104 protein-coding genes, 1 tRNA gene, 1 other RNA gene and 4 pseudogenes (1 of these 110 running past the window's edge) are annotated in these 111,320 nt (G+C 66.3%); 55 read left to right on the top strand and 55 right to left on the bottom strand.

Annotated elements, in window-relative coordinates; genetic code table 11:
* Nucleotides 1-885 carry the 3' portion of an RluA family pseudouridine synthase gene (locus ASPHE3_RS03235; protein ID WP_013599805.1) on the top strand. 99 nt of this gene lie to the left of the window's left edge, so the window shows 885 of its 984 coding nt (coding positions 100-984); its start codon lies off the left edge, out of view; the stop codon is at nt 883-885.
* A 6-nt stretch (nt 886-891) separates the two neighbouring features.
* On the opposite strand, the gene ASPHE3_RS21175 is transcribed toward ASPHE3_RS03235, so the two are convergent.
* Together ASPHE3_RS21175 and ASPHE3_RS03220 are read right to left on the bottom strand one after the other, a co-directional pair.
* Entirely contained in the window at nt 892-3,240 is a 2,349-nt protein-coding gene (locus ASPHE3_RS21175) for a chromosome partitioning ATPase (RefSeq protein WP_013599804.1), read from the bottom strand.
* 75 nt (nt 3,241-3,315) lie between these two features.
* A complete protein-coding gene (locus tag ASPHE3_RS03220; RefSeq protein WP_013599803.1) occupies nt 3,316-3,516 on the bottom strand; it encodes a hypothetical protein in 201 nt (66 codons plus the stop codon).
* 393 nt (nt 3,517-3,909) lie between these two features.
* Between ASPHE3_RS03220 and istA the strand changes: the two are divergent.
* The 5 genes and pseudogenes from istA to ASPHE3_RS03195 all read left to right on the top strand — a co-directional run bounded on the left by istA (nt 3,910) and on the right by ASPHE3_RS03195 (nt 8,465).
* Nucleotides 3,910-5,429: pseudogene (gene istA, locus ASPHE3_RS22810) on the top strand (IS21 family transposase).
* Nucleotides 5,426-6,211, top strand: coding sequence for an IS21-like element helper ATPase IstB (gene istB, locus ASPHE3_RS03210; protein WP_013599799.1), 786 nt, complete (start codon nt 5,426-5,428; stop codon nt 6,209-6,211). Before istA ends, istB begins: the two are co-directional and overlap by 4 nt.
* 424 nt (nt 6,212-6,635) lie before the next feature.
* A complete protein-coding gene (locus tag ASPHE3_RS03205; RefSeq protein WP_013599797.1) occupies nt 6,636-6,839 on the top strand; it encodes a hypothetical protein in 204 nt (67 codons plus the stop codon).
* Between the two features lie 204 nt (nt 6,840-7,043).
* A complete protein-coding gene (locus tag ASPHE3_RS03200; protein ID WP_013599796.1) occupies nt 7,044-7,757 on the top strand; it encodes an AfsR/SARP family transcriptional regulator in 714 nt (237 codons plus the stop codon).
* 84 nt (nt 7,758-7,841) lie between these two features.
* Entirely contained in the window at nt 7,842-8,465 is a 624-nt protein-coding gene (locus ASPHE3_RS03195; RefSeq protein WP_013599795.1) for a DedA family protein, read from the top strand.
* A 6-nt stretch (nt 8,466-8,471) separates the two neighbouring features.
* Here the strand turns inward: ASPHE3_RS03195 and ASPHE3_RS03190 are convergent, their stop codons facing one another.
* The 9 genes and pseudogenes from ASPHE3_RS03190 to ASPHE3_RS03150 form a co-directional block, all read right to left on the bottom strand.
* On the bottom strand, nt 8,472-8,777 hold the full coding sequence (locus ASPHE3_RS03190; protein WP_013599794.1) for a hypothetical protein: 306 nt from the start codon (nt 8,775-8,777) through the stop codon (nt 8,472-8,474).
* A 104-nt stretch (nt 8,778-8,881) separates the two neighbouring features.
* Nucleotides 8,882-9,070 (bottom strand): annotated as a pseudogene (locus ASPHE3_RS03185) (IS3 family transposase); the annotation flags it as partial.
* Nucleotides 9,071-9,096: 26 nt separating this feature from the next.
* Nucleotides 9,097-10,242: an IS110 family RNA-guided transposase gene (locus ASPHE3_RS03180; RefSeq protein WP_013599792.1), complete on the bottom strand. Its 1,146-nt coding sequence runs from the start codon at nt 10,240-10,242 to the stop codon at nt 9,097-9,099.
* Between the two features lie 352 nt (nt 10,243-10,594).
* Nucleotides 10,595-11,704: an IS110 family RNA-guided transposase gene (locus ASPHE3_RS03175; RefSeq protein WP_013599791.1), complete on the bottom strand. Its 1,110-nt coding sequence runs from the start codon at nt 11,702-11,704 to the stop codon at nt 10,595-10,597.
* A gap of 262 nt (nt 11,705-11,966) precedes the next feature.
* Nucleotides 11,967-12,569, bottom strand: coding sequence for an IS3 family transposase (locus ASPHE3_RS03170; protein WP_013599790.1), 603 nt, complete (start codon nt 12,567-12,569; stop codon nt 11,967-11,969).
* Nucleotides 12,566-12,892 (bottom strand): helix-turn-helix domain-containing protein, encoded by a 327-nt coding sequence (locus tag ASPHE3_RS03165; protein ID WP_167536972.1) that lies wholly within the window; start codon nt 12,890-12,892, stop codon nt 12,566-12,568. The genes ASPHE3_RS03170 and ASPHE3_RS03165 overlap by 4 nt, the downstream gene beginning before the upstream one ends.
* Nucleotides 12,893-13,168: 276 nt before the next feature.
* Nucleotides 13,169-15,991, bottom strand: a complete 2,823-nt coding sequence (gene ppc / locus ASPHE3_RS03160; protein WP_013599788.1) for a phosphoenolpyruvate carboxylase — start codon at nt 15,989-15,991, stop codon at nt 13,169-13,171.
* Between the two features lie 112 nt (nt 15,992-16,103).
* Nucleotides 16,104-16,649: a hypothetical protein gene (locus ASPHE3_RS03155; protein WP_041651936.1), complete on the bottom strand. Its 546-nt coding sequence runs from the start codon at nt 16,647-16,649 to the stop codon at nt 16,104-16,106.
* Nucleotides 16,650-16,654: 5 nt separating this feature from the next.
* A complete protein-coding gene (locus ASPHE3_RS03150; RefSeq protein WP_013599786.1) occupies nt 16,655-17,344 on the bottom strand; it encodes an NADPH-dependent F420 reductase in 690 nt (229 codons plus the stop codon).
* A gap of 125 nt (nt 17,345-17,469) precedes the next feature.
* Between ASPHE3_RS03150 and ASPHE3_RS03145 the strand changes: the two genes are divergently transcribed.
* Complete coding sequence (locus ASPHE3_RS03145) at nt 17,470-18,285, top strand: DUF1684 domain-containing protein (RefSeq protein ID WP_013599785.1); 816 nt, start codon at nt 17,470-17,472, stop codon at nt 18,283-18,285.
* A gap of 15 nt (nt 18,286-18,300) precedes the next feature.
* Here ASPHE3_RS03145 and ASPHE3_RS03140 read toward each other — a convergent pair whose 3' ends face one another.
* Together ASPHE3_RS03140 and ASPHE3_RS03135 are read right to left on the bottom strand one after the other, a co-directional pair.
* Nucleotides 18,301-19,509, bottom strand: a complete 1,209-nt coding sequence (locus tag ASPHE3_RS03140) for an acyl-CoA dehydrogenase family protein (protein ID WP_013599784.1) — start codon at nt 19,507-19,509, stop codon at nt 18,301-18,303.
* A gap of 8 nt (nt 19,510-19,517) precedes the next feature.
* Nucleotides 19,518-20,312, bottom strand: a complete 795-nt coding sequence (locus tag ASPHE3_RS03135) for a 3-hydroxyacyl-CoA dehydrogenase (protein WP_013599783.1) — start codon at nt 20,310-20,312, stop codon at nt 19,518-19,520.
* Nucleotides 20,313-20,474: 162 nt separating this feature from the next.
* On the opposite strand from ASPHE3_RS03135, the gene ASPHE3_RS03130 reads away from it, so the two are divergent.
* From ASPHE3_RS03130 to ASPHE3_RS03115, 4 genes are all read left to right on the top strand, one after another.
* Entirely contained in the window at nt 20,475-21,674 is a 1,200-nt protein-coding gene (locus ASPHE3_RS03130) for a glycoside hydrolase family 76 protein (protein WP_013599782.1), read from the top strand.
* A gap of 161 nt (nt 21,675-21,835) precedes the next feature.
* The gene (locus ASPHE3_RS03125) at nt 21,836-22,888 is read left to right on the top strand and encodes an iron ABC transporter substrate-binding protein (RefSeq protein ID WP_013599781.1); all 1,053 of its coding nucleotides are present in this window, start codon (nt 21,836-21,838) and stop codon (nt 22,886-22,888) included.
* Nucleotides 22,889-22,892: 4 nt separating this feature from the next.
* Entirely contained in the window at nt 22,893-24,482 is a 1,590-nt protein-coding gene (locus ASPHE3_RS03120; RefSeq protein ID WP_013599780.1) for an ABC transporter permease, read from the top strand.
* A complete protein-coding gene (locus ASPHE3_RS03115) occupies nt 24,479-25,651 on the top strand; it encodes an ABC transporter ATP-binding protein (RefSeq protein ID WP_049786021.1) in 1,173 nt (390 codons plus the stop codon). The genes ASPHE3_RS03120 and ASPHE3_RS03115 overlap by 4 nt, the downstream gene beginning before the upstream one ends.
* A 30-nt stretch (nt 25,652-25,681) precedes the next feature.
* Here the strand turns inward: ASPHE3_RS03115 and ASPHE3_RS03110 are convergent, their stop codons facing one another.
* Together ASPHE3_RS03110 and ASPHE3_RS03105 are read right to left on the bottom strand one after the other, a co-directional pair.
* Nucleotides 25,682-27,682 (bottom strand): glycoside hydrolase family 32 protein, encoded by a 2,001-nt coding sequence (locus ASPHE3_RS03110; protein ID WP_013599778.1) that lies wholly within the window; start codon nt 27,680-27,682, stop codon nt 25,682-25,684.
* Nucleotides 27,683-27,827: 145 nt separating this feature from the next.
* Complete coding sequence (locus ASPHE3_RS03105; RefSeq protein ID WP_013599777.1) at nt 27,828-28,430, bottom strand: YdeI/OmpD-associated family protein; 603 nt, start codon at nt 28,428-28,430, stop codon at nt 27,828-27,830.
* Nucleotides 28,431-28,526: 96 nt separating this feature from the next.
* Between ASPHE3_RS03105 and ASPHE3_RS03100 the strand changes: the two genes are divergently transcribed.
* From ASPHE3_RS03100 to ASPHE3_RS03075, 6 genes are all read left to right on the top strand, one after another.
* Nucleotides 28,527-29,258, top strand: coding sequence for a VOC family protein (locus tag ASPHE3_RS03100; protein ID WP_013599776.1), 732 nt, complete (start codon nt 28,527-28,529; stop codon nt 29,256-29,258).
* 75 nt (nt 29,259-29,333) lie between these two features.
* Entirely contained in the window at nt 29,334-29,873 is a 540-nt protein-coding gene (locus ASPHE3_RS03095; RefSeq protein WP_013599775.1) for an NUDIX hydrolase family protein, read from the top strand.
* 88 nt (nt 29,874-29,961) lie between these two features.
* Entirely contained in the window at nt 29,962-30,981 is a 1,020-nt protein-coding gene (locus ASPHE3_RS03090) for a DUF6707 family protein (protein WP_013599774.1), read from the top strand.
* An 82-nt stretch (nt 30,982-31,063) separates the two neighbouring features.
* Nucleotides 31,064-31,792, top strand: coding sequence for an SRPBCC family protein (locus ASPHE3_RS03085; protein WP_041651931.1), 729 nt, complete (start codon nt 31,064-31,066; stop codon nt 31,790-31,792).
* Between the two features lie 33 nt (nt 31,793-31,825).
* Nucleotides 31,826-33,130 (top strand): tRNA guanosine(34) transglycosylase Tgt, encoded by a 1,305-nt coding sequence (gene tgt / locus ASPHE3_RS03080; RefSeq protein WP_013599772.1) that lies wholly within the window; start codon nt 31,826-31,828, stop codon nt 33,128-33,130.
* Nucleotides 33,131-33,172: 42 nt separating this feature from the next.
* Nucleotides 33,173-33,922 (top strand): dienelactone hydrolase family protein, encoded by a 750-nt coding sequence (locus ASPHE3_RS03075; protein ID WP_013599771.1) that lies wholly within the window; start codon nt 33,173-33,175, stop codon nt 33,920-33,922.
* A gap of 72 nt (nt 33,923-33,994) precedes the next feature.
* On the opposite strand, the gene ASPHE3_RS03070 is transcribed toward ASPHE3_RS03075, so the two are convergent.
* Nucleotides 33,995-34,738 (bottom strand): queuosine precursor transporter, encoded by a 744-nt coding sequence (locus ASPHE3_RS03070; RefSeq protein WP_013599770.1) that lies wholly within the window; start codon nt 34,736-34,738, stop codon nt 33,995-33,997.
* A gap of 187 nt (nt 34,739-34,925) precedes the next feature.
* Here ASPHE3_RS03070 and ASPHE3_RS03065 point away from each other — a divergent pair, with 187 nt between their 5' ends.
* From ASPHE3_RS03065 to ASPHE3_RS03050, 4 genes are all read left to right on the top strand, one after another.
* Nucleotides 34,926-35,582 carry a TetR/AcrR family transcriptional regulator gene (locus ASPHE3_RS03065; protein ID WP_013599769.1) on the top strand — a complete coding sequence of 219 codons (657 nt, stop codon included), beginning with the start codon at nt 34,926-34,928 and terminating at the stop codon, nt 35,580-35,582.
* A 34-nt stretch (nt 35,583-35,616) separates the two neighbouring features.
* Nucleotides 35,617-36,546 carry a TIGR01777 family oxidoreductase gene (locus ASPHE3_RS03060; RefSeq protein ID WP_041651929.1) on the top strand — a complete coding sequence of 310 codons (930 nt, stop codon included), beginning with the start codon at nt 35,617-35,619 and terminating at the stop codon, nt 36,544-36,546.
* Entirely contained in the window at nt 36,543-37,013 is a 471-nt protein-coding gene (locus tag ASPHE3_RS03055) for a hypothetical protein (protein WP_013599767.1), read from the top strand. The genes ASPHE3_RS03060 and ASPHE3_RS03055 overlap by 4 nt, the downstream gene beginning before the upstream one ends.
* 75 nt (nt 37,014-37,088) lie before the next feature.
* On the top strand, nt 37,089-37,961 hold the full coding sequence (locus tag ASPHE3_RS03050; protein WP_013599766.1) for a hydroxymethylpyrimidine/phosphomethylpyrimidine kinase: 873 nt from the start codon (nt 37,089-37,091) through the stop codon (nt 37,959-37,961).
* A 156-nt stretch (nt 37,962-38,117) separates the two neighbouring features.
* Here the strand turns inward: ASPHE3_RS03050 and ASPHE3_RS03045 are convergent, their stop codons facing one another.
* Together ASPHE3_RS03045 and ASPHE3_RS03040 are read right to left on the bottom strand one after the other, a co-directional pair.
* Nucleotides 38,118-39,395 (bottom strand): serpin family protein, encoded by a 1,278-nt coding sequence (locus ASPHE3_RS03045; RefSeq protein ID WP_013599765.1) that lies wholly within the window; start codon nt 39,393-39,395, stop codon nt 38,118-38,120.
* A 358-nt stretch (nt 39,396-39,753) separates the two neighbouring features.
* Nucleotides 39,754-41,160, bottom strand: a complete 1,407-nt coding sequence (locus ASPHE3_RS03040) for an MFS transporter (protein WP_013599764.1) — start codon at nt 41,158-41,160, stop codon at nt 39,754-39,756.
* 348 nt (nt 41,161-41,508) lie between these two features.
* Between ASPHE3_RS03040 and ASPHE3_RS03035 the strand changes: the two genes are divergently transcribed.
* From ASPHE3_RS03035 to ASPHE3_RS03025, 3 genes are read left to right on the top strand one after another with little or no spacing between them, the layout of a single operon-like run.
* Nucleotides 41,509-42,177: a response regulator transcription factor gene (locus ASPHE3_RS03035; RefSeq protein WP_013599763.1), complete on the top strand. Its 669-nt coding sequence runs from the start codon at nt 41,509-41,511 to the stop codon at nt 42,175-42,177.
* On the top strand, nt 42,174-43,628 hold the full coding sequence (locus ASPHE3_RS03030) for a HAMP domain-containing sensor histidine kinase (RefSeq protein ID WP_013599762.1): 1,455 nt from the start codon (nt 42,174-42,176) through the stop codon (nt 43,626-43,628). Before ASPHE3_RS03035 ends, ASPHE3_RS03030 begins: the two co-directional genes overlap by 4 nt.
* The gene (locus ASPHE3_RS03025) at nt 43,621-44,652 is read left to right on the top strand and encodes a TAXI family TRAP transporter solute-binding subunit (protein WP_041651925.1); all 1,032 of its coding nucleotides are present in this window, start codon (nt 43,621-43,623) and stop codon (nt 44,650-44,652) included. Before ASPHE3_RS03030 ends, ASPHE3_RS03025 begins: the two co-directional genes overlap by 8 nt.
* A gap of 107 nt (nt 44,653-44,759) precedes the next feature.
* Here the strand turns inward: ASPHE3_RS03025 and ASPHE3_RS03020 are convergent, their stop codons facing one another.
* Nucleotides 44,760-46,274: an XRE family transcriptional regulator gene (locus ASPHE3_RS03020; RefSeq protein ID WP_013599760.1), complete on the bottom strand. Its 1,515-nt coding sequence runs from the start codon at nt 46,272-46,274 to the stop codon at nt 44,760-44,762.
* Nucleotides 46,275-46,424: 150 nt separating this feature from the next.
* Here ASPHE3_RS03020 and aceA point away from each other — a divergent pair, with 150 nt between their 5' ends.
* Nucleotides 46,425-47,741 carry an isocitrate lyase gene (aceA, locus tag ASPHE3_RS03015; protein ID WP_013599759.1) on the top strand — a complete coding sequence of 439 codons (1,317 nt, stop codon included), beginning with the start codon at nt 46,425-46,427 and terminating at the stop codon, nt 47,739-47,741.
* A gap of 91 nt (nt 47,742-47,832) precedes the next feature.
* Entirely contained in the window at nt 47,833-49,485 is a 1,653-nt protein-coding gene (gene aceB / locus ASPHE3_RS03010) for a malate synthase A (protein ID WP_013599758.1), read from the top strand.
* Between the two features lie 230 nt (nt 49,486-49,715).
* Here the strand turns inward: aceB and ASPHE3_RS03005 are convergent, their stop codons facing one another.
* The gene (locus ASPHE3_RS03005; protein WP_041651923.1) at nt 49,716-50,909 is read right to left on the bottom strand and encodes an MFS transporter; all 1,194 of its coding nucleotides are present in this window, start codon (nt 50,907-50,909) and stop codon (nt 49,716-49,718) included.
* Between the two features lie 142 nt (nt 50,910-51,051).
* Here ASPHE3_RS03005 and ASPHE3_RS03000 point away from each other — a divergent pair, with 142 nt between their 5' ends.
* Nucleotides 51,052-52,011: a D-2-hydroxyacid dehydrogenase family protein gene (locus ASPHE3_RS03000; RefSeq protein WP_013599756.1), complete on the top strand. Its 960-nt coding sequence runs from the start codon at nt 51,052-51,054 to the stop codon at nt 52,009-52,011.
* Here ASPHE3_RS03000 and ASPHE3_RS02995 read toward each other — a convergent pair.
* Nucleotides 52,001-53,227, bottom strand: a complete 1,227-nt coding sequence (locus tag ASPHE3_RS02995) for an ROK family transcriptional regulator (protein WP_013599755.1) — start codon at nt 53,225-53,227, stop codon at nt 52,001-52,003. The two genes, ASPHE3_RS03000 and ASPHE3_RS02995, sit on opposite strands and share 11 nt — an antisense overlap.
* Before the next feature lie 136 nt (nt 53,228-53,363).
* On the opposite strand from ASPHE3_RS02995, the gene ASPHE3_RS02990 reads away from it, so the two are divergent.
* From ASPHE3_RS02990 to ASPHE3_RS02970, 5 genes are read left to right on the top strand one after another with little or no spacing between them, the layout of a single operon-like run.
* Nucleotides 53,364-54,110, top strand: a complete 747-nt coding sequence (locus ASPHE3_RS02990; protein ID WP_013599754.1) for a sugar phosphate isomerase/epimerase family protein — start codon at nt 53,364-53,366, stop codon at nt 54,108-54,110.
* The gene (locus ASPHE3_RS02985) at nt 54,107-55,249 is read left to right on the top strand and encodes a Gfo/Idh/MocA family protein (protein ID WP_013599753.1); all 1,143 of its coding nucleotides are present in this window, start codon (nt 54,107-54,109) and stop codon (nt 55,247-55,249) included. Before ASPHE3_RS02990 ends, ASPHE3_RS02985 begins: the two co-directional genes overlap by 4 nt.
* Complete coding sequence (locus ASPHE3_RS02980; protein ID WP_013599752.1) at nt 55,246-56,448, top strand: Gfo/Idh/MocA family protein; 1,203 nt, start codon at nt 55,246-55,248, stop codon at nt 56,446-56,448. The genes ASPHE3_RS02985 and ASPHE3_RS02980 overlap by 4 nt, the downstream gene beginning before the upstream one ends.
* A 1-nt stretch (nt 56,449) precedes the next feature.
* Nucleotides 56,450-57,445 (top strand): sugar phosphate isomerase/epimerase family protein, encoded by a 996-nt coding sequence (locus ASPHE3_RS02975; protein WP_013599751.1) that lies wholly within the window; start codon nt 56,450-56,452, stop codon nt 57,443-57,445.
* Nucleotides 57,446-57,473: 28 nt separating this feature from the next.
* Complete coding sequence (locus tag ASPHE3_RS02970) at nt 57,474-58,007, top strand: GNAT family N-acetyltransferase (RefSeq protein ID WP_013599750.1); 534 nt, start codon at nt 57,474-57,476, stop codon at nt 58,005-58,007.
* Between the two features lie 40 nt (nt 58,008-58,047).
* On the opposite strand, the gene ASPHE3_RS02965 is transcribed toward ASPHE3_RS02970, so the two are convergent.
* Both ASPHE3_RS02965 and ASPHE3_RS02960 read right to left on the bottom strand, forming a co-directional pair.
* The gene (locus tag ASPHE3_RS02965; RefSeq protein WP_013599749.1) at nt 58,048-60,198 is read right to left on the bottom strand and encodes an amylo-alpha-1,6-glucosidase; all 2,151 of its coding nucleotides are present in this window, start codon (nt 60,196-60,198) and stop codon (nt 58,048-58,050) included.
* 59 nt (nt 60,199-60,257) lie between these two features.
* Nucleotides 60,258-61,319: a glycosyltransferase family 4 protein gene (locus tag ASPHE3_RS02960; protein ID WP_013599748.1), complete on the bottom strand. Its 1,062-nt coding sequence runs from the start codon at nt 61,317-61,319 to the stop codon at nt 60,258-60,260.
* A 229-nt stretch (nt 61,320-61,548) separates the two neighbouring features.
* On the opposite strand from ASPHE3_RS02960, the gene ASPHE3_RS02955 reads away from it, so the two are divergent.
* On the top strand, nt 61,549-62,247 hold the full coding sequence (locus tag ASPHE3_RS02955; protein ID WP_041651920.1) for a DsbA family oxidoreductase: 699 nt from the start codon (nt 61,549-61,551) through the stop codon (nt 62,245-62,247).
* Nucleotides 62,248-62,295: 48 nt separating this feature from the next.
* Complete coding sequence (locus ASPHE3_RS02950; protein ID WP_013599746.1) at nt 62,296-62,946, top strand: TetR/AcrR family transcriptional regulator; 651 nt, start codon at nt 62,296-62,298, stop codon at nt 62,944-62,946.
* A 20-nt stretch (nt 62,947-62,966) separates the two neighbouring features.
* Here the strand turns inward: ASPHE3_RS02950 and ASPHE3_RS02945 are convergent, their stop codons facing one another.
* Together ASPHE3_RS02945 and ASPHE3_RS02940 are read right to left on the bottom strand one after the other, a co-directional pair.
* Nucleotides 62,967-63,641, bottom strand: coding sequence for a LytR C-terminal domain-containing protein (locus tag ASPHE3_RS02945; protein ID WP_013599745.1), 675 nt, complete (start codon nt 63,639-63,641; stop codon nt 62,967-62,969).
* Nucleotides 63,634-63,933 carry a type II toxin-antitoxin system VapB family antitoxin gene (locus ASPHE3_RS02940; RefSeq protein WP_013599744.1) on the bottom strand — a complete coding sequence of 100 codons (300 nt, stop codon included), beginning with the start codon at nt 63,931-63,933 and terminating at the stop codon, nt 63,634-63,636. Before ASPHE3_RS02940 ends, ASPHE3_RS02945 begins: the two co-directional genes overlap by 8 nt.
* Before the next feature lie 147 nt (nt 63,934-64,080).
* Between ASPHE3_RS02940 and ASPHE3_RS02935 the strand changes: the two genes are divergently transcribed.
* Together ASPHE3_RS02935 and ASPHE3_RS02930 are read left to right on the top strand one after the other, a co-directional pair.
* A complete protein-coding gene (locus ASPHE3_RS02935) occupies nt 64,081-65,010 on the top strand; it encodes a Cof-type HAD-IIB family hydrolase (protein WP_013599743.1) in 930 nt (309 codons plus the stop codon).
* A gap of 35 nt (nt 65,011-65,045) precedes the next feature.
* A complete protein-coding gene (locus tag ASPHE3_RS02930) occupies nt 65,046-66,719 on the top strand; it encodes a stealth family protein (RefSeq protein WP_081459883.1) in 1,674 nt (557 codons plus the stop codon).
* Between the two features lie 81 nt (nt 66,720-66,800).
* Here ASPHE3_RS02930 and ASPHE3_RS02925 read toward each other — a convergent pair whose 3' ends face one another.
* The 3 genes from ASPHE3_RS02925 to ASPHE3_RS21365 all read right to left on the bottom strand — a co-directional run bounded on the left by ASPHE3_RS02925 (nt 66,801) and on the right by ASPHE3_RS21365 (nt 69,472).
* Nucleotides 66,801-67,730, bottom strand: coding sequence for a phosphodiesterase (locus ASPHE3_RS02925; protein ID WP_013599741.1), 930 nt, complete (start codon nt 67,728-67,730; stop codon nt 66,801-66,803).
* A gap of 163 nt (nt 67,731-67,893) precedes the next feature.
* The gene (locus ASPHE3_RS02920; RefSeq protein ID WP_167536971.1) at nt 67,894-68,406 is read right to left on the bottom strand and encodes a glutathione peroxidase; all 513 of its coding nucleotides are present in this window, start codon (nt 68,404-68,406) and stop codon (nt 67,894-67,896) included.
* Nucleotides 68,327-69,472, bottom strand: a complete 1,146-nt coding sequence (locus tag ASPHE3_RS21365) for a M23 family metallopeptidase (protein WP_254363031.1) — start codon at nt 69,470-69,472, stop codon at nt 68,327-68,329. Before ASPHE3_RS21365 ends, ASPHE3_RS02920 begins: the two co-directional genes overlap by 80 nt.
* A gap of 124 nt (nt 69,473-69,596) precedes the next feature.
* Here ASPHE3_RS21365 and ASPHE3_RS22545 point away from each other — a divergent pair, with 124 nt between their 5' ends.
* The 3 genes and pseudogenes from ASPHE3_RS22545 to ASPHE3_RS02905 all read left to right on the top strand — a co-directional run bounded on the left by ASPHE3_RS22545 (nt 69,597) and on the right by ASPHE3_RS02905 (nt 72,282).
* A complete protein-coding gene (locus ASPHE3_RS22545; RefSeq protein WP_254363111.1) occupies nt 69,597-69,866 on the top strand; it encodes a hypothetical protein in 270 nt (89 codons plus the stop codon).
* A gap of 236 nt (nt 69,867-70,102) precedes the next feature.
* Nucleotides 70,103-71,029 (top strand): oxygenase MpaB family protein, encoded by a 927-nt coding sequence (locus ASPHE3_RS02910; RefSeq protein ID WP_013599739.1) that lies wholly within the window; start codon nt 70,103-70,105, stop codon nt 71,027-71,029.
* A gap of 153 nt (nt 71,030-71,182) precedes the next feature.
* Nucleotides 71,183-72,282, top strand: a pseudogene (locus ASPHE3_RS02905) (integrase core domain-containing protein).
* Between the two features lie 22 nt (nt 72,283-72,304).
* Here the strand turns inward: ASPHE3_RS02905 and ASPHE3_RS02900 are convergent.
* Nucleotides 72,305-72,392: transfer RNA gene (locus tag ASPHE3_RS02900), tRNA-Ser, on the bottom strand.
* A 326-nt stretch (nt 72,393-72,718) separates the two neighbouring features.
* Between ASPHE3_RS02900 and ASPHE3_RS02895 the strand changes: the two genes are divergently transcribed.
* The 4 genes from ASPHE3_RS02895 (at nt 72,719) to recR (ending at nt 77,513) form a co-directional block, all read left to right on the top strand.
* Nucleotides 72,719-73,042: a YqfO family protein gene (locus ASPHE3_RS02895; RefSeq protein ID WP_013599736.1), complete on the top strand. Its 324-nt coding sequence runs from the start codon at nt 72,719-72,721 to the stop codon at nt 73,040-73,042.
* Between the two features lie 45 nt (nt 73,043-73,087).
* An RNA gene (ffs, locus tag ASPHE3_RS21300) (signal recognition particle sRNA small type) lies at nt 73,088-73,184 on the top strand.
* Nucleotides 73,185-73,205: 21 nt separating this feature from the next.
* Nucleotides 73,206-76,832: a DNA polymerase III subunit gamma and tau gene (locus tag ASPHE3_RS02890; RefSeq protein WP_013599735.1), complete on the top strand. Its 3,627-nt coding sequence runs from the start codon at nt 73,206-73,208 to the stop codon at nt 76,830-76,832.
* 81 nt (nt 76,833-76,913) lie between these two features.
* On the top strand, nt 76,914-77,513 hold the full coding sequence (recR, locus tag ASPHE3_RS02885) for a recombination mediator RecR (RefSeq protein WP_013599734.1): 600 nt from the start codon (nt 76,914-76,916) through the stop codon (nt 77,511-77,513).
* Here the strand turns inward: recR and ASPHE3_RS02880 are convergent.
* From ASPHE3_RS02880 to ASPHE3_RS02870, 3 genes are all read right to left on the bottom strand, one after another.
* Nucleotides 77,467-78,588 (bottom strand): hypothetical protein, encoded by a 1,122-nt coding sequence (locus ASPHE3_RS02880; RefSeq protein ID WP_013599733.1) that lies wholly within the window; start codon nt 78,586-78,588, stop codon nt 77,467-77,469. The genes recR and ASPHE3_RS02880 overlap by 47 nt on opposite strands.
* Nucleotides 78,589-78,693: 105 nt before the next feature.
* On the bottom strand, nt 78,694-79,824 hold the full coding sequence (locus ASPHE3_RS02875) for an ABC transporter permease (RefSeq protein WP_013599732.1): 1,131 nt from the start codon (nt 79,822-79,824) through the stop codon (nt 78,694-78,696).
* A complete protein-coding gene (locus ASPHE3_RS02870) occupies nt 79,821-80,780 on the bottom strand; it encodes an ABC transporter ATP-binding protein (RefSeq protein WP_013599731.1) in 960 nt (319 codons plus the stop codon). Before ASPHE3_RS02870 ends, ASPHE3_RS02875 begins: the two co-directional genes overlap by 4 nt.
* A gap of 243 nt (nt 80,781-81,023) precedes the next feature.
* Here ASPHE3_RS02870 and ASPHE3_RS02865 point away from each other — a divergent pair, with 243 nt between their 5' ends.
* Nucleotides 81,024-82,382: an aspartate kinase gene (locus ASPHE3_RS02865; RefSeq protein WP_013599730.1), complete on the top strand. Its 1,359-nt coding sequence runs from the start codon at nt 81,024-81,026 to the stop codon at nt 82,380-82,382.
* Between the two features lie 93 nt (nt 82,383-82,475).
* On the opposite strand, the gene ASPHE3_RS02860 is transcribed toward ASPHE3_RS02865, so the two are convergent.
* Nucleotides 82,476-82,691, bottom strand: a complete 216-nt coding sequence (locus ASPHE3_RS02860; RefSeq protein WP_013599729.1) for a hypothetical protein — start codon at nt 82,689-82,691, stop codon at nt 82,476-82,478.
* 117 nt (nt 82,692-82,808) lie between these two features.
* On the bottom strand, nt 82,809-83,051 hold the full coding sequence (locus ASPHE3_RS02855; protein WP_013599728.1) for a hypothetical protein: 243 nt from the start codon (nt 83,049-83,051) through the stop codon (nt 82,809-82,811).
* Nucleotides 83,052-83,128: 77 nt separating this feature from the next.
* Here ASPHE3_RS02855 and ASPHE3_RS02850 point away from each other — a divergent pair, with 77 nt between their 5' ends.
* Genes ASPHE3_RS02850 through ASPHE3_RS02835 form a run of 4 tightly spaced genes read left to right on the top strand, consistent with a single transcriptional unit; the run spans nt 83,129 to nt 85,510 of the window.
* A complete protein-coding gene (locus ASPHE3_RS02850; protein ID WP_013599727.1) occupies nt 83,129-83,611 on the top strand; it encodes a MarR family winged helix-turn-helix transcriptional regulator in 483 nt (160 codons plus the stop codon).
* Nucleotides 83,612-83,641: 30 nt separating this feature from the next.
* Nucleotides 83,642-84,256 (top strand): SSI family serine proteinase inhibitor, encoded by a 615-nt coding sequence (locus tag ASPHE3_RS02845; protein WP_013599726.1) that lies wholly within the window; start codon nt 83,642-83,644, stop codon nt 84,254-84,256.
* Nucleotides 84,192-85,166 carry a hypothetical protein gene (locus tag ASPHE3_RS02840; RefSeq protein WP_041651914.1) on the top strand — a complete coding sequence of 325 codons (975 nt, stop codon included), beginning with the start codon at nt 84,192-84,194 and terminating at the stop codon, nt 85,164-85,166. The genes ASPHE3_RS02845 and ASPHE3_RS02840 overlap by 65 nt, the downstream gene beginning before the upstream one ends.
* Entirely contained in the window at nt 85,163-85,510 is a 348-nt protein-coding gene (locus ASPHE3_RS02835; protein ID WP_013599724.1) for a hypothetical protein, read from the top strand. Before ASPHE3_RS02840 ends, ASPHE3_RS02835 begins: the two co-directional genes overlap by 4 nt.
* 97 nt (nt 85,511-85,607) lie before the next feature.
* Here ASPHE3_RS02835 and ASPHE3_RS02830 read toward each other — a convergent pair whose 3' ends face one another.
* On the bottom strand, nt 85,608-88,712 hold the full coding sequence (locus ASPHE3_RS02830) for a S8 family serine peptidase (protein WP_013599723.1): 3,105 nt from the start codon (nt 88,710-88,712) through the stop codon (nt 85,608-85,610).
* Nucleotides 88,713-88,991: 279 nt separating this feature from the next.
* Nucleotides 88,992-89,177, bottom strand: a complete 186-nt coding sequence (locus ASPHE3_RS02825; protein ID WP_013599722.1) for a hypothetical protein — start codon at nt 89,175-89,177, stop codon at nt 88,992-88,994.
* Nucleotides 89,178-89,447: 270 nt separating this feature from the next.
* Between ASPHE3_RS02825 and purS the strand changes: the two genes are divergently transcribed.
* The 3 genes from purS to purL are packed head-to-tail and all read left to right on the top strand — an operon-like array spanning nt 89,448 to nt 92,780.
* Nucleotides 89,448-89,699 carry a phosphoribosylformylglycinamidine synthase subunit PurS gene (purS, locus tag ASPHE3_RS02820; protein WP_013599721.1) on the top strand — a complete coding sequence of 84 codons (252 nt, stop codon included), beginning with the start codon at nt 89,448-89,450 and terminating at the stop codon, nt 89,697-89,699.
* Between the two features lies 1 nt (nt 89,700).
* Nucleotides 89,701-90,474 (top strand): phosphoribosylformylglycinamidine synthase subunit PurQ, encoded by a 774-nt coding sequence (purQ, locus tag ASPHE3_RS02815; protein WP_013599720.1) that lies wholly within the window; start codon nt 89,701-89,703, stop codon nt 90,472-90,474.
* Nucleotides 90,471-92,780, top strand: a complete 2,310-nt coding sequence (gene purL / locus ASPHE3_RS02810; RefSeq protein WP_013599719.1) for a phosphoribosylformylglycinamidine synthase subunit PurL — start codon at nt 90,471-90,473, stop codon at nt 92,778-92,780. Before purQ ends, purL begins: the two co-directional genes overlap by 4 nt.
* 81 nt (nt 92,781-92,861) lie before the next feature.
* On the opposite strand, the gene ASPHE3_RS02805 is transcribed toward purL, so the two are convergent.
* The 5 genes from ASPHE3_RS02805 to ASPHE3_RS02785 all read right to left on the bottom strand — a co-directional run bounded on the left by ASPHE3_RS02805 (nt 92,862) and on the right by ASPHE3_RS02785 (nt 95,405).
* Nucleotides 92,862-93,671 carry a hypothetical protein gene (locus ASPHE3_RS02805; protein WP_013599718.1) on the bottom strand — a complete coding sequence of 270 codons (810 nt, stop codon included), beginning with the start codon at nt 93,669-93,671 and terminating at the stop codon, nt 92,862-92,864.
* Between the two features lie 136 nt (nt 93,672-93,807).
* Nucleotides 93,808-94,101, bottom strand: coding sequence for a DUF503 domain-containing protein (locus tag ASPHE3_RS02800; protein ID WP_013599717.1), 294 nt, complete (start codon nt 94,099-94,101; stop codon nt 93,808-93,810).
* 26 nt (nt 94,102-94,127) lie between these two features.
* Complete coding sequence (locus ASPHE3_RS02795) at nt 94,128-94,445, bottom strand: putative quinol monooxygenase (RefSeq protein WP_013599716.1); 318 nt, start codon at nt 94,443-94,445, stop codon at nt 94,128-94,130.
* Nucleotides 94,442-94,996: a DUF1990 family protein gene (locus ASPHE3_RS02790; protein ID WP_013599715.1), complete on the bottom strand. Its 555-nt coding sequence runs from the start codon at nt 94,994-94,996 to the stop codon at nt 94,442-94,444. Before ASPHE3_RS02790 ends, ASPHE3_RS02795 begins: the two co-directional genes overlap by 4 nt.
* The gene (locus tag ASPHE3_RS02785) at nt 94,989-95,405 is read right to left on the bottom strand and encodes an MmcQ/YjbR family DNA-binding protein (protein WP_041651912.1); all 417 of its coding nucleotides are present in this window, start codon (nt 95,403-95,405) and stop codon (nt 94,989-94,991) included. Before ASPHE3_RS02785 ends, ASPHE3_RS02790 begins: the two co-directional genes overlap by 8 nt.
* Nucleotides 95,406-95,450: 45 nt before the next feature.
* On the opposite strand from ASPHE3_RS02785, the pseudogene ASPHE3_RS02780 reads away from it, so the two are divergent.
* Nucleotides 95,451-96,478: pseudogene (locus tag ASPHE3_RS02780) on the top strand (isopenicillin N synthase family dioxygenase).
* 16 nt (nt 96,479-96,494) lie between these two features.
* Here ASPHE3_RS02780 and ASPHE3_RS02775 read toward each other — a convergent pair.
* The 6 genes from ASPHE3_RS02775 to ASPHE3_RS02750 form a co-directional block, all read right to left on the bottom strand.
* Nucleotides 96,495-96,920, bottom strand: coding sequence for a CoA-binding protein (locus ASPHE3_RS02775; RefSeq protein WP_013599712.1), 426 nt, complete (start codon nt 96,918-96,920; stop codon nt 96,495-96,497).
* Between the two features lie 60 nt (nt 96,921-96,980).
* Nucleotides 96,981-97,892, bottom strand: coding sequence for a hypothetical protein (locus ASPHE3_RS21170; RefSeq protein ID WP_013599711.1), 912 nt, complete (start codon nt 97,890-97,892; stop codon nt 96,981-96,983).
* Nucleotides 97,889-98,440, bottom strand: coding sequence for an RNA polymerase sigma factor (locus ASPHE3_RS02765; protein WP_013599710.1), 552 nt, complete (start codon nt 98,438-98,440; stop codon nt 97,889-97,891). Before ASPHE3_RS02765 ends, ASPHE3_RS21170 begins: the two co-directional genes overlap by 4 nt.
* 208 nt (nt 98,441-98,648) lie before the next feature.
* The gene (locus tag ASPHE3_RS22540) at nt 98,649-99,080 is read right to left on the bottom strand and encodes a YegP family protein (RefSeq protein ID WP_013599709.1); all 432 of its coding nucleotides are present in this window, start codon (nt 99,078-99,080) and stop codon (nt 98,649-98,651) included.
* A gap of 180 nt (nt 99,081-99,260) precedes the next feature.
* Complete coding sequence (locus ASPHE3_RS02755; protein ID WP_013599708.1) at nt 99,261-100,550, bottom strand: adenylosuccinate synthase; 1,290 nt, start codon at nt 100,548-100,550, stop codon at nt 99,261-99,263.
* A gap of 259 nt (nt 100,551-100,809) precedes the next feature.
* Nucleotides 100,810-101,871: a M14 family zinc carboxypeptidase gene (locus ASPHE3_RS02750; protein WP_013599707.1), complete on the bottom strand. Its 1,062-nt coding sequence runs from the start codon at nt 101,869-101,871 to the stop codon at nt 100,810-100,812.
* A gap of 359 nt (nt 101,872-102,230) precedes the next feature.
* Between ASPHE3_RS02750 and ASPHE3_RS02745 the strand changes: the two genes are divergently transcribed.
* Nucleotides 102,231-102,863 (top strand): uracil-DNA glycosylase family protein, encoded by a 633-nt coding sequence (locus ASPHE3_RS02745; RefSeq protein ID WP_013599706.1) that lies wholly within the window; start codon nt 102,231-102,233, stop codon nt 102,861-102,863.
* An 81-nt stretch (nt 102,864-102,944) separates the two neighbouring features.
* Here ASPHE3_RS02745 and ASPHE3_RS02740 read toward each other — a convergent pair whose 3' ends face one another.
* The 3 genes from ASPHE3_RS02740 to ASPHE3_RS02730 form a co-directional block, all read right to left on the bottom strand.
* Nucleotides 102,945-103,367: a DUF3151 domain-containing protein gene (locus ASPHE3_RS02740; RefSeq protein WP_013599705.1), complete on the bottom strand. Its 423-nt coding sequence runs from the start codon at nt 103,365-103,367 to the stop codon at nt 102,945-102,947.
* A gap of 2 nt (nt 103,368-103,369) precedes the next feature.
* Nucleotides 103,370-104,389 carry a class II fructose-bisphosphate aldolase gene (gene fbaA / locus ASPHE3_RS02735; protein ID WP_013599704.1) on the bottom strand — a complete coding sequence of 340 codons (1,020 nt, stop codon included), beginning with the start codon at nt 104,387-104,389 and terminating at the stop codon, nt 103,370-103,372.
* 119 nt (nt 104,390-104,508) lie between these two features.
* Nucleotides 104,509-105,141 (bottom strand): TrmH family RNA methyltransferase, encoded by a 633-nt coding sequence (locus ASPHE3_RS02730; protein WP_013599703.1) that lies wholly within the window; start codon nt 105,139-105,141, stop codon nt 104,509-104,511.
* Nucleotides 105,142-105,250: 109 nt separating this feature from the next.
* On the opposite strand from ASPHE3_RS02730, the gene ASPHE3_RS02725 reads away from it, so the two are divergent.
* Nucleotides 105,251-106,078: an HAD-IIA family hydrolase gene (locus tag ASPHE3_RS02725; RefSeq protein WP_013599702.1), complete on the top strand. Its 828-nt coding sequence runs from the start codon at nt 105,251-105,253 to the stop codon at nt 106,076-106,078.
* A 4-nt stretch (nt 106,079-106,082) separates the two neighbouring features.
* On the opposite strand, the gene ASPHE3_RS02720 is transcribed toward ASPHE3_RS02725, so the two are convergent.
* The 4 genes from ASPHE3_RS02720 to pyrE all read right to left on the bottom strand — a co-directional run bounded on the left by ASPHE3_RS02720 (nt 106,083) and on the right by pyrE (nt 109,449).
* Nucleotides 106,083-107,123, bottom strand: a complete 1,041-nt coding sequence (locus tag ASPHE3_RS02720; protein WP_041651905.1) for an alpha/beta fold hydrolase — start codon at nt 107,121-107,123, stop codon at nt 106,083-106,085.
* A 92-nt stretch (nt 107,124-107,215) separates the two neighbouring features.
* Nucleotides 107,216-107,812, bottom strand: a complete 597-nt coding sequence (locus ASPHE3_RS02715) for a hypothetical protein (protein ID WP_254362965.1) — start codon at nt 107,810-107,812, stop codon at nt 107,216-107,218.
* Between the two features lie 128 nt (nt 107,813-107,940).
* On the bottom strand, nt 107,941-108,687 hold the full coding sequence (locus tag ASPHE3_RS02710; RefSeq protein ID WP_041651903.1) for a GAF and ANTAR domain-containing protein: 747 nt from the start codon (nt 108,685-108,687) through the stop codon (nt 107,941-107,943).
* Between the two features lie 177 nt (nt 108,688-108,864).
* Nucleotides 108,865-109,449 (bottom strand): orotate phosphoribosyltransferase, encoded by a 585-nt coding sequence (gene pyrE / locus ASPHE3_RS02705; protein WP_013599698.1) that lies wholly within the window; start codon nt 109,447-109,449, stop codon nt 108,865-108,867.
* Between the two features lie 74 nt (nt 109,450-109,523).
* On the opposite strand from pyrE, the gene nadE reads away from it, so the two are divergent.
* Nucleotides 109,524-110,378 carry an ammonia-dependent NAD(+) synthetase gene (nadE, locus tag ASPHE3_RS02700; protein WP_013599697.1) on the top strand — a complete coding sequence of 285 codons (855 nt, stop codon included), beginning with the start codon at nt 109,524-109,526 and terminating at the stop codon, nt 110,376-110,378.
* Nucleotides 110,379-110,487: 109 nt separating this feature from the next.
* On the opposite strand, the gene ASPHE3_RS02695 is transcribed toward nadE, so the two are convergent.
* Nucleotides 110,488-111,282, bottom strand: coding sequence for an IclR family transcriptional regulator (locus ASPHE3_RS02695; RefSeq protein WP_041651901.1), 795 nt, complete (start codon nt 111,280-111,282; stop codon nt 110,488-110,490).
* Nucleotides 111,283-111,320 lie beyond the last annotated feature (38 nt).

Raw genomic sequence — 111,320 nt, 5'->3', positions numbered from 1 at the left:
CGCTGGGGCCACATCGATCCGCAGGGCATCGAGGACAGGTTCGACGCCGGCGAGATCGTTGGCGAGGGCGGCATCCCCCTGGACCGCAGCACTCCCCTGCAGGACCACACCTTCATCTGGTACTACCGGAGCCTTCCGCCGGAAACGCGCATTCCGGTGGAGATCAGCATCCTGCACCAGGACCACCACCTGCTGGTGGTGGATAAGCCCCACTTCCTTCCCACCACCCCGGGCGGCACCTACATCCAGGAGTCAGCCCTGGTGCGGCTGCGCAACCAGCTCGAACTGCCGGACCTGATCCCCATGCACCGGCTGGACCGGATGACGGCCGGGGTCCTGCTCTTCTCCACCAACCCGCAGACCCGGGGCAAGTACCAGGTGCTGTTCGAAAAGCGCCAGGTCCAGAAGGAATACGAGTGCGTCTCGGCCGCCGAGCCCGCGCCCGGGCACGCCGCCGTCGACTTTCCCGTGGTGGTCCGCAACCGGATGACCAAGTCCCGCAGCTATCTCCTCGCTGAGGTGGTTGACGGTGAACCGAACGCGGAAACGCGGATAGAACGGCTGGAAACGTTCGACGCCGGCACCTCCTTGGGTGCCGCCGGCGCCGCTGCAGCGCCAGGCGATCCGGCCAGGCTGGCCCGCTACCGGCTGGAGCCGCACACCGGCAAGACCCACCAGCTGCGGGTGCACATGGCTTCCCTCGGACTGGGCATCATCAACGACGCCTTCTACCCGGAGCTGCTGGACAAGGCTCCGGACGACTACGGGAAGCCCCTTCAACTCCTGGCGCGCGGTATCCGTTTCGTCGACCCCATCACCGGCAAGCCGGTGGAGTACCGCAGCGGGTTGGAACTGGGAGAGGCAGTACGCGCCAGCACCCCGTAAGGCTGCTCACAGTCCGCGCATCACGGCGGCCGAGGCATGCAGCCACGCTTCGCGGGTAGTGGGGAGCAGGGCCTTGTAGTTCAAGGGTCCGCCCGAAACCAGGGACCTGTCGTATGGAACCTCCAGGACCTCCCGGGTCACGCTGGCGAAGTGCTGCCGCGTCCGGGCCAGCAGCTGCAGGTCGGTCTGCCGGGACGGGGCCGCGAGCAGGGTTACTGCGTTCCCCACCTTCGCCTGGAAGCCGCGCTCGCGCAGCCCGTCCACCAGCCAGACGGCACTGGCCACCGTATCTTCGCGGACAGTCGAAACAATCACCAGCTCGTCCGCCGCATCCACCGCGGCTTCCCAGTTTGAGGAACGCATGTTGTTCCCGGTATCCACCACGATGATCCGGTAGAACCGGCGCAACGCGGTGTGCAGCTGTTCGAACTCCCGGGCTCCAATGGTTGCGGCCCCGGCAGCGTCCTCGTCCGAGGCGAGGACGTCGAACTGCGCGGAGCCCTGGTAGCGGACAAAACGGTCCAGGTCCCCGATCCGCCCCAGGACAGGGTCCGCGAAGCGGTCCACCTCGCGCATGAGATCAACCGCCGTGCTGGTGTGGCCGGCCAGCGGCGCCCGCCATCCGAGGGTGCCCCGCGTCTCGTTGTTGTCCCAGGCAAGCGTGTAACCGCCGCGCAGGATTCCCAACGTGGCGGCCAGTAGGAGCGTTGCAGTGGTTTTATGGGCGCCACCCTTGGGGTTGACCACCACCACGGTGCGGGGACCGTCCAGCCTTCGCTGGACAGCGTCGACCGCGTCCAGGTGCCGGCGCTCGCGCCGTCCCGGGGCCGGGCAAATTGAGTTGCGGCTCAGCCTGCGGACGGCGCCCTGCCAGCCGTCCTCTGCCAGCGCCGACGGCGGCGCAGGCCTGTCGGCGAGGAAATCCTGGAGGGTGGGGACGCCGTCGTCGGGGGAAACCGCGGGCGGGACTGCGATGGCCATGGCGGACTCTGCTTTCTGTGACGGTTCGGGATTCTGCCCAGCCTGCCGGGACTGTTCGGCGCGGCTGCCCCGTCCACCCACTGCACGCCTGCCAAGGCGCAGGAGCAGGGCGGGGAGACCGGACAGCAGGCGGTACAGCACCATGCCCAGGCCGAGCACCGGCAGGGACAGCATCAGGATGGAAAAAATGGAAAGGACGACGGCGAGCGCGTCACCGGCCGCAAGGGAATGGCTGGCGAGCTGCGCATGATGCCCCACAGCGGCGCCTGTCTGCCCGATGATCAGGGGCAGGTTCGCGAGCATCCAGCCCAGGGCCAGGACCAGGAGGGGCACCACGGTGACCACCCAGGCGGTAACGATCCGCCGCGCGAAGGGGCGCAGCCCGGCCACCATTGGATCCATGGGCCGGCCGGGGACAAGGCTCAGCAGGACGGGACGGATCCGGTTGAAGAGATCAGGCACGCCGGCGATGTCGGCCAGCACGAAATAGCCGTCGAAGCGCAGCGTCGGCACCAGCTGCTGGATCATCTCGAGGTGCATCAGGGCCGCCGCGAGCAGGAAGAACCCTTGCCCGGTCAGCAGGTAGGCGCCGCCCAGGCCGATCAGGCAGAGGCAGTTGAAGTACAGGCCGCCCAGGTCAGTGCGGATCCTGCCGGCCCGGCCCAAGCGGTAGGAGTCGGTGACATTGGTAAAGAAGGCGGGGAAGACGAGGTAAAGGCCGACGCCGATCACGCCGGGCCTGGCGCCCCCGTACCGGCAGGCAGCGGCGTGGCCCAGTTCGTGGATCACGGCCCCCGCGGTGAGCAGGGCAAAGATGCCAAGAATCAGTGCGGGGGTGAGCAGCACCTGCTCGAGGGACGCCAGGAAGTCGCCCCTGGCAATCACCAGGGAATCCACTACGGCCAGAGCGGCCAGGACGATGGCCACAACCGGGGCCCAGAAAAGGGGCGCGAGGATTCGCGCAAGCGCGTTCACCGCCCGTTCCGGCAGGAGCGTCCCTTTCAGGCGCAGGGCCAGCAACGGGTTCGCCGTGGGTAATGGCTGTTGTTGGCCCGGCTTTTCGTGGGCGGTCTTTTCGACCACAAGGCCCATCGGCGCCAGCCGGGTATCAACAAGGTGCTGGAGGCCGCCGGCACCCAGTTCCCGCCCGTACGCGTCACTGACCTGCCGCGCCACCTCGGCGGCGGACTTCTCCGGGGAGAGCGACGTCATCACCAGATGGAGCAGCTCCGAAAGCTGGACCACCTGCCCGTCCCCGCGCTGGAGCAGGTAGCTGGAGTTCTTGAGCCCTGAACCCTCCACCGGGCCCAGGAAAACAAGGCCCGGCGAAATCGACCAGTGGCGCGGAAGGGCCCCGTCGGGTGCAGTTGTCACGTTCCCACCAAGGGTTGAACGGGTTGGGACGGTGGGCACGCCCGGGGCATGCCCACCGTGTGTGAACAGGCGCAGCTACTCCTGGAGGACCAGGATGTCCTGCAGAGCTGCCGAGTTCGCAATAGAGCCGATGGAGCCGGCGTTGATGGCCATCGACAGGTTCACGGCAATTACGGGAGAGACGTTGATGTTCATGCAAAGCGTTTCCCTCATCGGAAGCAGCTCCGCAACTTCAGCGTCGAGCTCCGCCGGTAACAGCGTGGTTGATGCCGTCATGGCACCTCACCTCTCCCCCGGGCATTCCCAGGTCCAGACATTTTTGTGATGGACGAAGTTAATGCTGGAGGACAGCGATGTTCTGGGAGGCCATGCTGTGCGCCGTGGAGAACAGCGATGCTGCGTTCAGTGCGGCGGACGTGTTGGCCGCGTATACACCTGCCCAGTTGGCATCCAGTGTTAGCGGCCATGAAAAACTGCCCGTAGATGGTCATGGAATTGCCCGCTGATGGCCACCGGGACTGCCCACGTATGGCCATGAGTTCTGCCCAGTTGTGGCCGTTTGGTTTGCCCGCATTGTTCGCTGATCCCGCCGTGTCGTGAGACGGCGGGGGCCTCTTCCCGTTTGGATTTCGGTGTCGAATCGAATCCGCTGACAGGAAGAGGCCCTGAATGAAGGATGCCGTAGAAACCGTGAAAATTCTTGCTGCTTATGATCTGACCAAGTCGCTGCGCGCTGCAGCCGAGCTGTCGGGTTGTTCCCACCACACTGTCGACCGGCTCGTGCAGGCCCGTGATGCCGGGCGTGCACCGGGGGCCGTGTCCGACCGGCCCAGGGTCATCGATGCGTGGTTGCCGAAGATCGAGGAATGGGTCGAAAAGTCCAAGGGCCGGATCCGCGCCGATGTTGTCCATGCCAAGCTCGTCGTGATGGGCTACCGGGGTTCGGACCGCTCGACCCGCCGGGCCGTCTCCCAGGTCAAAGAGGCTTACCGGCGCGGGAACAAGCGGGTCCACCGTCCCTGGATCACGGAGCCGGGCGCCTGGCTTCAGTACGATTTCGGTGACGGGCCGGTCATCGATGGAGTCAAAACCGTGCTGTTCGTCGCGTGGCTGGCCTGGTCCAGGTTCCGCATCGTGATCCCGCTGCGTGACCGGACGGCGCCGAGCGTTTTCACCGCCCTGGACCGGTCGTTCCGGCTGCTTGGCGGCGCGCCGACGTATGTGCTGACCGATAACGAGAAGACCGTCACCACCATGCATGTGGCCGGGGTGCCGGTGAGGAACCAGCAGACGCTGGCGTTCGCTAGGCACTACTCCGTCGAGGTGCTCACCTGCCAGCCGGCGGACCCGGCTTCCAAGGCGGGGTCGAATTGTCCGTGAAGATCGCCAAGGCAGACCTGGTGCCCAAAGACACCAACCTGCGAAACACCTATGCCTCGTTCGCTGAGCTCGAGGCGGCCTGCGCGGAGTTCATGGACCAGGTCAACACGCGCGAGCACCGGACCACCCGCCGCCGCCCTGTCGATATGCTCGCCGAGGAAGCCTCCTCCCTGCACCGCGTCCCGGAGACCGCGCATACCCTCGCTTATGGGGTCGGGCGGCGGGTGCCGGACAACACGCCCATGGTCTCGTTTGAAAACGCCCAGTACTCCGTGCCTGCCCATCTGCTCGGGGCCGAGGTGTTCGCCCGGTTCCACGGGACCGGGCCGGACGCGCAGGTCGTGATCGTGCATGTCGGTGCCGGCGGGCCGGTCGAGGTCGCCCGTCACGCACTTGCCCGGCCGGGTTCCCCGGCGATCCTGGACGCCCACTTCCCGGACCATCAGCAGAAGGTGCCCGGCGACTACAAACCCGTGCCCCGTTCTAAGGCGGAAGCCGAATTCCTGGGCATCGGCGCCGGCGCGCGGACCTGGCTGCTCGAGGCCGCCGCGGCCGGAGCGCAACGGATCAACGTGAAGATGGCCGAGGCGGTCGCGCTGGCCAAGATCGCCGGGACCGACGAGGTCGATAAGGCCCTCGGCGTCGCCGCGATCCACCACCGCTTCGCGCATGGAGACCTCGCGTCCTTGCTGAACGCGGGCGGAACCCGCACCGGGCTGCGCACCGCCGCGGAGGATAAGTCCCTGACCCAGGGCACCGCCGGCTGGGCCGGCCTCGGCACCACCGGCGTCGGGGAGGGCACCCGATGAGCATCATGACCGCGAACACCACCGCCCCGGCCCTGCCCGCCGACCTTGAGGCACTCATGCGGCAACTGAAAATGCCCCACGCCCGCGCCATCGCCCCGGACGTGCTGGCCACCGCCCGCGCCCAGCGCTGGGAACCGGCCGAAGTCATCAAAGCCCTCCTCGCCGAGGAAACCAAGGGCAGGGCCCGCTCGATGCTCGCCACCCGGCGCGAAGCCGCAGGATTCCCCACGGGCAAAACGTTCGCCCTCTGGGACGAAGCCGCGTCATCCATCCCGGCGCCGACCCAGCAGGCCCTGCGCACCCTGGAATGGATCCACCGGAAAGAAAACCTCGTCGTCTGCGGACCCTCCGGAACAGGGAAGACCTTCTTCCTCGAGGCCCTCGGCCAGCAGGCCGTCGAAGATGGGATGCGGGTCGCGTGGTTCACCCTCGAGGACCTCGGCGCCCTCATTCGCTCGCACCGGGCCGACGACACCGTCACCCGGGCCGTGGCCAGGATCCTGCGCGCAGATTTGGTCGTCGTCGACGACATCGGTCTCCTCGCCGTGGCCACCGACGCCGCCGAAGGCCTCTATCGGGTCGTCGACGCAGCCTACGAAAAACGCGCCGTCGCGGTCTCCTCGAATCTCCACCCCGCTGGCTTCGACGAGCTCATGCCCAAAACCCTCGCCACCGCGACCGTCGACCGGCTCCTGCACCACGCCCACGTCTGCCAAACAACTGGCGATTCCATCCGCCTCACCCAGGCCCTGGCCGGAAAGGGCGTCATGCCACTGAACTAAACCCCAAACCGGTGGCCAGCACCCTCACCCCGAATGCGGGCAAACCAGCTGGCCACCACTGGGCAGTTCTACTGGCCACCAGCGGGCAGAAATACTGGCCACCTGTGGGCAATTCCTAATGGCCGTTGACAATCCAGGAACAGGGTCTCCCGCGAGGGCAACAGTTCGACGCCCTGGGCTTCCAGTTCCTGCATTGTGAGTTCCTTCATCATGTGAATCACCCCCTTTCCACGTGTCACCAACAGTCAACGCGGGGCCCCGTGGCGGTCCCGTTACTGGAGCATCATTTTTGCGTTGTTGCAAAAGTGCCTTTTGCCCCTTGTGACTTGGGCGATGAATGTGTTGTGCCTAGGATGGTGCTGCCCGGGGTGGTATTCCCGATTTACACCGGAAATTGCAGACAAACGAAAGCAGGCGCCTTTTCATGGCCGAAATTGAAGGCACGATGGTAATTCGCGCCTGGGTTGAACCCGCGCAGGACCACCCCCTTCGGGCACGTCTGATTTCCACCCAGGCAGGCCAGGCCCAGGAACTGATGGAAACCGCCGCTGATGCTGACGGCATACTCATGGCGGTGCGCCGCTGGCTGGACCAGCTGGAATCCGCGGCCGGCACCGCAGGCGACTGACCTCTTCTGCTGTTTCGGGGCTATTGCGCCCGACCCGGAAACCCGGGAAGTGCAGGTGGCTTTGCAGGACCAGAATGCGGACGCCCTTTCCGGTATATAAAATCCGCAAGCCGGGGTTACTAAACTCCCTTGACATGGTATGCCTGAGTGCCACCATGGTCTTGGGGGGATCGGGTAGTTATCCGGCCGCATGAGGGGATAGGCATGACGGTGGCTCTCAATCAGGAGTGGCACTTAAGTCTGCTGGGGGCCTGGCGGTTGCACCGCGGTGAAACCGCGGTAGCGGTGGCCAGCCGGGAACAACGACTCATTGCATGCCTGGGGCTGCTGGGGTGCCGGCACCGGAGTTTCCTCGCGGGCCTGCTCTGGCCGAAAAGCAGCGAATCCCAGGCGGCCGGCAATCTCCGCACCGCCGTGTGGTGCATTTCCCGCGCCTTCCCGCACTTGCTCAGTACAGGGGCTGACACCCTGGCGCTTGATGACTCTGTCCGCGTGGACGTCAGCGCGCTGCAGCAGCACGTTGCCACGATCCAGACCCAACCGCACCTGCAGGTTCCGGACAGCTACCTGGACCACCTGAGCCGCGCGGACCTGCTCCCGGGCTGGTACGACGATTGGGTGATCTTCGAACAGGAAAGGTTGCGGCAGTTACGCCTGAGCACCCTGGAACTCATGGCGCGCCAACACCTGGCAGCAGGCGAACCGGGCAGGGCTGTCACCGCGGCCTTGTCCGCCACCAGCATCGAACCGCTTGGCGAGTCAGCCCACCTGCTGCTGGTCCAGGCCCACCTGGCAGCGGGAAACAGGGCCGCCGCAGTCAGGGCTTACAGGATGTTCGCATCCCGGCTGCAGGACGAACTCGGTGTTCCGCCGTCGGACCAGCTCAGCGGACTAGTTGCCGGATTCGTCCATCGGTGAGGCTCCCCAGGAGCCTGCTGCCTGGGGGCGGATTTGTGATAATCCTCGGGGTCCGGGCGCCCAATTCTGCGGTACCTTGTGGCCATGGACTTCGGCAGCGCAGACAGCTGGGGGACGGCCATCTATTTCTGGATCATCCCCGTAGTCCTCGGCGATGCCATCTTTCCCCTTGTTCCGTCCGAAATGGTGGTGATCACCGCCGGAGCCCTGTCCGCGGACGGCCGTACCAACGTGCTCGTGGTGGGGTTCCTCTCCGCCCTCGCCTCGTGGATCGGCGACCTGGTGGTTTTCCAGCTCTTCCGGCGGCGGCTCAGCCACGTGCTGGACCGGTGGAGGTGGGGCCGCCGCGTGCACCGCGGCATCCACGACGCGATCGCCAAGGCCGGCCGTTCGTCCACCTACGGCACCATCATCGGCGCCAGGTTCATTCCCGGCGGACGCCTGGCAACTTCAGCGGCGGCCGGTATCGCCAATGTTTCGGTCCCCGGTTTCAGCCTGTGCGCCGGCATCGGCGCCGTGCTGTGGGCATGCTGGCTGGTGGGCCTGGGCTACTTCACCGGTTCAACCACCGGGCTTCCGTTCTGGGCCAGTTCGCTCATCGGCGTGGCGCTGGGCCTGGTGATCGGAGCCACCGTGGGCATTATCGCCACCCGCAGGCGCGGGAACCCCTCGCCGGTAGTAGAGGAACCGGGACCGCCGGTGTCCTAGGGGAGGCTAAACGGGCAGCCATTTGCCGCGGCTGCGGCGCAGCACCGTGAGCGTTCCGGTCAGCGCAACACCTTCGACGGCGTCGCGCATCATCGCTGCCGATTCGCGCGCCTGCTGGTTCTCACCGCGGTCTTCCGTGGCTTCGACGAGGAAACGCAGGTTCAGCTGGGGCACGCCGCCGGAAATCTGCAGTTGGTGGGCCTCCACGTGGTGCCTGCTTGCGAGTACCTCCAGGGCAGTATCCATGACTGCTTCGGGCGGGTGGCCCGGCCGAAGCCCGGTGATCTTGAGGCGGGTCTGGAACGAAGGCATGCCGTCTACCCTACCCAGACGCTCGCTCACTTGATGTCGGAAAATAGCCAACGCTCTCTCCCGAGTGAACTGGTCCCCGTTAGTTGGACTGGTTAAATGGGATTCTAGGCTGCGAGGGTCTGGGCCCGGTATTGGACCGGGCTCAGACCCTTGAGCTTTGTGGAGATTCTTTCGTTGTTGTACCAGTGGATGTACTCGTTCAGTGCCGTTGCCAGTGCGTCGGTGCTGATGAACCGGACGCGGTGGAAGAGTTCTTCCTTGAGGTGGCCAAAGAAGTTCTCCATCACTGCGTTGATGCTCCTATAGATCGTCAAGTCGATCAGGCCGCGATTTCGAGCTCTCCATTAACGGGCTTGGCGATGGCGTCCGGGGCCGGCAGCAGGCGGAAGAGCTCGCGAGCGAGGTACCGCTTCAGGCACCGGATGATCTCCCGCTTCGACATGCCCTCGGCGGTGCGACGGGCCACGTAGTCGATCGTCGGCTGATGCCAGCGCATGCGCACGATGACCACGCGATACAGCGCGGCGTTGGCCTGCCGGTTCCCGCCGCGGTACAGACGGTGCCGGCTGTTGGTCTTGCCGGATCCAGCCGGGATCGGGCACGCGCCACACATCTTGGCAAACGCTGCCTCGGACTTGATCCGGTTGGCGTTGTCGCCGGCGGTGATCAGCATCTGTGCCGCAGTGTCGTAGCCGACGCCGACGGCCTCGACGAGCTGGGGCGCAGCGGCCGCAGTGAGTGCCTTCAGTGATGCGGCGTGAGCCTTGGCCTCCTCGTGCAGCGCCAGCCAACGCTTCGCCATCGAGGACAGCACGTGTCGCATCGCCACATCCGGGTCGCCCGGCACAACAACGGCAGGTGCGCCACGGCGCACGGGCGGCAGTGGAGTCGGACCCTCCAGCGCCGCGCACGCGAGGATCAGCTTGTGGTCGGTGAGCGTCTCCAGCTCCGCCCGCAACGCCTCGCTCCCGGTCGCGAGGGTCGCCTTGAGCGTGATCATCGCGGTTGTCCGCGCTTGAACGGCACCGTCGTAGGCGATCTTGACCAGCCTGATCGTTTCGACCGCGCCGTCGGCGGTCTTGGGTGTCGACAGCCCGTGCCCAGCCAGTAGCTGGCGTGCAGCGTGCTCGGCATCGATGGTGTCGTTCTTCCCTGCGAGTCGACGTTCCGCGGCCCGTGCTGGGCGGGCGATCTCGTGGACGTCGTGACCGTGGTTGCGCAGGTAGCGCGCCAAGCCGACCCCGTAGGAGCCGGTGCCCTCGACGCCGAACCCGATCAGCCGACCGGCCGACCCGACGAAGGCCAGACAGAAGGCGAGGAGCTCCTCAAACCCGGCGATGGTGGTGGGCACGACGATGTCGCCGAGCCGGCCGCCAAAGCCGTCGATCGCGACCGCTACGTGGTTGTCCTTGTGGGTGTCGACGCCGACGATGACATCGTCACGCCGAAGCTGCATGCTGGGCATCGGGCTGTGGATCCTCTCTCGCACTTTCCGGGCGGGCTGTCCATGGCTCAGCTGGCCGGAGTGGGCGGACAGGACTGCGATGAGGCCCTGGTCGAGTCAGGCTCCTATCAGGTCACTGCCCACCCGGCCAGCAGCCTGGTGAACGCCACCACCCGGGGCCGACACGTCAACGCGAGGGCACCCGCAGGGCCGGTCATAAGCAAGGGTCAGACCCCAGGTGGTGGCGCAGTCACGATGCTCGCAGTCGTGGCAGTTGCCCTTGCGGGACATCGACTGGACAGCGCCGGCGGCCTTGAGAAGCGTCCGCCAAGTGAGGTGCTGGTATTGGATGCCTTGGATGCTCTCCTAAGTGTCAAGCGGCGTTTCGGTGTTGCCTGGTGTTCGGGACGATGTGCTGGTGGCCGGGGTTGAGGATGAAGTAGACCTCTCGGGCGAGGTATCGCTTCAGGCAGCGGATGATCTCCATCTTGGAGTGCCCCTCGGCGGTCTTTTTCGCGACGTACGTCTGCGTTCTCGGGTCGAGCCTGATCCGGCTGATGACGGCGAGGTGCAGGGCGCGGTTGGCTTGGCGGTCGCCGCCGCGGTTGAGTCGGTGCCGTTGTGTCATTCCGGAGGACGCGGGTAGGGGTGAAGCGCCGCAGAGCATCGCGAATGCGGCTTCGGATTTCATCCGCTCGGGGTTGTCACCGGCCGTTACGAGGAACTGTCCAGCGACTTCGATGCCGATTCCGACGCGTTCGAGGAGTTGGGGTGCGAGGGCTTGGACGATGGGGTTGATGAGCTCGTCCAGGTCGGTTATCTCGTCGGTGAGTTCCAGGTAGCGGCGGGCCAGGGACTTCATCGAGACCCGGTAGGCGGTGATGGGGTCGGTCGCGTTTGATACGTCCGGCCGCCATGCAGCGAGGGTGCGGATGAGCTGCATCCGGGTCAGGTGGCGGACTTGGTCGCGAAGCACCTCCGGCGCGGAGACGATCGACATCCGAAGGAGTTGCAGGGCGCTGCGGCGCTCCCGGACCGCGTGCGCGCGGGTGATGCGCAGCACGCGCAGAGCTTCGACGGCGCCGTCCTTGCTTTTTGGGATGCTGGTGCGTCGGCCATGCAGTGCGGCGCGGGCTGCATTGATTGCGTCCAGATCGTCGTCCTTGCCTTTACGGCGGCGGTCAGACCGGTCGGGCCGGTCGACCTCAAGGATCATGACACCGGCTTTGGCAAGGTGTCGGGTCAGGCCGGCACCATAGGATCCGGTGCCCTCGACACCGATCCGGGCCAAGTCACCGAAATCGCCGATCCAGGCGAGCATTGCCCGGTAGCCGGTGCGTGTTGTCGGGAAGCTCTTAGTGCCCAGCACTGTCTCGCCGGCATCGATGACGGCGGCGACGTGGAGTTCTTTGTGCGTGTCGACGCCGGCGAAGACGGGCGTCGGTGCCTGGTCCGGCTCGCTGGTTTCGGGCGTTCTGGTCATGTCGTTTTCCTCCGGTCCATCCGATGTGCAAGGGGCACGGCCCCGGGCATCGACCACCGGCGGACAAGACAGTGATGAGCACACTTGGCGCAGGCTCTCCTTAGGTCACTCCGGCGGCGAGGCCTAGCGCCTCACTGGGTACGCCTGGGGACTGACAGATCCGGGGAAAGACACAGCTGTCGATCGGAGTGAGGGTCAAGAACCCTGGGCGCACCCGGCACCAGCATCCTGTCGCATCCATCACCCTGCGAGTCAAGGATCCTCAGGGAATACCGGTTCCGACAGTCTCACTGTCCGAATGCACCAGTGGCTGCTGGCCGGGCTCGAGGCAGGCCAGAGCCTCCTTCAGCGAAGCGTTCGTCAGAGCCAGGTTCGGGGACGTGCTGATGGCATGGGAAATGATCTGCCGGTCGAAGAGGTCCATCACCGGGGAAAGGTAGAGCTTGCGGTCCCCGACGCTGAATTCGGTCACGTCGGTCACCCACTTCTGGTTCGGGGCATCGGCCTGGAACTGCCGGTTCAGCAGGTTCGGGGCAATCCTGCCCTGTTCGCCTTGGTAAGAGTTGTAGCGCTTCCGGCGCCGGATCCTGCAGAGCAGCTGCAGTGAGCGCATCAGTTTCAGCACGGTCTTCTTCGCAACCGTCCACCCTTGCTTGAGTAGCTCCGCATGGATCCGCCGGTGCCCGTACCGGCCATGGTTCGTCTCAAAGATCTCCGTGACGGCCGCTTTGAGTTTCTCTTTCGGGTCCGGGACCTGAAGACGGGCCTGGTGATAGAAGAACGTCGAGCGGGCCAGGCCCGCGATCTCCAGCAGGACCGGGAGAGGGTAGTCAGCCTTGAGGGAAACGACGGACTGGACCTTCACCGTCGTTCCTGATCCCTCAAGGCCCGCAGTTTTCCCAGATACGCCACCTCCGCGCGGAGCCGCTCGTTCTCCCGCCGCAACCGTTCCAGTTCGGATAACTCGACCCGTTCAGGTGGAGCCGCGGACTTCGCAGGCCTGCCCTTGGCCTTGGGACGCAATCCCTCCGCACCATCACGGCGATACGCCCGGACCCACTTTTGCAGCAACTGACGCGAGGACAAACCGGCCTCCACAGCCAGGTCCGGGCCGGTCTCACCCGCGAGGAACCGCTCCACCAACGCCAGCTTGAACTCAAACGAGTACGACTTCGCCGGTTTGCTCACCAGCACTCCTTGCCCCTGAATCCTCCACCGCCCATACAGTGCCCTGACCGGCACCCACGGCGCATCAAGCAAACGAGCCGCAGCCCGATACCCAACACCCTTCTCAAACCACGCTACCGCCGCCTCACGCTGGACCTCAGACAAAGAACTACGTGCACCCATAAAAACTGCTCCCCGGAAGTCGAAACTGAATTACTCAGTCCAACTTCCGGGGAGCAGTTCACGAGGGAGAGAGCGTTGATGGGAAACCGACGTTAAGTGAGAGAGCGTCCGGGGTTAGCCGGTGTTGCGCAGGCCGGCAGCTACGCCGTTGACAGTGATGAGCATGGCCCGCTGGAGGCGTTCGTCGATCTCCGCCCCGCTGATGCCCTCCGCCTTCTCCGCCGCTTCGGTCCGGACGCGGCGGAGGAGTTCCACCTGCAGGTAGCTGATCGGGTCCAGGTACTGGTCCCGGATTTCCAAGGACCGCTTGAGCGTGGGCTGGGCGTCCAGGAGCAGGTTCTCGCCGGTCAGGTTCTGCACCTCGGCCACGGTCAGCTCGTATTCCTCGCGAATGGTCCGGAAGATCCGGTGCAGCTCCTCGGGAACCAGGGTGGACACGTAGTAACCGGCGATGTCCATGTCCGTCTTGGCCAGGGTCATCTCCACGTTGGAAAGCACCGAGCGGAAGAAGTGCCAGTTGTCCCACATCTCCACCAGCTGCGCCGAGTTGCCGGCCTCGCGGGCAGCTTTGAGGCCGGAGCCGACGCCGAACCAGCCGGGCACGATCTGGCGGGACTGGGTCCAGCCGAATACCCACGGGATGGCGCGCAGGCCGCCCAGGCCGGCCCCGGAATCCGGGCGCTTGGACGGGCGGGAGCCGATGTTGAGTGAGCCCAGCTGTTCCACCGGGGTGGACGCGAGGAAGTAGGCGGGCAGGTCGGGATCGTCAATGAGGTGCCGGTACCGGTTGAAGGCGGCATCGGAGATGGTCTCCATCACGTGCCCGTACCGTTCGCGCTGGTCGGCGGAGGTCCGCGGGTCCCGGTGCAGGGCCGAGCCCTGCAGCACGGCGGCCAGGGACAGCTCGAGGTTTTCGCGGGCGAGCTCGGGCAGCGAGTACTTGTCCGAGATGACCTCGCCCTGCTCCGTGAACTTGATTTCGCCTTCCAGGACGCCGTTGGGCTGGGCCAGGATGGCGTCGTAGGTGGGGCCGCCGCCCCGGCCCACGGAACCGCCGCGGCCGTGGAACAGGCGGACGCGGACGCCGTGCTTGGCGGCGATGTCCCGCAGCTTCCGCTGGGTCTTGTGGATTTCCCACTGGCTGGTCATCACGCCGGATTCCTTGTTGGAGTCCGAGTAGCCCAGCATGACCTCCTGGACGTCGCCGCGGAGTCGCACGAGTTCCCGGTAGGAGGGATCGGACAGGAGCTGGTCCACGATCTCCGCCGAGGCGCGCAGCTCCTCCACCGTCTCCAGCAGCGGCGCGAACCCGATCTTGGCGTAGGGCTTCTCACCGAAAAGGTTGACCAGGCCGGCTTCCCGGGCCAGGACCGCGGCCGCCAGGACATCGTCCGCACCGCGGGTCATGGAGATGATGTACGTTTCGATGACGTCCGGGCCGTAGGTGCGCAAGGCGCGGCGGATCTCACGGAAGACGTCGTACGTGCCGTCAGCGGCGCCGTCGAGCTTGATCGGGTGGCCGGACAGCGGCCGGCGCGAGGCGAGTTCGGAACCGAGCACTTCGAAGCGCTGCTCGCGGCTGAGCTCGGCGTAGCGCACGCCCGGCCCGCCCAGGCGGTCCATCAGCTGGCCCACGGCGTCATGGTGGTGGTCCGCGTGTTCACGGATGTCCAGGGTGGCGAGGTGCAGGCCGAAGGAGGCGATGGCCCGGCGAACCCTGGCCAGGGCGCCGTCGGCAGCCAGCGACGCCGAGTGGTTCCGGAGCGAGAGTTCCACCAGCTCCAGGTCCGCAAGGAGTTCGGCGGTCCCGTTGTAATCGCGGCCGTGCTCGTGGTTGGAGTCGGCAGCTACCCGCTTGCCCGTGTTGATGAGTTTGGCCTTGATGCACGTGAGCTTCAGCCGGTAGGGCTCCTGGGCGTTGAGCTCCAGGACGCGCTTGTCCAGGCCCGGCAGCTTCTTCAGGTCCGCGTCGATGGAATCCAGCAGTTCCTGGTCCGCTCCGGCGAGCGCAGTGGAGTTGGAGAGGATGGAGATCAGTTCGTCGATCATGCCGATGCTGATCCGGACCGCGTGCTGGTTCTGGATCTGCAGGATTTCCCGGGTTACGGCCGCGGTGACGTTGGGGTTGCCGTCCCGGTCACCGCCGATCCAGGAGCCGAAGCGGATGGGCGCTTCCTGGGACGCGAGGCTGACGCCGTGCTCGCCGAGCAGGTCCGAGAGTTCGGTGAGCATTTCCGGCATTGCGTCGGTGAGGATGCTGCCCAGGTAGTAGATGGCGTTGCGGGCCTCGTCCACCGGGGTGGGGCGGACCTGGCGCAGTTCGTCGGTCTGCCACATCTGGTCGATGATTTCGGCCAACTGCCGGTCCTGCCGGCGCCGCCCCGTGGTGCCCTCGGCGGTGGGCTGGGCCAGGACGTCGGAAATCTTGCGGATCTTGTCCAGCACGGAGCGCCGGGACGCTTCGGTGGGGTGGGCGGTGAAGATGGGGCGGACGTCCAGCCCGTTCACCACCTCCTGGAGGACGGCCGGTCCTGCCTGCCCGGCGATGTCGGCCACGGTCTTGGCCAGCCAGCCGTCCTTTTCCGCCCGGGTGCGCAGCCCGCGCACCCGATGGACCTGTTCGGCGGCGTTGGCCAGGTGGAAGTAGAAGGCGAAGGCACGGACCAGGTCGGTGGCCTGCTCAATCGGCAGGGAACCCAGGAGTTCGCGGACCTGGGCAACGACGTCGTGCGCGCTCCAGGGGCCGGTGGCGTCGGCGCCGCCGCGGGCGGCTTCCTTGGATTCCTTGGTGAGGAGGCGGACCTGCTCCACCAGGTCAAGGAGTTCCGGACCGTGCTGGCGGACCAGGGATTCGCCCAGCAGGGTGGACACGCGGCGGACGTCTGCCCTTAGTTCGGAGGCAAGATCGGTTTCGGGATTCGTTGCAGTGTGAGCCATGGAAACTATCTTTCGAGGGTTCGGACTTGGCTCGTACACTGCGCTGGATACTGTGAGCCACGTAACTAGCTATCGATGCTACCCCCAGTGCCGGGACATGGCGGAATTCATCTCAAAAAATGTCATCGGCCGGGTAACCAACATGGCGCTTGACCCGGTTGAGCTCGTCCCGGAGTTGTTCAGTCTCCGTTTTATAGGCGGCGAATTCGGCGTTGCGGCGGCGGGTTGCCCGGGCATTCCCCACCAGGACCACCAGCGCTGCGGGCACGGAGAGGGCAAGGGCCCACCCTGCGGCGGCGAAGAAGTCCAGCGCCACCGGCAGTGCGGACCGGAAGTCCACGAATTCGTTGACCCCGTCAGTCACACTGCCCAGCAAGCCCTCCAGCGGTTCGAGGAAATCCCCCACCACCGGGGCGTCCGAGAGCGGCGGCGGGCTCAGCTTTGCCTGCGCGTCCCCGCCCCAGCGGCCGTCGCCCAGGTGGTTCAGGACATAAATCCCCGCGCCCACACTGGCGGCCATGAAAACCACGACTGACGCCAGCAACGCCAGGTCCGGCCGCCGCGGCCGCCACACGAGCAGGCCCGCCCCCACCACGCCCGCGGCTATCCAGGTGAGCGCCCTAAGCCACTCACTGCTTACTCCCGCAAGAATGTCCATCCCACCTATTCAACAGTGCGGACCACCTTGACGTTGAAATCAGGGGTCCCCAGCGCGGCGTAGAGGCGGAGCCACAGCGGCAGCAGCATTTCAGCGCCGCGGGCCGTGGTGATGTCCCCAAGGTCGACGACGTCGCGGTGCCCCAGCGCCTGGAGGAGTGCCGTGACCGTGGCCTTGGCCGTTTCGTCATCGCCTGAGACAAACACCGAGTGGTCACCGCCCGCCAATTTGCCCGGGTTGACCATGAGACCGGCGTTCATCGTATTGAGGGTCTTAACCACCCGAGCGGCCGGGAAAGCCCGCTGGATTCTTTCGCCGAGGCTGTCAGTGTTCACGGGGTTCAGTACCGGCGGCATGCCCTGGGAGAAATCGAGCGGGTTGGAATCGTCCACCAGCACTTTCCCGGTAAGCCGGGCAGCCCCCGCGGCGCCGAGGGCTTCCAGCGCTCCCACCCCGCTGGTCGCATTCACCACCAGTTCCCCGCCTCCGGCAGCCCCGGCGAAAGTCTTTAGCCCGATGTGCCTGTTCGCCGCGTACCAGTCACTGAACGGCGGCCCGCCCGTCCGGTCCGGGGCAGTGCGCCCGGCAGTACGGCCCGGGTCGAGTGTCCCCAGTTCCACTTCATGTCCCAGGGCGCTGAAGGCTCCTGCGAGCGTGCGCCCCACCGTGCCCGTGCCAAGGACCGCGATTCTCATGACAACTCCCCTGATGACGTGGTGGCCTCTGTGGTGGGTCCGAGGATACTCCTCGTCGCCGCACTCCGGAATGAACGCGGTCGCAGCGAGGTTGTAGCCGGGGCAACCATCGTCTGAAAGGAACCATGAGCACCCTCCCCGCCAGGTTGGAGCGCTGGCAGCGCTTCCGCGACAACCGCAACAAGGCCCTCGCCACCCGCCACGGCTGGCTGACCCTCACCTCGTTCCAGTGGCTGGAGGACTCCCCCGCCCCCGTTGACCTGGCACCAGGCCTGTGGTCCACGGATGGTACGACGGCGGCACTCACCGCAGTGCCCGCGGACGGACTGTCCCTGGTGGAGACAGGAGAAGCAGTCAGCGGGACCATCAGCGCCGCCCTCGCCGATGAGGAGTCCCTGATGTGGGTGCAGTTCGGCGGCGCCAGCGGTGACCAGGTGGTGGTGGAACTCGCCATGCGGGCCGGCCGCTACGCCATCCGCACCCGGGACTCGGGCTCGCCCGTCCTCACGAAATTCGGCGGCGTTCCCACCTTCCCCTACAACCCCGAGTGGGAAGTCACCGGCAGGTTCGAGCCCTATCCCGAACCTGTGGATGTGCCCATCGCCACCGCAAATCCCCTGGTGGACGGCGTGCACCGCTCCGTGGGCGAGGTGGTGTTCCGCCTTCCCGGCAGCAGCCACGAGTTCCGGCTTCAGGCCGAGGAGGAAAAACTCGGCGCACTCACCGTCACCTTCCATGATGAAACCAACGGCGAAAGCACCGATGACTGGCGGAAGCTCTCCCTGCCCCGGCCGCGCCCGGATAACTCCGTGGTCCTGGATTTCAACCGCGCCATCAACTACCCCAGCGCCTTCACCCCGTACGGCACCTGCCCCATGCCGGTGAAGAACAACTCGCTGGACGTGCGGGTGGAGGCGGGCGAGAAGCTGCCCGCCGAGTGAGCGGGCCCTCGCGGGTCAGGTAATGGCTGAGATGCCCGTGACGGCGCGGCCAACGATCAGCGTGTTGATTTCGAAGGACCCCTCGTACGTGTAGATGGCCTCGGCGTCCGAAAAGATTTTGGCCATCCGGTAGTCAGTCAGGATCCCGTTGCCGCCCAGGATTGACCGGCCCAGCGCCACCGTTTCACGCATGCGCGCGCTGATGTATGACTTCGCCAGCGCCACCTGCGGCATGTCCGCAGCGCCTTCGTCCTGCAGCCGCGCAAGGCCGGCCATCATCGCCATGCTTGCCACGGCGTTTCCCAGCATGGTCACCAGCTGCTGCTGGATCAGCTGGAAGTGCGCCAGCGGGCGGCCGAACTGATGGCGTTCGACGGCGTACTGCCGGGCAACGTCGAACGCGGCCAGCTGCTGGCCCACGGCCTGCCACGCCACCATGATCCGCGAGCCGCGCAGCAGCTCCTTGGTGTCCTCGAAACTGTTGATGGAAGCAAACCGGTCTGCTTCCGCCACGCGGACGTCCGTTAGCAGGATGTCCGCGTTCTGCACCGTCCGCAGGGCTGTCTTGTTCTCGATCCGGGTCCGGCTGACGCCCGGCAGCGTGGCATCCACGATGAATCCGCGCACCGAGCCGTCCGTCTCGTCCCGGGCCCACACGAGCATGTAGTCACAGAACGTCCCGTTGCCGATCCACCGCTTTGCGCCGTTCAGCACCCAGGCGGTGCCGCCGTCGTCCGCCTCTCCTGTTGCGGACGAAATGCGCCTTGCCCCTGTTTCCATGCCGCCGGCAACGTCCGAGCCGTGATTGGGCTCCGTGAGGGCGAAGGCGCCGGTGATCTCCAGGTTCGCGGCGGCATCCAGCAGCCGCCGCTTCTGGTCCTCACTGCCAAAGGCGTAGAGGGATTCGACGAAGAGATCGTGGTGCACCAGGAAGAACGTGGCGATGGACGTGTCCACGCGTGTCATCTCGGCGATGACCAGACCCGCAAACAGGTGGCTGTAGCCCCGCTGGGCCGGCGTGCTCAGCTCCAGGGCGGCGAGCTTGGGCAGGATATGCGCGGGAAACTCTGCCTTGTTCCACCAGTCCCCGGCGAATGGCGCGATCTCCGCCGCCAGGAACTCCCGCAGTTCAGCCAGCTTGTCCCGCTCCTTTTGGTCCAGCAGGGATTCAAAGGCGAAAAAGTCCGCGGACGGCAGGTCCGGCAGGCTGTCCCCCGCCATCATGGGCGCAGTCACTTCGGGCCCATGCGGATGGCGCCGTCCAGGCGGATGGTTTCCCCGTTCAGCATGGCGTTGTCCACGATATGTGCCACCAGGCTGGCGTATTCCTCGGGCCTGCCGAGCCGGGAGGGGTGCGGCACCTGCGCGCCCAGGGAATCCTGCGCCTCCTGTGGCAGGCCGGCCATCATGGGCGTTTCGAAGATCCCGGGCGCGATGGTGACCACCCGGACCAGCGAGCGTGCGAGCTCCCGGGCGATGGGCAGGGTCATCGCCGCGACAGCGCCCTTGGACGCGGCATACGCCGGCTGCCCGATCTGTCCTTCGAAGGCAGCAACGGAGGCGGTGTTGATGATCACGCCGCGTTCGGGGCCGCCCAGCAGTGTCACGGCCGGCTCCGTGGCCGCCATCGCCTGGGCGGCGAGCCGCAGGACATTGAACGTGCCGACGAGGTTGACCTGGATGACCCGGGTGAACGCCTCAAGCGGCAGCACGCCCTCCCGGCCCAGGACTTTTCCGGGAGTGGCAATGCCGGCGCAGTTCACCACGATGCGGAGCGGTCCCAGCCCGGCAGCTGTCTCGACGGCGGCCCGCACCTCCTCCTCGCTGGTCACGTCCGCGGGGCAGAACACGGCCGACCTGCCCGCAGTGCCGGCGGCGTTCAGTTCGTCCGCCAGCGTTCCCCCCTCTGACGAGGGGAGGTCCACCAGCACCACGGACGCGCCGCCGTCGAACAGGCGGCGGGCGGTTGCCGCACCCAAGCCTGAGGCGCCCCCGGTAACCAATGCAACAGTGCCTGCCACGTCCATACATCCTCCTTGATGCCGGGTCCGGCGCGCATGCGGCTACCGGGTATTAGTTAGTGAATGTTAACTGAAATCCGCCGGACCCGCACCAGCAGGCAGGCCGGCGGGCGGGCGGGTGTGCGCGGCCGGACGGGCGTGAGGCCGGCGGGCGATAGGGTGGAAGCCATGACCAGCCCGGCCCCCGACCCTGCCGCCTGGCAGGACCGCGCCAACCACGCTGCCCGGTCCGTGACCGCCCTCTTCGGCAGGAGGCTGTTGCTCCTCCCGGGCACCCACCTTGCCGCCGTCCAATGGCCCCGGCTCCGCTGGCGCAACGGTCCAAAGGGCGCACTCCTGGCTCCCTGGCATTACTGGTGGCAGGCCCATTATGTGGATTGCCTGGTGGACACCGGCCGCCGGGAACTGGGCAGCGGCGCAACCCCGGCTGCGAGGTTCAATGGCGCAAACCGCCCCAGCGCCGGACGGCTGGCCTCCCGGCTGGTCACCGGGATCCGCCTGCGCAACGCCTTCACGTTCGTCAACAACTACTACGACGACATGGCCTGGCTCGCCCTGGCCACCCACCGCCTGGACAAGCTGGCGGAAGAGACCCGCAGGCCGGGACGCCGCCGCAATGCGGCCGTCCGGAAATCCCTGACCCTTGAGTTTGATGCCGCCTCCACGGAGGACTTGGGCGGTGGCGTTTTCTGGAGCAAGAAGCGCGATTTCAAGAACACCCCGGCCACGGCCCCCGTGGCGCTCTACTACGCCCGGACGGGGCACGGGAAGAAAGCCCAGGCCCTGCTGGACTGGCTGGATGCCACCCTGTTCGACCCGGCCCAGGGCTTGTACCTGGACGGCGCCCGGCTCAATCCGGCAGGCGAGGTGGTGGTGGAGCGGGCCGTCTACACCTACAACCAGGGCCCCGTCCTGGGCGCCCTCCTGGAACTGGGCGGGAAAGCAAACCTGGCCCGGGCTGCGGCGGTGGTGGAAGCGGTGGACCGGCTGCTGACAGTCCCCGGGGGCGCCGCTCAGGACACCCGCGTGCTGCGTTGCGAGGGGACGGGCGACGGCGGCCTGTTCACCGGAATCCTCTGCCGCTACCTGGCCCTCGCCGCTTCCGATGCCAGGCTCCCGGGGCAAACCCGGGCGATGGCGGGCCGCCTGGTGAGGGACACCGCGGAGGCTTTTTGGTCCGGAAAGCGCAGCGTGGAAGCCGGCGAAGGTGCAAAAAAGGACCAGGGCGCAAGCATCTTCTCCCTGCACACGTCACAAAGGGCAACGAAAACGCTCCCGCCAGGCACCGCCGTCGAACTCTCCACCCAGCTGCAGGCCTGGATGGCCCTGGAGGCAGCAGCAACCCTTCAAGCCCGCAGCGGGAATTAGGTCACGCAATAGTTCGGTAATTGATGTGACCCTCATCACTTAAAGCGCTTTCCGGTTTTGAACTTAGGTTTGCCTACCCTACAGTTCCAGACGTGGGCATCCTTCCCCAGAGCCCGCGAGGACCCCGGTCCGCCCCACGTTTCCCAGAAAGCAGTCCCTCCATGAAGATCCGCAACAGCGCCCTGGCCGGCATTGCGCTTGCCGCCACCGCAGCACTTGGACTGACCGCCTGCGGCGGCAGCACCACCCCTGCAGCCACAGGTTCGTCCGCCGCCTCCGCTGAGGGGGACGGGATTACGGTTTACAACGCCCAGCACGAGAGCCTGACCAAGGAATGGATCGACGCCTTCACGGCAGAGACCGGCATCAAGGTCACCATGCGCCAGGGCTCGGACACCGAACTGTCCAACCAGATCATCCAGGAAGGCGACGCCTCGCCGGCCGACGTTTTCCTGACGGAGAACTCCCCCGCGATGACGCAGGTTGAGAATGCCGGACTGTTCGCGGACGTGGACGCCGCCACCCTTGAGCAGGTGCCGGCCGAGTTCCGCCCCTCCACCGGAAAGTGGACCGGCATCGCTGCCCGCTCCACCGTCCTGGTCTATGACAAGAACAAGCTGACCGAAGACCAGCTGCCCAAGTCCATGCTGGACCTGGCCAAGCCGGAGTGGAAGGGCAAGTGGGCCGCTTCCCCGTCCGGCGCAGACTTCCAGGCCATCGTTTCGGCGCTGCTGGAACTCAAGGGCGAGGCCGCCACTGAGGAATGGCTCAAGGGCATGAAGGACAACTACAAGGCCTACAAGGGCAACAGCACCGCCATGAAGGCCGTCAACGCCGGCGAAGTGGATGCCGCCCTCATCTACCACTACTACTACTACGGCGACCAGGCCAAGACCGGCGAGAACTCCAAGAACGTCTCCCCGTACTACTTCAAGAACCAGGATCCGGGCGCGTTCGTGTCCGTCTCCGGCGGCGGCGTCCTGAAGACCTCCAAGAATGCCGAGGCTGCCCAGGCATTCCTGAAGTTCGTCACCGGCAAGAAGGGCCAGGAAGTCCTCAAGGACGGCACCTCGTTCGAGTACGCCATCGCATCAGACGTCCCGGCCAACGAGAAGCTGGTTCCGATCGCCGAGCTGCAGGCTCCCACCGTGGACCCCGCCAAGCTCAACTCCGAGAAGGTCACCGAGCTGATGACCGCGGCAGGACTCCTGTAATTTCGTGACCTCCGAACTATCGGCTCCCCCTCGGGGGAGCACGACGACGGCGGGCCGGGGCAGCAGCCCCCGCCCGCCTTTCGGCGTTTCCGCAGTGTCCGCGCTGGCGGTGCTGATCGCCCTGTTTTCACTCGTACCGCTGGGTTACGTGGTGTACATGACCGTGGCAACCGGCTGGGACACCGCCGTCGAACTCATTTTCCGGCCACGCGTGGCCGAACTGCTGCTGAACACCCTCCTGTTGATGGCGTTCACCGTGCCGCTGTGCCTGGTCCTGGGCGTGGCGGGGGCCTGGCTGGTGGAGCGCACAACACTGCGCGGGGCCAAAATCTGGGCAGTGCTGCTGGCTGCGCCGCTGGCCATCCCGGCGTTCGTCAACAGCTACGCGTGGGTCTCGGCGATCCCTTCCCTCGGCGGGCTGGGCTCGGGTGTCCTGATCGCCACGCTGTCCTACTTCCCGCTGGTCTACATTCCCGCGGCCGCCGCGCTCAGCCGCCTGGACCCCGCCATCGAGCAGTCCGCAGGCGCACTGGGCCTGGGCGCCTGGCGGACGTTCTTCCGAGTGGTCCTGCCGCAGCTCCGGATTGCCATGACCGGCGGCGCACTCCTGGTTGCCCTGCACCTGCTGGCGGAGTACGGGGCCTTCGCCATGATCCGGTTCGATACCTTCACCACGGCGATCATGGTGCAGTACCAGTCCACGTTCAACGGCGCCGCAGGGAACATGCTGGCCAGCGTGCTGGTGTTCTTCTGCCTCCTCCTGCTGCTGGCCGAAGTCCGGAGCCGCGGCACCGCCCGCTACGCGCGCATCGGCCCCGGCGCCCAGGCCAAGGCCCTGCGCCTGCCGCTGCATGCCTACCAGTTCCCTGCCCAGCTGTTCCTGCTGGCCCTCACGGCCCTGGCGTTCGGCGTGCCCCTGTTCTTTGTGCTGCGCTGGGTGCTTTCCGGCGGAGCGGCCGTCTGGTCAGCCGACGAGTTCGTGCCGGCGCTTCTGACCACCCTCGGCTACGGGCTGGCGGGGGCGGCGGCCACCACGGTGGTTGCCTTCCCCATGGCCTACCTGGCCGTCCGCCATCCCGGCTGGTTCAGCAAGTCGCTGGAGCTCTCCAACTACATCACCAGCTCCCTGCCGGGCATCGTGGTGGGACTGGCGTTCGTCACGGTGAGCATCCGGGTGGTTCCAGGGGTTTACCAGACAGCGGGGGTGCTGGTGGCCGCCTACGTCCTGCTGTTCCTGCCCCGCGCCCTGGTCAGCCTGCGTGCCGGCCTGGCGCAGGCGCCCAAGGAACTTGACGAGGCCGCCCAGGCGCTGGGCAAACCGCCGCTTGTGTCCTTCATCCGCGTGACCCTGAGGCTCACCGCGCCGGCGGCCGCGGGAGGTGCCGCGCTGGTGTTCCTTGCCATCGCCAACGAGCTGACGGCCACCCTGCTGCTGTCCCCCAACGGGACGCGGACCCTTGCCACCGAGTTTTGGAGCAAGAGCAGTGAAATCGACTATGCCGGTGCCGCACCGTATGCCCTGCTGATGATCCTGCTCTCCGCGCCCATGACGTACCTCCTCTTCCAGCAGTCCAAGAAAGTAGCCGGACAGTGACAGAACAAGCCCCTTCGCGGGTGCCGGAGCCGCGGGTCGCCCCCTCGGTTGCCACCACCACCAACAGCCATCTCGAGATCACGGACGTGACCAAGAACTTTGGCAGCCAGGCGGTCCTGAAGGGCGTCAACCTCTCCGTCGCCAAAGGCGGAACAACGGCCATCGTGGGCCCCTCCGGATCGGGAAAGACCACCCTGCTGCGGCTGATCGCCGGGTTCGAGCACCCGGACACGGGCAGTATCTCCCTGAACGGTGCCAAGGTGGCGGGCGACGGCGTGTGGGTCCCTGCGCACAAACGCCACATCGGGTATGTGGCCCAGGACGGAGCACTGTTCCCGCACCTGAGCGTTGGGCAGAATGTCGCCTTCGGGCTGGACGCGGACCGGCTTCCGGGCGGCCGCGCCGCTGTGGCTGCCAGGGTCAGCGAACTTCTGGAGATGGTGTCCCTGGACCCGGCCATGGCCAAGCGCCGCCCGCACCAGCTTTCCGGCGGTCAGCAGCAGCGGGTGGCCCTGGCCCGGGCACTGGCCCGGGAGCCCGAACTGATGCTCCTGGACGAGCCTTTTTCAGCGCTCGACGCCGGGCTGCGCGTGGCTACCCGCCGCGCCGTGGCGAAGGTCCTGAACGAGGCCGGGGTCACCACCATCCTGGTCACCCACGACCAGGCCGAGGCCTTGTCCTTCGCGGACCAGGTTGCGGTGATGCGCGGCGGCAAGCTTGCCCAGATCGGCAACCCGTTCGTGGTGTACACCCGGCCCGCGGACCGGGCCACGGCCGAGTTCCTCGGCGACGCCGTCATTCTCGATGCCTGGTTGGAAGGATCGCTGGCCACGTGCTCCCTGGGCGCCATTCCCGTGCGCAGGCCGCCGGCGCAGGGCCGGGTGCAGCTGATGCTGCGGCCGGAGCAGATCCGGATTGCCGAGGGCAGCAACATCCGCGGAGTGGTGGTGGACACGGACTACTTCGGTCCAGAGACCACCGTGCGGCTGAAGCTCTCGGTGCCGCCGCAACTGGCCGCCATCCCCGACCACCGCTACCCCGGCGGGGGCGAGATCATCACTATCCGGCACTGGAACGCCTCCATCGCCCGGCCCGGCATGGAGCTGTGCCTGCGGGTGGTGGGCGAAGGCGTGGCCTTCCCACTCGAACCCGACTCAATCGAGTCCTGATCAATCCAGCCCCCATCAATCGAGGCCTGATCAGCGGATGCCCGCAAGCGGTGTAACGGCACCGCCCCTCACGGTCACCGCGCCGCCCGCCGCCGTCAGCGCCGCTCCCCTGTCGCCCGGCGGCGGGAACAGGAGCGACGTGAGTGTTTCGTTGCCGCCGGCGGGAAAGACCTCCACCGATGACCTGTCCACGTAGGCAGTCAGGCGCACAGTATCCCCGCTGGTCCTGGCCTCCGCGGCACGGACCTTACGGTATTCACCCACCCGCTGTTCCGCCTGGCCTTTGTCGCTGCCGGCTTCCAGGCCGGCCCGCGAGACGCCCGCGGCAACATCGTCGCCGTCCCTGGCCACGAAGGCCTTCCCGGTGGCGAAGTCGTAACCCAGCGTGGCGTAGGCCTTCCCGCCGCTTTCAAGGAGGACGCGGGCTTCACCGGTCCCGGATGCCGGCTTCTCCAGTTCAAGGTCCAGCTTGAAAGCGCCGCTGGCGGGGACAGGCAGGGCGGAGCTGGCACCCTCCGTGACTGTGCCTGGCGCAACCTGTTCCGGGCTGCCTTCCAGGGACTTTAGTGCCGGGGTGGGCTGGGAAACCAAAGCCGGCCGGCCGCCGTCGGACACCAGCCGGATGTCACGCACCACGGAGGCCGCCCCGAACCACCCGTCAGTGGGCAACTGCCGGGCGTAGGCCCAGTTGTTCATCCAGCCGATGGCATGCCGGGAAGCCTTCCGCTGGCCGTCCGTCAGGCGGGGGTCGTCCCAGGTGACGGCGGCGTAGAAGTCTGAGCCGCCGTCGAGCCACTGGTGCTCCTGGGACGAAGGCGTGAAGCCCTTGCCATCCCAGCCGCCGGTCCAGTAGGCCAGGCCGGTGGTGCGGCCTTCGGCGGTTCCGTTGGCACTGGCTGCCAGCACCCAGGTCCGTTTGGCGGGGTCGCCGTCCACGTCAAGCTGGAAAAAGTCGGGGCACTCAAGGATCCCCAGCCCGTCACGTTCGAACGCGGACACGTACGTCCACTCCTTGAGGTCGGGGGACGTGTAGAAACCGATCTTGTGGCCTTCGGCGAGCAGCATCAGCCATTGGTTGTTGGCCTCGTCCCGCACGATCCGGGGATCGCGCCAGTGCTCCGCTCCGGGGTTCTCCATCACCGGATTCTGTTCATGGTTCCGGAAGCTGTAGCCGTTGTCCGTGGAGTAGAACAGGGACTGCCGCTGGACGCCGTCATGCTGCTGGGTAAGGACCGCGATCACCGCACCCTTGCCGAAACCGGCGGTTCCTTCCGTGTCCACCACAGCGGTCCCGGTCTCGATATCGCCGAGCCCGTTCCGGAACTTCCCGATTGCCACGCCCTCGTTCTTCCAGTGGACCAGGTCCGTGCTGGTGGCGTGGAACCACTCGGTGCCGTTCCCTTCCGGATAGTCGGCGTTGTACAGGTAGTAGTAGTGCCACTTCCCGTCCAGGAAGAACGGGCGCTGCGGATCGTTCATCCACCGCTGGTCGGGCGTGAGATGGTAGGCCGGGCGGTACTCCCCCGCAGGCGGCTCCAGGCTTCCGACAGGAGGCTGCGGCCACGTCCGCTGCACGCCAAGGTCCGCGAGCAGGGCATCGCGCGCTTCGGTGCTGATGCAGTCCGGGAGGCGCACGGCTGCGGTATCTTCAACAGTCCCGCCGGCCGCGCTGCTCCGCAGGAAGACCTGGCCTTCCACCCGGACGCCGGCCAGCCATCCCGTGCCGCACTCGATGCTGCGGACGTCCTCGGCACCTTCCGCCGCCACTTCCTTGCCGCGCTCGGCCAGCGTCCTGTCATTGCCCTTGAGCCACAGTGACGCGTACTGGCCGTTGCCTTCCCTGGCTGCTGCCTGGGCGGACGCCACACCGTCAAGGACCCTGCCGGCAACGGCGGCAGCATCCTGCCGGACCGTGCCGGCGAGCAGCAGGGAAACCACCAGGACCAGGGAAGCGGCCACCGCGGCAAGCAACCAAGGGACGGGCCGGCGTTTGAGGACAGGAAGTGCAGTTCCGAGGAGATTCCGGGGCATCGTTTTTTCAATCCGTCGCTGAACGCACAAGTGCCGCTCCCCCAGCAGGGGAACGGCACCAGCGCAATTGAACCGTCAATCCTACCGGCCTGCAGACGGCCGGCCAATCGGACGCAACAGTCCGCGTAATGCCAGTCCCGAACGCCTACGGGGCATCCCCCGGGCGCTTCTTCTGCGGAAAGGGCGCCTCACCCCGGGCCAGCATCTCCACGAATCCGGCGATCCGCCGCTCCCGGGTGGCGGGCTGCACTGCCGAATTGACCCGGTAGATGAGGGCGTACCGGTTGGTCTTGGTGAGGACGTCGAACATCGCCTGCGCCTCCGGGACAGCAGCGATGGCTGCTGCCAGGTCTGCCGGAAGTTCAGCCACGGCCTGCCCGCCGTACGCATTGTCCCACCGGCCGTCAGCCTTCGCTTCATTGACGGCGGCCCATCCGGCCTCGGTCATCCTGCCTTCGGCGTCCAGCCGTGCCACGTTGCTGACGTTCCTCGCCGACCACGGGCTCCTGCGCCTGCGCGGCGTCATCCGCTGGAGCGAGGTGTGCTCGTCGCGGCGCCGCATCTGGCCGTCGATCCAGCCGAAGCACAGTGCCTCGTCCAGCGCCGCCTTGTAGTCCAGTTCCGTGACGTTGCCGCCCTTCTTGTGCAGGACCAGCCACACCCCCGGGCTGGTGTTGTGGTGTTCCGCCAGCCACGTACGCCACGCGGCGGCGTCCGGCAGCAGCAGTTCCTCGAGTTCAGTGGCCATGGCCCCTATTCTGCTCCTGCCGCTCCGCCCCACAAGGGACCTGCCCGTGGCATCATGGCCATACCTTCCGTGGATACGAGAACTAAGGACAGTCCCATGCTCCGTGTGCGCCCCGTTCATTTCACCTCCCGCCCCGACACCTGGGACCGGCTCCTTACCGCCCTGGGCATGGTCCGCACCGAGGACGACGGCGACTGGCAGGTTTTCGACGCCGGCTCGGGCCGCCTGGCCCTCCACGCCGTCCCCGGGGGAGCCGCGGAGGACGGCACCACCGCGATGGCAGTGGAGGTGGGCGACCTGGCCGAATTCGCCCGGCGCACCAACCTGGCCGCAGACGAGGACGGGACTGCGCCTGCGGAACTGGTTGACGTCGACCATGGCCAGGCCTGCAGGATCACGGCCCCGGACGGCTTCACCTTCCTGGCGGACAAGGCGGCCCACTTCGCCCAGTGTGCCGACGCCGATCCCGCGCTGGCCGTCGTCGGCGTCTGGTTCACGCCGGATGCCGGCTCGGCCGCCCGCACCCTGCAGCACCTGGGCGCCCGGCCGCGCCCGGTCCCGGACCAGGACGACACCGCGGACTTCACAGCCAAGAACGGCGGGGTACTGATGGTCCGCCCGGCCTTGGGATCGCCGCGCTCCGGCCTGGGCTTTGAGTACGACGGCGCCCTGGAACCGCTGCAGGAAAGGCTTGCCGCCGCTGGTTTCCAGGTCAGCGTCACGGAGGAAGCCTTCGCCCGCACGCTTCACGTGGCCAACCCGGATGCTGGGGCAGGGGCCGCCGAGCACGTGCCGGGCACCCTTTGGATCTCCGGGCGCCACGGCTGACCGGCCCGGCCGACGCATTCCGCCGGGAGCGGAGCATCACCCGCCCCGCAGGGTCCCATGGGGTAGAACTTAACCATGAACGTGCGCACACCTGACCCGAATCCCGGCTGGCTCTCCGAAGAAGACCTCTTTGAGGCACGCGGGCGGCTGCCCATGGTGTACGTGGAAGCAGTTCCGGTCAGGCTGGACCCATTGGGGTTCGTGAACGAGGTAGGAACCCTGCTGCAGGCGGACGAGGACGGGACCATGGTCCGCTCGCTCGTGTCGGGCCGCGTCATCTACCGCGAAACCATCCGTGCCGCCCTGCTGCGGCACATGGAAAAGGACCTGGGACCGCTGGCGTTCCCCCAGCTGCCCATCAGTCCCGTCCCCTTCACGGTGGCGGAATACTTCCCCGCACCGTCCCAGACAGGCTTCACCGACGACAGGCAACACGCCGTCTCGCTTGCCTACGTCATCCCGGTCACCGGCGAGTGCGAGCCGCGCCAGGATGCCCTGGAGCTGACATGGATGACCCCCGAGGAAGTCCTCAGCCCGGGCGTCCAGATGGAGTTTTCGGGCGGCCGCGGCGGCCTCATCCGCCAGGCGCTGTCCTACGCCGGCGTGGGCTTCTGACGCCGCCGCTGCAACCTGGGGGTCCCCGATTTCCGGTGCCCGCCTTTGTAGACTGTAGGGCGGACCGCAAGAGAACTTAAGGACTCCCATGACCGAAACACCAGCCGCCCGGCCCCATCGTGAACAGCAGGCTGGATCCCTGGGTACCGGCACCCACATCGTCCTGCCCGACGGCGCGCGGACGGCCGAGATACACCAGGTCGAGCTTGAGCGGGACGATTATGGAGCGCCCGCACTGGTGCTTGCCAGCCTCTCCGGGGGCGGCACCCTGCGCATCGCCGTGGGCACTGCGGTGAAGGTTGTGGACGGAACGCCCGACGCCGCCACGCAGCTTCCGCCGGCAGCAGGCCTCCCTGCCCCGGCAGCGGGAGATGCGGGGCAGGCACAGGCCCAGCAGCCCGGCGAAGAGCCCGCGCCCGGTGCTGCCGCGCCCGCCGTCGTCGTACCTCCCCTCCCTCCGGTCCCGCCGGCGGTGAGCGGACCCAGCGAGGAGGACCTTGCGCTGATTCCCGGGCCCGAGGGAACGCCTGAATCGGTGGTGGAGGCTGCCGCGGAAGCCCACCCGGATGCCATGGGAGTCCTGCTGCTGGCCGACCGGCTGGCCAAGGGGGTCAACTTCAAGTCGGGCAGCTGCCTGAAGGACCTGAGCGATCTGGCCCACGAACTGTTCATCACGCTCAAGGACGCGGACGGTGCCCTGGCCGTGGCAGACCTGCTCAACGTCCTGCCCTTCGACGGGAACCCGGGCCGGTGGGCCTCGGTGGAGGCGTCCCTGGCCCTGTCCAGCTACATTTGCCGGCAGGACGGCCAGGCGGAGCGGGCAGAGGTGTACGAAAAGCTGATCCGGACGCCGGAAAACCAGGAAACAGATCCTTTCAAGGCCAGGATGGCGGCCAAGGTCCGCCAGCGCTCGCTCAACGAGCCCAACCTGTATGACAAGGAAATCTTCCGCTCCATCGACAACTCCAACCACGACGCGGAGCGGGAATGGCGCCTGCTCCGGCTGGAATCCCTGCTCTTCCTGCGCGCGCACGGCGGTTCGGAAACCATCGGCATGGGCGAACTGGAGCGCCGCATCAGCAACGAGCTCGAGGCCGTCCGCGCCTAGGGCTGCCCCTGCCCGGGCCCCGCGTCCACCAGGGGCAAATTACCCCTACCCGCCGCCGGGCGGGAGTTGTACATTCGGGGCTATGACGAACAATCTGAGCGTAGTGATCAACGCCGATGCGCCGCAGGTCTGGACCATGCTGCGTGAACCGTCCAAGGTAGCCCAATGGCATGGCTGGCAGGCTGAGGACCTGGACGCAGAGATCAAGGAGATCTACTTCTCCGATGACGTTGTGGAGTCGCCGGACCATACAAGCCTCACCGTCCACGGCGGGGACACGTTCGAGCTTAAACCGGTGCCCAACGGAACCCAGGTCAGCGTGACGCGCGGCGCCCTGGACCACAATTCCGAGTGGGCCGCCTGGGACGAGGACATCACCCAGGGCTGGCTCACGTTCCTCCAGCAGCTCCGCTTCGCCCTGGAACGCCACCCGCACGGCAAGCGCCACACGCTGTTCCTGCACCTGACGGAAGGGCAGGGCTCCGCGATCGAGAAGCTGGGCCTGGCCAGCCTCCCGGAGCCGGGCGAGCCCTATCAGCTGACCCTGGGCACCGGCGAGGAGATCAGCGGGAAAGTCTGGTACCGGACCAGCCACCAGGTGGGCGTCACTGTCCACAGCTACGCGGAGCACGGCGAGGGACTCCTGGTGGTGGCCGACCATCCTGCCATCAAGGACGTACGCGCAGAAGGCGAGGGGTCCATGGTCATCGCTTCCACCTACGACCTCGGCGCCGGCCGGCTGGACGCCATCCGCTCGTCGTGGGACGCCTGGCGGGCTGAGAACTACCCCACATCGGAACCGATCAGCTGACGGACAGCCAGGGATAGCTGGCACACTGGTAGCGTGCCAGCCAACCCTGCCCCTGCCCTGCCCGCTGATCCTTCCGCCCGAGCTGACCAGTCACAGTTTTCCTTCACGGTGGGCACCCGGCTGGCCGAATCCTGCCCGCCGTCGTCCACGCAAACAGCGGAAAACGGCGGCCGGTTCCTGGGGCGCACCGGCACCATGTCAACTCCGCACGGGGACATCCGGACACCGGCGTTCATTGCCGTAGGGACCAAGGCCACCGTCAAGTCGGTGCTGCCGGAGTCCATGGCCGAACTGGGGGCGCAGGCGCTGCTGGCCAACGCCTACCACCTGTACCTGCAGCCCGGGGCGGACATCCTGGATGAGGCCGGCGGCCTGGGCGCCTTCATGAACTGGCCCGGGCCCACCTTCACCGATTCGGGCGGATTCCAGGTGATGAGCCTGGGCTCGGGGTTCAAGAAGGTCATCGACATGAAATCGGTGGATGCCTCGGGGCCGGATGACGCGGTGGCCCCCGGCAAGGAGCGCCTGGCCCACATTGACGACGACGGGGTGTGGTTCAAGAGCCACCTCAACGGCGACCGGCACAGGTTCTCCCCGGAGATCTCCATGCAGGTCCAGCACCAGATCGGGGCGGACATCATGTTCGCGTTCGACGAGCTGACCACGCTGCAGAACTCGCGCCGGTACCAGGAGGAGTCCCTGGAGCGCACGCGGCTGTGGGCCCTTCGCTGCCTCGAGGAGCATTTCCGGCTGACCTCGTCCCGGGTTGGCAAGCCGTACCAGGCCCTGTTCGGCGTGATCCAGGGCGCCCAGTACGAGGACCTGCGCCGGAAGGCATGCCGGGACCTGGGTGCCATGCCTTTTGACGGTTACGGGATCGGCGGCGCCCTGGAGAAGGAGAACCTTGGCACGATCGTCCGCTGGTGCAACGAGGAACTGCCCGAGGACAAGCCGCGCCACCTGCTGGGGATCTCGGAGCCGGACGACATCTTCACTGCCATCGAGAACGGAGCCGACACCTTCGACTGCGTCTCCCCCACCCGGGTGGCACGGAACTCGGCGTTCTACACGCCCCAGGGCCGCTTCAACCTCTCCGGCGCCAAGTACAAGCGCGACTTCGGCCCGCTCCAGGACGGATGTGACTGCTACGCCTGCGCCAACTACTCCCGCGCCTACATCCACCACCTCTTCAAGGCCAAGGAAATGCTCTCCGCCACGCTGATTTCCATCCACAACGAGCGGTTCGTGGTGAAGATGGTGGACGACGCCCGCCTCGCCATCGAGGACGGCACGTTCTTTGACTTCAAGGCCGAGACCCTGGGCCAGTACTACTCATAGCGGCAGAGCCGCCGTCGAAACCGGTTCCGGTATCCTGACCGGATGCTCATCAGAATTCCCGCCGCGGAAGGCACCGCCGAAGCCCTTGTGGCCCGCCCCTCCTCCGGCGACGGCCCTTTCCCCGGCGTCATTATGTACATGGACGCCTTCGGCCTGCGGCCCCGCATCCAGGAAATGGCCCAGCACGTGGCGGACTGGGGCTATGTGGTCCTGGCCCCGAACGTCTTCTACCGGGAGGGGACGGTTGCGGAACTTGCCCCGAAAGCGGACATGACCACCCCCGAGGGCAGGCAGGCGGCCGGGAGGCCGGCGTTCGCCCGGATCGGCCGGCTGACGGCGGAGCGGGCGCTGCGGGACATTGACGCGTGGGTGGCGGCCGTCGGTGCGCTGGACGGCGTCCAGCCGGGCCCCATTGGCACGGTGGGCTACTGCATGGGAGCCCGCCTCGCGATCAGGACTGCTACGGCCCACCCGGAAGTCGTGGCAGCATGCGGCGGATTCCACGGCGGCGGGCTGGCCACGGATGAGCCGGACAGCCCGCACCTGGGACTGGCCCGGGCCCGGGCGCAGTTCGTGTTCGGCCACGCCGACCGCGACCCCAGTATGGCTCCCGACGCCGTAGCCCGGCTGGGTGCTGCGCTGGAGGCTGCGGGACTCACGGCTTCCAACCAGGTGTACCCGGGGGCACCGCACGGCTACTCGATGGCGGACACCTCGGCGTTCAATCCCGAAGCCACGGAACGGCACTTCCGTGAGCTCCGCGCCCTGCTGGACGGTGCCCTCAAGGGCTGACGCGGCCACCCGGCGGGCACGCAGCGTTCCGGCGGTTTCGCCGCAGTTGGCGGGTACGACGCCGGGCGGCGGCTATGCGGCGTCCGTCACCGCAGCGTTCGGGGCCCCGTAGCTTGGTTCCCGTTTCTTCACCCAACGGATCACCAGGGTGGTAACCGGCACCAGGATGAACTCCACGAGGGTCTTGTACACGAAGCCCACCACCACGTAGTTCAGGAACGTGCCGAAGTCTCCGATTCCGATGACCGGGGCGGCAATGCTGCAGAAAATCAGCGTATCCACGAATTCCCCTGCCACCGAGGAACCCATGATCCGGGCCCACAGGGACTTTTCCCCGGAGCGGGCCTTCATGCGCACCAGGATCCACGAGTTGATGGTCTGTCCGGCCAGGAAGGCCAGCAGCGAAGCCAGCACGATCTGCGGCACCGGGCCCAGGGCACCCTCCAGGGCTGCCTGCTTGGACGTCCCGAACTCATCATCAAAGCCCGGGAGGGCGATGATCACCCAGTAGCACAGCGACGCGAAAACGGACAGCCCGAAAGTGGTGAAGATGGCCTTGCGCGCCACCTTGAAGCCGTACACCTCGCTGATGACGTCGCCCAGGATGTAGGCGAGCGGAAAGAGGAAGAAGCCGCCGTCCGTGATGATCGGTCCAATGGCAACACCCTTGGACGCACCGATGTTGGACAGGATCAGCACCACGGCCATGATGGCCAGCATGATTCCGAAATAGGGGGAACCGATCGAGGCGAAGCGTGCGCCTCCCGGCGTCGCAGGGGTGTGGGGCAGGGCGCTGTGGCCTGGAGCTGATGCCATGGGGGAAGTCCGTCCGTAGTGGTTCGCTCGGCCTCCGGGGAGCGGGAGGACCGGCTGTATTAGCACTGTCAGCCCATTCTCCCACTGCAGCGGAAAACCGCCGGCAGGCGCTGCCAGGGCCGGACGAACTGGCAAGGTCCAGTTGTGCCATACTTCTCCTGAACATGTTCAAATCCGGGGGGATTCAATGGCGGTCAAGAGTGAGCAGACCCGCCGGCTGGTAGCCGACGTTGCGCTGCGGATGTTCCGTGAGGTTGGCTTCGCCAAGACCACCATGAGGGCCATAGCCGCCGAGGCCGGCATCTCTGTGGGCAATGCCTACTACTACTTCGCCTCCAAGGATGACTTGGTGCAGGAGCTGTACCTGCAGATCCAGCAGGAGCACGCTGCCAAAGCCGCCGAGGCCATGGCGCACAGCTCTGACCTCGGAGGGCGACTGAAGGCGGTCCTGCACACAGGACTGGACGTGATGGGGCCCTATCACCGGTTCGGTGGCGATTTCCTGGCCACCGCAATCCGGCCCAGTTCCCCGGCCAACCCGTTCACTGCGGATTCCGCAGCCGCACGGGAGGCGTCGCAGGCAATCTTCCGGTCTGCACTCGATGGGGCACGCCCGCAGGCGCCCGCGAAGCTCCGTCCCGCCCTGCCTGAGTTGCTCTGGCTCGCATACATGGGCCTGACGCTTTTCTGGGTTTACGACGGCTCGGAAGAACAGCGGCGGAGCCGGAAACTCGTGGACGGGGCCGTCCCGCTGCTGGCCAGGGTCCTCTCGATGGCGCGGCTGCCAGGAGCCGGCAAACTCGTGGACGAGGCCCTCAGCCTGCGCAGGACCATCAATGACTAGTGCCGGCACAGCGGGCAACAACCGTGAAGGAACCATGGACAGGACGAGGACAGTGGTGCTGGCAGGGGCGTCCGGCTTCATCGGCACATACTTCCGTGCCCGCTTCCAAGCTGACGGCTGGACGGTGCGCAGCATTGGCCGGGGCAGCCGCAGGCGCAGCGCCGCAGCGGGCGAAGCGTGGGCGAACTGGGACGACGGCGCCGCCCTTACCCGGGTACTGGCCGGTGCCGAACTCCTCATCAACCTTGCCGGACGCTCCGTGTCCTGCCGCTACAACGCGCGCAACAAAGCCGCCATCCTCCACTCCAGGGTGGACACCACCGCGGCACTCGGCCGCGCTGTCGCACAATGCCGGCAGCCGCCGTCGACCTGGCTCAATGCCAGCACGGGCACGATCTACCGGGACGCCGTCGACCGTCCCCAGACTGAAAGCGACGGTGAACTGGGGAGTGGCTTCTCGGTGGAGGTGGCCCGGGCGTGGGAAGCGGCCCTGGATGCCGCCGCCACCCCCGGAACCCGGAAGATCCCGTTGCGGATCTCCATCGTGCTGGGCCGGGGCGGCGGAGCGCTGCGCCCCTTGAGTGTCCTGGCGCGGCTTGGGCTGGGCGGACGCATGGGCAGCGGCCGGCAAAGGTTCAGCTGGATCCATGTGGAGGATCTGTACCGGTGCGCCCGGTTCCTGCACACCAGGACGGACATCACCGGTCCCGTGAATGTTGCCTCCCCGGATGTAGTGTCCAACCGTGAACTGATGAGGCTGGTCCGGCGTGCACACCGCTCCCCTGCTGGCCTCCCCACGCCCGCCTGGCTGCTGCGCGCCGGCGCCGTGCTGATCCGGACCGAGCCGGAGCTGGTGCTGAAGAGCCGCTGGGTCCAGCCGCAGAAACTGCTGGACGCCGGATTCGTCTACAGCCAGCCGGAACTTGGCCGGGCCCTCCAGCAGATTGCCAGGGGCAGGGCGTGAGCCGGCCCCGCAGGGTGGTGCTGGGGACCGGTGCGCTGGCCCTGGCAACACTGGTCAGCCTGGTGTGCGCAGCGGCCGTGCTGGCATTCATGGTGCGGCACTGGTTCGGTTTCTGGCCCGCCCTGCTGATGACCGTGGGCTACGGCGCGCTGCCGGCGATAGTCCTGGCCTTCTGCCTGGGAGCACCCCTTGCCATCCTGCTCCAGCCGGTCCGCAACCAGTGGCTGCACGTGGCAGCCTTCGCGGGGCTGGGTGCTGCCCTGGGACTTGTCTTCGCGCTGATCGCAGCGGGCCCGGCACCGCGGCCGGATTACCTGCTGACCTTTGCTGCCGGCGCCGCTCTCACCGGCGGCTGCTCGCTGGCCCTTGGACGCCTGGCCGTGTGGCGGCTCGTACGCCTCAACCTGGCCGGCGAAGAGCAGGCCGGCGGGGACGGCGCCCCTGCCCTTGGTCCCGAGCACCGTTGACTTGAACACCGTTGGCCTGTCCCGGCTGTTCAGCACCACAAGGAAGCGTCCGACGGCGGATGGCAGGATAGTGCCATGACTTCCGTTTCCGTTGACGCACCCCAGCCCTTTGCCGCTCCGGCGGTAGTCCTCACCATTGCAGGTTCCGAAGCCACCGGCGGCGCAGGCGCCCAGGCGGACCTGAAGACTTTCCAGGAGCTGGGTGTGTTTGGCATCGCCAACCTCACCTGCATCGTCTCGTTCAACCCGAACGACAGCTGGAACCACCGCTTTGTCCCGGTGGATCAGCAGGTCATCGCGGACCAGCTGGAGGCAACGACGGCGGCCTATGGTCCCGCGCGGGACGGGGAGCCGCTGGACGGCAGGCCGGTGCTGGACACCGTCAAGATCGGTATGCTCGGCAGCCCGGCCACCATTGCCACCGTTGCCGGCGCCCTGGCGGACAACAGGTTCGGCAACGTGGTCCTGGATCCGGTCCTGATCTGCAAGGGCCAGGAGCCGGGGCACGCGCTGGACACCGATCAAGCCCTCAAGGCGCAGATCCTGCCGCTGGCCACCTTCGTCACGCCCAACCACTTCGAGGCCGAATCGCTGTCCGGCCTGGACATCACGGACGTTGAGTCCCTCAAGGCCGCCGCCGTCCGCATCCATGAGCTCAGCGGCGCCGCCGTGCTCGCCAAGGGCGGGGTGCGGCTGGAAGGCCCGGACGCCGTGGACGTCTTCTACGACGGCGAAACCATGGAAGTCCTGAGCGCCCCAAAGGTGGGCGAGGTGGCGGTGTCCGGCGCCGGCTGCTCGCTGGCCGCTGCCGTGACTGCCGAGCTCGCCAAGGGGGCGTCCCCGCTTGAGGCTGCGCGCACTGCCAAAGCTTTCGTAACCGCAGGCACCCGGAACCGCGTGGCGTCCGGTGCGCCGTTCGATGCCCTGTGGCAGGGCGGGATCCGCTAGCCCGCCACCCACCCCACCCCACCCCGGACGCTCTCTCACTTGATGTGCGTTTTTCCGGAACCCTCTTGCACCCGGTGCAAGAGGGTTCCGGCTTTTCCTGCATTAGCTGATGGAGCGTCTGAGGGCGGGGACGACGGCGGACGGTCCCGGACGTTCTCACCGGGGGTCGGCGACAGTTCCCATGAACAGCGGCAGCCCGGTTTCACCGTGCACGATCTGGTAGTGGAACGGCCGGTCGAACTCGATGGTCCGCTCGGGCTCCGGTGGAGCGCTGGTGGCCATTCCGTTGATCTGGGTCACCGCGGCGGCAATGGTCCCCTTCTCGGCCACCGTGATGTTGGCAGCCTGGGCGGCCTGGGTGATCATCATCTGCGGCTGGATGTTGTTGAAGTCCTCCGTGGTGCCGAGCATGTTCTCCAGTCCCAGCGCCTCGAAGACCTTGCGGAGGTTAAAGCTGGACCTGTGGTCCCAGCGCGGCAGCTGGATCCGGACTGACGCAGGCTGGGCCGCATCAAACGTGTCCGCGATTTCCGTCAGTTTCTCCGCTGCGAAGGCCGCAGGGGCGGGAGTGTCGGTGGAAGCAGCTGTGTCAGCTGCAGGGGAGGTCTCCGCGGGCAGGACCAGGCGCATGACGAAACCATCGGCATAGGGAAGATCCACGCCCTGCCAGCCCGCGCCTTCCGCATATTTCATCCTGAGTTCGTTGTGCATGGCCGGCACGTTGATTTCCTCGCCCGCCGCTGTGGTGAAGGGCAGGTCAGAGGTGGCGTTCGGATCGAAAGGTGTGCTCCAGGCAGAGGCGAAGTACAACGTGTTGAGCAGGCTGAAGGTGTTGTCGGGGTCGTACTCTGCCGGGGCTTCCTTGATCCTGCCGCCGGTATTCCTGTTCACCCAGGCATCGATGGCGGGCTTGGTTGTCCCCTCATCGCTGAAATCCACGGGATAAACGCCGGTTCCATAATGCCGTGCCAGGGTGTCCAGGAAGGCCTGCCCGGTAGGCACGTCATTGTCCACGAACAGCCCGTTGGCCGAGTGCATGACCGGCTTCCGCGGCGGGTTGTCCTCATCCACGGTGCCAGGGTCGCCGTCGAACTTTTCGAGGGAGCGGAGGACCGAGTTCATGGCCTCATCGCGCTTTTCAGCGGGAAATTGCAGGATGCTGTCCATCTCCGCCGCGGTCCCGCCGGTGGCACCTGCACGCAGCATGGCGAGGGCAATCAGGAAGCTCCCGGGCGAGGACACCACGTTCCCGTTGGCACCGTCGCCGCCGTCGGCCAGCAACGCTTCGCCGAGGACATACGTGGAAGCCCGGAAGGAGCGCAGTTCAGCGGCGTAGTCCGCACGGTCCACCGAGACCCGCTCGACGCCGTCGGCCGTGAGGAGCTCCGGCTCCGCCGGCGGCGGGGCTGGCGCTGCACACCCCGCCAGTCCCATCACGGCGCCCAACGCAATCAGACGCTGAAAACGAAACACCTCAGTTGCCTCCCCCGGCACGCTAAAACGGGAACCCGCCTCCTCCCAGTGAAACAGCGACGGCGGCGGGGGACCATGCCGGCGGGGTTACGCTTTGCACTCGATTTGGTCTCGCGCTCACGGGGGGGCCGCGCCGGACCGGACGCTCTCTCACTTAACGCTGGAAATCCCGGGACGCTCTCTCACTTTCCTGATGAGAGTGAGAGAGCGTCCCGGGATTTTCCGCAACAAGTGACAGAGCGTTCCGGCGCGGTGGCGGACGACGGCGGGTGGTCACCCGTCGTCGTCATCTCACCTGCCGAAGGTGCGCCCCCGGGTGCTAGACGCCCAGCAGGTCCTTGTCCTTGTCCTTGTCCTTGTCGCCGTCCTTGCGCTCCTGCACCCACGCATGGCCCTGCTCCTGGTCCAGGTGGGTTGCCTTCTTGTTCTTCAGCGCAAAGATGTACACCAGCAGCGAGAGGGCAATGGCCACGGTGACGTAAGTGAAGAACAGGTCAACCCGCTCGGCCTTCTGGAAGGCTGCGCCGATGAGCGGAACGGTCCCGCCGAACAGCGAGTTCGCAATCGCGTAACCCAGGCCGACTCCAAGGGCGCGGATGGAGGCCGGGAACAGTTCGGCCTTCACCAGGGCGTTGATGGAGGTGTAGCCGCCCACGATCACCAGGCCACTCATCATCAGCAGGAAGGCCGTGAAGGGGTCCTTGGTGTTGGACAGGGTGGAGAGCAGCGGCCAGGTGAACAGGACGCCGGTGATGCCGAACCACAGCAGCAGCGGCTTGCGGCCCACCTTGTCCGAAATCATGCCGTACACCGGCTGCAGGAGCATGAAGATGAACAGCGCCCAGAAGTTGATCACCGAGGTGTCGGTCTTGGCGATGCCGGAGGTATCGTTCATGAACTTCAGGATGAAGTTGGTGTAGGTGTAGAACGCCACGGTGCCGCCGAGGGTGACGCCGATGCAGACCAGCAGCGGCTTCCAGTACAGGGTGAACAGCAGCTTCATGGTGCCGGGCTGGGCAACTCCAATCCCGGCCGGGGTCTTTGCCGCCTGGACCTGCTCCTCCGAAACGGTCTCTTCCATTGAGCGCCGGAGCCAGAGGACCACAAGCGCCGCGACGCCGCCCAGGGCAAACGGAATCCGCCAGCCCCATTCCGTCAGGTCTTCCTTGGGCATGGCGTTCTGCAGGATCACCAGGACCAGCAGGGCCAGCATCTGGCCGCCGATCAGGGTGACGTACTGGAAGCTGGAGAAGAAGCCGCGTCGCCTGGACGTTGCGGCCTCTGACATGTAGGTGGCGCTGGTGCCGTACTCGCCGCCCACCGAGAAGCCCTGGACCAGGCGGATCAGGATCAGCAGGATCAGTGCCCAGACGCCCACCTGCTCGGTTGTGGGCAGGATGGCGATGGCGAACGACCCCGCGGACATCAGGGTCACGCTGAGGGTCAGCGCGGCCTTGCGGCCCTTGCGGTCCGCGTACCTGCCGAAGAACCAGGCGCCGATGGGCCGCATGAGGAACGACGTCGAGAAGACGGCCATCGCTTCCAGGCCCGCCTGGAGGTCGTCCTTGGAGTTGAAGAAGTGGGACTGAAAGTACGCGGCGAAGACCGTGTAGACGTACAGGTCGTACCACTCCACCAGGTTGCCGGCAGAGCCCTTGAGGATGTTGCTGACCGCCCGCCGGGTCTGGGCCGACTCACTCACAGCCGCCGTTTGCTGGGTGCTCATCGCTGAACCTTCCTTGGCTGCGCGGCCCCGGCTGTGCGCCCCGGCCTGACTTTCATGCTGTCCATGGCAGCATTGCTCATGGTTCCTCCTCGACGTTGAACGTCCCCTGGAAGCCTGGGGACCCCACTAAAGCTATTGGTGAGCCAGCGCACAGCCCAAGCGGAAACGGATTTCCTAACACTTCCTTAGGTTTTCCCCGGAGGTGGCGTGCCTCGCTAGTCCTGGCCGGCGGTGGCGTGCCGCGCTCCCGACCCCGCGGAAAACAGGCGGAAGGGGTAACCTCCAAAGGCAGGCAGGGGAAATCGCGTCCCTGGCTGCGGAAGCCGCCCAACGGAACAGGAACTGGCAATGGATGTGCTGATCGTCGAGGACGACGACGCCATGGCATCCGCCCTCGGGGCGGCCGTGGTTTCCGCCGGACATACATCCGCCAGGGTTTCCCGGGGCGCCGATGCACTCCTGGAACACCGGCGCTTCGGCGTGATCCTGCTGGACCTGGGACTGCCCGACATGGACGGGCTGGAGGTACTCCGGAAGCTTCGGCAGGTCACGGACGTTCCCATCCTCATCCTCACAGCGCGCGACGACGAACGCAGCGTGGTCCTTGGCCTCCGTTCCGGGGCGGACGACTACCTCGTCAAGCCGGTAAAGCTGGTGGAGCTCCTGGCCCGTATCGAAGCCGTCACCAGGCGGGCCGGCCGCGCGCCCGGCAACGCGCAGCGGCGGATCGTGCTGGGGGAACTCGAGGTGGACCTAGAACGCCGCCTGGCAGTCCTCGGCGCGCACGTGCTCCCCCTGACCGCCACGGAATTCGACCTGCTGGCCCTGCTGGCCAGCCATGCGGGGTCAGTTGTGACCCGGGAACAGATCCTTGACGCCCTGTGGGGCGATGCGTTCCTGGCCTCTTCGCGGTCACTGGACGTGCACCTGACCGGGCTCAGGTCCAAGCTGCAGCTGCCGGGGTTCATCATCAACGTCCGCGGGGTCGGCTACCGGGTCGAGGCGGGCCCTGCGTGAAGCTCCGCGTCCTCGGGATCCTGAGCGTCCTTTCCATCCTCCTGGTGCTCATCGCCTCCAATGCCCTCCTGGCGTCCGCCAGCCGGGAACTCACCCAGGAACTCCAGATCAACAGGGCAACTGCCCTCAACAGGCTGGCGCAGGTGGCGTTCGACGCCGGCACGGAGGGAGGTGACCCCACCCAACTGCAGGCCGAAATGGACAGGTACTCCGAGCTCTATGCGGAAGGAGTCCTGATCCGGCTCCAGCAGGGCACCCTGCGCTCCGGTGGCCTGAGCGAGGACCGGGCAGATGTGCGGAATGCCCTGGCCAGGGCCAGCCTGAACCTGAATGACACCACCCTGGCGCCGCTGCAACCGTTCGGCACAGGCTCCGAGGTGATCTCCCGCTCGTTTGGAAGCGCCAGCCAGGTGCTCGGCGCGGCCGTCCTGGAAGTTAACCAGGACGCTGCCCGGCAGAAACTCCGCGAACGGTGGCTCGGCGTCGGAGTGGCCGCGGCCGCCCTCACGGCGATGCTCCTCATCGGCGCGGCCCGGGTGACCCGCTGGGTGCTGCGCCCGGTCCACCGCCTCAACGCCGCCGTCGCCGAACTTGAAACCACCGGCAGGAGCAGCCGGCTGCCGGAAGAAGGGCCGCCGGAGCTGCGGGAACTGAGCCGTTCGTTCACGGCGATGGCACAAAGCGTCAGCGACAGCATCGAAGCGCAGCGCCAGCTCATTGCGGACACCTCCCACGAACTGCGTAACCCAGTCGGCGCCCTGCGGCTGCGCGTCGATTTGCTGCGGCTGGAACTGGAAACCGACCGGGAAAAGGCCGCCGCATCCTCCGTCGAGACCGAACTCGAAAGGGTGGAGGAGATCCTCGACGGCGTCCTCAGGCTCGCCGCCGCAGAGCACCGGGCCTTCGAGGGCTCCGCCGGCACACCCGGTGGCGCGCCTTCCCGGCGGCACCGGCCGCCCATTGATCCGGTCCCAGTCCTGCAGGAAGAGGCCGAACGGGCAGGACCTGCCGCGCGCCGTGCCGGCGCCTTCATCGACTTCGGCAAGCCACCCGGGCAGCCGGCGCTGATTGCCTGCGACGCGGGGGACCTGGCGCAGATGGCCGGGGAACTGCTGAACAACGCGATCAAATATGCCGGCCGGGCACGGATATCAGTTGCCGTCCGTGTACGCGGCGCCGCCGTGGTGATCGAAGTGTCCGACGACGGGCCAGGGCTTTCGTCCGAGGAGAGGACAGCAGCCACACAGCGCTTTTGGCGCTCACCGAAGCACCGGGACGTGAGCGGCAACGGCCTTGGCATGACCATCGTCGAGAAGCTGGCGGCAGCCAACGGCGGACGCCTGCTGCTCCGAGAGGCACAGCCGCGCGGCCTGGCGGCGTTCCTCGAATTTCCCCGGGTCCCTGAAAGCCAAGGCCCTGCAGCCAGGGGACAGGAGGCGCCGCATGCCTGACTGTCGCCTTAGCCCGCCGTCGAGACGCGAAGCCCTCAGGGCCGGCGTGGCCGCAGGGCTTGCTGGACTGCTGCTGCCGGCGCTTGCCGCCTGCACCCAGGAGGACAGCCCGGACGCTGTCACTGTTGCGGGCGGCGAACCGGGCGGCTTCTACCTGGAGTTCGCCACCCTGCTTGCCGCGTCCCTGCAGCGCCACGGCGTGGCCCGGCATGCCACTGCGCTGACCACCGGCGGCAGCCTGGACAACCTCGGGCTCCTCGTTGGCGGGCAAGCCACGTTCGCCGTCGCCCTGGCTGACGCCGCCGCGCAGAGGGAAGCAGGGAAGGGCCCGTCCGACGCCGGCATTACGGCCCTCGGGCGGGTGTACGAGAACTACGTCCATTGCGTGGTCCGGAGGTCCAGCGGCATCCGGGGCATTGCGGAGCTGGCCGGCAGGACGGTGGCTGTGGGCGAGCCAGGTTCGGGGACGTCCCTCACCACTCCCCGTCTCCTTGAGGCTGCCGGGCTTGGTTCCGTCGCCGCCGGCGGCGGGGACGCGAGGGCGGATGCCGGGGCGGATGCCGGACAAGCCGTCACCGTCCTGAACCTGGGACTCAATGACGGCCTCGCGGCGCTGCGCGAGGGGTCAGTGGACGCCCTTTTCTGGTCCGGGGGCGTTCCCACGGCCGCCATCGCGGCGGCCCATGACGACGTGGGCCTCAGTTTCCTGGACCTTTCCCCGTTGCTGCCGGCGCTGCGGTCGAAGTTCGGCGTTTTCTATGACCGGGTCCTGATTCCGGCGGGAGCCTACGATGGGGTCCCTGCCGTCTGGACGGTGGGGGTGACCAACCTGCTGCTGTGCCGGGGCGACCTGGACGCCCGCACTGTGAAACGGAGCGTGGAACTGCTGGTGGGCCACGCGGAGGAGCTCATCCCCCGCTCGAGCCTGGGAGTCCAGTTCCTGAGCCCGGATTCCCTGATCAACACGGCCGGCATTCCGTTGCACCCGGCGGCGGCGGACGCTTACCGCGAGTTGCACGGGTGACCCAACGCTCTCTCACTTAATGCGGTAAACCGAAGGACGCTCTTTCACTTGGGAAGGTGATAGAGCGTCACCGAAAAACCCGCATCAAGTGAGAGAGCGTCCTGTCATCAGCTGCCCGAGTGCGCCTGCAGGAAGCTGTACACCTCGGTCTCGTCCACACCCGGGAAGGCCCCGGGCGGCATGGCAGCCAACAGGTGCGAATGGGCTCGTGCAGAAGGCCACGCGTTGCCGGCCCAGTGCGACGCCAGTTCGGCCGGCGGCCGCTTGCAGCAGTTCGGATCCGGGCAGGTGGACTTGGCCCTTGCCGTCGTTTCCCGCCCGCGGAACCACTTCACATGCTGGTATGGGACCCCGATGCTCAGCGAGAACTCGCCGCTGGCGGAGCGCTCGGTGCGGGCGGTGCACCAGTAGGTCCCCGAGGGCGTGTCGGTGTACTGGCTGTAGGCACTGAACTTGTCCGGAACGTCGAACACTGCCCGGGACGTCCACGCCTTGCATGACGGCTGGCCCTCGATGGCGCCGGTATGGTCCTGGGGGAAGGCCACGCCGTCGTTCTCGTAGGCCTTGTAGATGATCCCGCTCTGGTGCGTCTTCTGGAAGTGCGTGGTGATGCCCAGGTGCTGGGTGGCGAGGTTGGTGAAACGGTGGGCGGCCGTCTCGTAGGAGACGGCAAAAGCATCGCGGATGTCCTCCACCGCGATCTCCTTGGCGGCCTTGGCCTTGTGCAGGAACTCCATGGTGGCCTGTTCGGGGAGAAGGAGCGCGGCCGCGAAATAGTTCGTCGCCACCCGCTGGGCCAGGAAGTCGCCGTAATTCTTCGGCGTTTCATGACCCAGGACGTAGTGCCCCAGCGCCTGCAGCAGCACTGACCGGGGGTCGTGGTCCTGGCGCTGGTTCTGCGTCAGGTAAATTCTGCGGTTCTTCAAATCCGTCACTGACCGGGTGGAATGCGGCAGGTCGCCCACATGGTGGAGGGTGAACCCGAGGTTTTCGGCGATGTCCGCGATGACGTGCTGGCTGAGAGGACCGCTGGTGTAGCCCACGGCCTTGAGGACTTTCTGCGCCTCCGCCTCGTATTCCGGGAAGTAATTCCCCCGCTCACGCATCATTGCCCGAAGTTCGCCATTCGCCCGGCGGGCTTCCTCGGGGGTGGCCACCTGCTCATTCATCTTGCGTTCCAGCTCATGCAGCAGACCCACCTGGGCCTCCAGCACATCCAGCGGAAGCCGCGAACTGATGCGGATTTTGGGCAGGTTCAGCGTCTCGTACAGCGGGCTGCGCTGGTAGCGTTCCAGCTCGATTTCCAAAGCGGCGCGGCGGCTGGGCGGTTCGGCACCCAGAAGCTGGTCGATGCTGACGTTGAGCGCGGATGCCAGGTGCTGGAGCAGCCCCAGCTTGGGTTCCCGCTTTCCGTTTTCGATCAGGCTCAGCTGGCTGGGTGCAGTACCGACGGCGGCACTGAGGTCGTCGAGGGTCAGTCCAGCCTGCTTGCGCAGATGCCTGACCCTCCGGCCCAGGCTGATCACGTCCAGGCCAGCGGCTGCGGCGGACGGTGCTTGCGGCGAGACTTCTCTGTTCCAGCTTCCAGGCGACATTTTTGAAGGATACGTGAAGAAACGCATTTCTTTCCAGACTTTTTCTCTAGAAAGGTGCTTGAAAGTGCTGAAAAGTAGGTGTCACGGAAAGAAACACCGCACCGGATAAAGCCGGCGGGAACTGCAAAGGCGCAGTTCCCGCCTACCAAATCCGGAGCTCAATCAAGGAGATCAACGATGACTGCAGCATTTGAGCCCACCCAGCAGACGCCCGAAGAGCAGGCCGCCGCCCTGGAGCTCGAGTGGGCCGCCAACCCCCGCTGGGAAGGTGTGACCCGGGACTACTCAGCCTCCGACGTCGTCCGTCTCCGCGGCCGCGTCTCCGAAGAACACACCCTGGCCCGCCGCGGCGCCGAGAAGCTGTGGAAGCAGCTCACCGAGGAGCACAAAACCGGCGGCTACACCAACGCCCTGGGCGCCCTGACCGGTAACCAGGCCGTGCAGCAGGTCAAGGCCGGGCTGCGGGCCATCTACCTTTCCGGCTGGCAGGTTGCCGCGGACGCCAACAACTCCGGCCACACCTACCCGGACCAGTCGCTTTACCCCGCCAACTCGGTCCCCACCGTGGTCCGCCGGATCAACAACGCCCTGCTCCGCGCGGACCAGATCGAGTTCTCCGAAGGCATCCAGACCGTTGAGGACTGGATGGTCCCGATCGTGGCGGACGCCGAAGCCGGCTTCGGCGGCCCGCTGAACGCCTACGAGCTGATGAAGTCCATGATCCAGGCCGGCGCCGCGGGTGTTCACTGGGAGGACCAGCTCGCCTCCGAAAAGAAGTGCGGCCACCTGGGCGGCAAGGTCTTGATCCCCACCCAGCAGCACGTCCGGACCCTGAACGCGGCCCGTCTGGCGGCCGACGTCGCCGGTACCCCGTCGGTGGTCATCGCCCGTACGGACGCTGAGGCAGCCACCCTGATCACCTCAGACGTCGACGAGCGCGACCAGGAATTCATCACCGGCGAGCGCACGGCCGAGGGCTTCTACAAGGTCCGCAACGGCATCGAACCCTGCATCGCCCGTGCCAAGGCCTACGCCCCTTATTCGGACCTGATCTGGATGGAAACCGGCACCCCGGACCTCGAGCTGGCCCGCAAGTTCGCCGAAGCCGTCAAGGCCGAGTTCCCGGACCAGATGCTCTCCTACAACTGCTCGCCGTCGTTCAACTGGCGCAAGCACCTGGACGACGCCACCATCGCCAAGTTCCAGCGTGAACTCGGCGCCATGGGCTTCACGTTCCAGTTCATCACCCTGGCCGGCTTCCACGCCCTGAACTACTCGATGTTCGACCTCGCCCACGGCTACGCCCGGGAAGGCATGAGCGCCTACGTCGAGCTGCAGGAAAAGGAATTCGCCTCCGAGTCCCGCGGCTACACCGCAACCAAGCACCAGCGCGAAGTCGGCACCGGCTACTTCGACACCATCTCCACCGCGCTCAACCCGAACGCATCCACCCTCGCACTGGTCGGATCGACCGAAGAGGGCCAGTTCCACTAATTTCCCCAAGTAAGTAGCGCCAAGTGTCGTTTTGGAGGGTCAAAACGACACTTAGCGCTACCCAGTTGGGCCTTGCACCAGGAGAACTCCAATGAACAGCTTCACTGACAGCTTTACGATCAATGGCATTACCCTCACGGCCCAGCCGATTTGCCGGCAGCAAGAGGTGCTGACTCCGGATGCCCTGGCATTTATTGCCAAACTGCACCGGGCGACGGCGGCCCGGCGGCAGGAGCTGCTGCAGGCCCGCCGCAGCCGCCGGGGTGCCATCGCCGCCGGACAAGATCCGCGCTTCCTCCGCGAGACCGAGCACATCCGCAACGACCCGTCCTGGCGCGTCGCTCCCCCGGCCCCGGGCCTGGAGGACCGCCGGGTGGAGATCACCGGGCCGGTGGACAAGAAGATGACCATCAACGCCCTGAACTCAGGGGCAAAGGTCTGGCTGGCGGACATGGAGGACTCCTCCACCCCCACCTGGCGGAACGTGATCAAGGGCCAGCTGAACCTCACCGACGCCCTGGAGCGCCGGATCGACTTCACCAGCCCCGAAGGCAAGGAGTACAAGCTCCGCCCGGCCGGCGAACTGCCCACCATCGTGGTCCGTCCCCGCGGCTGGCACCTTCCCGAGAAGCACATGCTCATCGACGGCGAACCCATCGCCGGCGGCATCGTGGACTTCGGCCTGTACTTCTTCCACAACGCCCGCCGCCTGCTCGCCCAGGGCAAGGGTCCGTACTTCTACCTGCCCAAGATCGAAAACCACCTCGAAGCCCGACTCTGGAACGACATCTTCATCCTCGCCCAGGACCTGCTCGGCATCCCGCAGGGCGCCATCCGCGCCACCGTGCTGATTGAGACCATCACCGCAGCCTTCGAAATGGAGGAGATCCTCTACGAACTGCGCGACCACGCCGCCGGACTGAACGCCGGACGCTGGGACTACATCTTCTCCCTGATCAAGAACTTCCGCACCCGCGGCCCCCGGTTCGTCCTCCCGGACCGCGGCCAGGTGACCATGACCCAGCCCTTCATGCGCGCCTACACGGAGCAGCTGGTCCGGGCGTGCCACAAGCGCGGCGCCATGGCCATCGGCGGCATGGCAGCGGCGGTTCCCAACCGCAAGGACGAGGCAGCCAACGCCAACGCCTTCGAGAAGGTCCGTGCCGACAAGACGCGCGAGGCCAACGACGGCTTCGACGGTTCCTGGGTGGCCCACCCGGACCTGGTTCCCGTCTGCCGCGAGGTGTTCGACTCCATCCTGGGCGAGAAGCCGAACCAGCTGGACCGCACCCGCGAGGACGTCACCCCGGACGACCGCGAGCTCATCAACGTGGCCGCCACAACCGGAACCATCACCGAACAGGGCATCCGGAACAACATCGAAGTGGGTATCCGCTACATCGAATCCTGGCTGCGCGGCAACGGCGCGGTGGCCATCCACAACCTCATGGAGGACGCCGCCACCGCGGAAATTTCCCGCTCGCAGCTCTGGCAGTGGATGTTCGCCAGCGCCATCACGGACCGGGGCGAAATCGTCACCCACCACTGGATTGAAGAACTCCTGGACGAGGAATTCGCGCGGCTGGAACGCTTCGACGGCGACCGCTTCGAGGACGCCCGCGACATCTTCGAGGAAGTCACCCTGGCCCAGGACTTCCCGTCCTTCCTCACCCTTCCCGCCTATGCGCGGTACCTGACGGAGGCCCGTGAGAAGGCCACCGTGGAGGAACTCGCCGCCGCATAACCAGAATTCCGTTCGCCGGGCCGGCACGCCCTTTCGCAACAGGCCCCTCCGAAATCCGGAGGGCCGGCCCGGCGGCGGAGCACCACCCGCCGACGCTCTCTCACTTAACGCAGGAAAATCCGGATCGCTCTCTCACTATCCCTGTGGCAGTGAGAGAGCGATCGTGTTTTTGCGACGTTAAGTGAGAGAGCGTTGGAAGGCGGCGGGAAGGTACGACGGCGGCGCCTGGCTTAGCGGCCTTTCGGCACCCTTCGCACGGCGAGGGTGGTGGCGAGGAAGAAGGTCAACACTGAGGCGAGGACGACCAGGAGCGCCGGAGTCCAGGACCCCGACGTATCGTGCACCAGGCCCAGCAGCGGCGGGGCCGCCGCGCCAATGGCGTAGCCAACGCCCTGCACCACAGCGGACATCCGCCCTGCAGAGGCCTGGTCCCGGGCGACTTTGATGATGGCAATAAAAATCAACGTGATTCCGCCGCCCTGCGCCACTCCGCCTACGGAGGACCACATCCACCACCACTGCGGTGCCAGGAGCAGGCCCACAGGGACGGTCAGCCACATCACGCCCAGGGTGACGGCAACCGTCGTCGTGCTCGCCAGCCGGGCCGCCAGCGGAACCCCCAGCCCGCCGGCGATGGCAAGGATCTGGAACAGGGAAGACCCCGCGCCCGCCCCGGAAGGGCTCAGTCCGAGTTCGTCGGAGAGGAACGTGGGCAGCCAGGCCGTCACCCCGTAGTAGGAGAATGCCTGCCCGGCAAAGCCGGCCGTCAGGCCCGCGGTGGTCCACCTCGCGCCGGCGACCGGTGGCAGGCGGGTGCCCGTTCCGTCGTCGGGCGCTATGAGGAACGCCCGCCGCGCTCCCACAGCCAGGGTCCAGAAAACTATGGCCGCCACAGCAAGCACCGCCACCGACCCCAGGGCAAACTGCCAGCCCGCCACGGCAGCAAGCGGCGCTGTCACCACTGAGGTGAGGAACGAACCGATGTTCAGGGCGGCAGTGTAGATGCCCATGGCCGTTCCCTGGCGGGCGGGCGCAAAGTCGCGCCGGATGATCAGCGGAACGGCAATGTTGCCGATGGTGATGGCCAGGCCGATGACCACAGTGCCGCCCATGACCAGGGCAGGGCCGCCGGCGGATCGGAGGAGCACCCCGGCCAGCACGCCGAGGATGGTCAGCGTTACGGCAAACTCAGCACCGAACTTCCGTGCGGCCAGGGAGGCCAAGGGCGCAGCCAGGGAAAAGCACAGCACCGGGATGCTGGTCAGCAGCCCCAGCATGGCGGGTGAGAACTGAAGATCGGCCTGCATGGGGCCCACAACCGGCGCCACCGCCACAAACGGGCCCCGGAGGTTCAACGCCAGCAGGCCAATACAGGCCAGCAGCACCCAACTTTTGGGAATCCGGGAGGACAACCGGCCGCTCATGCGGCGGAGAACAGTGGGAGCAGGAGTTTCATCACTCCCATTGCTATCATGCCGCTTCCATACCCGGGTCTTCCGCGCAACCGGAAGACGCCCTGCCTTACGATGAGGTCACGCCAGGAATCCCGGGACGAAGGACACCGCCATGCAGCACCGCCTCGCCATCCTTGATGACTACCAGGACGTGGCCCATGGCTTCGCCGATTGGGCAGCACTGGAGGCGGAGGGCGTTACCGTGGCCACCTTCCGTGAACCCTTCCCCACGGCTGAGGCCCTGGTGTCAGCACTGGCGGATGTGACCATGGTCATTGCCATGCGGGAACGGACCGCCTTTCCGCGGGAGGTGCTGGCGAAGCTTCCTGCCCTCCAGCTCCTGGTCACCACCGGGATGGCGAATGCTTCCATTGATGTTGCCGCCGCCGCCGAGCAGGGCATTACGGTGTGCGGCACTCCGGGTTCGCCCACTGCCGCCCCCGAGTTGACCTGGGCGCTGCTGCTGGCCATCGCCCGCAACGTGCCGGCCGAAGAGAACTCCCTCCGCGCAGGCACCTGGCAGACCACCGTGGGCTTCGAGCTGGCCGGAAAGACCCTGGGCATCGTGGGACTCGGAAAGATCGGGCGGAGGATTGCCGGTTACGGCCAGGCGTTCGGGATGGAGGTATTGGCCTGGAGCCAGAACCTGACAGCTGAGGCCGCGGAGGAAGCCGGTGCCCGGCGGGTATCCAAGGAAGAGTTGTTCCGGCTCTCGGACGTGGCCACCCTGCACCTCAGGCTGTCCGAGCGCTCCGAAAACACCGTTGGCGAGCAGGAGCTGCGGCTGCTGGGGCCCGAGGGCATCCTGGTTAACACCGCGAGGGGCCCGCTGGTGGACCAGGATGCCCTGCTGAAGGCGCTCACCGAGGGCTGGATCCGCGGGGCGGCACTGGATGTGTTCGACCAGGAACCACTGCAGGCCGGGCATCCGCTCCTTGCCGCCCCCAACACGGTGCTTTCGCCGCACCTCGGCTACGTCACGCGGGAGAGCTACCGGCAGTTCTATGGCGGGGCGTTCGAAGACGTCACGGCATGGCTGGCAGGCACACCCGTCAGGGTCATTACGCCGTAGCGGAAATTCCGGCGGCCGGCTGCAGGGTTGCCTCGATGGCGGCCGGTGACAGGACGTGCCGGGTGACCAGCTGGCTGGCCCCGAAGAGGGCCGCCCTGTCCCCCGCCCTGGACAATCCGATCCGGAGCTGGGACGTGGCCAGGGGCAGCGAGCGCCGGTAGACCACCTCCCGGACACCTGCCACGAGGTGTTCCCCCGAGTCCCCGATGCTGCCGCCGACGACGATGACCGAGGGGTTCAGGAGGTTCACCACAGTGGCCAGCACATCCCCCAGGTCACGGCCGGCCTGGCGGAGGGCCTGGATGGCGTGCGGGTTGCCGTGTGCCACAAGATCAAGCACGTCCGCCCCCTGCGCAGCGTCCAGTCCCTTCTGCCGGAGGGCGGCCGCGATCGCCGGCCCTGAGGCGAGTGCTTCCAGGCACCCGTAGTTCCCGCAGCGGCACAGCACGTCGTCCCCGCGGGGGACCCGCACGTGGCCCAGGTCCCCGGCAGTGCCGTTGGCGCCCCGCTGCAGTTCACCGCTGCTGATGATGCCCGCACCGATGCCGGTGGCAACCTTCACGAACAGCAGGTTGTCCTCATCCGGCCAGTACGCCGAACGCTCCCCGAGCGCCATGATGTTGACGTCATTGTCCACCAGCACGGGGACAGGCAGTGAACGCTGGACGAACCGGACCACGTCGAAGCCGTCCCAGCCCGGCATGATGGGCGGCTTGACCGGCCGTCCCGAGTCATGCTCCACCGGCCCTGGAAGTCCGATCCCCACTCCGGCGAGATCCGCAGGGTCCCGCGACGCCGCCGCCAGCAGGTCTGCTGCTTGCCCTGTCACGAGTCCCAGGACCTTCTCCGGCCCGTCCGCCACCTGCTGGGCCAGGCGGTGTTCAGCGAGGATGGCGCCGCCCAGGTCCGTGACGGCCACGGCCACGTGGGTTGCCCCAACGTCCACGGCCAGCACCACCCGGGCGGCCGGTTTAAAGGCAAAGCGCGACGGCGGCCTCCCGCCGCTGGAGCTGGCCTCACCTGCGGGACCAACAAGTCCCGACGCGATCAGGGCGTCGATCCTGGCGGCAACGGTAGACCGTGCAAGGCCGGTGGTCCCGGCAAGCTCGGCCCGGGTACGGGCCTTGCCGTCCCGGAGGAGTTGGAAGATGTCTCCGGCCCGGCCCTGTACTCCCGGCGGTTCGGGAGCGGTCCGCTGACCGGCTGTCTTAGTCATAGAGACATAGATAGCAGATGCACTTATTTATGTCACGGCGGCAACTTTTGCTTGACGCCCGGCAAAAGTGCCCCTAGCTTTGCAGGTAGACCCAGATCACAGCAGTCAGCACACGCCCCAGCGACCGGGAGACATCTTGTCCTACTCAATCCAGCTTTATACCCTGCGGAACGCCGTCCAGGAAGACCTGAAGGGGACCATCCGCAGGGTTGCGGAAATCGGCTTCACGCAGGTGGAGCCCTACAACTTCGTGGCCATGGCCAAGGAACTCGGTGCAGCCCTGAAGGAAAACGGGCTCACGGCACCCTCGGGCCACGCGCCCCTGTTGAGCCAGGACCAGGACGGGATCTTCGCCGCCGCCAAGGAACTGGGTATCACCACCGTGATCGACCCCTTCATCCCGGCAGAGCGCTGGCAGTCGGCCGAAGACATCCAGGAAACGGCCGCCCAGCTGAACGCTGCCGCCAAAAAGGGGGCCGGGTACGGTATCCGGGTGGGCTATCACAACCACCAGTGGGAGCTTGAGTCCACCATCGAGGGCAGGACCGCGCTGGAGTACTTCGCCGACCTGCTCGACCCGGAACTCGTGCTGGAAGTGGACACCTACTGGGTTGCCGTAGGCGGCCAGGACCCGGTGGACATCCTCACCAGGCTCGGCGACCGGGTGAAGCTCATCCACATCAAGGACGGACCGCTGACCACGGACACCAAGGCACAGCAGCCGGCAGGCCAGGGCAAGCTTCCGGTCCTTGACGTCATCGCCGCCGCCAAGTCGCTGGAGGTGGGCGTGGTGGAATTCGACGACTACGCCGGAGACATCTTTGAAGGCATCAACGAGAGCCTGTCGTTCCTGACGGCCGCAGGCGAAGGAATCAAGGCATGAGCACCCCCGCATCCACACGGTCGCTCCGCAAGGGCCGGGTCGGCGTCGGCGTCGTCGGCGCGGGCAACATCAGCAAGCAGTACCTGGACAACCTCACCACCTTCCCGGACCTCAAGGTCCACGTCATCGCCGATCTCTTCGAGGAGGCCGCCGAGGCGCGGGCGAAGGAGTACGGCATCCCAGAATGGGGCGGGGTGGAGAAGGCACTGAACCATCCCGACGTCGAAATCATCGTCAACCTGACCATCCCCGCAGCCCATGTTGAGGTGGCCACCGCTGCCGTCAACGCCGGCAAGCACGTGTGGACGGAGAAGCCGTTTTCGCTGGACCGCGAATCCGGGCTGGGCCTGCTCAAGACCGCCGATACCGCGGGCATACGCCTGGGCTGCGCTCCCGACACCTTCCTGGGCGCCGGACTCCAGACCGCGCTGCGGCTGATCCAGCGCGGCGACATCGGCACGCCACTGACCGGGATGACCACGTTCCAGACGCCCGGGCCGGAGTCCTGGCACCCCAACCCGGCCTTCCTGTTCCAGTACGGTGCGGGCCCGCTCTTCGACATGGGGCCCTATTACCTGACCACGCTGGTCCAGGCCTTCGGCTCCATCCGGAAGGTGGCCGCTGTCGGGTCCAAGGCGAAGGATGTCCGCGTGATCGGTTCCGGACCCAAGGCCGGCGAGGAATTCACCGTGGAGGTGCCCACCCACGTCTCCGCCATGGCGCAGTTCGAGTCCGGCGCGTCCTCCCACAGCGTCTTCTCCTTCGAATCCCCCCGCACCCGGATGGGGTTCGTGGAGATCACCGGCACCGAGGCCACCCTCTCCCTGCCGGATCCCAACAACTTCGACGGCGACGTCAGGCTCTGGCGCGCAGGAGACGAGGACTGGACCACCATCCCCGCCACCGGCCCGGCGAACGGGCGCGGCATGGGCGTCCTGGACATGGCAAGGTCGCTGCGCGCCGGGACCCTCCACCGCGCCACCGGCAACCTGGCCTACCACGTACTGGACGCCATGGTCTCCATCTCGGAATCCATGGATTCGGGCACCTTCGTGGACGTTGAAAGCTCCGCACCGGCCTCCGCGCCGCTCCCCGAAGACTGGGCGCCCGAGACGCTGACACTGGAGGAGGGGGCATGAGCATGGAGCCTGCAAACCGGCCGCCGCTGGGCGTGGCCATGATCGGCTACGCCTTCATGGGCAAGGCCCACTCGAACGCCTGGCGGAACGTGGCCAGTTTCTTCGACGTCCCTGCCTTTGAGCAGAAGGTCCTGGTGGGCCGTGATGCCGCGGCGGTCTCCGAAGCTGCAGCCAGGTACGGCTGGTCCGAAACGGCCACCGACTGGCGGACGGTCCTGGACCGGGACGACATCCATGTGGTGGACATCTGCGCGCCAGGGTGGATGCACGCCGAGATCGCCACGGCAGCCCTTGAAGCCGGCAAGCATGTGCTGCTGGAAAAGCCGCTTGCCAACACCCTGGCAGAGGCCGAAGCCATGACCACTGCAGCCCAGGAAGCCAGGACCAGGGGCGTCCAGTCCATGGTGGGATTCAACTACCGCCGCGTCCCGGCCCTGGCCCTGGCCAAGGAACTGATCAGCGAGGGCAGGCTGGGATCTGTCCGGCAGGTCCGCGCGGCCTACCTGCAGGACTGGCTCGCGGATGACCAGGCGCCCATGACCTGGCGGCTGAAAAAGGAAACGGCCGGCTCCGGCGCGCTGGGCGACATCGCCAGCCACGCCATCGACCAGGTCCTGTTCCTGCTCGGGGAGCAGGTCACGGAAGTCTCCGGCCGTCTGCAGACGTTCGTTGACCGGCGGCCGGGTGCCGACGGGCTGGAAGAGGTCACGGTCGACGACGCCGCATGGGCAACGCTGGCCCTCGCCTCCGGGGCAATCGCCTCAGTGGAGGCATCCAGGGTTGCCACCGGCCGCAAGAACTCCCTGCAGATCGAGGTCTACGGCGACAAGGGCGCCCTGCGCTTCGACCTGGAAAACCTCAACGAGCTGGCATTCCTGGACTCCAGCGCCCCGGCCCGGGAACAGGGGTTCCGCCGGATCGTCGTCACGGAACCGGAACACCCCTACCTGGATGCCTGGTGGCCGCAGGGCCACACCATCGGTTGGGAACACACCTTCACCCACGAAATCCGCGACTTCCTGCTGGCTATCGACGCCGGCGCCGAGCCCTCGCCGTCGTTCGAGGACGGCCTGGAAGTCCAGCGCGTCCTGGCCGCCGTGGAGGAATCCGCCGCCGCCCACAGTTCAACTATCCAGCTGCAGCCAGCCGCACAGTCCTCAGCCACCGTCGCTGCCCCTGCCCAGACCGAAGGAGCCTGACATGCCCCGCCCCTATACCCTGTTCACCGGCCAGTGGGCGGACCTGCCCTTCGAAGAGGTAGCAAAACTGGCCTCCCGCTGGGGTTACGACGGACTCGAGATCGCGGTGTCCGGCGACCATCTGGACGCCTGGCGCTGGGACGAGCCGGGGTACGTCGACTCCAAACTGGAAATCCTGGAGAAGTACAACCTGAAGGTGTGGGCCATCTCCAACCACCTCAAGGGCCAGGCCGTCTGCGATGACCCCATCGACTTCCGCCACCAGGCCATCGTCGGCGCGAAGGTCTGGGGTGACGGCGATCCCGAAGGCGTCCGCCAAAGGGCCGCCCAGGAAATGAAGCACACGGCACGGCTCGCCAAGGCACTGGGCGTGGACACCGTCGTCGGGTTCACTGGCTCCTCCATCTGGCAGTACGTGGCCATGTTCCCGCCCGTCCCGGAAAAGGTGATCGACGCCGGCTACCAGGACTTCGCCGACCGGTGGAACCCCATCCTGGACGTCTTTGATGAGTGCGGCGTCCGCTTCGCCCACGAAGTCCACCCGTCCGAGATCGCCTACGACTACTGGACCACCGTCCGCACCCTGGAGGCGATCGGGCACCGCGAGGCGTTCGGGCTGAACTGGGACCCGTCCCACATGATGTGGCAGGGCATTGACCCCGTCTCCTTTATCTGGGATTTCAAGGACCGGATCTACCACGTGGACTGCAAGGACACCAAGGTCCGCCAGACCGGCCGGAACACCGTCCTCGGCTCGCACCTGGCCTGGGGCGATCCGCGCCGGGGCTGGGACTTCGTCTCGGCGGGCCGTGGCGACGTCCCTTGGGAGGCATCCTTCCGCGCCCTGTCCGCCATCGGCTACGACGGCCCCATCAGCATCGAGTGGGAGGACGCCGGCATGGACCGTCTCCACGGCGCGCCCGAAGCCCTCGCCGCGCTCAAGAAGTTCGACTTTCCGCCGTCGAACACCTCCTTCGACGCCGCGTTCAAGCAGTAACCCCAAGGCCGGCACGTACAATCCCTGCATGACCTCCTCCATCAGAAAGGCAACAACGGACGACGCCGGGGCGCTGGCTGCCCTGGCGGCCGTCACCTTTCCGCTGGCGTGCCCGCCGTCCGCGTCGCCTGGCGACATTGCGGCGCACCTGGAGAACACCCTCAGCGAACGGCACTTCCGCAGCTACCTGGACGACCCCGGCGCCACCATCCTGGTGATCGATGCCGGGGATGGGCTGCTCGGGTACAGCCTGCTGGTCAACCGCCCTGCAACAGACCCGGATGTGGTCTCGGTGCTGACGCTGGCGCCATCGGTGGAGCTGAGCAAGTGCTACGTCCACCCGGAGCACCACGGCTTGGGCGCGGCTGCCGAACTCATGCGCGCCAGCCTGCAGGCCGCCGCCGCCTCAGGGGGTGCCGGCGTCTGGCTGGGGGTCAACAGCCAGAACGCCCGGGCCATCCGCTTCTACGAGAAGTCAGGCTTCCGGAAGGTGGGCACCAAGTCCTTCCAGCTCGGCAGCACCGTGGAGCACGACTTTGTCTTGGAGCAGCCCCTTCCCTGACGGCCCCTCCCGCCTCTGGGATGTCCCGCTGCTTGGAGGCCTACGCTCCCTGCCACACGCCCGTGGGCGGATACGCCAGCGGCGGCCGGGGGTCGCCCACAAGCTTGAGGCCGGGCGGGAGCCCGTCGATGGTGCCGTGGGTCCCATGGGCCCTGATGGTGATGCGGGACGTGTCCAGCAGCACGTTCTCGGCCTGGAAATCCCCCACGTCCTCCGGCAGGATCGGCGCCAGGTGCACCACGCCGCGGGTAAAAACGGGATCGAAGCGGAGCAGGGCGCGGACCAACTGAACAGGGGCGGCCGCAGCCCAAGCCTGCGGTGAGCAGGCGGTTGGATACGGCACCGGTCCCGAAAACTCGCCTCGATCAAAGCCGCAAAACAGCTCGGGCAGCCTGCCGTCAAAATGCTCCGCGGCGTCGAAAATTCCGGTGGCAACCCGGCGTGCCTCCTCAACGAACCCGTACCGCATCAGCCCGGTAGCCACCAGCGCAGAGTCATGGGGCCACACGGAACCGTTGTGGTAGCTCACCGGGTTGTAGGCGCCCATGTCCGAGGCCAACGTCCGGATACCCCAGCCGGTGAACATTTGTGGTGACATCAGGTGTTCCACCACGGAGGCCGCTTTATCCTCGTCCACAATGCCGTTCCACAGGCAGTGCCCCATATTTGAGGTGCAGGCGTCCACGGGGCGCTTGTCCTTGTCAAGGGCGACGGCGAAGTAGCCCTTGTCCGGCAGCCAGAACTTCTCGTTGAAGGCAACCTTCAGCTCCGCGGCGCGCTGCTCCCAATGCTGTTCCAGCTCCCGCTCACCGGTCCAGCGGGCGAGGAGGGACCGGCCCACGTAAGCGGAATAGACGTAGGACTGGACCTCGCAAAGGGCAATCGGTGCCTCGGCCATGGTCCCGTCGGCGAAGTTGATGCCGTCCCACGAGTCCTTCCAGCCCTGGTTGACCAGGCCGTGGTCATTGGGCCGGAGGTACTCAGCAAAGCCGTCGCCGTCACGGTCGCCGTAATTCCCGATCCACTCCAGGGCACGGTCAACATGGGGCAGCAACGGTTCAACGATGTCCTTTGACAGCCCCCACCTGCTGAGCTCACCTACCAGGGCAGCGAACAGCGGGGTGGCGTCGGCGGTGCCGTAGTAGGCGGTGCCGCCCAACGCCAGGCCGGCAGTGACCCCCAAGCGCACCTCATGCGGGATCCGGCCGGGTTCTTCCTCGGTGTCCGTGTCCACTTTCGTCCCCTGGAGGCTGGCCAGCGTCTGCAGGGTCCCGGCTGCCAGCTTCGGGTCCACCATGAGGCTCATATAGGACGACAGGATGGAGTCGCGGCCGAACAGTGCCATGAACCAGGGGGCGCCCGCTGCCACCGCCGCCCGCTCAGGATGGTGCGGATCGAATATCCGCAAGGACCCCAGGTCACTCTGGCTGCGGTTAAGGAGCGTCTGGAGGTTGCTGTCCGTTACCGTGATCAGCGGAACGTTCTGTTCCCAGTGCCGGTGCCGGCGGGCACCCTCGCGGTGGTGCGGCAGGCCGTCCTCGCTGAATGCTTCGGCCGGTGCTTCGCCGTTGATCAGCGGAACCACAATGACGCTGGTGGCCCACTTCCCCCGGGGCGGTATGGTTGCCCGGAAGCGGAGCCCATCCGTGCTGACCTCGGCGCCGCGGGCGCGGACGGCAGTTCCGCGCTGCTGCCCGTTGTGGGAATTCTCGATGACAAGCTGGCCGTCACGGACAGTGCGGACAGTGCTCGGGTTCGGCGAGGTGCGGCCCACCTTAACATCGAAAAGATCGGCCTGGTCCGCGTCCACCAGGAGTTCGATGTCGCAATCCACGGACTCTGCCGAATAGTTTTCCAGCGTGATGTCATCCTGCAGGCCCGGACCGATATGGCGGTTCTGCCGGACCACCAGGGGGCTGTCGAACCGGCCGCCCGGCCATTTGGCCCTGCCTACGAACGTGGCTTCGAAAGGCCTGGGCCGCTGGGCTGCCAGCGGCTCACGCAGGGCGCCGTTGATCCTGAGCACCCAGTGGGAAATAATCCGCGTGTCCTGGAAGAACGCACCGTTGGTGCCGCCGTCGGAACTGATATCGCCGGTCCCGGAAGAAATACAGAACGAGGATCCCTCCACCACCGTCATCGAACCGGATTCGGATGCGGCAGCCTCGGTATCGGCATTCCACGCGGTCATGGACGGACTCCTTCTCTCAGCTACGGGATCCTGCCGGGGATCGGCAGGCCGCCCGCCCCTTAAAGATTCTGGTGCAACCGGACCGCATCCGGAACCCCTGCGGGCACACTCCCTTCAAGAAGCTCCGTGAACAGCTGGAGGTGGTCCGCCACCATCCGTTCCTCGCTGAATTTCTCCTCCGCAGCCTTCCGGCACGCTGCCCGGTCCAGGGCTGCCGCCTCCTGGACGAAGCCGGCCAGCTGGTCGGTGGGTCCAAGGAATCCGGTGCGTCCATGCTCAATGATTTCCGGCGCCGAACCGATGCTCGTGCCAACAACGGGAGTTCCGGCGGCCAGCGCCTCGATCATGACCAACCCGAACGGTTCGTGCCACTGGATCGGGTTGAGGAAGGCGATAGCTTCACCCATCAACTTGTATTTGGCGGCATCATCCACTTCTCCGACGAAGTCCTCGTTCGGACCCAGGATGGGTTCGATGACGTCGCGGAAATAGCGGACCTCTTCCTCCTCGCGCATCTTCACCGCGATCCTCAACGGTATTCCCGCTTCCCGGGCGATCGTCACCGCCTCCAGCAGCCCCTTGTCCGGGCAGGCCCTGCCCACGAAGCAGAGGTAGCCTCCGCTGCCTGAACCCACCGGCACCGACGCGACGTTCATCCCGTGGTGGATCACGCGGCTGATGGGGACGTGCGGCGCCTGTGAGCTCTGGTCCCGGGAAATCGCGATCACCGCCGCCCGCCGGGCGATGGCCTGGTACACGTCCTGCGCCTGGACGTGGAGCGAACCATGGACCGTGGTTACTACCGGGATATGTTCCGGCCGCCCCAGGTACAGCGGGCCAGCCATGGTGTGGTCGTGGATGATGTCCACGTCGTCGAGCCCAGCGTAGGCCCGTGTCACCTGGCTGAGTTCCGCCAGGGTGAGGCTCAGCTCGCCGGGGACAGAAGGCCGCATGCCGTGCACCCTGGGCACGGGGCAGGTGCTGTCCGAGGGCGCCGCCAGCAGCACTTCGTGCCCGGCGGCGGCGAAACCCCTGGCAAGGCTGTCCACTACTCTTTCTGTTCCACCGTACGTAACGGGCGGGACCGTAATCCACGGTCCGGCAACCAGTCCTATCCGCATCCCTGACCTCCAGGAAAATGACAGGCCGGGCTCCCCCAGTGGGCCGGGCAGCTAACTCCGCGAAACCATTTCCCGGTCCGCGCGCTGTTGGGAGTGTTCACCCCACAGGGCCTCTGCTTAGCCCACACTCCGACTATTGCCCAGATACCGGCACCCGACAAGACCCAACTGTGGGATACCTCATACCGGGTGCCGGAATGGAGGCCGCGGGGGCGCTGTTTCCTTGGACATGAAGATTGAAATCTGGTCGGACGTCGCCTGCCCCTGGTGCTTTATTGGCAAGCGCCGCTTCGAAACTGCCCTTGCCGCCTTCCCGCACCGTGATTCCGTGGAGGTGGCCTGGCGAAGCTACCAGCTGGACCCCACCCTTCCCGAACACTACGACGGAACGGAACTGGAGTACCTGAGCAGCCGCAAGGGCCTGCCGGCGCAGCAGGTTTCGCAAATGTTCCACCATGTGGCCGAGCAGGCCAAGGCCGAGGGCCTTAACTACCGCTTCGACTCGGTAGTGGTGGCCAACAGTTTCAACGCCCACCGCCTGATCCACCTCGCCGCGGCGCACGGGCAACAGGACGCCGCCAAGGAGCGCCTGCTGAGCGACCACTTCGAACACGGCAAGGACATCGGCAGCCGGGAGTACCTCACGTCCCTTGGCCAGGACCTGGGCATCGACCGCGCCGAGCTGGACGAGCTGTTCACCACCGACAAGTTCGCCGCCGAGGTCCGTTCCGATATCCAGGAGGCCCGGTCCCTGGGCATCAGCGGCGTCCCGTTCTTCGTCATCGACCGGAAGTATGGGCTGTCCGGGGCCCAGCCCGCTGAAACCTTCACAGCCGCCCTCAACCAGGCCTGGCAGGAAGCCAATCCGCTGGTGCTGGTCAACTCCACGGATGGCGACGCCTGCGGACCGGACGGCTGCCAGGTCTAGGCGGCACAAACGGGGGCTTTTACTGACACATCGCGGTAAAGTGTCTACATGCCAAGGATTTCAGCGGCCAGCAACGCCGAGCAACGAGCAGACACCCAGCGTCGCATCCTCACGGCCTTCGGCGAACTCCTTTTCTCCCACGGCCTCCCCGGCCTGACCATGACGGATGTGGCTCGGCACGCCGGGGTGGGCCGGACCGCCGTCTACAACTACTACGCGGACATCGAAGAGCTGCTGATCTCCTATGCGCTCGTGGAAACCGCGAAGTTCCTCTCCGAGCTGCGGGAGTCCCTGGCACGCCTGGACAACCCGGTGGACCGGCTGGCCCTGTACGTCCGCGCCCAAGTGGTGGACCTCAGCCGCCGCCACCTCCCGCCGGGCCCTGCCATGGGAGCCGTGCTGTCGCCGTCGTCCTTTGCCAAACTGGCCGATCACGTGGGCGAGCTGAGCGTCCTGCTGCAGGGAATCCTGCGGGACGGGATGGAGCAGGGGTACCTGCCTGCCGCGGACATCGACCAGCAGGCGCAGCTGATCCTGGGCACCCTGTCCTCCAGTGCGGCGCGGGGCAGCGACGAGCCCGAAGAACTGGAGGCGCGCGTGGCCAGGACGGTGCGCTTCATCCAGCAGGGCGCCGGCGCCAGGTTCGACGACGACGGCCGCCCCGTGCGGCTCAGCCCGCTTCCCGCGGTGGCTGGCTGAATTGCCGTTAGGCCGGCGGTTCAGCGAGTCGGCGCGGCCGACGGGATGACCGGCCATTTGTCGTCGTCCGCAATGCGTCGGCTTTCGCGGGGACAACTCAACTTTCCGGGCGTCTGGTCAACAAGCTCCGGCGGGGTCAGCGCCTTGTAGTCCTGGGCAAGGACCACATCGACGCTGCCGTCCGTCCTGCCGTCCTGGAAGTAGTCCGAGCCCGGCAGGTTCCGCTGGACCGTGAACGCGGCGGACTGGCCGGCTGCCCCGGAAATCACGGCGGCAACGCCGCGGTAGCCGGCGTCGATATTGGAAACTGCCCCCACCACGAACTTCCTGGCCAGGAACTCGTCCGCGACCGAACGTGCCAGGCCGGGCCTGCTGGTGGAGTTGTAGACGTTGAGGTTGACCTGGTCGTTCGGGGTGTAATCGAAGGTTGCGGCCGGGCAGGTGGAGACGGCCTCCTCGGCAGGGGCTGCGGCAGGGATTTTCAGCTGCCCGTTGATGACGGCCAGGGCGGTGATGATGCCGGCCACGATCAGGCCAATGAGGAGGACCAGGACAATTCCGTGCAGGGCCCGGCGCCGGACGCGGGCGGTGTCATCGGCGTCGCGCGCCGCTTCGAACGTGGCCCGCAGCTCCTGCCCGGTGACAACGTGGTGGCCATGGAGGACGCTGGCGTCCTGCTCCCGCTTCCTAGCCATCTATCACCAGGACACGGGCGTGGATCGCGGTGCGCTGGTGCAGGGCCGTCCGGACGGCCCTGTGCAGCCCGTCCTCCAGGTACAGGGTCCCCTGGTACTGCACCACGTGCGGGAAAAGATCACCAAAGAAAGTGGAATCTTCAGCGAGCAGGGCCTCGAGGTCCAGGGTGCGCTTGGTGGTCACCAGCTCGTCCAGCCGCACCGGACGGGGCGGAAGCGATGCCCATTCCTTGGGCGTCGTGTAACCGTGCTCGGGGTAAGGGCGGCCCTCGCCCACAGCTTTGAATATCACCTTGCCACACTAGGCATCCTGCCCGCGGAGCGAAAGCGCCCGGCCGCGCCTCCTGCAGGTTGTGGCCAAACAGTGACCATCTGTCACATACCGTGACCATCCCTTGCCCGGCGCAGGCCTGCAGGGCGCGGCTGAGAGAATAGACGCATGACAGCATCCGAGTCCCCTGCCGTATCCGCACCTGGGGCCCACGCCCCGGCCACGCCGCCGCTGGCGCTCCTGCTCGATGTGGACGGCCCCGTGGCAAGCCCGGTCACCCGCGACGTGAAGCGGGAAATCATCGATGACCTGGTGGCCCTCGCCGCGGCCGGCATTCCCGTCGTTTTCAACACCGGACGCTCGGACGCCTTCATCCGCGAACAGGTCATGGAACCCATGATCGCCGCCGGAATTCCTGCGGGCACCATCATCCACGCCGTCTGCGAAAAAGGTGCCGTGTGGTTCAGCTACACCGCAGCGGGGCCGGGCCCCATCCACGTGGACCGTGAACTCGCCGTGCCCGCCGCTTACGGGGACGACATCCGGCGCATGGTGGCCGAGGACTATGCCGCCCACATGTTCTTTGATGAGACCAAGCGGGCCATGGTTTCCGTGGAGCAGCACATCGACGTGCCCAGCGAGGACTACCTGGCCGAGCAGAAGCTGTTCGACGCCGACGCCATGGACCTGATGGGCCGCCACGGGCTGGGCGTGGTGCGGCTGGACCATCACGCGCCGAATTCCGACGACGAGGTTGACTACCGCGTGGATCCCACCATCATCTCCACGGACATCGAGTCGGTACGGCTGGGCAAGGACCTGGGCGCCAGCCGTGCGGTGGAGCTGCTCGCCGCACAGGGCATCACCCCGGAGGCGTGGCGGACCGTGGGTGATTCACGCACCGACTATGCAATGGCGGACTGGCTTCACCACAATGACCATGCGGTCAAGCACGTGGACGTCCGCCCGGCGGACGGCGTTCCGGTCAAGCCCTATGAGATCCTGACGGCCGGGGACCTGGGGCTTGACGCCTCCGTGATCCACGACGACGCCGGCGGCGCTTTCCTGCGCAGCTGGCGCGAGGCGCTGGGCATCTAAGCCCCTGCCGGGCACGATCTGTCCGGGCGTTGCCCCTGCCTGGAAACTCCCCGTTTCCCGGGCAGGGCTATCATGCAAGAAGACACGATAAATCATCCAGCACGGAGACAACCATTACAGAAGCACCGGTTCAAGACGAGGTCTACTACGGCGGCCAGGCATCCGTAGAGGAACAATTTCACGCGGAGATCACTTCACCCGAAGCTGAGCAGCGGCTGAACCCCCGCCCTGATGTCATCACGCATAAGGGCCGCATTGCGCTGATCAACCACAACAGGACTCCCTACCAGGCCATGGTGGAGGACCTCCTGTTCGTACGCAATGTGCTGGCCAACGCGGGCCTGGAATACCTGCTGGTGAGGGGGAACAATGACCGGCCAGTCATTGCCTTGGACTGGAAAGACCGGAAGAAACTGCGGGCTGCCATGGTGGAAGCCTGCCGGGACGAGCCTTTCTATTCCATGACCGTGGATGCCAAGAAGAAAACTTCATTCCTGGTCGCGGACGGCGAGCTCTCCTCCAACCGGCAGGCGCGCATCTTCCGCCTGTACCGGCCCCGCGTGGAACCCACCGGCGGCTTCGAGTTCGGCGCTTCAGCGGGTGTCCAGATTGAGCTGTGGTCCTTCAAGGGCGATGAGATCATCCTGCCCATCGAGAACTCGCTCACCCGCCGGACCCTGCTCCGCCAGGATGCCGTCCGCGGCACTGTTGAGCGTTACGGCCACACGTGGCCCACCATCGAGAACATGTTCGCTGACCATGCCAGCGACATCAGCTTCGACATCGACCTGGTCTTCTCGTGGGTGGACGGAAGCTCCCCCGAATACATCGCCGCCAGGCGGGCGCAGCAGAAGGACGTGGTCCTGGGCGAAGGCGATGACCACGAGGCCCGTTTCCGGCAGATCAACGAACTCAAGTACGCACTCCGGTCCGTGTACATGTTCGCTCCCTGGATCCGCCGGATCTTCATCGCCACGGATTCACCGGCCCCGGAGTGGCTGGCCGAACATCCGTCGGTGACCATCGTCCGCAGTGAGGAGTTCTTCTCCGACCCCTCCGTGCTTCCCACGCACAACTCCCAGGCGGTGGAGTGCCAGCTTCACAACATCGAAGGCCTCTCCGAGCACTTCCTGTACTCCAACGACGACATGTTCTTCGGCCGGCCGGTCAGTCCGGACATGTTCTTCACCCCGGGCGGCATCACCAAGTTCATCGAGGCGGAAACCCGCATTGGACTGGGTGAGAACGCGGCAGAGCGCAGCGGTTTCGAAAACGCGGCGCGGGTTAACCGCAAGCTGCTGTGGAACCGGTTCGGGCGGATCACCACCCGCCACCTCGAGCACAGTGCGGCCCCCCTGCGCCGCAGCGTCGTGGCCCGGATGGAGCGCGAGTTCCCGGAGGAATTCCGGAAGACGGCGGCGAGCCGGTTCCGGGCGGCGGACAACATCTCCGTCACCAACTCCTTTTACCACTACTACGCCCTGCTTACCGGCCGTGCGGTAACCCAGACCGCGGCGAAGGTCCGCTACGTGGACACCACCATGCGGGCCGGGCTCAAGTACCTGCCCAAGCTGCTGGCCAAGCGGAACATGGACTTCTTCTGCCTGAATGACGGAAGTTTCCCGGAGGTGGACGCCGACGAGCGAGCCAAACTTGTCACGGACTTCCTGGAGAAGTACTTCCCCATCAAGGCGCCCTGGGAAAAATAGGCTGCGGGAATACAAGAGCGAAAAATGAAGGTCCGTGCCGCTGGGCGGCACGGACCTTTCATGTCTTGAGCATCACTGACGTCAGTGGCTGGTGGGCAGGCCTATCTTCGCGCTGCTCCGGGGTTTGGCAGTTTCCGGTATCCGGATCCCGGCGGCGGCCAGCCGATGCTTTGTCTCTTCCGGGGAGACGTACTCCCCTACCGTCGTCGACCTGCCCATGGGAACCACCGAGTGCACGATCGTGTGCTCGTACACGTGGACCAGGTTGAAGGCTTGCCCGCCGTCCTGTCCTCTGGTGCCGCCAACGGGAACGTTGAGGTCCTGGGTATAGCAACTGGCTGAGGCCACGGACACGGGGATGCCGGCGAAGCTCGCCGTCGTCGAATAGTGCAGGTGGCCGGCGAGGATGGTGCGGACGTCCGAATTGCGGACCACCGCTTCCAGCGAGGCCTGGTCCCGCAGTTCAACAAGGACGGAAAGATCCAGGACGGACGGTACGGGCGGATGGTGCAGCGCCAGGATGGTGCCATCCGGGGCCGGCGTGTCCAGCTGACGGGTCAGCCAGTCCAGCTGGGAGTCGCTGAGCTCGCCATGGTGGAAACCGGGGACGGACGTGTCCATGGTGATGACGCGCAGTCCGTTGATGAAGTAGCTCTTGTCCACGGGGGCGTCATTGGCGGGTTCGTCCAATAGGCCAGTGCGGAAGTTAGCCCGGTTGTCGTGGTTCCCCATGGCCCAGATGACCTCCGCGCCGAGTTCCTCGCACGCGGGCTCAACGATGGCCCGCAGTTTGACGTAGGCTTCGGGGTCACCCTTGTCTGCGAGGTCGCCGGTGAAGATGACGGCCTCCGGCCTGGCCCCGGACGCTTTGACTTCGTCGAAGAGCTGGATGAGCCGCGCTTCGCTGTCAACAACGCCGTAGAGGGGGTTCGGACCTCCCGTCAGGTGGGGATCGCTCAGGTGGAGTAGGAAATGGCGTGGCCGGGGATGCTCGGCCTCGATGTGCTCCATTGCTGCCTCTGTGGTCGGTGGGAAACGGCGCTTCCCTTGTACCCTTCAGTAATGTTTATCCAATCAGACATTTGGCAAACTGTGGGTAAATCGCCGGAGCTGATGTGGAAAAAAATAAAAGAACTGCGCTTTTGCACTGCCCCGTTCGGCAAAGCGCCGGTTTTCAGCCGAGTTCTTTTTCGATCGCGTCGATGATCTCTGCCGAGTCCGGCTCCACGGTGGGAGCGAAGCGGCCCACCACCTCGCCGTGCCGGCTGACCAGGAACTTTTCGAAGTTCCACTTGACCAGTCCGGGAAGCAGCCCGGTCTTAAACTTGGTGAGCTCCCCGTAGAGCGGGTGCTGGTTCCTGCCGCGGACGTCGGCCTTGACCGTGAGGGCGAACGTCACACCGAAGTTCCGCTCGCAGAACTCGGCGATGTCGCTGTCACTTCCGGGCTCCTGCCCCGCGAACTGGTTGCAGGGGACGCCCAGGACCTCAAACCCGCGGTCCCTGAACTTTTCGTACAGTGCCTCGAGCCCCGCGTACTGCGGCGTAAAACCACAGTTGGACGCCACGTTGACCACCAGCACCACTTTGCCCTCGAACCTGCCGAAATCAGTCGCGGTTCCGTCGTTCAGGGTCAGTGGGATCGGGTACAAGGGTGTCACAGGCTGCGTCCTCGGAAAGTTGTTCATGCGTGGAATTCGTTGCCGGTGAACCAACGTACTGGTCCGGGCTTGGAGTTTCCTGGGATGGTTCCGCGGGGCAGGTGCCCGGCTCTGCAGGTGCAGCCGTAGCCGGCTCGGGTGTCGCTGTTGGCGCGGGCTCCGCCGGATCGGACGGATCGGTGGGCGAGGGTGTTGGCGCAGTCGGGGATGGCGCTGGTGCGGGCTCAGTCGGCGTCGGCGTTGGGCTGGGCGACGGCGCAGGCTCAGCCGGTTCGGACGGCTCAATCGGCGTCGGGGTCGGGGTCGGCGACGGGGTCGGCGACGGCGCAGGCTCAGCCGGTTCGGACGGTTCAGTGGGCGACGGCGTTGGCGTTGGCGTTGGCGTCGGGGTCGGCGTCGGGGTCGGCGTAGGCGAGGGCTCAGCCGGTTCGGACGGTTCAGTGGGCGACGGCGTTGGTGTTGGCGTCGGCGACGGCTCAGCCGGCGGCGTCGGGGTCGGTGGCGGTGTTGGCGCGGGCGTGGAAGCCGCGGGCGAAGCGGCAGGCGGGGCCGCCGTCGTCGTTCCTGCTGATGCCTGGTTCCCAGGCGGCGGGAACGCGCCGCCGGGCCCGGCCGGGATGGTCCACAGGACGGGTCCAGTGGCCGGAGCGTTGCCGCCCGGCACGTACGTCCGCAGGTTCACGGGCAGGGCGCCGAGTGGATGGGCCGGTATCAGCACCCAGTTCGCGGGGCTGGCGTGCCGGCCGTCCAGGATAGTTTCAAAATGCAGGTGGCATCCGGTGGACCACCCCGAGGATCCCACCCGGGCAACCGCCTGGCCCGCATAGACTGTGTCCCCGCTGCTGACGCCGATGGTTTCCAAGTGGTTATAGGTTGTGATCAGGCCGTTGCCGTGATCGATTTCCACGCGGTTGCCGCCACCCCACGGATGCCACCCCGCCGCACGGACAACACCCGAGTCGGCGGCGTACACCTCGGTGCCGCAGGGGGCGGCGTAGTCCTGCCCCAAGTGGAAGTCACCGGCTTCCCCTGACAGGGGACTGATCCGGAAGCCATAAGGGGAACTGGGATTCAGCAACCCCAGGGGCGCCATCAGGTGCCCTGCCGGCGGCCGGCCGAAACCAGTCAGCCCAACGGTGAGCGGCACTCGGACGTCCCTGCCAACGGTGCCGATGGCAGGACGCGGAAAGGACACCGACACCAGGGGATCGGTCAGGATGACAGGGGGCAGGGCGGCTGCTGCCACCGTGCCCGACGGCGGCCCTTCAGAGGGTGCCCGGCTCTGCCGTCCTGCGCCGGCGGCAGCGGATACGGCGGCGGCACTGCCCGGCGTGGCAGCGGGGACGGCTGGCGCCAGGGGTCCCTCGGCGCCGCCGGAGAGGTTGAGGGCCCACAGGGAGACGGCCAAGGCCCCCGTGGCGGCAACGGCGCGGCCGGCGGAGGCACGGCTGACCCCGCTGCCTTTGTCCTTGCCGGATCCTCCGTGATTGCCCAATAGACTGACTCCCGGCCGTGGCCAACCGCACGCTGTCTTGACGGTATTTCCCATGTGACCACAAGCCCCGGGATCCTGTGAACCCTGCAGCCGCACTCTGCGGGTTTTTTGCGGATGCCCGCCATTCCCCCTACGCCGCCTGCGGTGGCAGGGGCACCGTCCTGCAGCTGCGGACGTTGTGCTTACGATTGGCTCAAGCACCCAAGTTCTCCCGGGAGGACGTCCATCATGAAGAACTTCCTGGCCCCCATGAAGAAAAGCCTGGTCCGTACCTTCAGCAACGGTTCCGAGGGCGTTCCGCAATGGCAGCTCGACCTCGCGAAGGGCGACGACCCGGGATACCACCTGCCCGGTTCCGCGGTGTGGGCGGTGCACGGCTCCATGTCACCCATCGTGGCCGGAATCCGCACGTTGCTCATGCAGTCCCTGCACCCCGGCGCCCTGGCCGGCGTCCATGAGCATTCAAACTTCCGCGAAGATCCCCTGGCCCGGCTGGCCAACACCATCCGCTGGATCTTCACCGTGACATATGGGTCCAGGGATGCCGCTGAGCACGCTTCATCCCGGGTGCGCCGGCTGCATGATGCAGTGCAGGGCAGGTACAGCGACAACCGCGGAGCCCTGCGCGACTACAGTGCCAACGACCCTGAACTTGCCGGCTGGATCCACCTGGCCTTCACGGATGCGTTCCTTACCGCCCACAAAATCTGGGGCGGCTCCATCCCTGGCGGACCGGACGCGTACGTCCGGGAGTGGGCCCAGACCGGGCGCCTGATGGGCGTGGAGGACCCGCCCCTCACGGAGGCGGACATGCACCGGCAACTCGACCACTGGTACGAAAGCGGAGAGCTTCGTGTGGACGCCCGGGTGGCAGAGACAGTGGAGTTCATCCGGAACCCGCCGTTGAACCGGATGCTCCGGCCCGGCTACCGGATCCTGTTCGCCGGCGCCGTCTACAGCCTGGAGCCCAGATACCGCACGATGCTTGGACTCACTGTTCCACGGCTTGGCCCCCAGCCCCTGCCGGTGAGGTTCGCAACGAAGGCGGTACTCGGCGTCGTACGCCTTGCCCTGGGTCCCAGGGGCCCCAGCGAACTGGCCGCCAGGGAACGGCTGCGCCGGCTGGGCATTGTTGACGCCGACCGGGGCACCTGACCCCAGTCCCGGGAGGTTAGGCCCCCGAAACGAAAGAACCCGGCTCCGGGTGTTACCGGAGCCGGGTTCTTGACCGGCGGAGAATGGGGTGTCTAGTTTCACGACATAGTTCTCACATGAGTCGGGACATCGTTCCCAGTTGACACTGCACCGGTGAGTCGGGACATCGTTCACACCGGCAGGGTTACGGAAGCTGCCCGCCGGTATGGAGTCAGCCGCCGCTGGGTCCACGAGCTCCTCCGACGCGAGTCCGCCGGAGGTATCGCCGCCGTCGAACCCCGATCCAAACGCCCCCTCAGCAACCCGCGCCGCACCATCGAAACGGTAGCCGCCCGGATCCTTACCCTGCGGCAGGAACTGCAAACCGCCGGCCTGGACGCCGGGCCCGTGACGATCGCCTGGCACCTCGAACAAGAAGGAGTACCCGCGCCGTCAACGTCCACGATCCGCCGGCTCCTGCACACCAAAGGAATGATCACTCCGGATCCGAAGAAACGGCCCAAAGCCTCACTGCACCGCTTCGAAGCACACCAGCCCAACGAAACCTGGCAATCCGACTTCACCCACTGGGCCCTGGCCGACGGAACCGACATCGAGATCCTGAACTTCCTCGGCTACCGGCCTCGACACTGACCGACAACGGCATGGTCTACACCACCCGCCTCGCGGGCGGGAAAGGCGGCAGGAACGCCTTCGAACACCATCTCCACGCCCTGGGCATCACCCAAAAGAACGGCGCCCCGAACCACCCGCAGACCCAAGGAAAAATCGAACGTTTCCACCAGACCCTCAAACGCTGGCTCACCGGCCAACCCCGGGCCCACACCCTTCAAGACCTGAACGAACAGCTGGAAAAGTTCCGGCACATCTACAACCACGAACGCCCCCACCGGGCCCTGGACCGCCGCACCCCGGCCGCGGCCTACACCGCGATACCCAAAGCATCACCGACCGGATCCAAACAAGGAGATCACTGGCGTCGGCGCATCGACCGCGTCGACCAGTTCGGGAAACTCACCCTCCGCCACGCAGGCCAACTCCGCCACATCGGCATCGGCCGCGCCTACGCCCGCAAACACGTCCTGATGCTCATCCACGACAACGACGTCACCATCAGCGACGCAACCACCGGCGAGATCATCCGCGAACTCACCATCGACCCCACCCGGAACTACCAACCCAGAAAACAGGGGCAAAGAAAAACACCCCGGTCCGAAGACCGGGGTGTTACCGATGACTCGACTCATCCGTGAAGGATGTCTCGACTCACCACAATGGCGGAGAATGGGGGATTTGAACCCCCGAGGGCGTTAACCCAACACGCGTTCCAGGCGTGCGCCATAGGCCGCTAGGCGAATTCTCCAGCTGCTTCTGAATCAAAAGCAGATACTAGATTACCTGATCTTTTCCGCATCGCCCAATTGGCGTGCCCAGTGCGTCGAGGAGGGCCTTCCGGCGGGTGGGCTCCAGGCAGGCAGTCCTGCTGCTTAACCACGAAATGGACGCCCCCAACGCGCCCATTCCAGCGGACCACCGTTGAACTGTCGGGTCCAGCCCCGTTCATTCAGGCCCCGCGGCTCACAACCTTGAGATTGCCCCAATCGGTGTATATATCCATGATCCCGGGCGGTGGCGGGATAAGCAACGGATTCCTGCGTTTACTGCCTTTATTCCTGCACCATGGAACGCATGAACGAACTGCACGCGCTGGTGGCATACGTGCCCCGAAGCCACACAGATCAGGTTCTGGCAGCCATCGGGGATGCCGGGGCCGGCCGCATCGGGAAGTACTCGCACTGCTCTTTCGTCACCCCAGGGACAGGCCGTTTCACCCCGCAGGAAGGCGCGGAACCATACCTGGGGCGGGTGGGGGAACCGGAAGAGGCCGCAGAGGACAGGATCGAATGCGTCGTGGAACAGCCATTCCTGGGAGCCGTGGTTGCCGCGTTGCGGGCCGCGCACCCCTATGAAGAACCGGCTTTCATGAGCTGGCCGGTGGACGGCTGGCGCTGACGCCGGACCGATTCGAGTCGCGCCGGAAGTTCGGGTAAAGTATCTGACGGCCCCTCATGTGGCGTCATCCTGTTGAACTCCCCCAGGACCGGAAGGTAGCAAGGGTAAATGGGCTCTGGCGGGTGCATGGGGGGTCTTTACTATTCCCCCACAGGGCGGCAGGATGTCAGCCCGGATTGGTAGGGTTTTCTCTGTGACAGTTACTACCGCCCTTTACCGCAGATACCGTCCGGATTCGTTCGCGGATGTTATCGGGCAGGAACATGTCACCGGTCCCCTGATGACAGCCCTCAGGAAAAACCGCGTCAACCACGCCTACCTTTTCTCCGGCCCCAGGGGTTGCGGTAAGACCACCTCTGCCCGGATCCTGGCCCGCTGCCTCAACTGCGCCCAAGGCCCCACCGACACCCCCTGCGGCACCTGCCCCAGCTGCATCGAGCTGGCCCGCGGCGGGTCCGGGTCCCTGGACGTCATCGAGATCGACGCTGCAAGCCACGGGGGCGTGGACGACGCACGGGACCTCCGCGAGCGCGCCACTTACGCTCCAGTACGGGACCGCTACAAGATCTTCATCATTGACGAGGCCCACATGGTCACGTCCGCCGGGTTCAACGCCCTGCTGAAGATCGTTGAAGAGCCGCCGGAACACATCAAGTTCATCTTCGCCACCACCGAACCGGACAAGGTCATCGGGACAATCCGCTCCCGCACCCACCATTACCCCTTCCGGCTGGTGCCGCCGGAACCCCTGATGGCCTACTTGGAGCTTCTGTGCAACCAGGAGAACGTCCCGGTGGCGCCCGGGGTCCTGTCGCTGGTGATCCGTGCCGGCGGCGGCTCTGTGCGGGATTCCCTTTCCGTCCTGGACCAGTTGATGGCGGGCGCCGGGCCGAACGGCCTGGATTACGAACTGGCCGTCGCGCTCCTGGGCTACACGCACGCCTCCCTGCTTGATGATGTGGTGGAGGCGGTGGCCGCTTCCGATGCCGCCACCGTTTTCCGTGCCGTGGACCGGGTAATCCAGACCGGCCACGATCCCCGGCGGTTCGTGGAGGACCTGCTGGAGCGTTTCCGCGACCTCATCATCGTCCAGGCCATGCCGGAGAGCGCCCAGACCATTCTTCGCGGCATGCCCGCGGACCAGATTGCCCGCCTGCAGAACCAGGCCCACAACCTGGGTGCGGCCGAGCTCTCCCGCGCCGCAGATGTGACCAACACGGCGCTGACCGAAATGACCGGCGCCACGTCGCCGCGGCTGCACCTCGAGCTGCTGTGCGCCCGGATCCTGCTGCCCAGTTCCGAACAGAACGAACGCGGCATCGCAGCACGGATCGACCGCGTTGAACGCCGGCTCAACTACGCAGGGAACGACGTCGGTGCTCCCGCCGCCCCAGCCGGTGCCGCAGCGGGTACCGCCCCGGCCGGCGCCGCCGCAGCCAGTGCCGCCCCTGCGGGTTCACTGGAGCGACGGGCGGGAGAGCGCCCCCCGGCTCCCCCACAGCCTGACGGGACCACTGGCCCCGCTGTCTCTGCCCCCGTCCCTGCAGCCCCTGTTCCTGCAGCCGCTGCTGCGGGAGATGTCCAGCACGTGAAGGCACCTGGTGCCGCTTCAACGGTATCCGCTGCCCAGAATGCTTCGCCTGCCCCGGGTGCTTCGCCGGCGTCGACGGCCCATGGGCCGGCTGCTGCCGAGGCGCCGACTCTTGCCCAACGTGCCCAGCCCGGCCCGGCATCTCCTGCGGTGCCTCCGGTTTCTGCGCCGCATGCCGCTCCGACGGCTGCCCGGGACGCATCCTCCGCAGCTGACGGAACCCGTGCCCCGCTCACGGCTCCCCGGGTGAGCACAGATGACTGGCCTGTGGACGAATCCGCCGGAAACCGGCCCTCTGCCGCATCCCCGGTCCCTTCAGCGGCCCGGGACCATGACTCGGGGGCGCCGCGCCGGAAGGAGGCCCACGGGGGGATGGAACAGCAGTCCCGCGCTGCATCCGGCGCGGCGCAGGCTCCCGCCGCCCGGCAGTCCACGGCACCGCCTTCGGGAACATCGGCCCAGTCGGCCGGACCACCCGTCCCGTCGACGGGAACAGCGCCCGGAACGGCAGCTGTACCCGCACCTGGCGTCATGGGTGATGTTGAAGTCCTGCGCCGGGCCTGGCCGGACGTCCTCCAGACGCTCTCCAAAATCAAGCGCAGCACCTGGGCCCTCGTTGAACCCAATGCCCAGGTTGCCGCCTTCGACGGCCAGATCCTCACGCTTGCCTTCACCACGTCTGGACTTGCTGGTGCCTTCGGCCGGGCAGACCACTCGGAGAACCTGCGGCAGGCCATTCACAAAACGGTAGGCATCGACTGTCAGATCAATGCCACTGCCAACGGCGCATCCACGCAAACGAGCTCTGACCCAAACCCAAAAGTGCCCGCCAGTCCGGCAGCCCCCGCAACGTCGGCTGACGTCGCTTGGGGGCTCGCTCCCGCGCCGGCTCCTTCGCCCGATGATGCTGCCCAGCAGCCCGGCGTCGGAGCCCGGCAGCCCGGCGTCGCAACCGGATCCAACGCAGCCCGGAGGGAGGGCAGCCCGGCAGACCCTGCGGTGCAGCAGCGGCAGGATCCCGGGTCAGCCCAGGACCACGTCGGCCAGCCGCGGCAGGCCAGCGCGGAGGCCCGTGTGGACCACGCCGCAGTCCCTGCCTCAGTACCTGCCGCAGCACACCGGGACCTGGCAGCCGGGGTTGGCCAGTTGCGCCCTGAAGCACAGCCTGCCTCCACCGTTCCAGCCTCGGCCGCGGCGGTGCCGGCTCCAGCGGCCTTCGCGCCTGCGGGTGACTACTCGTACTCCGACGACGATTGGGGTCCGGCCCGGGACGAGGATGCTCCCCCGCTGGACGAAGAACCTCCCATGGACTGGGACCCCTCGCCCCAGCTGCGGCCCCAGTCCCAGCCACAGCCAAAGTCCCAGTCCCAGCCAGAGGTCCAGCAAGCTGACCCTGCACCTTCAGGGAACGCCGAGCCCGCTGGCTCCGGCAGGGCGGGCGGGCGGCCAGCCGGTGCCCCGCACGATCCGTGGACCCGGGCCGTCGAACAGGCGCCCGGCGTCTGGGTGGTCGGTGAGGAAAGCAATGTAGGCAGGACCGCAACCGCAGCGTTGCCGGACGAAACTCCCGCCGCACCGGTTCCTGCGCCGCGCTACGAACCCGCGGCCGCGCAGGTTCCGCCTTCCATTCCAGTCACAGCGCCGGGCTCCCGGGCCGAGCCGGATTGGGGATTGGCCACTGCCGCAGCGGCTGCGCCATCGTCGGATGGCGGGCGCCCCGGGCCTGGCGCTCCCGTACCGGGTGTTGCGTCGCCGGAGCCGGCGCGCGAACCCGAGTTTGCCATGGCCTCGGCTATGTCCGCTCCCGCGGCTGCTCCGAGCCAGACTGGTCACGCCGTCGGGCCCGCAACCCAAGCGGGACGGCCAGCGGCTTCCGCGGCTGCGTCCGCTCCTGCTGCCCCGCGGGCCGTCACGGCAGTTCCGGCAAAAGCCGACCCCGCCGCTTCCGCAGCGGCTGAAACACGGCAGAGCCTCTACCAGCGCTTGTCCAACAGCCCGGAAGCAGAAGCGGGCCGTGCCAAGGCTCCCGCGAGGGCCGTGACGGCCGCCGCCACCTACGTCCAGGACATCCCGAGCGCCGACGACGAGACCATCGAAGAGTCCGGTGTGTTCGGGCGGGCCGCGGTGGAGCGTATTCTGGGCGGGAAGCTGATCGAGGAGCGTTCGCCGGACGGGAGTCCCCTCGCCCCGCGTTACTGACCGGCATCCTGGCCGCCAACCGCGTCGGCGGCCGGCGATCCACTGCTTTGCAGCAATCCACACCAAGCTAAAGAGGAAAACGTGTACGAAGGTGCAGTCCAGGAGCTGATTGATGAGCTCGGCCGCCTTCCGGGGGTGGGCCCCAAATCCGCTCAGCGGCTGGCGTTCCACATACTTGAAGCCGACCCGCAGGACATGAAGCGGCTGGTGGAGGCCATCACCACAGTCAAGGAGCGGGTCAAGTTCTGCACTGTGTGCGGCAACGTCACCGAGCAGGAACTGTGCAACATCTGCCGCGACCCCCGCCGTGACCCTGCAGTCATCTGCGTGGTGGAGGAATCCAAGGATGTCCTGGCCGTGGAGCGCACCCGGTCCTTCCGTGGCCGGTACCACGTGCTGGGCGGGGCCATCAACCCCATCGCCGGCATCGGTCCGGAGCAGTTGCGGATCCGGGAACTGCTGACCCGGCTCAACGACGGCGCCATCCAGGAAGTCATCATCGCCACGGACCCGAACCTTGAGGGCGAAGCCACTGCCACCTATCTGGCCCGGATGCTTAAGACCATCGGCATCACTGTGACCCGGCTTGCCTCGGGCCTGCCGGTGGGCGGAGACTTGGAGTACGCGGACGAGGTTACGCTGGGCCGCGCTTTCGAGGGCCGCCGGAACGCCCTGGCATGATCCGCGCCGCCCTGGTCCGCCCGGCGGCAAGCAGGGCTCCAGCCACGAGGACCTGGAACCCAACGCCCACCAGTGCCAGCGGCGTCCCGGGCGCATCCTTGGCCCGCGGTTCGCCGTGGACGCAGGGCACCTGGGTTCCGTCCGCAGCCTCCTGCAATGCAGCCGGTACCCAGCCAAGAACAGCACCCGCAGGATCAGCTTCAGTTCCCAGTGCCAGTAAAACAACAGAGGGGCTGGCGGCAGCCAGCCACATGATGCGCTCCGTGTGATGGACCTCGGCCACCCCCGCCCCGACGGAAGAGCACTGGTACGCCACCCGGGTTCCGCCCGGGCCCCATTGCACGTTGACGGCTACCGTCACGGGTTCCACCGCACGCACCCAAGGCACCATCGCCGCAGCGGCACCAGCGGAGCCAGCCACCATGACCCCCGCCAGCGCCCAACCGGCAGCGCGTCCGCGCCTCCCATCACGCACTGCCGCCATGATTCCCACTCCCATGGCCCCAAACACGAGGCCTTCCACGGCCACGACGCCCGCTGCGGCCACCGCTACAGCATTCGGCGCTCCGGCAAGCAGCGCCTGCAGCTGCAGGACGCAGAAGACGAGTGCCGCCAGGGCCAGTCCACGAACTGCCGTGGCCAGCAGCGCAGGACGGATGGCACCGATGACCTCCCGTTCCGGGGAAGCCACACAGCGTTCATAGCAAGCCATCCCCCAGTGCACGGCCAGGAAGGCCGCCGCTGCGGGGAGCAGTGTTGCGGCGAGGGCGTAGACAAGCAGTGCGGCGTCGAACCAGTCGCTTTGCCGGTCGATGGGCGCCAGCACCATCACAGCGGCGGCTGCTGCAGCCCATGTCCCCAAGGTGGTGCCCGCGGCCAACGTCCAGAACCGGACGCTGCCGAGAGTGCGGATAGGGCCCAACAGCACCAGCCCGGCACTTAACCGGACGCCAGGCACCGGTTCCGGGACCCCGTCGTCGTCATCCTCCCAAGGGGCGCTCCCGGCGCCCCTGCCAATCGGCTCATATACGGGCTCAGGCGCGGGGCGTGCAAAGGGCTGGTCGTCGTCGACCACGAGGAAACCCCGCCTTCCATCGACAGGCCCCAGCCCCGGCGGAACCGGCGTGCGCGCCGGCTAGTCCAATCGTGGCTCAACCCACCGGGGCTGTCCAGAGCCCGGCTACGCGATGCGCACACCCCGTGCCAGCCTGTGCGCCGGCGTCCGGAGCGCCCGCCAGCCGAGCCACATCAGCAGGGAGGCCAGGACCAGCTGAAGCCCAAGGCCCAGCGGCCACAGCGGGGTCTTCTGGCCCAGGTAGGCCGGCTGGACCACGCCGTTGGCACACGGGACCGTCCCGTCGGGCCCGGCCATGGCCTGCCGTGCAGCCTGGCTGATCCCCTCAATCGCGCCGATCGAAGAGAATTGCAGCTGGTTGGCGCGGTCCCGGTACGGGATGGCGTCCGCCACCACCACAAAGGGGTTCATGCCCAGCAGCCAGGCCACCCGTTCGGTGCGGACAGCCGGTTGTTCCCGGAGCGGACCCGAGCAGGTGTAGGCAGGCTCGAACGGCCCCGACTCCTGCAGCATGTACTGCCTGTACTGCGGGTAGTTGGCCGTGACAGTACCCTGGGCCAGGCCGGCACCAAGCCCGAAAGAAATCAGCGTGCCGAACACCAGGCCCGCCACGGCAAGGTAAGTCACCACGATGGAGAACAGCGGCCGGCCGGCCAGCGCCGAGATCCCCACGCCCAAGGCACACACAATGCCCACTTCCACAGCGAGCATCAGCAGCGCCACCAGCACGTGGCCGGCGGTCATCCCGCCAAGTGCCACACCGATCACAAGGAACGGGGCACTGGCCACCAGGAACGCCAAAGCGGCGGCCCAGGCCGCAAAGAACTTGCCCCAAAGGATCTGGCCGGGCTCGAGCAAGGTCACCTGCAAAACCGCCAGGGTGCCGCCGGCGCGGTCACCGGTGATGGCGTTGGCAGACAGGGCGGGCGCCACCAGCAGCGCGAACAGCAGGACAAACGCCAGTACAACTTCGAAAATTATGGAACCAGGACCTGAGGCTCCCGGCGGAACGTAGCCGCCGTACGCCCGCTGCGCGGCCTGGGAGGCGTCCCAGCTCGCCCAGGTCAGCCACGTGACCACCCCGGTGAGGACGAACCAGATGGCGAGCATGATGTACCAGCCGCGCGAACGCAGCCGCTGCTTCAGTTCCAGGACCACGACGTCCCTGATCCCCGCCGCATAGGCGCGGGAGGCCCCTCCTGCTGGCGACGCCTGCAGACTTTCCGTTTGGCTCATTGCCGCTCCCCCTCAAGGTTCATGTAGGTCTCTTCAAGGGCGCCGGTGGCGGGGGCAAAGGAAGTAATTCCAACGCCTGCCAGCACCAGTTCACGCAAGAGGCGCTCCGCATCGCCGTCGCTGCCAAGCATGAGGCTCACGCCCGGGCGGCGCCCGTCCTCGGCTCGGAAGGCCAGCCCCATCCCGGCAAGCTTCGCGGCCAGGGCGGCAGGATCTGAGGAGGCGATGGCATAGCGGCGACCTGCGGCGGCCGCCTCATCGGTGCTCTGCTGCCGGACAGTACGGCCCTTGTTAACGAACACCGCGCCGTCGGCGATCTCGTCAAGTTCACTGAGGACGTGGGAAGAGACCACCACCGCCTTGCCCTCCGCTGCCAACTGCCTCAACATGACGCGGAGCTCCACCCGGGATCCCGGATCCAGGCCGGACGCCGGCTCGTCCAGGAGCAGGACAGCAGGATCATGGATCAATGCCCGGGCGAGGCTGAGCCGCTGTTGCTGGCCGCGGGACAGCACCCGGGCAGGCTGGTCCGCGAGATCCGCAAGCCGGACCCGTTCCAGCATGCCAGCGACCCGTTGGTCGATGCCCCGGACCGGCAGCCGGTAGAAGCGGGCCATCTGCCCCAGAATCTCCCGTGCAGTCAGGGACTCCCAGACGCCCAGCGTGTCCGGCATCCAGCCCAGGCGCCGCCGGACTTCAGCGCGGTGGCGGAGTGGGTCGAGTCCGCCCACTGTGATGGTGCCGTGGTCCGGGGCCAGCAGTGACGCCAGCATCAGCAGCAGTGTCGTCTTGCCCGCCCCGTTGGGGCCGATCAGGGCGGTGACCTTGCCCGCCGGCGCGTGGAAATCCATATGTTCCACCGCGCGCACGGCACCGAAACTTCGGCTGACGCCCCGCGCCGTTATGCCATCGCCCGCATCCGGGCCGGCGGAATCTTCCGGAACCTCGAAAATCATTGCCATGTATTGAGCACCTGTCCCCCACAGTCGTATGCCTTCTGACTGTCCGAGCGTACGCCCCTGCGGTGCTGCGGGAGGCGCTTCCAGGAGCTGAAAATGGTCACAATTCAACCCCGGGCTGCCCGCGGCGATAAACTGGGATGAGAAGTCACGCCACACTGGCGTTAATTCCCAGCGTCAGGCCACCACAGCATTACGGCTGTCCGGCCGGGCTCCAATTGATCCAATGAAGGTACGCGCATGAGTACGCCCACTACCGAAGTGCACAACGCAACCCAGCCGCAGGAGCTGTCCAACGGCCCCGCGGTGACCAAGCAGCTCATCGTGCAGAAGTTTGGCGGGTCCTCCGTCGCGGATGCGGACGGCGTCAAGCGCGTAGCCAAGCGTGTGGTGGACGCGCAGCGCGCCGGCAACGAGGTAGTGGTGGTGGTCTCTGCCATGGGCGACACCACTGACGAACTCCTTGATCTGGCCGCGCAGGTGACCGACTCCGCACCCGCCCGTGAAATGGACATGCTCCTGTCCGCCGGCGAGCGGATCTCCATGGCGCTCCTGGCCATGGCCATCAACAAGCTGGGCGCCTCCGCCCAGTCCTTCACCGGATCGCAGGCCGGCATGATCACCGACGGCATCCACGGCAAGGCCCGGATTATCGACGTGGACCCCCACCGCATCCGCACGGCGCTGGACAAAGGCAACATCGCCATCGTCGCCGGCTTCCAAGGCATGAGCCGCGCCACCAACGAGATCACCACCTTGGGCAGGGGCGGATCGGACACCACGGCCGTAGCCCTGGCGGCGGCGCTGGAGGCGGATGTCTGCGAGATCTACACGGACGTGGACGGCATCTACACGGCCGATCCCCGCGTGGTTCCCTCCGCCCAGAAGATCGACCGGATCTCCAGCGAGGAAATGCTGGAACTCGCGGCCTCAGGCGCCAAGATCCTGCACCTGCGCTGCGTGGAGTACGCCCGCAGGTTCGGCGTCCCGCTGCACGTCCGTTCCTCATTCAGCCAGCACGAAGGCACCTGGGTCATCCCCAGTGCCGAAGACAAGATCACCACACAAGAGGGAGTTGCCTTGGAGCAGCCAATCATCTCCGGCGTCGCGCACGACCGTTCCGAAGCCAAGGTCACCGTTGTGGGCGTTCCTGATATCCCCGGCAAGGCCGCGGCAATCTTCCAGGTCATCGCCGACGCCCACTCGAACATCGACATGATCGTCCAGAACGTCTCCACCCACGGAACGGGCCGCACGGACATCTCCTTCACCCTGCCCATCGTGGAAGGTGCCGACGCCCTGGCGGCCCTTCACGCAGCCCAGGACCAGATCGGGTTCGAGAGCATCGAGTACAACGAGCAGATCGGCAAGCTGTCACTGATCGGGGCGGGCATGCGCTCCCACCCCGGCGTCTCGGCAACGTTCTTCAAGGCACTGTCCGACGCCGGCATCAACATCAACATGATCTCCACCTCCGAGATCCGCATCTCCGTCGTGACCCACGCGGACCTGCTGGACGAGGCTGTGCGCGTCATCCACAAGGCCTTCGACCTGGACAGCGAGAGCGAAGCCACGGTCTACGGCGGCACCGGCCGCTAGACGGGCGGCAAAAAGCCGGGTCCCATCCGTTGCTGGAAGGAACCCGGCTTTTTGCGTGCTGCCTGCAGAACGCCCACAGCAGCTGCTGCCTGTTCAGCCTTGCCTGTCGAGGTCTTCGCGGCGTACAGCGTAATGGTGCCCGCTCGAGTCGGTTTCCACCACGAAGTGCGACAAATCCTCCTCCGAGGCCTGCTCGAAGGCATCATGCTTATGCACCACGGGCGTGTCGGGGTCCAGCCGGGTTGCCGGGCCGAAGAAGAACCGTAACTTGTCGGTGAGGCTCATGAACCGGTCGACTACATGCGCCACTGTTTCCACCCCCTTCCCGCATATCGGGGAAAGCGACCCGCCTCCTGCGGGAGCCAGTGCCCTTATTTTATGCCTGCCGGGAGGAAAAGGCTCCCGGCAGCAGGGCGGTTGGCAGGCTCAGCGGAGCGACCTGTCCTCCGGGTTCCTGGGCACCACGTAGGTGCTGCCGTCCGGCCGGGTGATGGTCTCCCACTGCTGGGTTTCCGCCTCACGCTGGGCCAGCAGCCGACGGTTTTCTTCCGTCATGTCGTGGACCAGGGAGGACCGGTTGGCGGGGCCGAAGATGGCCCGCAGCTTGCCCGTAGCCCGCATGAACCGCTGCGAACCATTTTCCTTGCGCTTTGCGTTGGCCTTGCCCATGAACCCGGCTCCTTACCTGACATGAATCCTGATAGAAGTGTACGCTAATGATTAGTGTACTAACAATTGGAGGACGCATGGACACGGCAGCCACGGTGGAGGCGGGGCAGGAAGATGACCTGCTCCTGGAACACCAACTGTGTTTCGCGCTGACGGTTGCCGCCCGCAGCGTGGTGGGGGCCTATAAGCCGGTACTGGAAAAGCTGAACCTGACCCACCCCCAGTACCTCGTGATGCTGTGCCTGTGGGAAGCGAGTCCCCGTACGGTGCGGAACATCAGCGAAGCCCTGGCCCAGGAACCGGCCACCATCTCGCCGCTCCTCCGGCGACTGGAGGGAGCCGGCCTGATTACACGACGGCGCGTGGACGGCAATGAGCGCGCCCTCGCCGTCGACTTGACCCCGGCAGGCGCGGCGCTCCGCAAGGAGGCCCTCGCTGTTCCCGGCACCATGATGGAACGGCTTGGGTTGACCCGCACCCAGGTCAGCGAACTCCACGCCTCCATGATGGGCCTCATCGCGGCCACCGCCGCCGACGGGCAAAATGCGGACCCGCAGTAGACTACAAGGATGAAGGACAGGCCACGGTCCATGACCACGATGTCCCTGAAGCGTTCGCGCGCGCTGCTGGACGCGGGGCACACAACGAGGTTCCACGCGCTTGCCGTGCTGTTGGCTGCCAGCCTGCTCTCGGCGTGTTCTCCCGGGCAGAGCGGCGGTAGCCCCTCCGGTGAAACATCGGCTCCTTCCACGGCTACTCCTACCGGCTCCGCAGGCACCCCAACCGGTACGCTCCCGCCGGATGCTGAAACCTCGGTCCCGGCTCCCGCCCCGGAACCTTCAGCCGTGCCATCAGGTCCGGGCCAGGGCAACGCCGAGCTGGCCATCACCGTTACTCCTGCCGAGGGGGAACCGGAGGTCAACTACACCCTGGTCTGCGCCGGTGGCGTTCCAGTGGCCGAAAGCGAGCACCCTGCCGCGGATGCCGCGTGCGCTGCCCTCAAGGAAAACGCGGGGCTGCTGGCCCCATCCGCCCCCGCGACGGACAAGGTGTGCACCGAGCAGTACGGCGGACCGCAGAAGGCCACCGTGAGCGGCATCGTGGACGGCGTCCCGGTGGACGCGGCCTTTTCGCGGACGAATGGGTGCGAGATCAGCGCCTGGGATGCTGCGAAGGACGTTCTTGGGGCAGCCGGTGGAGCTTAGGCTCCTGGCGGCGGATGACTGGCAGGCACTGGAGAGGGCCCACCAACTGCGCGTCAGCCGATACGCCGACCCCTACCTGGCCCGCAGGTCTGCCGGCAAAAAGCACCCTGTGGAGGACTTCCTTTTCACCTACTACACCCAGAAGCCAGGCCAGCTCCGGCGCTGGCACCCGGGGGCCGGCGTCGTCCTGTTGGGGACGGAAGCAGCCGCACGGAGCGGCTGGAAGCATTACAGAAGGCTCGACGACGGCGAGCTGGCCTCCCTGGGGTTGGCGCCGGGAAGTACCGCTGTCACCTTTGACCGGAACGCCTTCCTCGCCGACCGCAACGACGCGGTTGCCTTTGCCGGCATCATCCTGCGGGGAACCGCCGCACGGCCCGCGCAGTTCGGCTGCTTCGGACTGCACGAGTGGGCAATGGTGTACCACCAGGACAGGTTCGACCTGCGCCACGAATATCTTCAGCTGCGGTTGGGTTCGGCCGGAACGGACAAAGTGGTGGAGGACAACCGGATCCGCTGCACCCACTTCGACGCGTTCCGTTTCTACACCCCTGATGCCGCACCGCTGAATGAACACACCCCCAGCCGCGACTCCCAGCGGCACCTGGAACAGCCCGGCTGCCTCCACGCCAACATGGACCTGTACAAATGGGCCTACAAGCTGCTGCCGGCCCTGCCCAGCGAGTTGGTCATGGACTGCTTTGAACTGTCCTGGCGGATCCGTGCGATGGACATGCAGGCATCCCCTTACGACCTTGCCGAATGGGGCTATCCCGCGATTCCCATTGAGACGCCACAGGGCAAGGCCGCATACGTAGAGCACCAGCGCTCCTTCGCGGCCGAGGCGGCAGCCCTTCGGGAGAATCTGGCCGCATGGTTGGAGCCGCTTTCCGGGACGGTCCCCGGATGATCGACCTCACCGTCAGGCTGAGGGAAGATCCGGATGCACCCGAGCGGGTGTTCCGGCTGGTGGCGGACGGCAAGGCTATCCAGGCCGAAACAACGGTAACGGATCCCGGCGCCGCCTTGGCAGCCGTTGAAAGGTACGGCGAGGACATCTTCTTCCCCAAGCCCGGGCCGCCCAGGCTGTGCACCCAGCAATACGGGGGACCGCAGGTAGCTGTGGTCACCGGGACGTTCCATGGGCGTCCGGTTGAATCCGTCTTCACCAGGACCGACGGCTGCGAAATCTCCCGCTGGAAAGCCATGGCCCCTTTACTTGGCAGCGCAGGCGGGGCTTTCGGCGCCGTGTAGGGCTTCACGTGCTGCTGCCACTTTGGCCGCAGAAACAGCAGGATCCCGGACGGTTCAACCATCCGGGATCCTGTGTTCCCTCTAGAACATCAGGCTGCTAGGCCGCTGGGACTGCGTCCGCAAACGCCACCTGCGGGGATCCCGCCGGGGCAGCCGGCGCGTCCCCCACCTGGACGTTGACCCAGGTCCTGATGCCGTTGCCGCCCAGGCTCAGCCGGGACAGGTAGGCGCCCTGGGAGAGTCCGGTCCAGGACAGCGTGGCCGAGGTGGCCGCGCCGTTGGGTGCCACGATCGGGTTCGGCTCCACCTTGAGGTTTCCGGCGTCGCCTGCGAACGTCACTGCCTGCACGGACGCACTCGCTGCCCCGTTGTCAGGGGTCGAGTAGAGGTTGACCACGATGTAGTACGTTCCGGCGCGGGGCGCCTCCAGGTCCAGGAACTCGCTGGCCGAAGCCGTGGCAACCTGCTTTGCCGTCAAGCCGCCCGACCCGTTCGGTGCGTAGACCACCATGTCCCAGTCGACGTCGTCCGATTGCGCCTGGACGCCCAGTCGGGCGAATGACGCTCCCTGCGGAACCGTCACCTGCAGCACCGCGTTGTGGGCGTCGTTACGGGTTGCAAATTCGCCGGGAGTCTTGGTGATGGCCGTCTGGCTCAACGGTGCCAGCCCCTCGACCCCTACGTTGATCGGACTGTCCGAACCCGACACCAGTTCGATCGTCCCGCTGCCGCTGCCGGTCGCAGAGCTGAACGAGAACGACGGCGCGATCTGGGCGTCCACAGGCCGGATGGCGATGGGCGAGCTCACAGTGCGGGGACCCTTCCACGTCAGGGTGCCCGTGCTGAACTTGCCCACCGGGGCGCTGACGTTCCGGATGGTCAGGGTGACTTCGCGGGTCTGGCCTGCCTTGGCGAAGTTCAGCGACTGAGGTTCAACCTGAACGTCGAAGCCCGGCATGTTTACTTCCGGCCGGTACATTCCCGGGACAAGGGCCGTTAGCTGGCGCTTGACCTGGACTTCTCCAACGAGGCTGCCGAGAGCGATGGAGGGGACGTTCAGGTCCCGGGCAGCAATCGTGCCTGCCTGCGGAGCTCCGGTCTCGACGCCCTGTCCGTTGAGGAAACCGAGCCAGTCCTTGATGCCCGAGTTGTAGACCAGGCCCGGATCAAGGACCCGGGTTGAGTCAATGTGGCCGGCGCCGCCCTGGAAGGGATCCACGTTCGGCGACCCGTCAGCGTTCACCAGCGGGTACGCGGTGGTCATCATGGCCGACTTCACCATGGCCGGAGACCAGGCGGGCTGCTTGCTGAGCACCAGGGCGCCGAATCCTGCGATGTGGGGTGCAGCCATGGACGTGCCGGACATGAAGCCGAACTGGTCCCCGTTGTTGCCGATGGTGGAGACGCCCGCCAGGACGTTGACACCCGGAGCCGCAACGTCCGGCTTCAGCAGGTCCCCGCCGGCGGCGAGGGTGGGCCCACGGGACGAGAACCCTGCGATCTGCGGCGCCGGGGACTGCGGCAGGCCGGTCAGGTCGCCCTTAACCAGACTGACCGTCAGGGCCGGGTTCGCTTCCAGCTTGGACTTCAGCTCGAGGCTCTTGGGTGCATTGACGTGGACTGTGGGGAGCACGTGATTGTCGGCATCTTCGGAACTGCTGGTCAGGTTCACCAGGATCATGCCCACGCCGCCCTTGTCCTGGACTTCCTGGCTCTTGGCCGTCCGGTCCACCACGCCGCGGTCGCAGACAACCACTTTGCCTGCCACCTTGGCGGCATCCAGCGACCCCGGAGCGCACAAGTTGGGGTTGGCCACTCCCGCTGCGGCTGCTGCGGCGGCCACGATCACGGGCTTATCAGCCACTTCGGACTTCATGATTGAGGCGCCGCGGTACAGGGATCCATCCGAGACCTTGACAGTGCCCAGCAGGTCACTGGGGAACGTGGAGGCGGCAACAGTCGTCAGCCACGGTGAGGCGTGGTTGACGGTGGAGACGGTGGGTCCGGAGTTGCCCGCGGAAGCGGAAACGAACACCCCTGCCGCAGCAGCGTTGAGGAACGCCAGGGCCACAGGGTCGGTGGTGTTGTTGTTGTTGCCCGAGATGGAGTAGTTCAGGACGTCCACGCCGTCCTTGATCCCGACTTCGACGGCTTCAACAGAGGCAGAGGAGTAGCAACCGCCGGTGTTGGGGTTGGTGTCCTCCCAGCAGACTTTGTAGACGGCAACCTTGGCGGCCGGAGCCACGCCGGAGCTCTTGCCGAAGCCCGCACCGTCAATTACCTGCTCCACGTTGGCGTTGCCGGCCGCCGTGGTGGCGGTATGCGTGCCGTGGCTGCCGACGTCAACCGGAGAGATCAGTTCCTCCGGCGCTCGGTTCTCCGGCGCCACGTACTGGAGGAAGGTGTCGGCAAAATACCTGGCGCTTACCACCTTGGAGTTGCAGAGGGATCCATCGAACGAGGCTCCTGACCCTTCACCCTTCTGGCATTCACCTTCGAACGTGGTGCCGTCGGCCTTGAGCATGGCGATCCGGCCCTCTGCGGTGCGGTAGGGGACACCCACCTGCGCCTTACCCGAGAGCAGCTGGACCGGCTCGCCCTGGAGGAAGGGGTTGTCCGGTGCGTAGCCGGAATCGATGACGCCCACCACCACGCCCTTGCCGGCGTTAGCCTCCCCGCCGAACTGCTTGGCCCAGACGCCGTCGGGGCCTGTCAGCTTGAGGAAGTCCGTAGTGGTGTAGTCAGGCTTGTTTTCCACGTCCGGTGCCACCACCAGCACGCGCTCGTCCTTGGACAGCTCCATGGCCTGGACTGCGGTCAGTTCTGCCGTGAAGCCGTTAAGGGCGGCGGTGAACTGCTTGCCCGGAGTTACGCCCTGGCTGGCGGCAACATCGCGTTGCTGCTTGCGAAGGTGTGCGTCGTAGGCCTTGAAGTTGGGGCTGCCCGCGTCCAGCTTCCGCCCGTTCTGCGGCTTCGTTGCACCGAGCCCGGCAGTTCCGCCCTCATAGGATGCTGCCGCCGCTCCGGCAAGGACCACGATGTAGCGGCCGGCCTTGAATTCTGCAGGCGCGGCGTCCTTGGCGGTCACCGCGTTGTCCTGTCCGGCCGGCGCCGCGGTAGCGGGACTCATAGCCATCGAGGTGAGGAGAAGCGGCAAGCCCACGGCCAGCGCCGCCGCCTTCCGGAATCCCCCGGCCCGCATGGGGCTCTTTCCAGTAGATCTCACGTGCAACCCTTTCACGATGTACCGGCCCAGCCAGATGGGGGGCCAGAAACGACACGGCTCGGCACGCGAAATTACAGATCTTGTCATTCCGTGAGACCAGCCGATTCATAGGGTACAGACTGATAGCCGAATATGACATAGGACACAAAAAGGAATTTTTTGCCAGTCAAACGTGAGGGATGAAGAGCACGCGGACAAGAAAAAGGCGCCCCTCAGGACGCCCCGCAGACCACTGCTGCTGATGCCGCGGGCAGCCTACTGCCGTGGCGTGCGGACTACCTCGCTGATCCACTGCCGGGTCTTTTCGTCCACGGGTCCCGCCACCTTGTTCTCCCGGGCGAAGCGGTCTGCTTTGATCTTCTGCAGCACCATCCGGCCCAGCCCGGCGAACACTGCTGCGGCGACCATGGGCAGAAGCACGGATTTCGATTTCTCAGCCATTCAGCAATCCTAGTAAGCCGACACGCCCAACTCCAGAACCCCGCGCCGACAGCTGCCGCCGACGCTCAGGGCAGGGGCGCGGGTACCGCGCTGGCGCCCGGAAACAGCCGAATACAGGCTGGGGCGTTCAGGCCGGTAGAATGGACTAGCAAGCTCGCGGAGCGCCCGTCCACAATGTTTATTGCAGCGTGTCCCCCAACACGCCGGTACGGCGTGAGACGGCACCACTCCGCTGCGCCCTTACCCAAGCTCACGCACAGGAGTTGCCGGATGCCCCGGATCGTTGTTGACGTCATGCCCAAGCCCGAGATTCTGGACCCGCAGGGGAAGGCGATCGTCGGCGCTCTCCCCCGCCTGGGCTTCACCAGCTTCAGCGCAGTCCGCCAGGGCAAGCGTTTCGAACTGACGGTCGACGGCGAGGTGACCGAGGACATCCTTGCCCAGGCCCGGGACGCGGCGGAGACGCTGCTGTCCAACCCTGTGATCGAGGACGTCGTCAACATCGAGGTCGTCGAGGCCTGACATGACTGAACTTCCCCTGATCGGCGAGGCTGCCGCCGTCGCCGCCACCCCACGGCTTGCCGGGGCGCGGATCGGCGTCGTCACCTTCCCCGGGACCCTTGATGACCGCGACGCCGCCCGGGCCGTCCGCCTCGCCGGCGGCACCGCCGTCGAACTCTGGCACGGCGATTCCGCACTTGGCGACGTGGACGCCGTGATCATTCCCGGCGGCTTCTCCTACGGCGACTACCTCCGTGCCGGTGCCATCGCCCGTTTCGCCCCGCTGATGTCCAGGATCATCGACGCCGCCAACAGCGACGCGAAGCTCCCGGTGCTGGGCATCTGCAACGGCTTCCAGATCCTCACGGAGTCGCACCTGCTGCCCGGTTCGATGATCAAGAACGACCACCTGAAGTTCCTGTGCCGCGACCAGCTGCTCCGCGTCGAAAACAGCAACACGGCGTGGACTGTGGACTACGAAGCGGGCCAGGAGATCACCATCCCGCTGAAGAACCAGGACGGCCAGTACATCGCGGACGAGAAGACCCTGGACGCCCTTGAGGCCGAGGGCCGCGTGGTGTTCCGCTACGTAGGTTTCAACCCGAACGGCTCCCGCCGCGACATTGCCGGCATCTCCAACGCCGCCGGCAACGTGGTGGGCCTCATGCCGCACCCCGAGCACGCTGTGGAACCCGGTTTCGGCCCGGAATCGCTGGACGGCATCGGCGGGTCCGACACCGACGGCCTCGGCTTCTTCACCTCCGTACTGACCAAGATTGTGGGAGGCGACAAGTGACCACGGAAACCACCAAGAAGTTCAACATCGACACCGTTGAGCACGCCGCGGAGACTCCGGACACCGAGCTGCCCTGGGCCGAACTGGGCCTGAAGCAGAACGAGTTCGACGAGATCGTCAAGGTCCTGGGCCGCCGCCCCACCGGCGCCGAACTGGCCATGTACTCCGTCATGTGGAGCGAGCACTGCTCCTACAAGTCCTCCAAGAACCACCTGCGCCAGTTCGGCCAGAAGGTCACCGAGGAAATGAAGAAGGACATGCTGGTGGGCATCGGCGAAAACGCCGGCGTGACCAACCTGGGGGACGGCTGGGCCGTGACCTTCAAGATCGAATCGCACAACTCGCCGTCGTTCGTTGAGCCCTATCAGGGTGCGGCGACCGGCATCGGCGGCATTGTCCGCGACATCATCTCCATGGGCGCCCGCCCGGTGGCCGTGATGGACCCGCTGCGCTTCGGTGCCATCGACCACCCGGACACCGCGCGCGTCATGCACGGTGCAGTGGCCGGCATCGGCGGTTACGGCAACTCCCTTGGCCTGCCGAACATCGGCGGCGAAATGGTGTTCGACTCCGTGTACCAGGGCAACCCGCTGGTCAATGCCCTCGCCGTGGGCGTCATGCGCCATGAGGACATCCGCCTGGCCAACGCTTCCGGCAAGGGCAACAAGGTGGTCCTGTTCGGCGCGCGCACCGGCGGTGACGGCATCGGCGGCGCGTCCGTGCTGGCCTCGGAGTCCTTCGACGACACCAAGCCCTCCAAGCGCCCCGCCGTCCAGGTGGGCGACCCGTTCGCCGAGAAGGTCCTGATCGAGTGCTGCCTGGAGCTGTTCAAGGGCTCCCTGGTGGAAGGCATCCAGGACCTCGGCGCGGCAGGCATCTCCTGCGCCACGTCCGAACTTGCCTCCAACGGCGACGGCGGCATGCAGGTTGAGCTGACCTCCGTCCTGCTGCGCGACCCCACGCTGACCCCGGGCGAAATCCTGATGTCCGAGTCGCAGGAACGCATGATGGCCGTTGTCACGCCGGAGAACGTGGAAGCGTTCGAGGCCGTCATGGACAAGTGGGCCGTGGAGTACTCCTGGCTGGGCGAGGTGACCGATACCGGCCGCCTCATCATCACCTGGGAAGGCGACGTGATTGTCGACGTCGATCCCCGCACCGTGGCGCACGACGGCCCGGTCTACGACCGCCCGTATGCCCGGCCCGAGTGGCAGGACGCTGTCCAGGCCGACACCTTCACCGGTTCCGTGCAGGACGCCGGCCGCCCGGCCGCTCCCGCTGAGCTGGCTGCCGCTGTCACCGAACTCGTGGCATCGCCGAACATGTGCTCCAAGTCCTGGATCACCGACCAGTACGACCGCTACGTGGGCGGCAACACCTCCATGGCGTTCCCCGACGACGCCGGCGTGGTCCGCGTGGATGAGGAATCCGGCCTGGGCGTTGCCCTGGCCACCGACGCCAACGGCCGCTACACCTACCTGGACCCGTACCACGGCGCCCAGCTGGCCCTGGCCGAGGCGTACCGGAACGTTGCCACCGCCGGTGCCATCCCGATGGCCGTCAGCGACTGCCTGAACTTCGGTTCCCCCGAGGATCCGGACGTCATGTGGCAGCTCGCCGAAGCCATCCGCGGCCTGTCCGACGCCTGCATGGTGCTGGGCATCCCCGTCACCGGCGGCAACGTCTCGCTCTACAACCAGACGGGCACCACCCCGATCCACCCCTCCCCCGTGGTGGCGGTCCTGGGCAAGCTCGACGACGTTGCCCGGCGTACCCCGTCGGGTTGGCGTGAGGACGGCCAGGCCATCTACCTGCTCGGTACCACCGGCGCAGAGCTGGACGGGTCCGAATGGGCCAACATGCGCGGCCACTTGGGCGGACAGCCGCCGAAGGTCGATCTGGAGGCTGAGCGTGCCCTGGGCGAGATCCTGATCAACGCCTCGCGCGACGGCATGATCGATTCCGCGCACGACCTTTCCGAAGGCGGCCTCGCGGCTGCCCTGGTGGAATCTGCGCTGCGCTACGGCGTGGGCGCCCGGATCGCGTTGCAGGACGTCCTGGACCGCGACGGTGTGGACCTGTTCACGGCGCTCTTCTCCGAGTCGCAGGGCCGTGCCGTTGTAGGGGTTCCCCGCTCCGAGGAAGTCCGCTTCACGGACATGTGCACCGCCCGCGGCTTCGCCCACACCCGCATCGGCGTGGTGGACGCGGCCAGCGGCACCCTGGAAATCAACGGCGTGGAGAGCCTGTCCCTGGACGCCCTCCGCGAAGCCCACGAAGGGACCCTGCCGAAGTACTTCGGCTGATCCTCCCCACCGCCACCCTCATCGATTGCTCCGTACTTGTCGTTTTGAAGGCTCAGAACGACAACTATGGAGCAATCGTTTTTAAGAGCCGCGCCGCCAGCCTGCCTGGATCAGCGCCGCCCGGATTTTGGCGACCGCAGGCTTCGCATCGTTGAGCATGTGGCGCTTGGAGATCCTGATTTCAGTCCAGCCCAGGGCTGCGTAGCGCTCTGACCTGTCTATGTCCCGCACGATCTGTCGCTCCTCGCCGTGGTGTTCGCCCTCGTACTCAATCCCGATCCGGTACTTCCGGTAGGAGAGGTCTGGCTCATGGTGCCGTGTCCCGTCCTCCAAAATGATGGGAACGTTCAGCTCGGGTTCCGGCAACCCAGCCCGCACCATGGCCAGCCGGAGCAGCGTTTCCTGCGGTGAGTCGGAGCCGACGCGGACCAGTCTGATGGCCTCCTTGGCTTTCCGCAGTCCGCGCTTTCCTTTATGCCTGTCGATCATGCGCTGGAGGTCAGTGATGCTGCACAGCGGCAGGTCCCGTCCCTCAAAATTCTCCCGAGGCACCCGGACGCAGCTGTCCCCCATAACCACGAGCTCGTCCAGCGTCAGCATCTCCGCCATCTCAAGCCACGTGCGCTCCGGAGTGGTCACAGGAATCCCATCGACCGTGGTGACCTCGTCGCTGTAGAGCTTCATTCTGTGCACGATGACGTGCGGCCGGTCCAAGTGGGCTGCGCCCTCAGGGCGGATGAGGTGGTACGCCTCAAGGCTTTCGTTGTCCCGCCGCTGCGGCAGCCGATGAAGCTCCGCCGCGGTCAGATGGGAAGCGGCACACCGCTCGTTGACCTGAATGAAGGGCCGCACCCTGGCACTCAAGGGGAGGTCCGCCGTCGTGCCTTCCATTCGGATACCCCTGCCGCGGCTTTCCAACGACCCGTGCCGCCAGCGCCGCGGCAGAAGTTATCCACAACCCCCATCGACTGCTGAGCAGATGTCGTTTTCGCTGGTCAAAAGGACAAATACTCAGCAACCGATGGAGTCAGTCCTCGCTGTGGTGGTCCCGCTGCCGTGCGCTCAACAGTTCGAACTCGGGCCGGGCGGCCACAAAGCGTTCGACGGCGTCCAGCACCTCCACGAGGTGGGCCCGGTCAGCTGCCACCAGGCCAACTCCGACCTGTGCACGGCGGTACTGGGGGTGGTCACCGACCTCTGCAACGGAAACGTCGAAGCGGCGCTTGATTTCGGCCAGTAAGGGCCTGATGACCGAGCGCTTTTCCTTCAGGCTTTGGACGTCGCCCAGGAGGATGTCGAATTCGATCCAGCCGATCCACATGGTTCCAGCCTACAGAGGTGGCGGAACTAGATGGTAAGTTCACCCATCCGGTCCCAGCCCTCGCCGTCGAACTGGCGGCTGATGATCCGCGGGGTTTCGGCGAGCGCCTGGGGCATGTCTGCCATGGCCTGCTTGAAGTGGGCGCTGTTGACGTGGTCTCCGGCGGCATCGTCCTTGAAGGCCTCCACCAGGACGAACTCGTTGGGGTCGTCCACGCTGCGGGACCAGTCGAACCACAGGTTGCCCGGCTCCTCCCGGGTGGTCCGGGTAAAGTCGGCCACCAGGTCGAGCCAGCGCTCCGACCATTCGGGCTTGACCTTGAACTTGACGACGATGAAGATCACGTGGATGTTCCTTCCGATGCGAGAGTACGTGCCCCTTCAATGTACCGGGACGTCACGTAGCGCTGGGCTGCCCGGGTGATCACGCCGCCGGCGGCGTAAAACCAGTTGGCGGGCCGGCTGAAAGCATGGATCCGGAGGAACACCTCCCCGTGCCCGTTGATCTCCACCTCGAAGGCTTCCTCGCCCCGGGCGGGGTGCCCCGGCAGCGTTCCGTACCCGAATCCTGCGGACTGCGGCATCCCGTTGGGTGCCGGCTCCCGGACCCACACCACCTGGCACGGCGCGTTCAGCCGGAATGGACCGGCACCGAAGCCGCTCACCACCCGCGCCCCCGGCGCCACCACGGGGGAATCGGCATTCACCCTGAGACCGGCCCGCCGCTGCAGCTCCCAGCCCAGGATTCCTGCGGCAACCCGCCGGTACACATCCATGCCGGCACCAAGGAAAGCCTCCTTCCGCACCACCAGGTAACCGGCCGGGGCAGCGCCCCGCTCAGTCCCGCCCACATCGGGGTAGTTGAGCCGCCTGTCGACGCGCCCTTGGTCAGACATCTGGTCCGCCGCCCGATCCCGCCAGCCGCGCCCATCCCAGCTGTTCCTGCTGCTTCCTGGTGAGGCCCGCCACCACAAGGTCGTAGGAGTCTTCCACCATGTCGCGGATCATGTCCTCCGGCAGCGTCCCGTCCAGCCGTACCCCGTTCCAATGGGTCTTGTTCATGTGCCAGGCGCCGGTGATTTCGGGATGCGCAGCCCGCAACTGGACTGCGAGTCCCGGCTCGCACTTGAGGTTCACGTACCCGTCCGGACTCATCGAGGACAGCGCAAAGACCTTGCCCTCCTGACCGGCACCGCCGGAAATCGAGGCGCGGACCTTGAATACGGCGGTTTCGTGGCCGAACGGATAATCCTCGTACGCCCCGGGGAACGAGAGGCAGATCCTCCTCAATGCGTCAGGGTCCATTCAGGAAGCCTATAAAGCCGGCGCCTCCGGTGCTAGTCTGCGAGAATGTCACGCGATCAGGGGGCCATACCTGTTCTGGACCTGGCCACGGCACGGCAGGCCGATGGCTCATTCAGCCCGGACTTCATAGAACAACTGCGGAACGCCACGCACAGTGTGGGCTTCTTCCAGGTCACCGGTTACGGCGGTTCACCCGGGCAGGCCGGGCATCTCCTGGATGTCATCCGGCGGTTCTTCGACCTGCCCCTTGAGGAGCGCATGAAGCTGGACAACCGCCTTTCACCGCACTTCCGCGGCTACACGCGAATGGGCACAGAGGTGACCCAGGGCAGGGCGGACGCACGGGAGCAAATCGACTATTCACCGGAACGCGAACCGGTCAAAGACTATCCGGAGGACGAGCCGTACTGGCTGCTGCAGGGCCCGAACCTGTGGCCGGATGACTCCTTTCCCGAGCTCAAGCCGGCGGCCATGGAATGGGCAGAGCTGATGTCGCAGGTGGGGATGGAGCTGCTCAGGGGCATTGCCGTGTCGCTTCAACTGCCGGAGGACTACTTTGACGAGCCGTTCGAGGGGTCGCCAGCGTGGATGGGCAAGCTGGTGCACTACGTGGGCGGGGTGGTGGAGGCTGCCGGTGACCAGGGCGTGGGATCGCATGCCGATTACGGGTTCGTGACGCTGCTGCTCCAGGACGACGTGGGCGGGCTGGAAGTGCTGCCCCCGGGAGCGGACGCCTGGGTTCCCGTAGAGCCAATGCCCGGCGCGCTGGTGGTGAACCTCGGCGAGATGCTGGAGGTGGCCACCGAAGGCTACCTGGCCGCCACCATCCACCGCGTCCAGGCGCCCCCGCCCGGTGTGGACCGGTACTCCGTCCCGTTCTTCTGGTCGCCCCGACTTGACGCAGTGATTGAGCCGGTGCCGCTGCCGCCCGAACTGAAGGCGGCGGCCAGGGGCATTACCGACGACCCCGCCAATCCCCTGCTGGCCTCTTCGGCCTCAACATGCTCAAAGGCCGGATGCGGGCACACCCCGACGTAACGGAGCGGCACTACCCGGAGCTGCTGAAGCGCTAAAGCTGCAGCGCGGGTATCAGAGGTTGTATTTCCACGCCTCCTGGGCCGGGCAGCTGTCCATCACGACATCCAGCCCGGCTGCTTTGGCCCTCTCGGCGGCAGCCTCGTCCACGACCCCAAGCTGCATCCACACCGCTTTTGCGCCCACCGCAATGGCCTGGTCCACCACCTGTCCTACCCTGTGGGAGTTGACGAAGCAATCCACGACGTCGATGGGTTGCTTTGCAGCGGGAATGTCCAGGAGGCTGGAGTACCCGGTTTCGCCGTGGACCGCGTCGCCGGGCAGGTTTACTGGAATGATTTCCATCCCAAGCCTGTCACGGATAAAGAGTGACGTATCGTAAGCCGCCCGCCATTCGTTGGTGGTGAGGCCGACAATGGCCCAGCGCCCCTTGGTGAGCATCAGGCGTTCAATGACTGCAGGATCGTTAGTGTGGCCCATTGGTTCAGCCTACGCGGCCGGATGGAGCCCCTGGCACAACGCCAAGCGGGAGGCCCTCGGTCAGCGAACGAACTTTTCCAACCATTTGGCCCCTGGCGCGGGATTGGCTCCTGCACCGCCCGCCCCTTGGCCGCCAGCCTCCGGGGCTGATTCTGCCGACAGTTCCGCGGCGGGCGCAGTATCCTGTTCCGTTTCCCCTGCCGCGGCGCGGTTCTCGCCGTCGCGTTCTCCGGCCCGGAGGGACTGGTCCTGCTTGGCCGGTTCCGCTGACCGGTCCAGCCCAGCCGCTGCTCCACCCTTCGCCGGTTCCTTCACCCCGCCTTGCCCAGCTGATTCCCGTCCTGCGTCCTGGCCGCCAACGACGGCTGGTTCCCCTGACCGGACCGGGCCTTGACCAGCAGGTTGGGGTGTCAGCAGCGGGCGGGACCGGAGAGACTGCTGCAGCGTCAAGGGCGGATCTTCGGCAACGGCCGCTTCGCTGCCGCCCAAGCCTTCGCCGCCGTGACCGCGGACGCCGATACCGCCGTCGCCATTATCTGCCTGGAGGAAGCCCGGAGCCGCTGCGTGGGGCGTGCGGATGGTCCAGGCAGGCGCCCAGTCCTCGAGCAGGTGCTGGATGGAGGGGCTGCCTGCCTGGACAGGGCCCGACGAGCTGGCCGCAACAGTGCCAACGCCCATTCCCATTCCTGCCGCCAGGGCCAGTCCGATGACGGTGGGACGGTGTGTTCGGAGCCCGCGGCGCTTGGCCAGCTCGTCACCGGAGCTGCCTTCAGCCTGCCCGGCGGCCCGGGCAGCAGTCACCACCGCTGAACCGGCCAACAGCGCAGCAAGCTCTCCCGATGGAGCAGGCACAGGGAGGTCCGCCAGCGACCCCACCGACAGCAGGACACGCCGGAGCTCCGCATCCTGCGCGAAACCGGCGTCAAGGAGCAGTTCGTCCACCACGGCTGCGTGGTGCGCTTGTGGTGTCATGGCGTCAGGTATTCCTTCACTTCCGCAATTTCCCGGAGCTTGAGGAGCGCCCGGCGCTGGAGCTGCTTCACTGCACCCTCGCTCTTGCCCATGGCCTCCGCGGCCTGTTCCACCGTCAGTCCGGCCACGAGGCGGAGTCCCAGCACCTCGCGCTGTTCCTGGGGCAAGGCGTCCAGCAGGCCCAGGACCTCCTGGGGAGAAATCCGCTCCAGGGCTTCCTTCTCGGCGGAGGAGTCTTCCCGCTGGTCCAGGTCCGGCTCGAACGGAACTTTGGCGGGGGTGCGGCTTTGACGCCGGTAGTCGTCCACTATCCGCGCGTGCGCCACCGAAAAAATAAAAGTCCGGAGTCCTGCGGCTCCCCCCTGCACGGAATCAAGCCGTGGCAGGACCGAAAGGAACACTTCCTGCATGGCTGCCTCCGGATCCTCGACTCCCCGGGCTGCGAGGTAGCCCAGGACCTGTGCTGCATATGTCCGGTAGACAACGCTGAAGTGAGCTGCACCAGCGGGCTGGTCCCGCAGGGCCTCATCTGCCAGTGCATCGGTCACAGACGTGGTGCTTTCGGTCAAGGAGGGGTAGGCGAGGGCAACTGTCCGGCCTGCGGAAGGCCGTTGCCCCGCATCACTTTACCCTTCAGTAACCGTCGCCCGTGGCCGCCACGCGTAAAGCTGCCGGCCCGGTATGACAGCTGCACCTGCCACCGGAAAGTGAAAGAGCCGGCCTGGAACGTGATGGGGGACAAGTTCCAGACCGGCGCTACATAGGGGTAATCGCTGCAGGTACGCCAGGGGTTACGCGGACGGGCAAAAAGTTTGAAAACTTTTTTCGACCGGCATCAGCGGGCAGCAGCTGTGGCCCATCGGGGCCGGATTCCGTGCCGCCGGGGCCCCTTGGCAAGGACGAAGGTGGTCCGCCTGCCGGCTGCTCCCCGCAGTCCCTCCGGGCTTCGGACGCGACCAGTGCCGGGGCGGATGCAGGCTCCGGGACCTGCCGGATGACAGTTTCGGCCGGGCAAAGATCTGTAACCAGTCCGGTGCCCGCGCATTCGCGGACGGCAGCGATGCCGGCGGCGAGCGAAGCCTTGTCCGGGTACGGGCCGGAAACAGCCACCTCGGTGCCATCAGGGCCAAGAAGCCGGAACCGGAAATAGGAATCAGAGTCAACAAATGCCTCAAACTGTCCGGCCATGGCAATCCTTCCTCGGGTCACTGGGTGTACCAACGAGTCTCGCCGCCGTTCCTGCAGCCCCACAAGACCGCCCGCGTTAACCCTGTGTAAATTGCCGTCGGCGCTGCTGCCCGCACCTAATTACGACGGCGGCGGGCCACCTTTGGAAGGTCGCCCGCCGCAGTCGTTGCTGCCAGGAAGTCAGTCGTTGATGAGGTCGTTCACCACGATGGTCTGGTCCCGGTCGGGGCCCACGCCAATGGCGGAGAAGCGCGTCCCGGACAGCTTTTCAAGGGCCAGGACGTAGTTGCGCGCATTTTCCGGCAGGTCAGCGAGGGTGCGGGCGCCTGTGATGTCCTCGGTCCAGCCCTCGAAGTACTCGAAGATGGGCTTGGCGTGGTGGAACTCGGTCTGCGTCATGGGCATTTCGTCGTGCCGCACACCGTCAACGTCGTAGGCCACGCAGACGGGAATCTGCTCGATGCCGGTGAGCACGTCCAGCTTGGTGACGAAGTAGTCCGTGAAGCCGTTCACGCGGGAGGCGTGGCGGGCCAGGACGGCGTCGTACCAGCCGCAGCGGCGCGGGCGTCCCGTGTTGACGCCGAATTCGCCGCCGGTCTTCTGCAGGTACACGCCCATCTCGTCAAAGAGTTCGGTGGGGAACGGCCCGGCACCAACGCGGGTGGTGTAGGCCTTGATGATGCCGATGGAGCGGGAGATCCGGGTGGGCCCGATGCCGGAGCCAACCGAAGCGCCGCCGGCAGTGGGGTTGGAGGAGGTCACGAAGGGGTAGGTGCCGTGGTCCACGTCCAGGAACGTGGCCTGGCCGCCTTCCATCAGGACGACTTTGCCCTCGTCAAGGGCCGAGTTCAGGACCAGCGTGCTGTCGATGACCAGGGGGCGGAGCCGCTCCGCGAAGGAGAGGAAGTACTCCACAATCTCCTCGACCAGGACGCTGCGGCGGTTGTACACCTTGACCAGCAGTTCGTTCTTCTGGCGCAGCGACCCTTCCACCTTCTGGCGGAGGATGGATTCGTCGAAGACGTCCTGCACGCGGATGCCCAGGCGGGCCACCTTGTCCATGTACGCGGGGCCAATGCCGCGGCCGGTGGTGCCGATGGCGCGGCTGCCGAGGAAACGTTCGGTGACCTTGTCCAGCACCTGGTGGTACGGGGCCACCAGGTGTGCGTTGGCGGAGACGCGGAGTTTTGAGGTGTCGGCGCCGCGGGCCTGCAGTCCGTCGATTTCCTGGAAGAGGGCCTCGAGGTTCACCACGCAGCCGTTGCCAATGATGGGGACTGCGTTGGGGCTGAGAATGCCTGCCGGCAGCAGCTTGAGTTCGTACTTTTCACCGCCTACGACGACGGTGTGCCCGGCGTTGTTGCCGCCGTTCGGCTTGACGACGTAGTCAACACGGCCGCCCAGCAGGTCGGTGGCCTTGCCCTTACCTTCGTCGCCCCACTGGGCTCCTACGATCACAATTGCTGGCATGGGATCCTCCCCCATTCGTTCGGGCTGCCCGGTCCGGCCACGGTGTGGCGGTCCTGCGCAGCGCCGTTCATGAGAATGCCCCGAACGTACCGGCCTTCGCTGGTCCGCGGACGGCGCAGCGACGCAAGAGTTCCGGGGCTCTTACCACCCAAGTTTAGCCGATGGGCGGCTTCGCCCACCTGAACGCCGCCGCGGTCCTTCCCTGCGGGTAAAGAACTCCTGCAGGGAAGGACCGCGGCGGACTTATCAGCGCGTGCTGCTACTCGTCGTCGGCTTCCTCGCCCGGGCGGGAGGTCTGGGTGGCGAGGCTGTCCCAGAAGGAAGTGTCGGCGTCGGCAATGGATCCGTCAGCAATGGCCGCTGCCGTGGCGGTCAGCGTGGTGACCGTCTGCTTGATCAGGTACCCGTTGCTCCGAAGGCCAAGGGCGTAGCCGTCCAGGTAGTGGTCCGACATGCCGCGCATTTCAAACAGCAGGGTTGAGATGCCGTACTCCACGGCGATGCCGTTGCGGCTGATGGTTTCAGCGCTGCCGCCCACGTACTTGCCCAGGTGGCCCCAGCCGGTGGAGTCGACGTTCTCGAACACCACGGCGCCCAACTGCTTGGACTTCTCCACGACGGCGGGATCAGCGTTGGGCGTGGTGGGGTACAGGATGGAGCCGGAGACGAGTTCCCCGTCCCGCTGGCTGCGCGTGCCCTGGTGGTGCAGGTCGATCATGTAGTCGATGTTGTACTTGCGCATCACGTTGTCGTGCAGGGCCTGGGTTTCGGGCTGGATCTTGGCCACGTGGTCGCGGTTGAGGTCCACTTCATTCGCGTTGTAGCGGGTCATGTTGCGGTCGCCCTTGGCGATGTAGTCCTCCAGGGAGAAGTTCACGTCCCCCATGGCGCCGTCCGCGTTGAGCATGGGCACGATGAGGATGTTCACGCCGTCGAGGATATCCGCTGACTTTCCGGTGCCGAGGTGCTTGACGAATTCCAGGGCGCCTTCCGTGGTGAGCTGCTCGTTGCCGTGCTGCTGCGTCAGGTACAGGATGGTGGGCTTGGCAGGGTCCGAGATGTACTTGACCAGGTGGATGTCCCGGCCTTTCACGGTCTGGCCGATGACCTCGAGCTCCATGGCGGACTGGCGTGCGTCCTGGTCCTTGAGGAACGAGACCATCTGGTCATAGGTGGCAAGCTTCGATGTGGTGATCTGGCCGTTGCCGTCGTAGTTGGGGCCTTCGCCGACGGCCATCGCGGGTGCCGGCGCGGCCACGACTGCCAGGGCCAGGGCTCCGGTTACGGCCAGGGTCCTGAAGGTTGCCAGGGTTTTTCTCACGGTGCGTTACCTCTTTCGAGTGCATATAGGCAGGACCAGCCCGCCATGTCCCCCATTGCGGGCTGTGACAAAAGCCAACCAACCTCAACAGAGACTGTCAACGAACATGACCGAAACCCGCAGTCAGTTATTACGTTTCGGAAAGTAAGGATTCGGAGCCTGCACGGCCATCGTTTGGTGGTCCGGGACAGAGATTGGATGCAAGGCACCGGCGTTTCGTTTCCCGGGGCTTGCTAAACTGGGCAAGGCCGACCAGGAATCGGCCCACCCCAACTAACCGCCGTTGATGAGCTGTGCCGTCGTGCGCCCATTTTCAGCGGCGGTCGCACCATCAATCCCCGCAGGAGAACCAGCCCTACATGACAGCCCTGGCACCCGAATCTTTCCATGAGCAACTCCTGAGCCGCCGCTACGAACCCAACGTTGCCGCCGTCAATGAACTGTGCGATTCCCTGCAGGATGCAAAGCCCGGCACTGTGGTGCCGTACGTGGACCCCATGCACGACGTGGAGGAATGCCGCATCATCAGCCTCTACTCCAACATTGGCGAGGCGGACAAGTCAGGTTTCATCACCCCCGGCGACCACGACGCCGCCACCCGCATGCTCGGTATCCAGTGGAAGCTGGGCCTGCGCCCGGAGTTCGTCATGCCGTGGAACGTCCACCCGTGGCACGTGCCCGGCGAGGCCAACGGCAAGTTCACCCCGGACCAGATCCAGTCCGGCCTCAAGCCGCTGCTCAAGTTCCTGGCGCTGGTCCCGAGGGCCTCGGTGATCGTGGCCCACGGGACCGAAGCCAACCGGCTGGCCAACCTGCTGCTCAAGACCGAAGTCCCGCTGCTCTGGCGGCGCGGCCTGAAGACCTACAAAGTGCGTTCCCTGAGCGGCCGCGCCTTCGCCGGCTCCCCCGCCCGCCAGGAGGAATACCTTGAGGCCATGCGCGTGGCCTACGCCGACGCGATGGCCCGCACGGGGCTGCAGAAAGCCAGCTGACTCCCGACTTCCAGGCATTACGACGACGGCCGGCCACCTTTTCGAAAAAGGTGCCGGCCGTCGTCGTTCCCCACCCGCTCCCTAGGAGCCCTCGATGGCTGCCTTCGCGGTGGGGTCGGAGTCGTTCAGGAACTTCTCGATCCGCTCCGGCTCCTCCGCCTCGCCGATCGCGGCTGACGCCCGGCCAAGCGAGTACAGGGCGCGCAGGAAGCCACGATTGGGCTCGTGCTCCCAAGGGATGGGGCCCACCCCGCGCCAGCCGTTGCGGCGCAACGAGTCCAGCCCGCGGTGGTAGCCCACGCGCGAGTAGGCGTAGGAATCGATCGTGCGCCCTTCAGCCCATGCCTCTTCAGCCAGGACGGCCCACAACAGCGAGGACGTGGGGTGCTTGGCCACGAGGTCCAGGGCCTCCTGCCCCGCGTCGAGCTGCTGGTAGACCTCGGTCTCGGCAGGCAGGAGCGTGGGCTCGGGGCCCATCAGGTTCCTGCGGAACTCGTCTGACATTCCTAGAAGGTCTTCCCGGCCGAACCGAGCTGCTTGGTGGCCTCCACCACGCGGGCTGCCAGGCCGGCTTCAGCCGAGGCACCCCAGACGCGGGGATCGTAGGTCTTCTTGTTGCCCACTTCGCCGTCCACCTTCAGGACACCGTCGTAGTTCTTGAACATGTGGTCGGCCACCGGCCGAGTGTAGGCGTACTGGGTGTCGGTGTCGATGTTCATCTTGATGGTTCCGTAGGACACGGCATCGGCGATTTCCTGGTCGGAGGAGCCGGAGCCGCCGTGGAACACGAGGTCGAAGGGGTTGTCCTTGCCGATCTTGGCGCCAACCTGGGCCTGGATGTCCTTGAGGATCTCCGGGCGCAGCTTCACGCCGCCGGGCTTGTAGACGCCGTGGACGTTGCCGAAAGTCAGCGCCGTGATGTAGCGGCCGTTCTCGCCGGCGCCCAGTGCCTCGATGGTGGCGAGGGCGTCCTCAACCGTGGTGTACAGCTTTTCGTTGATCTCGTTCTCAACGCCGTCTTCTTCGCCGCCCACGGTGCCGATTTCGACCTCGAGGATCATCTTGGCGGCAGCGGTGCGCTCCAGCAGCTCACGGGCAATGCGGAGGTTTTCCTGCAGGGTTTCGGCGGAGCCGTCCCACATGTGGGAGTTGAAAAGCGGGTTGCGGCCTGCCTTGACCTCAGCTTCGGAAGCAGCCAGCAGGGGCAGGACGAAACCGTCCAGCTTGTCCTTGGGGCAGTGGTCCGTGTGCAGGGCGATGTTGACGTTGTAGTTCTTCGCTACCTCGCGGGCGAACGCCGCGAAGCCCAGCGAACCGGCAACCATGTCCTTCGTGGAGGCGCCGGACCAGTAGGCCGCACCGCCGGTGGAGACCTGGACGATGCCGTCCGACTCAGCTTCCGCGAAGCCGCGCAGTGCGGCGTTCAGCGTCTGCGAGGACGTCACGTTCACGGCCGGGAATGCGAAGCCGCCCGCCTTTGCGCGGTCGATCATCTCGGAGTAGATCTCTGGGGTTGCAATGGGCATGCTGACTCCTATGCTGAGGTTCGTCTATGGGCTGGTAACCCTTGGAGTACCGCTTACGGCTAGCACCATCCTAGCCATTTCCGCCGGCGGAGTGCTGTGGGTTACGCCCCGCCGCTTGCTCATCCCGCGGGGCGGACATGCTGGTTGAAAACGTGCCGGCGGATCCAGGCGTGCATGGCGATGGCCGCTGCAGATGCGGCGTTGATGGACCTGGTGGAGCCGAACTGCTCGATGGACAAGGTGGCGGCGGCGGCGGCGTGCACTTCGGGGGTCAGGCCGGGGCCTTCCTGGCCGAACACCAGCACGCAGTCCCTGGGCAGCTCGTAGGTTTCCAGCGGCACCGAGTCCGGGAAGATGTCGATGCCGATGATCGCCAGCCCCTCCCCCTGCGCCCAGGCCACGAAGTCCTCCACGGTGGGGTGGTGGCGGACGTGCTGGTAGCGGTCGGTGACCATGGCACCCCGCCGGTTCCACCGTCGCCGTCCGATGATGTGCACTTCCTTGGCGAGGAACGCGTTGGCGGTGCGCACCACCGTGCCGATGTTCAGGTCGTGCTGCCAGTTTTCGATGGCGACGTGGAAATTGTGCCGGCGGGAGTCCAGCTCCGCCACAATCGCCTCGTGCTTCCAGTAGCGGTACTTGTCCAGCACGTTGCGGCGGTCGCCGTCGGCCAGGAGGTCGGGGTCCCAGTGGTCCCCTTCGGGCAGCTCGCCCTCCCAGGGCCCGACGCCGACCTCCGCCTTTTCGTGCACAGCCTCCTCGGGCTGGGGCTGCTGCGGGTCGGATGCCGTTCCGGGCGTTTGGTTCACCCCTCAACACTAGACTGGACCACTGGAGCATTCATCACCGGTGGAGGTAGACGTGGCAGAAGCAGACCAGGTAACAGGAAACCCGGCGGTTTACCGCAGCGGCCAGGAGATCGAATGCTGGCTGACGGACATGGACGGCGTGCTGGTCCATGAGAACCAGCCCATTCCCGGTGCAGCAGAACTGATCCAGCGCTGGGTGGACACCTCCAAGCGCTTCCTGGTGCTGACCAACAACTCCATCTTCACCCCAAGGGACCTTGCCGCCCGCCTGCGTTCCTCCGGACTGGAGGTCCCCGAGGAAAACATCTGGACTTCGGCCCTGGCCACCGCGCAGTTCCTCAAGGACCAGGTGCGCTCCGAGTCCGGAAACCGCGCCTACACCATCGGCGAGGCTGGACTGACGACGGCGCTGCACGAGGCAGGCTTCATCCTCACCGACCAGAATCCGGACTTCGTTGTGCTTGGCGAGACGCGCACGTATTCCTTCGAGGCAATCACCACGGCTATCCGGCTGATCCTGGCCGGGGCCCGCTTCATTGCCACCAACCCCGATGCCACAGGCCCGTCAAAGGACGGCCCCATGCCTGCCACCGGGGCCATAGCGGCCCTGATCACCAAGGCAACGGGCCGGGAACCGTACATCGTGGGCAAGCCAAACCCCATGATGTTCCGTTCCGCGATGAACCAGATCGACGCCCACTCCGAGACGACGGCCATGATCGGGGACCGGATGGACACGGACATCATTGCGGGCATGGAAGCAGGCCTGCATACGGTCCTGGTCCTCAGCGGCATTACGCACAAGGACGACATCGCCGCCTACCCGTTCCGGCCCAACCAGGTCCTGAACTCGGTGGCGGACCTGAAGAACCAGATCTAGGAGCCTAGAACACCGAGACCCGGGACCCGCCGCGCGGCAGCGGGAAGTGCTCGTCCAGCAGTTCCTGCAGGATGGGCCGGTAGACACCGGGGTTCCAGCCGGGGCTGGCGTGTGCCGGGCGGGCGCCCTCGGTGTGGAGGCTGCTGGACACCATGTTCGCCTTGAACGCTACGGCCCAGGCTTCAACGGCCGTCTGGTAGCGGACGGTCCGGTCCCGGGGATTGCCAAGGTAGGCCATTTTGGCGTTGCCCAGCTTGCCTGCGAACCGGCTGCCGTCAAAGTGGTAGATATACGCTGACTCGGACTGGATCAGCAGGCTGGACGGGGCAATCGGCGACAGCTGTTCGAGGGTCTGGTCAAGGATCTGCCGCCAGCTGCGCTCGTCCTTGTGGATCACCCGCTCCCCCAGTTCGTAACCTCCCCGGAGAGTGGAGGGGAACCGGAAGCCGCGCTCGTAGAGGAACACGACGCCGTCGAACCAGCTCTGGTCCAGGACGTCGTGCTTGCTGTAGGGGCTGGAGTCCAGCACGATGAATTCCACCTCCACGCCATGGATCTCCAGCAGTCGGGCGGCCACCTGGGTTGCCACCATCCCGCCGAAGCTGTGGCCGTAGAAGAACAGCTTGGTCAGCTTTTGCGCGCGGACATACTCGATGACGGCGATCACGATGCCGTCAATGTCCAGCCCCTGGTTGGAGTAGCCGACGGCGGCCAGCCTCGCTCGTTTGTTCAGCGCCCCTCGGAGGGAGTTGAGGATCCACTGGGCTTCCTCCCAGCTGGTCTTGTAGCCGGGAAACAGGAACCAGCTCGCGTCGGGGTAGTACACATCGGCGAAGTCGTCAGGAACCGGAAGGATCTGGTCCGACATCCGCTGGGACTGCACGTGGCGGGTCAGCAGCATGTCCGCAGCCAGCAGTCCGGAGGCACCTGCTCCGGTCAGGAATGTCCGCCGGGAGAACTGTTTCAGGGCAGCAGCTTCCCCCAGCAGCCGGGCCCCCGACACCCCGCGCCGGTCCTGCGGACTTACCTCCCCCTCATACGGCACACCCCTACCGTACGCACACGGCAAGATACCGCCGCAAGCAGCGTGGTGTAACCATTGGGTGACACCACGTCAATGATGGCGGCAGCTGTGGTTCAGCTGGCGGCCTGGCCTTCGGCGGCGGGAAGCGGGACGCCGGATTCCTGGCTGCGCCGCAGAATCTCACGGCCAATGTCGTCGTACCGGCCCAGCAGGTCCGAGCCAGCGAAGGCTTTGGGGTTGTCCAGCAGCGCGAAAATCGAATCGCTCGCGGTCAGCAGCTCCGCATCGGTGTATTCCGCCAAGGGCCGGCCGCACAGCTCTTCCAGCCGGCGGGCAGACGACAAGGGGAACCCGTCCGGGAAGTCCTGTCCGTCGTCGGACATGTCAGCGAGGCCGTCAATGATTGCCAACGGCTGTTCATTCGTCTCTGCAGCGGCCCAGCCCTCAGCGCCCAGGGAGAGCACCAGTGACACACGGCTGCCATAGAGCCCGGGCAAGGTACCGGTATCAATGGCGTTCAGGTCACTTCGAAGGCCCGCCAGGGCGGAAGACTCCACCAGCTCGGAACGGGACAGGTCAACGCGGATGTGCGAGCGGATGCCCATCCGCCGGATGCGGCGAATGATGTGGACGAGTTCGGGGCGGGAAACGTGGTTAAGGCTTCCCCTGATATCAATCCGGACGATGTCAGCAGGGACATCAAGGTTCACGAGTGCATTTAATGCGCGGTCCATAGGTACTCCAAAAGAGGGTGTCTATGGCCGACGGCTCAACCTCGGTAAGCGTAACTCCCCCTCGCAGCCCGGCACAACCCGCCAGTAACAACGAAGGAAGCTTACTATGCGCTCTGGTCGGCCTGCCGCTGTCCGGGTTCCTGGAAGTGGGTGCGGGTGCCCAGGCCGCCTACCGAATCCACGAGGGACTTTGCAATATCCCTTAGCTTGGTATTGGTATTGCTGGAGGCCTCGGTGAGGATAGCCACTGCAGCCTCCTGGCTGCACCGGTTCTGCGCCATGACGATGCCGATGGCGATGTCGATGATCGTGCGGGACTCCAGCGTTGCGCGCAGGTTCGTGGCACTGTCCGAGTGGAGCGAGAACCTGACGGCCAGCCGCAGTGCCTGCGAAATCTCCCGGGTGAACTCGCGGGCCCTTGCCGTGGCACGCTCGTCGAATTTGTGGGGAGCGTCGGAGTAAAGGTTCAGCGCCGCCTTCGCGTCCCCCTGCAGGTGGAAGGGCAGGGACAGAACGGACCGCAGCCCGTGCGAAGCTACCGCGGACGCGTAGTCCGGGCCCCACCGGTTTTCCTCGACCAGGTCCGGTACGTGCACCTCGCGTTCCTCCTGGGCGGCAGTGAGGCAGGGCCCTTGGGAGAGCGAGTACTGGATCTGGTCCACTTCCCGTGCGGAGTCGCTGCTCCAGCCAATGGTGGCGGCCTTCCGGTCGCGAAGCAGCGTGATCCCGCAGAGGGCGTCGTCACCGTCGCCGGCCATCTGGTGGGCGGAGAACCGGGCCAGTTCGTTAAGGAAGTCCTCGAAGTCGGCACTTTCCAGGATGAGGTTCTGGACCTGGTCGGTGGGAGTCAAGGGCTTTTCAGGGGGAGCATGCTGCACGTTCTCCGTACGGGAAAATGGGGTTATCGCAAATGATAGTTCAGCCCCACGCCCGGGGTCCAATGCCGCAGGCCGGCACCGCAGCCGTTTCAACCGACAACGGCTGCGGTGCAGGACCCGGAAGAAGGGCCCGGCGCACCCAAGCGGGCGCTAGGAAAGGCCCAGCTCATCCTTGCCGAAGGCAAACAGGTACGGCACACCGGTCTCGGCTTCGATCTTTTCCTTGGCACCGGTGTCCCGGTCCACGATGACGGCCACGGCCACTACGTTGCCCCCGGCCTTGCGGACGCCCTCCACTGCGGTCAATGCGGAACCGCCGGTAGTGGACGTATCCTCCAGGACCAGCACCTTGCGGCCCTCCACGGACGGCCCTTCCACCTGGCGGCCCATGCCGTAGGACTTCTGCGCCTTCCGGACCACAAACGCGTCCACCGCCCGGCCGGCATCCGCGGCCGCGTGCATCACGGCGGTACCCACCGGGTCAGCACCCATGGTCAGGCCACCCGCGCACTCAAAGTCAATCCCGGCGTCGTCCGCCAGCGCCAGCATGACCTGTCCCACCAGCTTGGAAGCCTCGTGGTGGAGGGTGATGCGGCGGAGGTCGATGTAGTAGTCAGCCTCAGCTCCGCTGGAGAGGATCACCTTGCCGCGGACCACGGCGAGTTCCTTGATCAGTTCCAGCAGTCGGGCACGGGCGGCTGCAGTATCCACTGCAGTGTCACTGGGCGAAGTCATGGACTCCAGTTTAGTGGCGGCGGGCCGGTGTGGATGCTTGAGCCTTGTTGACACCGCTGGCTAGGCTGATCACCATGCGCGAACTCCAGGCAAGCATCATCAAGGAAATGGGCGTACAGCCCCGGATCGATCCCGCCGGGGAGGTGCGCAAGCGCGTCACGTTCCTGAAGGACTACCTCAAGGCGACGCATACCAAGGGCTTCGTCCTGGGAATCTCCGGAGGCCTTGATTCGTCGCTCGCCGGAAAGCTGGCCCAGCTTGCGGTCGAAGAGCTGGAAGCGGAGGGCGTGGAGGCCAACTTCGTGGCCGTGCGGCTGCCCTATGGCGTCCAGCACGACGAAGAGGACGCGCAGGCCGCCCTGGACTTCATCAAGCCCAAGACGGAATGGACCTTCAACATCTCCGCCGCTGTGGACGGCTTCGAGGATGAGTTCGAGAAGACGGTGGGCAGCGAAATCTCCGACTTCCACAAGGGCAACACCAAGGCCCGCACCCGCATGATTGCCCAGTATGCCCTGGCGGGCGAGCACAACTACCTGGTAATCGGCACGGACCACGGCGCCGAGTCCGTCACGGGGTTCTTCACCAAATACGGCGACGGCGGCGCGGACATCCTGCCGCTGTTCGGGCTGAACAAGCGGCAGAACCGTGCCCTGCTTGCCGAACTGGGCGCGCCCGCCCGCGTCTGGGAAAAGGTGCCCACGGCGGACCTGCTCGATGACAAGCCCGGGCGGACCGATGAGGACGAGCTGGGCCTGAGCTATGACCAGATCGACGACTACCTTGAGGGCCGGGACGTCCCGGAATCCGTGGCCAACCTGATCGAAGAGAAGTACCTGCGCACCCGGCACAAGCGCACGGTCCCGGTCACCATCTTCGATACCTGGTGGAAGCACCAGGGCCCCGAAGAGCCGCGCGCGGGGCTGTAGGAATCCGGCTTAGGCGCCGCTGGAATTTCCCGCTTTCAGGAAGCACGACGGCGCGCCGCACCGAAAGGGGCGGCGCGCCGTCGTCGTTCCCTGGCAAAGGTGGGCGGACTCAGCGGGACCGGTCGCCTTTCGCCGCGCCGCCGAGTTGCTGGGTGATCCGGTGGGCTTCGGCCATCAGCAGGCTGCCGAGTTCCTCCTGCCTTTCCGGCTTGAAGCGCGGCTCGATTCCCGTGAGTGAAAGGGCCCAGGCGGGACGGCCGGACGGGTCGAACACCGCGGCGCCCATGCCCCAGCTGCCCTCGAGGACCAGTCCCGGATTGACGGAGTAGCCGGCCTGGCGCGTCCGGGCCAGGTTTGCACGCACCAGCTCCTCCGGATGGCCCGCCGCGAAGGCTCCGGCATGCTCCCGCCAACTGCCCAACAGCTCTTCCTGCTCGGACTCCGGCAGGAAGGCCATGATCGCGGTCCCGGCTGAGGCCACTCCGAGCGGGAACCGGACGCCCTCATGGAGCACGAAGGAACGGACGGGGAAGCTCCCCTCCTCCCGGAGCAGGCACACCGTTTCCGAACCGCGGCGGATGGAGAAGAAGGCGCTCTCACCGGTGGCCTCGGCAAGCCGGTGGAGGCTGGGCCGGGCTATCTCTTCAAGCGGAAACCTGGCAGACGCCACCGAGCCCATCAACAGGATTTCCGGCCCCAACACCCAGTTCCCGCTGCCGGCATCGTGGTCCAGCAGGCCTTCCGACGCGAGGGATGAAAGCAGCCGGTGGACTGTGGGCCGGGTGAGTCCGGATTCGCGGACCAGGCCAGCCAGCGACATGCCGTCCGCACTGCGCCCCACCAGCCGTAACAATCCGGCGATGCGGCTGACCACTTGGGCGCCCTGCACAGGAGAACCGCTCACTTTTCCTCCATCTTGTCCATAATATGGATAGCTTCCAG

Origin of the sequence: Pseudarthrobacter phenanthrenivorans Sphe3 (genome assembly GCF_000189535.1) — a bacterium.
Classification (GTDB): domain Bacteria; phylum Actinomycetota; class Actinomycetes; order Actinomycetales; family Micrococcaceae; genus Arthrobacter; species Arthrobacter phenanthrenivorans.
Note: the sequence above shows the minus strand (reverse complement) of the source record. Positions and strands in the feature narration are given on the sequence as shown.

Excerpts from the sequence above, each read along its gene's own strand:
- ASPHE3_RS03220 (WP_013599803.1), bottom strand. The coding sequence starts at position 3,516 with ATGACGGCATCAACCACGCTGTTACCGGCGGAGCTCGACGCTGAAGTT.
- istB (WP_013599799.1), top strand. The coding sequence starts at position 5,426 with ATGAGCATCATGACCGCGAACACCACCGCCCCGGCCCTGCCCGCCGAC.
- ASPHE3_RS03205 (WP_013599797.1), top strand. The coding sequence starts at position 6,636 with ATGGCCGAAATTGAAGGCACGATGGTAATTCGCGCCTGGGTTGAACCC.
- ASPHE3_RS03200 (WP_013599796.1), top strand. The coding sequence starts at position 7,044 with ATGACGGTGGCTCTCAATCAGGAGTGGCACTTAAGTCTGCTGGGGGCC.
- ASPHE3_RS03195 (WP_013599795.1), top strand. The coding sequence starts at position 7,842 with ATGGACTTCGGCAGCGCAGACAGCTGGGGGACGGCCATCTATTTCTGG.
- ASPHE3_RS03190 (WP_013599794.1), bottom strand. The coding sequence starts at position 8,777 with ATGCCTTCGTTCCAGACCCGCCTCAAGATCACCGGGCTTCGGCCGGGC.
- ASPHE3_RS03180 (WP_013599792.1), bottom strand. The coding sequence starts at position 10,242 with ATGCCCAGCATGCAGCTTCGGCGTGACGATGTCATCGTCGGCGTCGAC.
- ASPHE3_RS03175 (WP_013599791.1), bottom strand. The coding sequence starts at position 11,704 with ATGACCAGAACGCCCGAAACCAGCGAGCCGGACCAGGCACCGACGCCC.
- ppc (WP_013599788.1), bottom strand. The coding sequence starts at position 15,991 with ATGGCTCACACTGCAACGAATCCCGAAACCGATCTTGCCTCCGAACTA.
- ASPHE3_RS03155 (WP_041651936.1), bottom strand. The coding sequence starts at position 16,649 with ATGGACATTCTTGCGGGAGTAAGCAGTGAGTGGCTTAGGGCGCTCACC.
- ASPHE3_RS03150 (WP_013599786.1), bottom strand. The coding sequence starts at position 17,344 with ATGAGAATCGCGGTCCTTGGCACGGGCACGGTGGGGCGCACGCTCGCA.
- ASPHE3_RS03145 (WP_013599785.1), top strand. The coding sequence starts at position 17,470 with ATGAGCACCCTCCCCGCCAGGTTGGAGCGCTGGCAGCGCTTCCGCGAC.
- ASPHE3_RS03140 (WP_013599784.1), bottom strand. The coding sequence starts at position 19,509 with ATGATGGCGGGGGACAGCCTGCCGGACCTGCCGTCCGCGGACTTTTTC.
- ASPHE3_RS03135 (WP_013599783.1), bottom strand. The coding sequence starts at position 20,312 with ATGGACGTGGCAGGCACTGTTGCATTGGTTACCGGGGGCGCCTCAGGC.
- ASPHE3_RS03130 (WP_013599782.1), top strand. The coding sequence starts at position 20,475 with ATGACCAGCCCGGCCCCCGACCCTGCCGCCTGGCAGGACCGCGCCAAC.
- ASPHE3_RS03125 (WP_013599781.1), top strand. The coding sequence starts at position 21,836 with ATGAAGATCCGCAACAGCGCCCTGGCCGGCATTGCGCTTGCCGCCACC.
- ASPHE3_RS03110 (WP_013599778.1), bottom strand. The coding sequence starts at position 27,682 with ATGCCCCGGAATCTCCTCGGAACTGCACTTCCTGTCCTCAAACGCCGG.
- ASPHE3_RS03105 (WP_013599777.1), bottom strand. The coding sequence starts at position 28,430 with ATGGCCACTGAACTCGAGGAACTGCTGCTGCCGGACGCCGCCGCGTGG.
- ASPHE3_RS03100 (WP_013599776.1), top strand. The coding sequence starts at position 28,527 with ATGCTCCGTGTGCGCCCCGTTCATTTCACCTCCCGCCCCGACACCTGG.
- ASPHE3_RS03095 (WP_013599775.1), top strand. The coding sequence starts at position 29,334 with ATGAACGTGCGCACACCTGACCCGAATCCCGGCTGGCTCTCCGAAGAA.
- ASPHE3_RS03090 (WP_013599774.1), top strand. The coding sequence starts at position 29,962 with ATGACCGAAACACCAGCCGCCCGGCCCCATCGTGAACAGCAGGCTGGA.
- ASPHE3_RS03085 (WP_041651931.1), top strand. The coding sequence starts at position 31,064 with ATGACGAACAATCTGAGCGTAGTGATCAACGCCGATGCGCCGCAGGTC.
- ASPHE3_RS03075 (WP_013599771.1), top strand. The coding sequence starts at position 33,173 with ATGCTCATCAGAATTCCCGCCGCGGAAGGCACCGCCGAAGCCCTTGTG.
- ASPHE3_RS03070 (WP_013599770.1), bottom strand. The coding sequence starts at position 34,738 with ATGGCATCAGCTCCAGGCCACAGCGCCCTGCCCCACACCCCTGCGACG.
- ASPHE3_RS03065 (WP_013599769.1), top strand. The coding sequence starts at position 34,926 with ATGGCGGTCAAGAGTGAGCAGACCCGCCGGCTGGTAGCCGACGTTGCG.
- ASPHE3_RS03060 (WP_041651929.1), top strand. The coding sequence starts at position 35,617 with ATGGACAGGACGAGGACAGTGGTGCTGGCAGGGGCGTCCGGCTTCATC.
- ASPHE3_RS03050 (WP_013599766.1), top strand. The coding sequence starts at position 37,089 with ATGACTTCCGTTTCCGTTGACGCACCCCAGCCCTTTGCCGCTCCGGCG.
- ASPHE3_RS03045 (WP_013599765.1), bottom strand. The coding sequence starts at position 39,395 with ATGGGACTGGCGGGGTGTGCAGCGCCAGCCCCGCCGCCGGCGGAGCCG.
- ASPHE3_RS03040 (WP_013599764.1), bottom strand. The coding sequence starts at position 41,160 with ATGAGCACCCAGCAAACGGCGGCTGTGAGTGAGTCGGCCCAGACCCGG.
- ASPHE3_RS03035 (WP_013599763.1), top strand. The coding sequence starts at position 41,509 with ATGGATGTGCTGATCGTCGAGGACGACGACGCCATGGCATCCGCCCTC.
- ASPHE3_RS03025 (WP_041651925.1), top strand. The coding sequence starts at position 43,621 with ATGCCTGACTGTCGCCTTAGCCCGCCGTCGAGACGCGAAGCCCTCAGG.
- ASPHE3_RS03020 (WP_013599760.1), bottom strand. The coding sequence starts at position 46,274 with ATGCGTTTCTTCACGTATCCTTCAAAAATGTCGCCTGGAAGCTGGAAC.
- aceA (WP_013599759.1), top strand. The coding sequence starts at position 46,425 with ATGACTGCAGCATTTGAGCCCACCCAGCAGACGCCCGAAGAGCAGGCC.
- aceB (WP_013599758.1), top strand. The coding sequence starts at position 47,833 with ATGAACAGCTTCACTGACAGCTTTACGATCAATGGCATTACCCTCACG.
- ASPHE3_RS03005 (WP_041651923.1), bottom strand. The coding sequence starts at position 50,909 with ATGAGCGGCCGGTTGTCCTCCCGGATTCCCAAAAGTTGGGTGCTGCTG.
- ASPHE3_RS03000 (WP_013599756.1), top strand. The coding sequence starts at position 51,052 with ATGCAGCACCGCCTCGCCATCCTTGATGACTACCAGGACGTGGCCCAT.
- ASPHE3_RS02995 (WP_013599755.1), bottom strand. The coding sequence starts at position 53,227 with ATGACTAAGACAGCCGGTCAGCGGACCGCTCCCGAACCGCCGGGAGTA.
- ASPHE3_RS02985 (WP_013599753.1), top strand. The coding sequence starts at position 54,107 with ATGAGCACCCCCGCATCCACACGGTCGCTCCGCAAGGGCCGGGTCGGC.
- ASPHE3_RS02980 (WP_013599752.1), top strand. The coding sequence starts at position 55,246 with ATGAGCATGGAGCCTGCAAACCGGCCGCCGCTGGGCGTGGCCATGATC.
- ASPHE3_RS02975 (WP_013599751.1), top strand. The coding sequence starts at position 56,450 with ATGCCCCGCCCCTATACCCTGTTCACCGGCCAGTGGGCGGACCTGCCC.
- ASPHE3_RS02970 (WP_013599750.1), top strand. The coding sequence starts at position 57,474 with ATGACCTCCTCCATCAGAAAGGCAACAACGGACGACGCCGGGGCGCTG.
- ASPHE3_RS02965 (WP_013599749.1), bottom strand. The coding sequence starts at position 60,198 with ATGACCGCGTGGAATGCCGATACCGAGGCTGCCGCATCCGAATCCGGT.
- ASPHE3_RS02960 (WP_013599748.1), bottom strand. The coding sequence starts at position 61,319 with ATGCGGATAGGACTGGTTGCCGGACCGTGGATTACGGTCCCGCCCGTT.
- ASPHE3_RS02955 (WP_041651920.1), top strand. The coding sequence starts at position 61,549 with ATGAAGATTGAAATCTGGTCGGACGTCGCCTGCCCCTGGTGCTTTATT.
- ASPHE3_RS02950 (WP_013599746.1), top strand. The coding sequence starts at position 62,296 with ATGCCAAGGATTTCAGCGGCCAGCAACGCCGAGCAACGAGCAGACACC.
- ASPHE3_RS02945 (WP_013599745.1), bottom strand. The coding sequence starts at position 63,641 with ATGGCTAGGAAGCGGGAGCAGGACGCCAGCGTCCTCCATGGCCACCAC.
- ASPHE3_RS02935 (WP_013599743.1), top strand. The coding sequence starts at position 64,081 with ATGACAGCATCCGAGTCCCCTGCCGTATCCGCACCTGGGGCCCACGCC.
- ASPHE3_RS02925 (WP_013599741.1), bottom strand. The coding sequence starts at position 67,730 with ATGGAGCACATCGAGGCCGAGCATCCCCGGCCACGCCATTTCCTACTC.
- ASPHE3_RS02920 (WP_167536971.1), bottom strand. The coding sequence starts at position 68,406 with ATGAACAACTTTCCGAGGACGCAGCCTGTGACACCCTTGTACCCGATC.
- ASPHE3_RS21365 (WP_254363031.1), bottom strand. The coding sequence starts at position 69,472 with ATGGCGCCCCTGGGGTTGCTGAATCCCAGTTCCCCTTATGGCTTCCGG.
- ASPHE3_RS22545 (WP_254363111.1), top strand. The coding sequence starts at position 69,597 with ATGACAGGGGGCAGGGCGGCTGCTGCCACCGTGCCCGACGGCGGCCCT.
- ASPHE3_RS02910 (WP_013599739.1), top strand. The coding sequence starts at position 70,103 with ATGAAGAACTTCCTGGCCCCCATGAAGAAAAGCCTGGTCCGTACCTTC.
- ASPHE3_RS02895 (WP_013599736.1), top strand. The coding sequence starts at position 72,719 with ATGAACGAACTGCACGCGCTGGTGGCATACGTGCCCCGAAGCCACACA.
- ASPHE3_RS02890 (WP_013599735.1), top strand. The coding sequence starts at position 73,206 with ATGTCAGCCCGGATTGGTAGGGTTTTCTCTGTGACAGTTACTACCGCC.
- ASPHE3_RS02875 (WP_013599732.1), bottom strand. The coding sequence starts at position 79,824 with ATGAGCCAAACGGAAAGTCTGCAGGCGTCGCCAGCAGGAGGGGCCTCC.
- ASPHE3_RS02870 (WP_013599731.1), bottom strand. The coding sequence starts at position 80,780 with ATGATTTTCGAGGTTCCGGAAGATTCCGCCGGCCCGGATGCGGGCGAT.
- ASPHE3_RS02865 (WP_013599730.1), top strand. The coding sequence starts at position 81,024 with ATGAGTACGCCCACTACCGAAGTGCACAACGCAACCCAGCCGCAGGAG.
- ASPHE3_RS02855 (WP_013599728.1), bottom strand. The coding sequence starts at position 83,051 with ATGGGCAAGGCCAACGCAAAGCGCAAGGAAAATGGTTCGCAGCGGTTC.
- ASPHE3_RS02850 (WP_013599727.1), top strand. The coding sequence starts at position 83,129 with ATGGACACGGCAGCCACGGTGGAGGCGGGGCAGGAAGATGACCTGCTC.
- ASPHE3_RS02845 (WP_013599726.1), top strand. The coding sequence starts at position 83,642 with ATGACCACGATGTCCCTGAAGCGTTCGCGCGCGCTGCTGGACGCGGGG.
- ASPHE3_RS02840 (WP_041651914.1), top strand. The coding sequence starts at position 84,192 with ATGGGTGCGAGATCAGCGCCTGGGATGCTGCGAAGGACGTTCTTGGGG.
- ASPHE3_RS02835 (WP_013599724.1), top strand. The coding sequence starts at position 85,163 with ATGATCGACCTCACCGTCAGGCTGAGGGAAGATCCGGATGCACCCGAG.
- ASPHE3_RS02830 (WP_013599723.1), bottom strand. The coding sequence starts at position 88,712 with ATGCGGGCCGGGGGATTCCGGAAGGCGGCGGCGCTGGCCGTGGGCTTG.
- ASPHE3_RS02825 (WP_013599722.1), bottom strand. The coding sequence starts at position 89,177 with ATGGCTGAGAAATCGAAATCCGTGCTTCTGCCCATGGTCGCCGCAGCA.
- purS (WP_013599721.1), top strand. The coding sequence starts at position 89,448 with ATGCCCCGGATCGTTGTTGACGTCATGCCCAAGCCCGAGATTCTGGAC.
- purQ (WP_013599720.1), top strand. The coding sequence starts at position 89,701 with ATGACTGAACTTCCCCTGATCGGCGAGGCTGCCGCCGTCGCCGCCACC.
- ASPHE3_RS02805 (WP_013599718.1), bottom strand. The coding sequence starts at position 93,671 with ATGGAAGGCACGACGGCGGACCTCCCCTTGAGTGCCAGGGTGCGGCCC.
- ASPHE3_RS02800 (WP_013599717.1), bottom strand. The coding sequence starts at position 94,101 with ATGTGGATCGGCTGGATCGAATTCGACATCCTCCTGGGCGACGTCCAA.
- ASPHE3_RS02790 (WP_013599715.1), bottom strand. The coding sequence starts at position 94,996 with ATGTCTGACCAAGGGCGCGTCGACAGGCGGCTCAACTACCCCGATGTG.
- ASPHE3_RS02785 (WP_041651912.1), bottom strand. The coding sequence starts at position 95,405 with ATGGACCCTGACGCATTGAGGAGGATCTGCCTCTCGTTCCCCGGGGCG.
- ASPHE3_RS02775 (WP_013599712.1), bottom strand. The coding sequence starts at position 96,920 with ATGGGCCACACTAACGATCCTGCAGTCATTGAACGCCTGATGCTCACC.
- ASPHE3_RS21170 (WP_013599711.1), bottom strand. The coding sequence starts at position 97,892 with ATGACACCACAAGCGCACCACGCAGCCGTGGTGGACGAACTGCTCCTT.
- ASPHE3_RS22540 (WP_013599709.1), bottom strand. The coding sequence starts at position 99,080 with ATGGCCGGACAGTTTGAGGCATTTGTTGACTCTGATTCCTATTTCCGG.
- ASPHE3_RS02755 (WP_013599708.1), bottom strand. The coding sequence starts at position 100,550 with ATGCCAGCAATTGTGATCGTAGGAGCCCAGTGGGGCGACGAAGGTAAG.
- ASPHE3_RS02745 (WP_013599706.1), top strand. The coding sequence starts at position 102,231 with ATGACAGCCCTGGCACCCGAATCTTTCCATGAGCAACTCCTGAGCCGC.
- ASPHE3_RS02740 (WP_013599705.1), bottom strand. The coding sequence starts at position 103,367 with ATGTCAGACGAGTTCCGCAGGAACCTGATGGGCCCCGAGCCCACGCTC.
- fbaA (WP_013599704.1), bottom strand. The coding sequence starts at position 104,389 with ATGCCCATTGCAACCCCAGAGATCTACTCCGAGATGATCGACCGCGCA.
- pyrE (WP_013599698.1), bottom strand. The coding sequence starts at position 109,449 with ATGACTTCGCCCAGTGACACTGCAGTGGATACTGCAGCCGCCCGTGCC.
- nadE (WP_013599697.1), top strand. The coding sequence starts at position 109,524 with ATGCGCGAACTCCAGGCAAGCATCATCAAGGAAATGGGCGTACAGCCC.